Below are 115,343 nucleotides of genomic sequence, written 5' to 3' on the forward strand. Positions count from 1 at the left end.
ACGTGCTCGACGAGCACGGCCTCATCACGTCGTAGAGTGGGCAACCTTCGCCCACCATGCGTCGACGTAACGCGTGCATGGATTGGCACAGGTGCCTGCGCAGATGACAATATTGTAATTTGCCCCCAAAAACGCGGATTTCATATACAGGGGGTACGATTTGAGGTAACCTTGAGCGCGATTTAGACTCTCTACGTCCGTGCGGCGCCGTGTGGCGCTGACCAGGCAGCCACCACCGCTCCCGGCCAAGCCGCGCGAAGCGCGTCCCGTCATCCCGGTTTTCCCGCGTTGGCTCTGCCAGGGCAGCAGCCCGGCCGTAGAACGCAACGATTCATTGCCCGAAAGAAAACATGTCTGAAACACCGACCACCATTGATGCTGGCGGCGCGCCGACCGTGCGCTTCGCCGATTTCGGCCTTGCGCCTGAGATTGAGCGTGCGCTGTCGGACCAGGGCTATGTCCACCCGACCCCGATCCAGGCCCAGGCGATCCCCATCGTCCTGCAGGGCCGCGACGTCATGGGCGCGGCCCAGACCGGCACCGGCAAGACGGCGAGCTTCTCGCTGCCGATCATCCAGCTGCTGCTCCCGCATGCCAACACGAGCATGTCGCCGGCGCGCCATGCCGTGCGCGCCCTCGTGCTGACGCCGACGCGCGAGCTGGCGATCCAGGTCGCGGAAAACGTCAAGGCCTACGCCCAGCACACGCCGCTGCGCTCCACCGTCGTCTTCGGCGGCATGGACATGAAGCCGCAGACCGAGATCCTGCGCCGCGGCGTCGAGATCGTCATCGCCACGCCGGGCCGCCTGCTCGACCACGTGGAGCAGAAGAACATCAGCCTGGCCCAGGTGCAGATGCTCGTGATGGACGAGGCCGACCGCATGCTCGACATGGGCTTCCTGCCCGACCTGCAGCGCATCATCAACCTGCTGCCGAAGAAGCGCCAGAACCTGATGTTCTCGGCCACGTTCTCGCCCGAGATCAAGAAGCTGGCGGGGAGCTTCCTGAACGATCCGCTGACGATCGAGGTCGCACGCAGCAACGCCACGAACACCTCGATCACCCAGGTGCTGTACAAGGTCGACGAAGAGCAGAAGCGCAACGTCGTCGAGCACCTGATCCGCGCGCGCGACCTGAAGCAGGTGCTCGTGTTCTCGAACACGAAGATCGGCGCCTCGCGCCTGGCGCGCTACCTCGAGCAGGCCGGCATCAAGGCGTCCGCCATCCACGGCGACAAGACGCAGCAGGAGCGCATCGCGGCGCTCGACGCCTTCAAGAAGGGCGACATCGACGTGCTCGTCGCGACGGACGTCGCGGCGCGCGGCCTCGACATCACCGACCTGCCGTGCGTGATCAACTACGACCTGCCGTACAACGCCGAGGATTACGTGCACCGCATCGGCCGCACGGGCCGCGCCGGTGCGACGGGCGATGCGCTGTCCGTGTTTTCGGACAAGGACGAGCGCCTGCTGGCCGACATCGAGAAGCTGATCAAGCAGACAATCACCCGCGGCGAGCTGACCGGCTTCACGCCGTCGCGCGGCCACGATCGCGGCGCGGAGCGGCCCGGCGAGCGCCGCGGCGGCCGTCGCGAGACGGACCACCCGCGTGGCGAGCGTCCCGAGCGCACGGAGCGCCCGGGCCCGCGCAGCATGGGCGCGCCGCGCCGCGAGAAGGTCGATCCGTGGTTCCTCAAGCCGTACGAGCCGTCCGTCGCTCCGCGCAAGGACGCGGCGCCGGCACCGGCCGGGTCGGGCAAGCCGAAGCCCAAGCTGGCTGCGCTGCTGGGCGGATTGCCGAAGCAGTAGGTGGACGGGTCGTCCTCGAGTCCCCCGGACTCAAGGACTCCACGCGTCCAAATCATTTCCGAGTCGATGCGCGGCCTGCACATGCCGCGTGAACGCGTGGACGGCGCACATCGTGCGGCCGTTCATCCGCAGCGTGCGTAGCCGTCCACCCTACGCTTTCAGCGCCGCTTCCACCCGCGCCAGCAGGTCGCCGTGCTTGTACGGCTTCGCCAGCACGTTCAGCCGCTGCCCCTGGGCCTGGCCCGGTCCCGGCAGTTCGTCCATATAGCCCGTCGTGACGAGCACGGGCAGCCGCGGCCGCAGCCGGTGCACCTCGTCGACGAGCTGCAGCCCGTTCATCCCGCCCGGCATGATCACGTCCGTGAACAACAGGTCCACGCGCGCGCCCTGGCGCAGCAGCGCGAGCGCCTGTTCGCCGCTGGGAGCGGCCAGCATCGCGTAGCCGGCCATGCCCAGCACGCTTTCCGCCAGTTCGCGCACGTCGTCGTTGTCCTCGACGACGAGCACGCTGGGCCGGCTGCCGGCCAGGTCGTCGCCATCCGGCGCGGCCGCGCCCTGGTCCGGACCGTTGCCGTCGGCGTCGCTGCAGGCTGCCGGGAAGATCATGCGCACGATCGTGCCCGCGCCCGGCGTGCTGTCGATTTCCAGCCGCCCCTGCGACTGCTGCACGAAGCCGTGCACCATCGCGAGGCCGAGGCCCGTGCCGGGGCCTTTCGTCGTGAAGAACGGTTCGGTCGCGCGGCGCAGTACCTCGGGCGTCATGCCGACGCCCTTGTCGATCACGCACAGCGCGACGTAGGTGCCGGGCGCCAGGCCGTGCACCTTGAGGCGGTCTTCGCCGCGCACGATCGACGTTTCGACCGTCACCTCGCCGCCGTCCGGCAGCGCGTCGCGCGCGTTGATCAGCACGTTCAGCAGCGCCATCTCCAGGTGCGTCGGGTCGAGATGGCAGACGGGCAGGCCGGGACGCAGGTCGAGGCGCAGGTCGACCCGCTCGCCCAGCGTACGCACGAGCATCTCGGAGAATTCCACGACGAGGTTGTTGATGTCGACGGGCCGCGGTTCCAGGCGCTGCTTGCGCGCGAACGTGAGCAACTGCTGGGTGAGCTTCCCGGCGCGCATGGCGGCGCGCTGCGCCCGTTCCAGCGCGGCGCGCGCCAGGTCCGGCCGCTCCAGGCTGATCAAGGCGACTTCGAGGTTGCCGTTGATGACCTGCAGCAGGTTGTTGAAGTCGTGCGCCATGCCGGCCGTCAGTTGGCCGATCGCTTCCATCTTCTGCGCCTGCAGGTGCGATTCCTGGCTCAGGCGGCGCTCCGTGATGTCCATCTGCGACGCGAAGAAATACAGCAGCGTGCCGTCCTGGTCGAAGATGGGACCGATGAACAGCGCGTTCCAGAACGGCGTGCCGTCGGCCTTGTAATTCAGGACGTCGACGGCCACGGCGCGCGCCTCGGCGACGGCCTTGCGCACCTCGTCGATCGTGCGGCGGTTCGTTTCCGGGCCCTGCAGGAAGCGGCAGTTGCGGCCGATGACGTCGTGTTCCTTGTACTGCGTGAGGTCGAGGAAGGCGCCGTTGCAGAACACGATGGGGTTGTCCGGCCGGCGCGGGTCGGTGACGGTCATCGGCATGCGCGTCATTTCGACGGCGGCGAAGAAGATGTTGCCGCGGTCGTTCAAGCCGTCGTGCCGGATGTAGCTGGCCTGCCAGTGGTTGACACCGGGGGTGCCCATTGGCTCGTACGCATTGCCCTCGACCTCGCCGGCGGCGGGCACGCCGTAGCTCTGGCCGCCGCCTTGTTCATCCAGTTGCCGGTGCCGGCCTTCGTCCTTGTCGCGCCCCGTCGTCATCGTGCTCCTCGATCAGCCCATGTCTGCCCACGGGTCGATGCTAGCGGAACGCGGGCAGGCATACCGTTAGGCGGCGCACGAAGGACGGCGCGGTGGCAAACCGCCGGCGGCAGCCCCGCACGATTGTCTCGATAATGATGTTTATTTGTTACAATTGAAAGACGTTTCCGCCGCGCTCTGCCATTAAAATCTAAGGCCGCAGGTTCTCGGAAACGGTGATGCTATCGCAACCCAGCAGTACGATTCAATGCGACCTCCACCGCGAGGCATGCAAGGCAGGGTGACCTTGGTGCGGTGACGATCTGCCGTGTACCCGACATGCAAGGCTGTCGAACCACGTGACGCGATGCCGGCATCGCCTCGCGCCAGTCTGTGCGCGATCACACCACGAAGCAGATCAGGAACGGCTGCATCTCTCGCGTTCATGCTGTGTCACGTGACGCGGCATACCGACGTAACGTCCTTTTAGATCAGATCGATTATGAAAGCATTCCTTCGTAAAACCGTACGGACGATGGCCGACTGGCCGGGCATTGGACGCCTGGTCCGCATTGGCGTGGCCGTCATCCGCCTGCCGGAATTTCGCGCGGCCTACGATGAAGCACAGCGTCAGCGCCAGATGGGCCTGAGCCTGCTCGTGCCGCAGTCCGGCGATGCGCAGGCGCCGGCAAGCGCAGGCAGGTTCGAGGCCGAGCAATTGCCCGGGCTCCTGCAGGCAATTTCCGATATCAATCATCGCCAGATCGCGCACATCGGCGGACACGAAAACCTCGTGCGCTCGGTCCCGGTGGCATTGCGCAAACTGACGCGCGAGACGGTTGAATTGCGCAGCCAGGAGCAGGCGCTCGCGGAGCAGGTCGACGCGCTGGCGAAACGGGCCGACGCCGTCGATCAACTGCTCGGGCAGATCGGCAACGAAGCGCGCGACGCCGCGGCGCGGGCGGGCAGTGCGGAGAACGGCGTGAACGGCCTGGCGGAATCCGTCAGCTACCTGCTCGGCAGGGTGGAATTCGTGCGGCGCGAAGTGATGTTCGAGATGCGTTACGGCGCCCGTGCCGCCACCGGCGACAAGGACGCGGTCGAACCGCAGATCATCGCCACCGACAAGGTCGAGGCCGCGCGCCGCACCGGCTTGCGCCTGAACCTCGGGTGCGGTCATGTCGCGCTCGATGGCTACATCAACGTCGACCGGCGTGCGCTGCCGGGCGTCGACGTCGTCGCCGACGTCGACAAGCTGCCGTTCAACGAGGGCGAGGTCGCGGAGATCTGTTCCGCGCATCTGCTGGAACATTTCCCGCTCGAGCAATTGCGTCGCGAACTGCTGCCGTACTGGATCTCGCTGCTCGGACCGGAAGGCAAGTTCCGCGCGATCGTGCCGGATGGCGCCGCGATGGCGCGCGCGTTCGTGGCGCAGGAATACGACTTCGAGAATTTCCGCCAGGTGACGTTCGGCGGCCAGGACTATGACGGCGACTTCCACTTCAACATGTTTTCGACCGACTCGATGGCGAAGCTGCTGACCGAGGCGGGTTTCAAGTCCGTCGAGGTGGTGGCGGAAAACCGCGAGAACGGCGGCTGCAAGGAATTCGAGATCGTTGCGTATGTATAACCGGATCGATGCTCATGAGCTCCAAGACTAACTTCCCGTCGGTGTCCGTCATCATCAATACCGACGGGCGCGCCAAAAGCCTGGCGACCTGCCTCGAGAGCCTGCGCTATCTGCGTTATCCGAATTTCGAAGTGGTCGTCGTGGCGGGCCCCACGCGCGACGGCACCCACGAGCTGTGCGAATCGTATGGCGACAGCATCCGTTACGCGGTGTGCCCGGAGCGCAATCTCTCACAGTCGCGCAATATTTCGATCGCCATCTCCGGCGGCGAATTCCTTGCCTTCCTCGACGACGATTCCGTCCCCGAACCGGAATGGCTCGACGACGTCATGCCGGCGTTCGACGACCCCGACGTCGCCGTGGCGGGCGGGTTCCTGCACGACCATACGGGCAAGAGTTACCAGTGGACGTTCGGCACGGTGGACCGCTTCGGTGGTGCCGATACCACCTGGAAGACAGCGGCGCCGCACCTGAATTTCCCCGGCAGCTTCCATTATCCGCACGTGATGGCGAACAGCGTGTTCCGTCGCTCGGCGGTCGCGGAAGTGGGCGGCTTCGACGAGGAGTACGAGTACTTCCTCGACGAGAGCGACCTGATCGTCCGCTTCGTCGATGCCGGCTTCAAGGTCGCGCAGCTGGACAAGGGGTTCGTGCATCACAAGTACATGCCCAGCCATATCCGCAACGAAGCAAAGGTGCTCACGAGCTGGTATTCGGTCATCAAGAACAAGACGTATTTTTCGCTGTTGAACGCGAAAGACCACGCGAGCGTCGACGAGATCGTCGCCGTCGTGCACGGCATGATCGACGAGTTCCGCGCGAACGTACGGTGGGCGATCGGCGAGAACAAGCTGTCGGCCGACTACAGCGAGCGCTTCGAGGACGAGGTCGACCGGGCGTCCAAGCGCGGCCTGCAACGCGGTCTCGAAGGCGTGCGCCGCACCCCGGGGCGCGCACCCATGCTGGGCGTATCCGGCGTCACCCGTTTCGCGCCGTGGCTCGAAGCGTCCGACCAGCGCTGCTACGTCTTCGTCAGCAAGAGCTATCCGCCCGAAAGCGTGGGCGGTGTCGGGCGCTATATCCACCAGCTGGCGACCGAGGTCGCGCGCCTGGGGCACCAGGTGCACGTGCTGACGATCGGCACCGACCATGACCGGGTCGATTTCGAAGAGGGCGTGTGGGTGCACCGCATCTGCCAGCGCGAGCGTCCGTTGCCCGCCGGCGTGGAGGTGCCGCGGCATCTGTGGAATTTCTCGCGCACGATGTTCGAGGAAGCGCAGGAGATCGCATCCCGCCGGCACATCGATGCCGTCTATGCGCCCGTGTGGGACGTCGAGGGCATCGCGTTCCTCGTCGCCAAGGCATTCCCGCTCGTCACGAGCCTGCAGACGACGATGGCATCCTATCTCGATGCGAACGAAGAGAAGCGGCGCGACAGCGAGTTCATGCGGACGTTCGCCAGGCCAGTGCTCGCGCTCGAGAAACGCATGATGGTCGAGAGCGACCGCATCCACGCCATCAGCCACGCCATCGTCGGCGAGATCGAACGCCAGTACGATTTCCGGTTCGACCAAGCGCGCGTCGACATGATCCCGCTGGGGCTCGCCGACTGGTCGTCGCTGCGCGCGGAGATGCCGCCAGCGCTGCCCGAAGGCGGCGTCCGCCTGTGCTTCGTCGGACGCATGGAGTTCCGCAAGGGCGCCGACGTGTTCCTGTCGCTCGTCGACGACCTGCTGGCGGCCTATCCGCAGCTTCATATCGATATCGTCGGCAACGACCGGATCCAGCTGGCCGGCGGCAGCACGATGCGCGCCGATTTCGAAAAACGGCATGGCGCGCTGGCGCGCGGCGGCCGCGTGGTGTTCCATGGCAGCGTGTCGGACGAACAGTTGCGTGGTTTTTACCAGGCTGCCGACCTCATCGTGGCGCCGTCGCGCTTCGAGTCGTTCGGACTTGTGCATCTCGAGGGCATGATGTTCGGCAAGCCCGTCATCGGGTGTGCCATCGGCGGCATGGAAGAAGTCATCGCCGCCGGCGAGACGGGCTTGCTGGCGCAGCCCGGCGATGCCGCCTCGCTGCGCGCTGCGATCGTGCGGCTCGTCGAGGATGCCGACCTGCGTACCCGGCTGGGCCAGGCGGGCAGGGCGCGTTACCTGAGCAAGTTCCAGCCGCGCTCGATGGCCGAAGGTGTGATTGCCGCGTTCAACCGCCTGCACGCACACTAGAGCGTCGACATGAAGATCGCCTACGTGAACAGCATCTGCCATCGCTACGATGCGATCTCGAACGCCATCCGCGACGAGATGGGCTGGCTGCGCGCGGACGGGCATGACGTACGGCTGTTTGCCTACTCGTGCGACTTCGACGACGTGCCGTACACCCGCGTGAACGGCGAGGTTGACGTCGCGTTCGATCCGTTCTTCCAGGATTGCGATCTGGCCGTGTTCCATTTCGGTGTGTTCTACCCGTTGTTCAACCTGCTGCCGGTCGTGCCGGTGCGCGCCAGACGGATCGTGGAATTCCACAACGTCACGCCCAAGGCATTCCTGCCTGCGTCGTCGCATGCGCTGATCGACAAATCGTTCGCGCAGATGTCCAACATGGCGTTTGCCGACCACGTCATCTGCGTCAGCGACACGAACCTGGCCGTGTTGCGCGATGCCGGCGTCACGACGCCGGCGACTGTGCTGCCGCTGGCGATCCACACGAATTTGCGTGCACCGGAAGCGAAGCCCAGCTTTGCCGACGGCGTGCTGCGGATACTGTTCATCGGCCGGCTCGTGCAGTCGAAGGGGCCGCTCGACTTCCTGCAGGCACTGGAAGCCTTGTTGAGACGGCACCCGCGGCTGCCCGTCGAATCGGATATCGTCGCGAACCTCCAGTTCAGCGACGGCGAGCTGGTCGACGCCGTCGAGGCGCGCGTGCGCGAACTGGGCCGGGCGTTTTCCTCGCGACTGGCGCTGCGCCTGGTCGGCAACGCGACGGAAGACGTGAAGCAACAACTGCTGTCCGACGCCGACCTGTTCGTGCTGCCGACTCGTCACGAGGGATTCTGCGTCCCCATCCTCGAAGCGCTCGCGTCCGGTTGCCAGGTCGTCGTCTACGACAACAGCAATACGCCCGCCGTGTCCGGTGGCCTCGCGAGGCTCGTGCCGACCGGCGACACGGCCGCACTCGGCGATGCGATGGTCGACGCGGCGGCGACGGTGTCCAGCGACGCCTGGCGCGCGGACGGCGGTTATCGCGCGGCGACGGCTGCCGCGGAGCGTCACTTGCGCAATTTCTCGATTCCCGTCGTGCGCAAACGGTTCCTGGACCTCATCCATCGACAGAGCGGTTACCGCTGCTAGAGGAGATATGCGAATCAAGGAAGTCAAACACCGTCTCGCGCTGGGCTGGAAGCTGGTCAGGCTCGACCTGACGCGCCAGTATGCGAACGGGGCCGCCCGCGTCGTCCGCACTGCGTTGCCGCCGCTGGTATGCATACTGGTCGCCGCGGCCGTGTTCGCGCTCGTGCTGCGCGGTGGAGGATCCGCCGGCGTGGCGGTCGCGCAATTCGTCGTCGTGCCGTTCGCGTTGTGGTCGTTCGTCGCCGACGTGGTCCTGCGAGGCGCCATCCTGCTGCGCGAACACGGCTACCCCGCCAAGCGCACCCCGTTCCCGCTGTGGGTGGCACCGCTCGTGCCGCTGCCGGCGGCCGCGCTGAACCAGCTGGTGCTGTTCGCCGTCGTCGCGGTGCTCGCGATCGCAACCGGCATGGCGCCGCCCGCGTCGGCCGGGGTCTTTGTCGCGGCATGGGGCATCGCCGTCGCGCTCACGGTCGGCCTGGCGCTCGCGGTGGCGGCCGCGCTGAGAGCGTGGCACGACGTGGCGCCCGCCGCGCCGGTGGACGTCCTCGACAACCTGGCGCGCTCGGTGCCCATCGCATTGCGCAAGCTGAAGCGCGAGGCTGCAGAACTGCGCAACGAGAACCTGGCGCTGGCCGAGCAGGTCGACGCCCGGTTGCAACGCCTGGAAATGGACCACGAACGCGGTATCCCCGAGACCGGCCGGTCTTCCATGAACCTTGAGCACAACGCATCCATTGCCGTCGACACGAATAATGCAAATCACCGGAATCCAACATAGTCTCTCGCTGGCCTGGATGCTGGCCAGGCGCGACCTGAAGAACCGCTACGCGACGAACTATGCGGGCATTGCGTGGAACGTGCTCGTGCCGCTGCTGTACGCGCTGATCAACGTCGTCGTGTTTTCGATCCTGATGAAAGGCCGCATGGGCGAGCGTTACGGCAACCTGCCGTTCGCGCTGTTTTATTTCGTGCCGTTTGCGCTGTGGTCGTTCTTTGCCGAAGTCATCGGACGCAGCACGTACATCCTGCGCGAATACGGCTACCTGATCAACAAGATCGCCTTCCCGTTCTGGGTGCTGCCCCTCGTGCCGCTCGCATCCGCATTCCTCAACCAGCTGATCCTGTTCGTCATCGCCGCCGTGTTGATGGTCGCGAACGGCATCGGTCCGGCGTCGTCGGCCTACCTGTTCGTGGCCGTGTGGGCGATCGCCGTGGTGCTCACCGTCGGACTCGCGTTCGCCGTGTCGGCCGTGGCGATGTACGTGCCCGACCTTGCCCAGATCGTGCCCGTCGGCGTCAACATCCTGTTCTGGCTCACGCCCATCCTGTACCCGGCCACCCTGGTCGAGGCCCAGGGTGCGCTGTGGGTGCGCAGCCTCATCATGGAGTTCAATCCGTTCTCGTACATCGTCGAGATGTCGCGCCAGAGCGTGTTCGGGACCGCGCCCGTCGCGCTCGGCGCGCTGGCCGGATTGGCCGTGTTGTCGGCGCTCGTGCTGGGCGCCGGGCTGCTGGTGTTCCGCAAGCTGAAGTCGGGTTTTGCCGACGTACTGTGATCAAGCACATGACCGATTCCCACTCCGCATTCGCGCTCAAGCTGGAGCATGTCTCCAAGATCTACCGCACCTATTCGACGCCGCAGCACCGCCTGTTCGAGTTGCTGTCGGGTGGCCGCAAGCAATACGCCCGCGAAACCCGCGCGCTGGACGACGTGACGTTTTCGCTGGAACAGGGCGGCCGCCTCGGTATCGTCGGCGAAAACGGCAGCGGCAAGAGCACGCTGCTGAAGGTGCTGGCCGGTGTGCTGGTCCCGAATGCGGGGACGGTGCAGGTCAACGGCCGGGTGTCCGCGTTGCTCGAACTCGGGGCCGGCTTCAATCCGGAATTGCCGGGCCGGGAAAACATCCGCCAGTTCTCCATGTTGCACGGCATGCAGCGCGAAGAGATCGATGAAGCGCTGCCGGAAATCATCCAGTTCAGCGAACTGCGCGATGCGATCGACCATCCCGTCAAGACGTACAGCAGCGGCATGGCCGTGCGCCTCGGCTTTGCCTGCGCCGTCTACGTCAAGCCCGACATCCTGATCGTGGATGAGGCGCTCAGCGTGGGCGACTCGTATTTCCAGAACAAGTGCATGCACAAGATCAAGGCGCTGCTCGACGGCGGGACGAGCTTCATCTATGTGACCCATGCGGCCGATTCGATCCGCTCGCTGTGCAACCGGGGCGTGTGGATGGAAAAGGGCCGCACGCGGCTGATCGGATCGTCGACCGACGTCGGCGCCGCCTACCAGAGCGAGGTCTTCAAGCGCATCGTGCGGGCGGGCCGCGCCGAAACGCTCCAGGCCGCTACTGACGCGGCGCCGGACCCCGTGCCGGCGCAGGGCGCGCCCGTCATGGGCATCGACCATGCGCGCCACCAGGCGTTCGAGGAGCGGGTCGCGCCCGTGCGCACCGGCAGCGGCGAGGCGCGCATCGTCGATATTTCCCTCGTCGGCGAAGACGGCGTCGAAACGGACAGCCTGCCGCTCGACGCGAAATGCCTCGTGCGGGTGTTTTATCGCACGACCGCCGACCTGCCCCCGGAGTGCGCGCTGACATTGGGCGTGACCGACAGCACGGGCCGCCAACTGCTGCACTTCAATTCCGCCCTGTCGCAGACGTATCTTCCGGAAAGCGGCGGCCACATGTTGCGTGTCGTCGAATTCCGCTTCGACAATCCGCTGTCGCCCGGCGAGTACGGTTTCATCGCCGGCATCGGCACGTTCACGCCGAACGTGCGCAACCACGGGCAGTACGTGACGTCGCTCATCATCGACTACGTGGCCGGCGGCGCCAGGTTCAGCGTGCGCTTCCCCGACCACCCGGCCAACCTCGACCTGTGGGGCATCGTCCACCCGCGGTTCACGGCATCCGAATACGCCCTCGACTGACGCTTCACATGCGCATCATCATCGACATGCAGGGCGCCCAGACCTCCGGCTCGCGGACGCGCGGGATCGGGCGTTACACCTTTTCGCTGACGCAAGCGATCGTCCGGCAACGGGGCACGCACGACATCGTGCTCGTGCTCAACAGTGCTTACGCCGACGCGGCCGAGTGGCTGCACACGCAATTCGCCGACCAGCTGCCGCCGGAAAACATCCGCGTGTGGCAGGCGCCCGGTCCGATCAACGGCCTGGCGCCCGCCAATGTCTGGCGCCGCGAGAGTGCCGAGTTGCTGCGCGAAGCGTTCATCGCCAGCCTGGCACCCGACTACGTCTTGGTGACGAGCCTGTTCGAAGGCTTCGGCGACGATGCCGCGACGAGCATCGCCAAGCTCGATCTGTCGATTCCGACCGCGGTGATCCTCTACGACCTGATCCCGTTCATCCAGCGCAAGCTCTATCTTGCCGATCCGATGCTGGAGAGCTGGTACGAATCGAAGCTCGATTCGCTGCGCCGCGCAGATCTGCTGCTGTCGATTTCGGAATCGTCGCGCCAGGAGGCGATCGGCCACCTCGGGTTCGAGGCCGCGGCCTGCGTCAATATCTCGACGGCCGCCGATGCCCATTTCGTGCCGCTCGAGCCGGCGCCCGCGCGCGAACGGGACGTGCGCGAGCGCTACGGCCTGCGTGGCCGCTACGTGATGTACACGGGCGGCATCGACCACCGCAAGAATATCGACGGCCTGATCCGGGCCTACGCGTCGCTGCCCGCGGCCGTGCGCAATGGCTTGCAACTGGCGATCGTCTGTTCGATCCAGCCGCATCACCGCGCCGACCTCGAGCGCCGGGCCGCGGAGGCCGGGCTTGCGCGCGATGAATTCGTGCTGACGGGGTTCGTGCCGGACGAGGACCTGGTCCTGCTGTACAACCTGTGCACGGTATTCATCTTCCCGTCATGGCACGAAGGCTTCGGATTGCCCGCGCTGGAAGCGATGTCGTGCGGGCGCGCCGTCATCGCGGCCGGCACGTCGAGCCTGCCCGAAGTCATCGGTCGCGCCGATGCATTGTTCGACCCGCACGATGTCGCGTCGATTGCGGACAAGCTGAAACAGGTGCTGCTCGACGACGACTTCCGCCGCGACCTCGAGGAACACGGCCTGCGCCAGGCCCGCCATTTTTCCTGGGACCTGACGGCGCGGCGCGCGCTGGCCGCGATCGAGCAGGCCCGGCCGGCCCATCCGCGTGCGGCCGGCCTCGTGGCGCCCATCCGCCGCCCACGCCTCGCGTATGTCGCACCGCTGCCGCCGGAGCGCAGCGGCATCGCCGACTACAGCGCCGAATTGCTCCCCGAACTGGGCCGCCATTACGAGATCGACGTGGTGGCGCCGCAGGGGTCGGTCGCGGACCCGTGGATCCGGGCCAATTGCCGCGTGCGCGACGTCGAGTGGTTCCGCGAGCATGCCGGACGTTACGACCGGGTGCTGTACCACATGGGCAATTCGACCTTCCACAGCCATCTGTTCGACCTGATGGACGAGATCCCCGGTGTCGTCGTGCTGCACGATTTCTTCCTGTCCGGGGTCGCGTCCGCGATCGAGCGGAATGGCACGGATCCGGCCTTCTGGACGAGCGCCTTGTACGACAGCCATGGCTATCCGGCCGTGGCGCAGCGTTTTCGCGGCGACGTGCAGCAAGTCATCGCCGACTATCCATGCAACCTGCGCGTGTTGCGCGCCGCGTTGAACGTGATCGTCCATGGCGAGAATTCGTGCAGGCTCGCCCGCGCCTGGCATGGTCCCCGCGGCGCCGACGGCTGGCACGTGATCCCGCACTTGCGGAACGCCGTGCCGGACGTCCCGCGCGCGCAGGCGCGCCAGGCGCTCGGCGTGGGCGCGGACAGCTTCGTCGTCTGCACCTTCGGCCTGCTGGGCCCGACCAAGCTGAACGACAGGCTGTTGTCCGCGTGGCTGGCGACGACGCTCGCGCGCGATCCGGACTGCGTGCTTGTCTTCGTCGGCGAGAACGCGGTCGGCGAATACGGCGCGAACCTCCTTGCCGCCATCGCGGCCTCGCCTGCCCGCGACCGGATCAGGATCACCGGTTGGGCCGACACGGCACGTTATCGGCAATACCTGGCGGCGGCCGACGTGGGTGTGCAATTGCGCACGCAATCGCGCGGCGAGACGTCCGGCACCGTTCTGGACTGCATGAACTACGGCCTGGCGACCATCGTCAATGCGCACGGCAGCCTCGTCGACCTGCCGGATGACGCCGTCGTCAAGCTGGCGGACGGGTTCGAGGACGGCGAATTGGCGGCGGCACTGCAGCGCCTGCGCGACGATCCCGTGGAACGGCAGCGCCTCGGCCGGCGCGGCCGCGACGTCATCCGCACCGTGCATGCGCCGCGCCATTGCGCCGACTTGTACGCGCAGGCAATCGAACAGGCGTACCACGAGGCCGGCCGCGGCCCGGCTGTGCTGATCGATGCGGTGGCGCGGATCGACGCGGCGGGACCGACGGAGCAGGACCTGGTCCGGTTCGCGCAGGCGCTGGCGCAGTGCCTGCCCGCGCGGCTGCGCCGGCCGCAACGGCTGATCGAGGTCGATCCGGACGGACGCGACGGGGCGAGCGCCGAACTGGCCCGGCTGCTCGCCGAACCGCAGGGAGAGGAGCGCATCGAGCCGGTCTATGTCGACAAGGAAGGGCAGGTCCGCTACGCGCGCCGGTTCGCGCTGCGGACGCTGGGCTGCCCCGAGGACGCGCTGGCCGACGAGGTCGCCGACATCCATCACGGCGACACGTTCGTCGCGTTATCGCTCGAAGGCGGTAGAGACCGTCACGACGTCTTGATCGACCTGCGGCTGCGCGGCGTACACATGACAACGGAAAGGGAAATCACGCCATGAAAGGCGTCATCAAGCAGGTCGTCGCGGGGCCGCTGCGCGTCGGGGTCAGGTATGTGCTGCAACGGCCGGCGCTGAAGAAGCGCTTGCGCGACATGGTGACGCGCATGCCACGCCTGCACAGCCTGGCGATGCGCGTGATGTTCGAAGCGCCGGTGCGGGCGCGGTCCCGGATCAGCGGCGACGAGAAGAACCTGTCGCCGCAAGGGCGCCGGATGCACCGCGCCCTGAAGCGGGCCATCGCGATCCAGCGGCGCTGAGCGCGCCGATGGCGGTCAGTATTCGGCAGCGGCCGCCGCCGTCTTCGCGCAATGCGGGCACGACTTGCCCACGACGTACTCCGGCGCCAGCTGCTGGCGCGGCGTCACGACGGCGCGGCAGGCGAAGCATTGGACGGTTTCCGTCGGCTCCAGCTTCGGGTTGAGCGCGGTGCGGTAGTCGAACACGAAGCAGTCGCCCGTGTAGTGGTCGCCGCCCACTTCCTCGAAATATTTCAGGATGCCGCCGTCGAGCTGGTAAACGCGGTCGTAACCGATGTTCTGCATGTGGATCGCCGCCTTTTCGCAGCGGATGCCGCCCGTGCAGAACGTGACGACGGTCTTGCCCTGGAGTTCATCCTTGTGCTTGGCGACGACGTCGGGGAACTCGCTGAACTTGTCGATGCGGTAGTCCAGCGTGTTCTCGAACGTGCCCACGTCGACTTCGAACGCGTTGCGGGTTTCCATCATGACGACGGGGACGCCGTCGTCGTCGTGGCCCTGGTCGAGCCAGCGCTTGAGCGTCTTCGGCGCCACGGACGGCGCGCGGCCCAGTTCCGGCTTGATCAGCGGCATGCGCATCGTGATGATTTCCTTCTTGATGCGGACGAGCATGCGGCGGTGCGGCTGTTCGGTCGACAGGCTTTCCTTCCACTCCAGGTCGGCCAGGCGCGCGTCGCTGCGGACCCACGCCAGATACTGGTCGATCGCCTCGCGCGGTCCGGACACGAACATGTTGATGCCTTCCGGCGTCAGCAGGATGGTGCCCTTCAGGCCCAGCTCGTCGCACAGCGCCTGGTATTGCGGGCGCATGTCGTCGAGGTTGTCCAGGGAGACGAATTTATAGGCGGCGATGTTGACGTACATGATCGTGATACGGTGCGAAGCGGGGAAGAAGCCGACTATTATAAGCCAGCAGCGGCGTAAAGAGCATGTCGGCGACGCTTGTCAAGCCTCGCACCGTGCCTGGATGCAACCCTCAATTCGAGCCGTCCGGGGTAAAATGACAAGATGACTTCCCCGATCTTCACCCACCTCCGCGTCCATACCGAATACTCGATCGTCGACGGCCTCGTCCGTATTGACGACCTGGTGGCCGCCGCCGCCAAGGACCAGCAGCCCGCGGTGGGCGTCACCGACCTGGCCAACGCGTTCTGCCTCGTGCGCTTCTATAAAGCGGCGCGCGGCAAGGGCATCAAGCCGATCGTCGGGGTGGATGCATGGATCACGAACGACGAGAACCGCGACAAGCCGTTCCGCCTGCTCCTCCTCTGCAAGAACAAGACCGGCTATCTGCAGCTGTGCGAACTGCTGTCGAAAGCGTGGCTCACGAACCAGTACAAGGGCCGGGCCGAGATCCGCGTCGAATGGCTGGAAGCGCTGGCCACGTCCGTGTCGACCCTGGAGCCGGACGTGCCCCAGTCGGACGGCCTGATCGTATTGTCGGGCGCGCAGTTCGGCGACATCGGCCAGGCCATCGACAACGGTGACCTGGACAAGGCCGAGGCATGCGCGCGCCGCTGGGCGCAGATCTTCCCCGGCCATTTCTATGTCGAGATCCAGCGCGCCGGCCAGCCGAACCAGGAACAGCAGGTGCGCCATTCCGTGGCGCTGGCGAACCGCCTGGGCCTGCCCGTCGTCGCGACGCACCCCGTGCAGTTCATCAGCAAGGACGAATTCATCGCGCACGAGGCGCGCGTCTGTATCGCCGAGGGCGAGATGCTCGCGAACGCCAAGCGTGTGCGCCGCTTCAACGAAGGCATGTGCTTCAAGTCGCAGGCCGAGATGGCCGAGCTGTTCAAGGACTTGCCTGGCGCGCTCGCCAACTCCGTGGAGATCGCCAAGCGCTGCAACGTCACGCTGACGCTCGGCAAGCCGCAGCTGCCGAACTTCCCGACGCCCGGCATGACGATCGACGAATTCCTCGTCGCGGAAACGAAGAAGGGCCTGGAAGAGCGCCTGATCGAGCTGTACCCGAACGAAGAACAGCGGGAGAAGGAGCGCCCGCGCTACGAGGCCCGGCTGGAGTTCGAGAACAACACCATCATCAAGATGAAGTTCCCGGGCTACTTCCTCATCGTGGCGGAGTTCATCCAGTGGGGCAAGAACAACGGCGTGCCGATCGGCCCGGGCCGCGGCTCCGGCGCGGGTTCGCTCGTCGCGTACGCGCTGAAGATCACCGACCTCGATCCCCTGAAATACAACCTGCTGTTCGAGCGCTTCCTGAACCCGGAACGCGTCTCGATGCCCGACTTCGACATCGACTTCTGCCAGGAAAAGCGAGAGTTGGTGATCCAGCACGTGAAGGATCTGTACGGCCGCGACGCCGTGTCGCAGATCGCCACGTTCGGTACGATGGCCGCGAAGGGCGCGATCCGCGACGTGGGCCGCGTGCTGGACTTCGGCTACAACTTCTGCGACGGCATCTCGAAGCTGATCCCGTTCAAGCCGGGCAAGCAGGTGTCGATCGCCGAGGCGATCGAAGAAGAGCCGATGCTGAAGGAACGCCTCGAGAACGAGGAAGAGGTGAAGCAGCTGATCGAGCTCGCGCAGCAGGTCGAAGGCATCACCCGCAACATCGGCATGCACGCGGGCGGCGTGCTGATCGCACCCGGCAAGCTGACGGACTTCTGCCCGCTGTACACGCAGGGCGGCGATGCGGGTGTCGTGTCGCAGTACGACAAGGACGACGTGGAGGCCGCCGGCCTCGTGAAGTTCGACTTCCTGGGCCTCACCACCTTGACCATCCTCGACCGCGCCGTCAACTACATCCGCGCGCTCGACCCGGCCGACAAGGATTTCGACCTGTCCAAGCTGCCGCTGACGGACCGGCCCACGTACAAATTGCTGACGGATGCGAAGACCGTCGCCGTGTTCCAGCTTGAAAGCCGCGGCATGCAGGGCATGCTGAAGGATGCGCGGCCCGACCGCTTCGAGGACATCATCGCGCTCGTGGCACTGTACCGTCCGGGCCCGATGGACCTGATCCCGGACTTCTGCAAGCGTAAGCATGGCGAGAAGTTCGACTACCCGGACCCGCGCACGGAGTCCATTCTCTCGGAGACCTACGGCATCATGGTCTACCAGGAGCAGGTGATGCAGATGGCGCAGATCGTCGGCGGCTACTCGCTGGGCGGCGCGGACATGCTGCGCCGCGCGATGGGCAAGAAGAAGGCCGAGGAAATGGCCGAGCACCGCGCGATCTTCCGCGCCGGCGCCGCGAAGGACGGGCTGACGACGGAAAAGGCCGACGAGATCTTCGACTTGATGGAGAAGTTCGCGGGCTACGGCTTCAACAAGTCGCACGCGGCCGCGTATGCGCTGCTGTCGTACCACACGGCGTACCTGAAGGTCCACCACACCGCCGCGTTCATGGCAGCCAACATGTCGCTCGCCATGGAAGACACGGACAAGATCAAGATCCTCGTCGAGGACTCGATCGACATGTGCAAGCTCACGATCCTGCCGCCGGACGTCAACGAATCGCAGTTCCGCTTCACGCCGGAAGGTCCGCCGGCCTCCGTCACGGGCAAGCAGGTGTCCAACATCCGCTACGGCCTGGGCGGCGTCAAAGGCGCGGGCCAGGGCGCCATCGAGGCGATCATCGCGGCGAGGGAATCGGGCGGCAAGTTCAAGGACTTGTTCGACTTCTGCAAGCGCGTGGACCGCAAGCAGATCAACCGCCGCACGATCGAATCGCTGATCCGCGCGGGCGCGATGGATTGCTTCGGCGTCGACCGCGCCGTGCTGCTCGCGTCCGTCGCGTTCGCGGTCGAAGTGGCCGACCAGGCGGCCGCGTCCGCGAACCAGGTCAGCCTGTTCGGCGGCGACGATTCCGACCTCGTCGCACCGCCCGACTACGTGAAGGCGACGCCGTGGACGGACCGCCAGAAGCTGTCCGAGGAAAAGACGGCGCTGGGCTACTACCTGTCGGGCCATATGTTCGACTCGTATGCGGCCGAGGTGCGGCGCTTCGCGAAGACTAAGCTGAAAGACCTGGAACCGTCGCGTGACCCGCGCATGCTGTGCGGCGTCATCACGGGCGTGCGCACGCAGCTCACGCAGCGCGGCAAGATCCTGATCGTCTCGCTGGACGACAAGTCCGGCGTCGTCGAAGTCACGATCTACAACGAGCTGTTCGAGCAGCACAAGAACACCTTCCGCGAAGACGAGTTCCTGCTCGTCGTGGGCAAGGTGTCGGAAGACCGCTTCAACGGGGGCCTGCGTATCACGGCGGAGAAGGTGTTCGACATCGCGACCGCGCGCATCCAGTATGGCCACAAGCTGGAGATGGACGTCGCGTGCACGATCCCGCCGGCGAAGCTGGCCGAGATCCTGCAACCGTACCGCCACGAGAACGGCCTCCCGGTCAGCCTGCGCGTGACACCGCAAGGCATCCCATGCATCTTGCAGCTGGGCGATGCGTGGCGCGTGGCGCCGTCGGACGAGTTGAAGTATGCGCTGGAGCTGCAGCTCGGCGCGAAGGACGTCGCGGTCGAGTATTGAGCGCGGCCGGATGCGGGCGGCATAAAAGCATATGCACGAGGCAAGACGTTTTGCCAACTGTGTTGTGCCGCCGCCGCTCCCACATTGCTGAATCCTAATTATTTAGGTGTAATTGCATTCCTGCCATTGGCGTTTGCTCACGTCAGGCGAAAAATATTGGTCAGTGGAAATTTCTCCGCGTTGTAAAGCCAGGACGTCGGCGCTGACCATTATGAAAATTACATTTCGCCAAAAACTTTTCCTTCCCTTACTCCTCAGTTGGGTCTGCCTGCTCGCCGTGTTCACGGTAAACGCCGTGCAGAGCCGTGCCCTGCGCCTCGAGGAGCGCAAGATCCAGTTGTCGAATGCCAGCGACGTGGCCGCGTCGATCGTCAAGGATTACGCCGCCCTCGCCGCGGCCGGCACGGTGCCCCTCGACGAAGCGAAAAAACAGGCGCAGGCGCGCCTGCGCGCGCTGCGTTACGGGGCCAACGGCTACTTCACGGTGTACGACGACAAGACCGTGCTCATGCACCCGATCAAGCCGGAACTGGTCGGTTCGCCAATCGGCAACATCGTGGATCCGAAAGGCCATAACCCCTACCTGGACGGCATCGCCGCGACGCGCGCGGCCGGCGCCGGCTACGTCGAATACCTGTGGGCCAAGCCGGGCTCGGCCAAGCCGGAACCCAAGCTCACCCACGTGCAGGCGTACCAGCCATGGGGCTGGTATTTCATGAACGGGCTGTACATCGACGACCTCGATCACGCGTTCTACGCCCAGTTGGCCGGTGCGGCCGCGTGGCTGGCCGTGATCGGCGCGCTGCTGACGGCCCTCGTGTGGTTCGTCGTGCGCAGCGTGGAGCGCTCGATCGGCGGCGATCCGGAGGCGGCCGTCGCCGTGGCGCAGCGCATCGCCGCGGGCGACCTCGGCATGGACGTTCCCGTGCGCGCCGGCTTCGATGCCAGCCTGATGGCCGCCATGAAGCGCATGCGCGACGCGCTGGCCGGCATCGTCGGCGACGTGCGCGCCGGCACGGACCTGATCGCCACGGCATCGCGCGAGATCGCCAGCGGCAACCTCGACTTGTCGAGCCGCACGGAAGAACAGGCCAGCTCGCTCGAGGAGACGGCCGCGTCGATGGAAGAACTGACGTCGACCGTGAAGAACAGCGCCGAGAACGCGCGCGAAGCGAGCCGCCTGGCCGATTCCGCCGCCGAGGTGGCGGGGCGCGGCGGTGCCGTCGTGGCACGCGTCGTCGATACGATGGGGTCGATCAACGATTCGTCGAAGAAGATCGTCGACATCATCACCGTCATCGACGGCATCGCATTCCAGACGAACATCCTGGCGCTGAACGCCGCCGTCGAGGCCGCGCGTGCGGGCGAACAGGGCCGCGGTTTTGCCGTCGTCGCGGGCGAAGTGCGCACCTTGGCCCAACGCTCCGCCGCGGCCGCGAAGGAAATCAAGGAACTGATCGGCGACTCCGTCGCCCGCGTCGACGACGGTGCGAAGCTCGTCGAGGAAGCGGGCGCCACGATGCAGGAAATCGTGGCCAGCGTGAACAAGGTCAGCACGATGATCGGCGCCATCAGCGCGGCCACGCAGGAGCAGGGCGAGGGCATCGAGCACGTCAACCAGGCCATCGCCCAGATGGACCAGGTGACGCAGCAGAACGCGTCGCTCGTCGAGGAAGCGGCGGCGGCGTCGGAAGCCATGCAGGAACAGGCCGCGAAGCTGGCCCAGGTGGTGAGCGTGTTCCGGATCGAGACGCAAGCCCCGGCCCGCGCGGCCGCTACGCTGCCGGCCGCGCGTGCTCGCGCAACCCGATCGTTGCCTGCGTAATCTTGCTCGCGGCGCGCTCCAGGACGACGTTGCGGTTGCTCGTCTCCTGGTCGCGCTGCGCTTCGCGGTGCCACAGGTGGAACACCTCGGTGGCGAAGGCGCCGTCCTTGCGCATCACCCCTGCATGGAACAGGCGCACGACGAGGTCGGAATCTTCGTGGCCCCAGCCCGTGAAGCTCTCGTCGAAACCGTTGACCCTGTCCAGGTCGCTGCGCCAGACCGCGAGGTTGCAACTCTTGATCCGCCGCCACGAAAATTTGCGCGACGTGCGTCCCACGTCGGGCCAGCGCAACCCCAGCGGCTGCAAAGTCTTGTTCAAGTCGCCGTGCAGGCGCCACCGCAGCCGCGTGAGCGCAGACGTGGCGCCGACGTCGATCCCGTCTTGCAATACCCGGCGCGTCAGCGCTTCCGACATCAGGATGCGGCTGCCCGACACGAGGTAGCCAGCCTGCGACAGCGCGCGGTGGCGGGCGATGAAGTCGCGCTGCGGAATGCAATCGCCGTCCAGGAAGATGATGTATTCGCCGCTGGCCGCCAGCGTGCCGCGGTTGCGCGCCATGGCGGCGCGAAAGCCCTCGTCGGGTTGCCAGACGTGGCGCAGGCGCACGGGCGCGTCCGTCGCGAGCCGCTCGACGCTGGCAACCGTGTTGGCAGTGGAGCCGTCATCAGCGATAATGATTTCAAAATTCTTGTCGTTCTGCGTGAAGCATGCCCGTACCACCGCCTCCAGCGCGTCCGGCCGGTTGTAGGTGGTGATCACGACCGAGATAGTCTGTGCGTGACGCATAAGGTCCAGTGTACACTGCCGTATTCAGGGGCGTGAGTATCCCACAAGAACATCGATGAACAGTAATCCGACGCACATGCGGCCGCCGATGCGGATCTGGGTCGGCGCCCTGGCTTTCCTGTTGCCGTTTTCGAGCCTCGTCACCTCGCCCGGCGTCAGCGCTGCAAGTTTCCTCTTCCTGGCCACCGCCTTGATGTCGTTCAAACCGTGCCGTGACGCGCTCGTGCGCCATTGGGCACAGGTACGCGGGGTCGTGCTAGCCTTCCTGCTGTACTTCCTGTTTGTCCTCGCGTGCGTGCTGTTGCGTGGCGAAAAGATGAGCGTGCTGGAAAAACCGCTGCGCATGCTGCTGGCGGCGGGCGCGCTGGGCCTCGTCGTGGCCGTGCGCGCGCCCCGCCGGGCATTGTGGTGGGGCGCCAGCGCGGGTGCGGTGGCGGCGCTGCCGTTCATCGCCTGGCAGCGTTTCGTGCTGCACATCGAACGGCCGGGCGGGCTCATCAATTCGATCACGTTCGGCGACCTCGCGCTCGTGCTGGCGCTGCTGGCGCTGGCCGGCGCGATCGACATGCGCGACCGCGCGCGCGACGCCTTGCTGGCCGGCGTGGCCGCGCTGGCGGGCCTTGTTGCATCCGTATTGACGGGCACCCGCGGCGGCTGGGCGGCGCTCGTGCTGATGGCGCTCGTGCTGGGGCGCCACGTGGTCCGGATCGACAGCCGACGCGTGCGCGCGCTGCTGGCCGGCGGCATCGCCTTGCTGGCGGCTGCCTGGTTCGCGCCGGCGCTGGGGGTGCAGCAGCGTTTCGCCCAGGGCGTCAGCGATGCGCGGATCTGGTACGAGGGCGGCAACGTGTGGACCAACGTCGGCACCCGGCTTGAATTGTGGAAAGGTGCCGCCATGTTGATCCGCGAACACCCGCTGCTGGGCATGGATTTCGACGCCTGCCGCGCGCGGCTGGCCGAGTATGCGCACGCCGGCCGGCTCGACCCGATGGTGCTGCAGCTGCCGCACCTGCATAATGACGGGTTGCAGGCGCTGACGACCGGCGGTGCGGTGGGCTTTTTGTTCTGGGCGGCCACGTTGGCCGCGCCGCTGCTGTTCTTCCTGCGCGCCATCGGCGACGGCACGCGCGCGCCGCAGTTCGCCGTCGCGCTGGGCGGGGCGATGGTGGTGCTCGGCTACGTCGGCTTCGGGCTGACGGAAGTGATCTTCTGGTCGATGAAGGCAAGTCTGTTCTATGCGCTCATGGTGTTCCTCCTCATGGGCTTCTGTTTGAACGCGAAAGAAAAAATTGGATAACAGTGTCATCATCAAGCGCCTGTGGGCGATCCTGAAACCGTATCGCGGGCGCGCGTTCCTGTCGCTGCTCGCGATGGCGTTGACGGCCGCCACGCAGCCGCTGCTGGGCGAGGCCCTGAAGCTGCTGATGGACAAGGGCTTCAAGCACAAGGTGCCGTTCAGCCTGTGGTGGATCCCGGGCGTGCTCGTGTCGATCTTCGTCCTGCGCGGCATAGGCACGTTCGCCACCGCCTACTACAACAACTGGGTGCTCTCGCGCGTCCTGAACGATTTGCGCGCCCAGGCGTTCGAACGCCTGCTGCGCCTGCCCGTCGCGCGCTTCCACGAAGAGTCGACGGGCAAGGTGATCAACACCGTCGTCGGCGACGTGCGCCAGGTCGTGGACATGATCAACTCCGTGTTCATCTCGTTCGTGCGCGACGTGCTCGTCGTGATCGGCCTGCTCGGCTCGCTGCTGTGGCTGAACTGGATGCTGACCCTCGTCGCGATCGTGGTCGTGCCGCTCACGGCCGTGATCGTGCGCACGACGAGCAAGCGGCTGCGCCAGCTGAACCGCGAGAACACGCGCGTGACGGGCGAGATGACGCAGGTCGTCGAGGAAGCCGCGCGCGGCCACCAGGTGATCCGCGTATTCTCGGGCGAACGGTACGAGAGCCGCCGCTTCTTCCAGCGCAGCGAGGCGCTGCGCGGCTTTTCCCAGCGCATGACGGTCGCGTTCGCGGCGACGACGCCTGTCACGCAGATCGCCACGTCGATCTCGCTGTCCGTCGTCGTCGTGCTGGCGCTGAAGGCCGACATGACGGTCGGCGAATTCACCCAGTTCGTCACGTTGATGCTGATGCTGCTGACGCCGCTGAAGGCACTGGCCGAGGTGAATGGCCCCATGCAGCGCGGCATCGCCGCGGCGGAAATCGTGTTCGAGCTGATCGACGCGCCCGTCGAGCACGACCCGGGCACGCGCACCCTCGAGCGCGCGCAGGGCCACGTGCGCTTCGAGCACGTCAAGTTCCGCTATCCGAACACGCAGGCGCTGGCGCTCGACGACGTCTCGCTGGACGTCAAGCCAGGCCAGACCGTCGCCCTCGTCGGCATGTCGGGCGGCGGCAAGTCGACGTTCGTGAGCCTCGTGACGCGCTTCTACGAGCCGGAGTCGGGCCGCATCCTGCTGGACGGCGTGCCGTACCAGGACATCAAGATGGCGTCGCTGCGCGCCCAACTGGCGCTCGTGAGCCAGAACGTGGTGCTGTTCGACGACACGCTGCGGGCCAACATCGCGTACGGCGTCGAGCACGTCGACGAGGCGCGCCTGCAGGCCGCCATCCGCGCCGCGCACCTGACCGACGTCGTCGCGCGCCTGCCGGAAGGCGTCGACACGCTCATCGGCGAGAACGGCATGCGCCTGTCCGGCGGCCAGCGCCAGCGCGTGGCGATCGCGCGCGCCATCTACAAGGATGCGCCGATCCTGATCCTGGACGAGGCCACGTCGGCGCTGGACAACGAGTCGGAACGCGCCGTGCAGGCCGCCCTCGACACGCTGATGGCCGGTCGCACCACGTTCGTGATCGCGCACCGCCTGTCGACCATCGAGGGCGCCGACCTGATCGTCGTGATGGAGCACGGCCGCATCGTCGAGCAGGGCACGCACGAGCAGCTGCTGGCAAAGGGCGGCATGTACGCGAACCTGTACCGGCTGCAGTTTTCCACGGTGGTGGAAGAGACATGAACGGGAAGGCGCGCACGCTCGTCGTCTCGCCGAACTGGATCGGCGACGCCGTGATGGCGCAGCCGCTGCTGCGCCTTCTCAAGCAGGCGCATCCGGATCGGGCGATCGACGTGCTGGCGCCGCCGCAAGTGGTGCCCGTGTGGCGCCGCATCCGGGAGGCCGACGAGATCCTCGTGACGCCGTTCCGCCACCGCGCCCTGCAACTGGGCGAACGGTGGCGCTGCGCGCGCATGCTCGCGGCGCGCGGCTACGCCGACGCCTATGTGCTGCCGAACACGCTGAAATACGCATTGATCCCGTGGCTCGCGGGCATCGGCCGGCGCGTCGGCTACAAGGGCGAGATGCGCTACGGGATGATCAACGTGATGCACCACGACGACCACCCGCCCCGGTCGATGGTGCCGTTCTACGCGGCCCTCGCGCGCGCGCCCGGGCCGGCGGGCAAGGCGGTGCGCCCGAGCCTCGCCGTCGGGGGCGACGAGATGGCGCAGGTGGGGCAGCGCCTCGGCGTCGATGTGGCGCGTCCGCTCGTCGCGTTCGCGCCGGGTGCGGAATTCGGCAGCGCCAAGCGCTGGCCGCCCGCCTACTACGGCGCGCTGGCGGCCAGCGTCGCGGAAGCCTTGCCGGGCGTGCAGGTGGTGCTGCTCGGTTCTCCGAACGATCGCGCCACGTGCGAGCAGGTGCAGCGCCATGCGGGCGCAGCCGCGTCCAGCGTGCTGAACCTGGCCGGCCAGACGTCGCTGGACGACGCCATCGTCCTGCTGGCGACGGCGCGCGCCGTCGTGTCGAACGATTCGGGGCTGATGCACATCGCTTCCGCGCTGAACCGGCCCGTCGTGGCCTTGTACGGCTCGACGGATCCGGACTATGCGCCGCCGCTGTCGGACGTGGCGCGCGCCGTGTCGCTGCGCCTGGCGTGCTCGCCGTGCCGCAAGCGCGAGTGCCCGCTGGGGCACCACGATTGCATGAACCGGATGAGCGTCGACAGCGTGTGGAGCGAGCTGGCACCGATCCTGGTGCCGGAGCGGAACAGCGCGGTCAGAGCATAACCGGCGGTAGTCCGTAGGGTGGACGGCTCCGCCGTCCACGCGGTGATACGCGGCGTTGGATAGATCGTGCCCGTGCTGGCACTGGTTGAACGCGTGGACGGCGAGCCGTCCACCCTACCGTAAAGCCTGGCACACGTCCGCGGCCAGCCGGCTCACGAGCTCGTGCCGCTTGCGCGCCTCCGACCGCTTCTTCGACGGGATCCCGTCCAGGTCCGGCGCTGCCACCGGCGCGCACGCCAGTTCCCAGTCGCCGTCGGGCCGCAGCTGCGCGCCCAGCTCCGTCCACAGCTGGTCGTAGTCGGCCAGCACGCGGCCGTTGCGGATCGCCTTGTAGATCACGCGGTTGCGGTTCGACACGAGCACCATCCGCTCGCAGCCGTATTCATGGCCCAGCTGGCGCACGAGCGTGGCCATCAGCTGCTTCGGCCGGATGCCGTGCAGCTCGCGCGTCGCGGTGCGGATCGCCTCGCGCGCGTCCTCCGTCTTGCCGCCCTGGATGCAGCCGACGCTGACGGCCAGCCGGCCGTCGCGCGGCGCCACCGTGAACGCCACCGTGTACAACGCTTTGTCGTCCTGCGTCAGCTGCAGCACGAGCTCGCCCTCGCGGTCGAACATGTTCACCGTGCGCAGCTGGATCTGGTAAGGCACGCCGCTCTTGCCGGCCGCCTCGGCAAGCACGACGGGACCGACGCTGGCGCGCGCCAGGGTCTCGCGCAGGCCGCGCCGGAACATGAAGTCGTAGTGCGCGCGGATCGCTTCCAGCCGCTCATTGGCATCGAGCGCGTGGCTGATGTACGGGCGGTAGACCTTGTACAGGAAGCGCGGGCAGTTGCGCACGTATTCCGAGAAGGCCGGGTGCGCGTTCAGCAGATGGAGCCAGCGCGGCGTCTGGCGCGGATGCAGGACCGCCCGCACCCGGATCTTGGCCAGCTCTCGCACCGACTTGAAGCCCGCCAGGTGTGGCGGCACGGCCGAGCGCAAGGTGACGGACGGCGCCGCCGACGCGATCAGCCGCTCGGTCCAGCCATGTTCTTCCCGATAGAGTTTCATGTTGCCCGTCCGGCCGCGGCTGACGAGGGGATCAGGCCGTAGCCTGCATACATACCGGAGGCCGCGGGTAGCGGCTGGCGAGGGAAGTCGGACATGGTAGTCGCACTAGGGTGGCGTAAAGTAACGCTAAGTAACGTAGTGTAACTAAAGAAATTCCGACGGTAAATATAGTATTTACAGAATTATGAAAACACAACAACGGCGCCCGCGTGCGCGGGAAGCCGTTGTTTCCACAGGGAAAATCGCCGTTGCCGGTCGCGCCGGGTCAGCTGGCGTAGTGCGCCGATTCCAGCCGGTCCGCGCGCTGTTCCGCCGTCTCGCGTTCGCGCAGATAGCGTGCCAGCGCATCGTCGAACGACGGCAGCAGCAGGCCCCGTTCGCTGCTCATGGCGCTGTTGCGCGGCCGCGCGGCGCGCAGGCCGAGCTCGGCGGTCGTGCGCACTTCCAGCCCGCCATCGTCGACGCTGGCCGCCGCGCAGGCCCGGCGCACGAGGTCTGCCCAGCTCATCGCCGCGCCATTGGTCAGGTGCCAGACGCCGCATTCGCGGTCGATCAGCAGGTCGAGGCAGGCATTGACGAGGTCCGGCACGTACGTCGGCGACACGACCTGGTCCGAGGCGGCCACGAACGGCCGCCCGGCGTCGAGCGCGTCGAGGGCTTGCGTGACGACGTTGTGCGCGTCCCACGGGCCGAAGAAGGCGCTCGTGCGGATGATGAGGGCTTGCGGGTCGGAATCGAGCACGCGCCGTTCCGCATCGGCCTTGCTGCGGCCGTACACGCCCAGCGGGGCGACCTTGTCGGATTCGACGTACGGACGGTCCAGCGTGCCGTCGAATACGAGGTCGCTGGAAAAGGTCATGAAGCGCAACGCGTGGCGGATGGCGGCGAGCGCGAGCACGGTGGGGCCGTGGGCGTTGTCGCGCATGCAGCGCGCCGCGTCGTCCTCGGCGTCGTCCACGCGCACATAGCCGCCCGCGTTGATGACGGCCCAGGGCTTGAAGCGCACGATCGCCGCCTCGACGGACGCCGGATCGGCGATGTCCATCTCCTGGCGCGTCAGCACGTGACAGGCGAGGTTGCGGCGCTCGCAGATGCGGGCGAAGGCGCGGCCCAGGGTGCCCGTCGCGCCCGTGATGAGGATCGGTTGCGGGAACGTGGAGCGCAGCGCGCCGCGCACGGCGATGTCGGCGACGGCCGTGCGCGTCGCCACGGGCTTGGCGAGGAACCGTCCCGGCCGGCGCCACCAGCCCTGGCCCTGCAGCACGGGGTGCGACAGCGGGCGGCCGCTCGCCAGTTCGCGCATCAGGGTGGCGACCGCGGTGGGGCGCGGCTGCGGGCCGCGCACGTCGAATGGACCCGGTTCGTAATAGCCGTTGCAGGCGGTGACGAGGCAGTTCCAGTCGAACGAGCCGAGCAGGGCCCACACGGTGACGGCGCGGATGTCGGCGCCGCCCAGCTGGACCTTGCGCGCGGCATTCCAGATCTCCACGAGCCAGCGCAGCTGGTCTTCGCGGTTGGCGTCGATGTGCGCCTCCGTGACGGCGATCGGCAGGCCGTAGCGGTCCCACGTTTCCTGCAGAAGCGGGCCGATGCCCGGCGTGGGCGTCGCCAGCACGCGCGAGCATTCGATGTCGGCGTGCGGGATGCCGCGGTACTGGGTGCGGTGGCTTTCCGGATAGCGCTCGGCGCGGTGATCGAGCCAGCGCTCGCTCGTGATGTAGTAGTTGACGCCGATGACGTCCGGCGGGCAGGTATTGTCCTTGAACCATAGCAGTTCGTCGGCGCCCGCGCCGTTCTCGAGCAGGTAGTCCCACAGCGCGTGGCCCGGGTCGATCTTCCCGCACAGCATGTCCCACGCCAGCCAGCGGCGTTCGTTGAAGAAATTCGCGATGTCCGCCATCTCCGGCGTGCCGTAGGTGCGCGACAGGTCGTCCGTCTGCACGAGCTTCGCATCGGGGTTCACGGCGCGGATCGCGCGCATCGACAGGACGACGGCGCGGCACTGGTTGATCAGGGCGCGGATGAAGCCTTCCTCGCTCGTGTCGTGTGGATACCAGACGCCGTTCAGGCCGGAGAAGCGGGCCGTCGTGCACGGCTCGTTGACGGGCGTCCAGTACTCGACCCACGGGTAGCGGCGCGCGACGGCGCCCGCATACTCGGCCAGCTTCTCGGCGAAGTCGGGCGAGACGAGGCTCGTGTGGCGCGGCCCGCTGCCGTGGTGGACGAGGCCGACGATGGGCGTCACGCCCAGCTGCTGCAGTGCCGGCAGGCGCTCGTCCGACCATGACCAATCCGCCGATTCGATGCCGTCGGGCGCCGTCCGTTCCCACAGCACGGGGTAGCGGATAGCGCGGATGCCGAGCGACGCGAAGCGCTCCAGGTCCTGCAGGCGTTCTGCATGTCCATTGCGTTCCATTTGGGAGAAGTACTGATCGCGTACGCGGTTGACGGTGCATTCGAGGCCGCCCCAGAGCTGGAGCGGCGAACTTGCTGGCTGGATATGGCTGTTAAGATTCATATGCGTGTCCTGCTGTTGATCCAAGACGTAAGCCTAGTCGGCGGGGCCGGCTTCCTGTGTGGGGTGGCGAACATATAGGCCGGATTTAGGACAAGTCCTACGTCCTGTCGGTCGCTATAACGCCGGGCGCGTGCGCTTGACAGCCCACGCGCGCGCCCACACGATGCGGCCAGGAGGAACCGACATGTACATGGTGTACTGGACGATGGAGGAGGCGGGCAGTCATACCCCGCATGCGCAGCCGTTCGCGACGACGGCGATGGTGGACGCGATGCGCTTCATGGAAGACCTGCGGCGGCGCCAGCGCGAAGGCGAGGGCGTGCGCTTCGTGACGATGTGTTCCGAGCATCCGGACGTCGTCGGGCATCCGGGCGTCGACGTGACGGGGCCGGGCTACGACTGGAAGAAGCGGCGCAGGTGACTACAGCCGCGCGGCCATGTCCTTGAGTACGTGCTTGAGCACCTTGCCGTTCGCGGCGGCGGGCAGCGCGTCCAACATCACGATGCGGGCCGGCCGCTTGTACGGCGCCAGCCGCGCGGCCGTCCACGCGCGCAGTTCGGCCTCGGCCGGCGCACGGCGCGGGTCGGGCTGGACGTAGGCGATCACTTCCTCGTTGCCGTCGGCGACAAAACGGCCCACGACGGCCGACTGCGTCACGCCCGGGTGCGCATTCAGCACCGTCTCCACTTCCAGCGGGAACACGTTGAAACCCGAGCGGAGGATCAATTCCTTCGTGCGGCCGACGATGAACAGCGCGCCGTCAGGACCGATGGTCGCCATGTCGCCCGTGTTCAGCCAGCCGCCGGGACGCAGCGCCGCGGCCGTCGCCTGCGGGTCGCGGTAATAGCCCCGCATCAGGTTCGGTCCGCGCACCCACAGCTCACCCGGTGTGCCGTCGGCCACGTCGCGTCCGTCGTTGTCGACGACGCGCGCTTCCACGCCGGGAATCGGTTGCCCGACGGACGTGTCGGTGCGCGGCGCGTCGAGCCGCGTCTGGCTGACGGTGGGCGCCGCCTCCGACAGGCCGTAGCCGTTGTGCAGCGGCACTTGCAGCAGGCGCTCGACGGCCGCCTTCAGCGCGGGATCGAGCGGCGAGCCGCCCGCGTACGCGAAGCGCAGATGGGACGCCAGCGGGGCCGTGTCGCCCACGTGCTCCAGCAGCCGCGCATACATCGCGGGCACGCCCTGCACGATGGACAGGCCGTCGTCGCGGATGGCCGCCAGCATGGCCTCGGGCGTGAAGCGGGGCGCCAGGTGCAGGCAGGCGCCCGCGCTGAGCGTGCCCAGCATCACGGACGTGAGACCGTACACGTGCGAGATCGGCAGCACGCCCCACGCGCGGTCGGCCGGGGTCAGGCCCCGCAGCCGGCTCGAGACGGCGGCCACGAACAGCAGGCTGCGGTGGCTCAGCATCACGCCTTTCGGCTTGCCCGTCGTGCCCGTCGTGTAGACGAGGGCCGCGACGCCGTCGTCCCGTTCCGGCTCGCAGGCCTCGTTCAGCGGGCCCACCATCAGGCCGTCGTCGAACGTTGCACCGACCCGGGCCGCGTGCGCCTCCGCTTCCGCCGACACGGCCGCCGTGTACAGCGCGATGCGGGCGCCGGCGTGGTCGCGGATCGCGTCCAGCTCGGGCGCCGTCAGCCGGGGGTTCACGTTGACGATCCACGCGCCGATGGTGGACGCGGCGAAGATCAGGGCGATCTGGTCCGCGCAATTCTCGCTGGCCAGCAGCACGCGGTCGCCCGGACGCACGCCGCGCGCGCGTAGCTGGCCGGCGCGGCGGTCGACGAGGTGTGCCAGGTCGCGGAAGGTCAGCGTGCGGCCGCCGTCGACGAGGGCCGGCGCGTCGGGCGTGCGCGCGGCCGCCGTGCGCGCGATCGCGTCGATGCAAGAGAGTTCGATCATGGCCGCGATGATAACCGGGCAGCCGCGTACCCGCTGTAAATATGGATGCGTTCGTCCACTCGTGTTACGCTCGCGCTGCTGTAAATGTTTCCAGAAATATACATTCTGAAAAAACCAACGACACGGAGGGAACATGGCATTACTCGATATGCTGGACAAGGAACACACCGTGGCACAGCCCGGTTTCAATCGCTGGCTCGTGCCGCCCGCCGCGCTCGCGATCCACCTGTGCATCGGGATGGCCTACGGCTTCTCCGTGTTCTGGCTACCGCTGTCGAAGGCGATCGGCATCAAGGAATCGCTTGCCTGCCCGGCCGGCATGGATTTCCTGGCCGAAATCACGGCGACCACGTGCGACTGGAAGATCTCGATGCTGGGCTGGATGTTCACCCTGTTCTTCGTGTTCCTGGGCCTGTCGACCGCGCTGTTCGGCGGCTGGCTCGAGCATGCCGGACCGCGCAAGGCGGGCGTCGTCTCGGCGCTGTGCTGGTGCGGCGGCCTCGTGATCTCCGCGCTGGGCATCTACACGCACCAGATCTGGCTGATGTGGCTCGGCTCGGGCGTCATCGGCGGCATCGGCCTGGGGCTCGGCTATATCTCGCCCGTGTCCACGTTGATCAAATGGTTCCCGGACCGGCGCGGCATGGCGACCGGCATGGCCATCATGGGCTTCGGCGGCGGCGCGATGATCGGCGCGCCGCTGGCCGACCGCCTCATGAAGCACTTCGCCACCGCCACCTCGGTGGGCGTGTGGGAGACGTTTCTCGCGCTGGCCGCCATCTATTTCGTCTTCATGATGGGCGGCGCGCTGTCGTACCGCGTGCCCGCCTCGGGCTGGACGCCGGAAGGCTGGACGCCGCCGGCCGCCAAGGGCGCGAACGCGATGATCACCGACCGCCACGTGCACGTGAAGCGCGTGTGGGGCATTCCGCAATTCTGGCTCGTGTGGCTCGTGCTGTTCCTGAACGTGTCGGCCGGCATCGGCATCCTGGCGATGGCGTCGCCGCTGCTGCAGGAAGTGTTCGGCGGCCGCCTGATCGGCGTGGCGGCATCGTTCAACGAGCTGACGGCCGCGCAGAAGGCGCAGATCGCCACCATCGCGGCGAGCTTCACGGGCCTGCTGTCGCTCTTCAATATCGGCGGCCGCTTCGCGTGGGCGTCGTGCTCGGACTACATCGGGCGCAAGGCCACGTATTTCGTGTTCCTCGTGCTGGGCTTCGTGCTGTACGCATCGATTCCCACGCTGGCGCACGGCGGCCATCTCGCGCTGTTCGTCGCGTTCTTCTGCATCGTTCTGTCGATGTACGGCGGCGGTTTCTCGACCGTGCCCGCCTACCTGGCCGACCTGTTCGGCACGCAGATGGTGGGCGCGATCCACGGCCGCCTGCTGACCGCGTGGGCTGCAGCCGGCGTGGTCGGTACGAGCCTCATCAATTACATCCGCGAGTACCAGATCGCCCATGGCGTACCGAAGGCGCAGGCGTATGATACGGTGATGTACGTGCTGGCGGGCCTGCTGGTGCTGGGCTTCCTGTGCAACCTGGTGGTGCGCCCGGTGGCCGCGCGCCACTTCATGAGCGAGCAGGAACTGGCGGAAGAAAAACGCCTGGCGCACGAGCGCGACGGCGCGGCCGGACGCGCGCCCGCGAGCGTGCCGGGCGTGGCCGGGATCGCCGGCGGCGCTGCCGTGGCGGTGCCGGTGGCGAGCGTGAATCCGCTCGTCGCGGCGCTGGCCTGGGCCGTCGTCGGCGTGCCGCTGCTGATCGGTGTGTGGATCACGCTGCAGAAGGCCATCGTGTTGTTCCAGTGACGTGCAGCGGACGCGTGCGCACCCTGTGTCCACGCGTTCAACCGGCACACGCATGACCGGTCATTTATGTAATTGAGGATCGACCATGAACCACCCCGTCATCCCCATCGCCTCGCAAGGCCCGAGCCGCCAGCGCAAGCGCGAGGCGCCGAAGGGAAGGCGCGTCGACCCGCAGGCCCTCGCCGACGTGCAGGCCGCGCTTGGCGACGCGCCCCGTCGGCGTGACCTCCTCATCGAGCACCTGCACGCCATCCAGGACCGCTTTGGCGCGCTGTCCGCCGCGCACCTGGCCGCGCTCGCCCAGGAGCTGAAGCTGGCGCAGTCCGAAGTCTACGAGGTCGCGACGTTCTACCATCACTTCGACGTATTGCGCGACGGCGAGGACGCCCCGCCCGCGCTCACCGTGCGCGTGTGCGCGGGCCTGTCGTGCGAGCTGGCCGGCGCGCGCGACCTGCTGGACCGGCTGCCCGCGATCCTCGGCGCCGACGTGCGCGTGCTGGCCGCGCCGTGCATCGGCCGTTGCGACGGGGCGCCCGCGGCACTCGTGGGCCAGCGTCCCGTCACGGCAGCGAGTGCGGACACGGTGCGGGCCGCCGTGGTCGAGCGTGCGACGACCGATCGTCACGAAGGTCATATCGATTACGACGCCTACCGCGCCGCCAGCGGCTACCGCCTGCTGCGCGCCTGCAGGGCAGGGCGCTTCGACCCGGAGAGCGTGATCGTCACGTTGATGGCATCAGGCCTGCGCGGCCTGGGCGGCGCGGGCTTTCCGGCCGGGCGCAAGTGGCGCATCGTCAAGCACGAGCCGGGGCCACGCCTCATGGCCGTCAACATCGACGAAGGCGAACCGGGTACGTTCAAGGACCGCCACTACCTCGAACGCGACCCTCACCGCTTCCTGGAAGGCGCGCTCGTCGCCGCCTGGGCCGTGGGCATCGAGACGATCTACCTGTACCTGCGCGACGAATACCACGGCCTGCGCGCGATGCTGCAGACGGAACTCGACCGGCTGCGCGCCGATCCGCCGGTGTCGGACATGCCTGAGATCGTCCTGCGCCGCGGCGCCGGCGCCTACATCTGCGGCGAAGAGTCGGCGATGATCGAATCGATCGAGGGCAAGCGCGGCATGCCGCGCCTGCGCCCGCCGTACCTGGCGCAAGTGGGCCTGTTCGGCCGGCCCACCTTGGAACACAACCTGGAAACCCTGCATTGGGTGCGCGACATCCTCGAGCGGGGCGCCGAATGGTTCACGAACCGGGGCCGGCGCGGACGGCGCGGGTTCCATTCGTTTTCCGTGTCCGGCCGCGTGCGCGAGCCGGGCGTGAAGCTGGCGCCGGCCGGCATCACGATGCGCGAACTCCTCGACGAATACTGCGGCGGCATGCAGGACGGGCACACGTTCTACGCCTACCTGCCGGGCGGCGCATCGGGCGGCATCCTGCCCGCGTCGCTGGCCGACGTCCCGCTCGATTTCGACACCTTGCAGCGCTACGGCTGCTTCATCGGCTCGGCCGCCGTCGTCGTGCTGTCCGACCGCGACACCGCGCGCGCCGCCGCGTTGAACACCTTGCGCTTCTTCCGCGAAGAATCGTGCGGCCAGTGCACGCCGTGCCGCGCCGGCACCGCGAAGGCCGTCGCGCTGATGGAACGGGACGTGTGGGACACGGCGCTGCTGGCCGAGCTGTCGCAGGTGATGCGCGACGCGTCGATCTGCGGACTGGGCCAGGCCGCACCGAACCCGTTCGACTGCGTCATCAAATATTTCCCGCACGAGCTGGAGGCATCATGAATGCGAACGTGCCCACCGTGACTTTCGAGATCGACGGCCGTGCCGTCGAGGCCCAACCGTTCGACACGCTGTTCGATGCGGCCGCGCGCGCCGGCATCGACCTGCCGCACCTGTGCCACAAGGATGGCCTGGAGCCGGCCGGTAACTGCCGTGCGTGCGTCGTCGAAGTCGATGGCGAACGTACGTTGGCCCCGTCGTGCTGCCGCCATCCGGCGCCCGGCATGAAGGTGCGCACGGACAGCGAGCGCGCCGTCGCCGCCCGCAAGATGGTGCTGGAACTGCTGCTGTCCGACCTGCCTGCCACGGCCCGTACGCGCGACGACGAGGTCGCGCAGTGGGCCGGAAAACTCGGCGTGGGCGCGTCCCGCTTTCCCGCCACGCGCGCGGTGCCGGCGCCTGACCCGAGCCATGCGGCCATCGAAGTGAACCTCGACGCCTGCATCCAGTGCACGCGCTGCGTGCGCGCCTGCCGCGACGAGCAGGTCAACGACGTCATCGGCCTGGCGGGCCGCGGCGAGAACGCGCGCATCGTGTTCGACCAGGGCGACCCGATGGGCGCCTCGACGTGCGTGGCCTGCGGCGAATGCGTGCAAGCCTGCCCGACGGGCGCGCTGGCGCCGGCACGCGGCGCGGCGCTCACGGTGCCGGACAAGCAGGTCGATTCCGTCTGCCCGTATTGCGGCGTGGGCTGCCAGCTGACGTACCACGTGAAGGACAACCGTATCGTCCGTGTGGAAGGCCGCGACGGTCCCGCGAACCACGGCCGCCTGTGCGTGAAGGGCCGCTACGGCTACGACTACGCACACCATCCGCAGCGTCTGACGGTGCCGCTGATCCGAAGAGAAGGCGTGCCGAAGCGGGGCGATTTCACGATGGACCCGGAGCGCGTGCTGGACGTGTTCCGCGAAGCGACGTGGGAGGAAGCGCTGGAAGCTGCCGGCGGCGGCCTCGCGCGCATCCGCGACGCGCACGGCGGGCGGGCGCTCGCGGGCTTCGGTTCCGCGAAGGGCAGCAACGAAGAGGCCTACTTGTTCCAGAAGCTCGTGCGCACGGGCTTCGGCAGCAACAACGTCGACCATTGCACGCGGCTGTGCCACGCGTCGTCCGTCGCCGCGCTGCTGGAAGGGATCGGCTCGGGCGCCGTGTCGAACCCCGTGATGGACGTGACGCGGGCGGAGGTCGTCATCGTCATCGGCGCCAACCCGACCGTCAACCACCCCGTCGCCGCCACGTGGATCAAGAACGCGGTGCGCACCGGCGTGAAGCTGATCGTCGCGGACCCGCGCCGCTCCGACCTCGCGCGGCACGCGCACCGCTTCCTGCAGTTCAAGCCCGACACGGACGTCGCGCTGCTGAACGCGATGATGCACACGATCGTCGAGGAAGGCCTCGTCGACCCCGCATTCATCGCCGACCGCACGAGCGGCTACGACGCGCTGGCCGCGAACGTGGCGAACTACAGCCCGGAAGCGATGGCGCCGATCTGCGGCATCGATGCCGAAACGATCCGCTACGTGGCGCGGCTGTATGCGACGGCCAAGGGCGCGATGATTTTATGGGGCATGGGCATCTCGCAGCACGTGCACGGCACGGACAATGCGCGCTGCCTGATCGCGCTCGCGCTGATGACGGGCCAGATCGGCCGTCCCGGCACGGGCCTGCATCCGCTGCGGGGCCAGAACAACGTGCAGGGCGCGTCGGACGCGGGCCTCATCCCCATGATGTATCCGGACTACCGGCGCGTCGACGAACCGGAGGCGCAGGCGAAGTTCGAAGCAGCGTGGGGCAGGGCGCTTGACGGGAAGCCCGGCCTGACGGTCGTCGAGATCATGGACGACATCCTGGCAGATGGTATCAAGGGCATGTACATCATGGGCGAGAACCCCGCGATGTCCGACCCGGACGCGAACCACGCGCGCGAAGCGCTGGCAGCGCTCCAGCACCTCGTCGTGCAGGACATCTTCCTCACCGAGACGGCGTACCTGGCCGACGTGATCCTGCCCGCGTCGAGCTTCGCCGAAAAGACCGGGAGCTTCACGAACACCGACCGCGTCGTGCAGCTGGGCCGCCAGGCGTTGAACCCGCCGGGCGACGCGCGCCAGGACCTGTGGATCATCCAGCAGGTCGCGCGCCGGCTCGGGCTGCCGTGGAAGTACGACGGCCCGGCCGCCGTGTTCGACGAGATGCGCAAGCTGATGCCCAGCATCGCCGGCATCACGTGGGACCGCCTGGAGCGCGACGGCGCCGTCACGTATCCGTGCCGCGCGGAGGGCGATCCGGGCGAGCCCGTCGTCTTCACGCAGGCGTTCCCGCGCGAAAGCGGCCGCGCGCGCTTCGTCCCGGCCGACATCATCCCGGCCGACGAGCGGCCCGATGCCGAGTACCCCGTCGTGCTGATCACGGGACGCCAGCTCGAGCACTGGCACACGGGCAGCATGACGCGCCGCGCCGGCGTGCTCGATGCGCTGGAGCCGGACCCCGTCGCGCTCGTGCATCCGCTCGACCTGGAAGCGCTGGGTGGCCGGCCGGGCGACGTGATCACGATCGCGTCGCGCCGCGGCGAGGTGGCGCTATACGCCCGCGCCGACGACGGCACGCCGCGCGGCGCCGTGTTCGTCCCATTCTGCTACTACGAGGCGGCGATCAACCGGCTGACGAATGCGGCGCTGGACCCGTTCGGCAAGATCCCGGAATTCAAGTACTGCGCCGTCCGCGTGCAGGTGGGCGGGCACGTCGCAGGCCAGGGTTCCTACGGTGGCGGCCAGATTCTGGACCCCGTGGCACAATCGCAGGCATGACCTCTTCCTATCGTCCAACGCTCTCGCAGGCCAGCGCCGGCCTCACGCATCCCGTGACGGCCATCGACGAGCGCGGACGCCGCGAGACCTTGCACATCCCGGCCGAGCGGCCGCTGACGGTCTACGTCGACAAGCGCGAACTCGTCACCCTGATGACCCTGGGCGCGGCGCCGGAAGCGCTCACCTTGGGCTACCTGCGCAACCAGCGTCTCGTGCGCTCGCTCGAGGACATCGTGTCCGTGCAGGTCGACTGGTCCGTCGATGCGGTCGCCGTTGTCACGCGCGGCGGCATCGCCGACGTCGAGGAGCGCACGGCGAAGAAGGTCGTCACGACCGGATGCGGCCAAGGCTCCGTGTTCGGCGGGTTGATGGACGAGGTCGACCGCATCGTGCTGCCGCCGGACGCGCGCCTGCGCCAGTCCGTCGTGCACCGCATCGTCGAGACGGTGCGCACGCAGCAATCCGTCTACAAGCAGGCCGGCTCCGTGCACGGCTGCGCGCTGTTCACGAACGAGGGCGACCTGCTGTGGTTCATCGAGGACGTGGGTCGCCACAACGCGGTCGACGCCATCGCGGGCCTGATGTGGCTGGAAGGCGTCGAGGGTGCCGACAAGGTGTTTTATACGACGGGGCGGCTGACGTCCGAAATGGTCATCAAGGGCGCGCAGATGGGCATCCCGTTCCTGCTGTCGCGCTCCGGCACGACGCAGATGGGGCATGCGGTGGCGGAGCAGGTCGGCATGTCGCTGCTGGCGCGCTGCAGCGGCCACCACTTCCTGCTGCTGTCCGGCGAGGAGCGCCTCGTGTTCGAGCCCGAGTGGCTTGCCGCCCTGGAGACGGCGCGCACCCTGCGCACCGCCTGACGTCAGCCCATGAGCGATATTGCGGATGCCGTCGCGCGCGCCTTCGCGCTGCTGTTCACGGGCGACCCGGACCTGTGGCGCATCGTGTGGGTGTCCCTGAAGACGAGCATCGTGGGCCTGCTGCTGGCCACGCCGCCCGCGATCCTGATCGGTTACGTCGTCGCCATGCGTCGCTTCGCCGGGCGGCGCATCGTCATCTGGCTCGCGCAGGCGGCACTGTCGCTGCCGACCGTCCTGATCGGCCTTTTGCTGTACCTGCTGCTGTCGCGCCACGGGCCGCTGGGCGGACTGCACTGGCTGTTCTCGCAGTCCGGCATCGTGTTCGGGCAGTGCATCGTCGCGCTGCCGGTGCTGCTCGCGTTCACGCTGGCCGCCGTGCAGGGTCTCGATCCGCGCTATGCGGAGACGGCGATCGCGCTGGGCGCGTCGCCCATGCAGGTGATGGTGCGCGTGCTGCACGAGGCGCGCTTCGGCGTGATGGCGGCCGTCTTGTCCGGCTTCGGCCGCGTGATCTCGGAAGTGGGCTGCGCACTGATGGTGGGCGGGAATATCGAAGGGGAGACGCGCACGATCACGACGGCGATCGCGCTGGAGACGAGCAAGGGCGAGTTCGCGCAGGGCATCGCGCTCGGCATCGTGCTCGTCACGGTTGCCCTGCTGATGAACGGCGCGCTGATGCTGCTGCAGGGCGACGCGCACACAGTGCGGGAGCGCGCATGAGCATAGTCATCCACTCGCAGATCACGGCGGCCGTGGTCGAGAACGCGGACGCGCCGCAGCGCGACGAGCGCCGCAAGGCCTTGCTGGGCGTGCGCGGCCTGCGCAAGCGCCACGGCGACCGGCTGCTCTTCGACATCGACGTGCTCGAGATCGCGACGCACAGCGCCTACGTGCTGACGGGGATGAACGGCGCCGGCAAGAGCACCTTGCTGCGCGTGCTGGGCGGGCTGGAACGGGCCGAGATCGACAGCCTGCGCTTCGCCGGCGAAGACGTCCTGCGCGTGCACCCGTACCCGCGTGCGCTGCGCCGGGCCATCGTCTACGTGCACCAGCATCCGATCCTGTTCTCGACGAGCGTCGCCGACAACATCGGGTACGGCCTCGTCGTGCGCGGTTTCGCGCCGATAGCCGTGGAAGCGATCGTCGAGGAGGCGATGGCCTGGGCCGGGGTGGCGCACCTCGCCGACACCGATCCGGCCAAACTGTCCGGCGGCGAAAAGCAGCGTGTGGCGCTGGCGCGCGCGAGGGTGCTGCAACCGCGCCTGCTGCTGCTGGACGAGCCGACGGCGAACCTCGACGGCGCCGCGCGCGAACAGGTGCTCGCGCTGATCCCGACGATGGTCGATGCGGGCAGCAGCGTCGTCATCGCCTGCCACGACCGCGACCTGATCAACCTGCCCGGCGTGCAGCGCCTGAAGCTGCGCGACGGCCACCTCGAACACCGCTGATCACAACAAGGAGACACCCATGCACCGTCGTTCCATCCTCGCCCTCATCGCGACGCTCGCCTTTGCTGCGCCGTACGCGCACGCGCAGTCCGACAAGGTGCTGCGCCTGTCGACTACCACGAGCACGGAGAACTCGGGCCTGCTGGGCTATCTGCTGCCCGCGTTCGAGGCGAAGACGGGCATCAAGGTCGACGTGATCTCCGTGGGCACCGGCAAGGCGCTGGAGTTGGGCAAGAACGGCGACGTCGACGTCACGCTCGTCCACGCGCGCAAGCTGGAGGATAAATTCGTCGCGGAGGGCTGGGGCATCGACCGCCACGACGTCATGTACAACGACTTCATCGTCGCGGGACCCACGAGCGACCCGGCGGGCGTGAAAGGCGGCCGCGACGTCATCGCGGCCTTTAAGAAGATCGCGGCGGCGAACGTGAAGTTCATCTCGCGCGGCGACAACTCCGGCACGGACGTGATGGAGAAGGGCTATTGGCAGCAAGCGGGCGTCAAGCCGGCCGGCGGCAACTACGTGTCGGCCGGCCTCGGGATGGGCGAGGTGTTGAACATGGCGGCGGAGTTGAACGCGTACACGCTGACGGACCGCGCGACGTACGGCGCGTACAAGGCCAAGACGGGACTCGCGATCCTCGTCGAGGGCGACAAGCGCATGTTCAATCCGTACGGGATCATCGCGGTGAATCCGGAGAAGCACAAGGGCATCAACTACCGCGGCGCGAAGGCGCTGATCGACTGGATCACGTCGCCGGAAGGGCAGGCGCGGATCGCGTCGTTCAAGCCGGCGGGGGAGCAGCTCTTCTTCCCGGACGTGAAGCAGTGAGCGGTCGTCCATGCGCCGGTTGAACGCGTGGACGGCAGAGCCGTCCACCCTACGGTAGGGTGGACGGGTTCCCCGTCCACGCGTCCAACGAAAAGCAAAGGGCCGCGATTGCGGCCCCTGTCGGATCACGCCGGTCGTGGTCACGCCAGCGCGTGCATCACCGCATCGACGGGAATCGCGTTGACCCAATCATGGCGCTGCACGGCCGTGATGACGGTGCTGTTGGCCTTGTCGACGGGCGCCCATTCCGGCGTCTTCTGGCGCATCAGCGCGACGACCGGCACGCCGACGGCGTTCGCCAGGTGCATCACGGCCGTTTCCACCGACACGATCAGGTCGCACTGGGCCAGCATCGCGGGCAGCTGGAAGAAGTTTTCGTTTGCGCTGAACAGTTCCGTGCGGTCGAGCTGGCGGCGGCCCAGCATCGCCTTCACGTTGTCGACTTCCTGCGGCACCGCGTTGACGATGAAGCAGGCATCGCGCCATTCCGGCTGCGCGCGCATCGTTTCGATCAGCTCGGCCACGCGCTCGACGGGCCAGCAGCGCTTGCGCGTCTTGGCGAACGGGTTGATGAACACGAGCTTGCCCTGGCGGTTGTCGAACCCCCATTCATGCAGGCGCGCCTTGGCACCCTCGACGAATTGCTCGGGGATGTGCACGAACGGGATGCGCGCCGCGGGCGGGATGTCGACGCCGGCCAGCTGGCGGAACCAGTCCGCGTGCACGTCGCTGATGTGCGGCGCGGTGGCGCGGTCGGCGGCGTCCGGGTCGAGGCTCGCGTCCAGCTTGCGGTAGCTGAACCAGTGGTGCAGGCCGAACAGGCCCAGCGGCTTCTTCAGGCCGAACACGAAGCCGTCCGGGCTGATCTCGCGCGCGAGATTGGCGTAGAAGTGTGGACGCAGGGTGCCCAGCGAGACGACGATCGGATAATGCTCGCGCTGCGCTTCACCGATCGACTGGCGGAACAGCTCGGGCGAGTAGTTCTGCTTGTAGACCTTGTCGATGAAGTCGCAGGCGTCGAGCCAGTCGTACAGGACGTTCTTCTTCAGGTGCGGCCACTGCGAGGCGTCGCTCGTGCGACGGACCTCGTCCACCCACAGGTGCAGCTTCAGGTGCGGGTACGCGCGCGCGAACGCCTCGAAGCAGTTCTGCAAATACGTGTAGTCGCCCAACGCCAGATGGGCGATGAACAGGATCTTGTCCGATTTCCTGAGGAGATTGGAAGGAATGAGGGGTAGGTTCATTGTCTCTTACGGGTCGCCTGCCAGTTGTTGTCCGACGCCGCCAGCGGTGGATGAGTCTGCGATCAGCAGCGCTAACCGGTCGGCTGGCCGCGCACCGGAGGCCTGGTGTCGGTGTGCGCTACCGCCAACTCTCGAAAATCTTCAACAAATTGTCTCGAATTGTAGTCCAAACCGGGCGATAGCGTTGCCCCAAGCCATATTTTCGGGTGCTTTGTCCTGCGCGAGCAACAGAACTGGACAGGATGACATGCCCAGTCGTGGCGGTGACATCGGCGTGGTGCCTTGTCGGCACTGAGGACAGGATTTTACGCGATCGGGCGGGCGTCCGGATGATGCCGGCGTTGATGCACGCCGACCGGAGCGTCGGCCGCCGGAGCGCCGGCCGCCGTGATCACGCCGACAACAGGCGCACGACGCCGCTCAGGCCGTGCGGCTGGCCCGCTGTCACGGGGCACAGCACGCTCAGGTGGAAGCGCTTGTCGCCGGCCGGGAACGGGATGCGCAGCGGCGCCGGCGCGGCCGTGGTCTTTTCGCCGGCCTTCTTGCCGTCGATGAAGACCTGGCACGGGCCCGTCACCTCGACGAATTCCAGGGTGCCGCCGTGCTTGCGCACGCGCGCGAAGGCCCAGGCGTCGGTGGCATACAGCACGTAGCCGGTCCGTTCGGCCGGTTTGGCACCGGCGCCGGGCGTGACCCAGCCCCAGGAATTCATGTCGGTGCCGGCGGGGCGCACATTCGGGTCGATCGGGGCCGCGCTGAGCGGGGAGGAGCGCCAGCCGTCGAGGCCCTGCACCGGTTCCGACGTGGCCTGGTAGGCCCACGGCTGGGCTGCACGCACCTCGACGTCGAGCACGGCGCTCTTGAGGCCGGGCGCGCTGGCGCCGAGCCGGAGGCGGCCCGACGTGCGTTCGCGGGTCTGCACGATCACCTGGGCCAGCCCGTTGAACAGCGCGCGCGTGTTGCCCTTCTCGCTGCTGATGTCGTTCGGATTGCCGTTGCCCAGGCCGATGATGTCGCCGCCTTCGATCGTGAACACGAGCTGGTGCTGCGCCAGCGGCACGTGGCGGCCCTTCGCATCGAGCGCCTCGACCTGGATGGGTTGCGCATCGAGGCCGTCGCCGCGCAGGAACGCGCGGTCCGGGGTGAGCTTGAGCGTGACGGGCGCGCCGGTGGTCTCGACCTCGAACCGCTTGACGACCTTGCCGCCGCGGTAGCCGACCGCGGCGAGCGTGCCGGGCGCGTACGGCACCTGCCAGCGGTTCATTTCGTAGATGTCGCCCTTCTGGCGGCCCTGCGAGCGGCCGTTCAGGAACACCTCGACTTCGTCCATGTTGTGGAACGCCATCACAGTGATCGCCTGGCCTTCCTTGCCGGCCCAGTTCCAGTGCGGCGCCAGGCGCAGCACGGGTTCCTTGCGCCACTGCGCCTGGTGCAGCCAGAACGCGTCCTTGGCGAAGCCGCACAAGTCCATGATGCCGAAGAACGAGGAATTCGACGGCCATTCATACGGGGAGGGTTCGCCGTGGTAGTCGAAGCCGGTCCACACGAATGCCCCGGCCACGAACGGGCGCTCGGCGATGGCTTTCCAGCCGACCCGGTGCGTCGAGCCCCAGGACGACGCATCGTCGTCGTACCCGGCGAAGATGTGCTTCTCGGGCACGGTCACGTACTCGCCGCGCGTCTGGTAGGCCGAGGTGTCTTCGGACGACGTGATCGGTACGGTCGGGAAGGCCTGGTGGAACGCGTCGTAGGCCTGGTATTGGTAGTTGAAGCCGACGACGTCGACGGCCTGTCCGGCATTGGCGGGCTCGAACTGGCCCGTGTTCATCGCGGCCGTGGTGGGGCGCGACGTATCGAGCGCGCGCACGGCGGCGACCATGCGCCGCACCATCTCGTAGCCCTGTTCCGTGCCCTGGATCGGCTCTTCGTTGAACACCGACCACAGGATGATGGACGGGTGGTTGCGGTGGCAGCGCACGAGCCAGGTGAGCTCGTCGACGTGTTCCGGCGACGGGTTGAACACGCGGTTCTCGTCCATCACGAGGAAGCCCAGCTCGTCGCACAGCTCGTAGAAGCGCTTGTCCTGGGCATTGTGCGAGCAGCGGATGGCGTTGACGCCGAGTTCCTTCAGCCGGCGCATGCGGTAGTCGAGCAGGCCGTACGGCACCGCGACGCCCACGCCGGCATGGTCCTGGTGGATGCACACGCCTTGCAGCTTGACGTGGCGGTCGTTCAGGAAGAAACCGTGCTCCGGATCGAAGCGCTGGGTGCGGAAACCACAGCGGGTCGTGACTTCGTCCAGCAGCTTGCCGTCCTGGAGCACGCGGGTGCGCACGCTGTACAGATTGCGTTCTTCGAGGCTCCACAGCTTGGGCGTTGCCACGCGCAAGGTGCCGGTGACGACCTGGTGCGCCAGCACGCCGACGTCGGCCGGGGACGTGAACGCGGCGACGGACTTGCCGTCCGCATCGATCAGCACGCTCTCGACCTGCACGCGCTGCGAGCCCTTGCGGATGTTGTACAGCGTGACTTCGAGCGGAATGGTCCACTGGCCGTCGGCGAAGACCGGATGGGCGAACACGCCGTCCGTGACGATGTGCACCTGCTCGCGCTTGACGAGCCACGTGTTGCGGTAGATGCCGGCGCCTTCGTACCACCAGCCCTGCATCGTGTCCGCGTCGGCGCGGATCACGAGCGAGTTGAGCGCGTCGCCGTACGTGGCGAACGGCGTCAGGTCGATGTAGACGGAGTTGTAGCCGCTCCACACATGCGCGACCTGCGTGCCGTTGAACCAGACGGTGGCGAGGGTCGAGATGCCGTCCAGCTGCAGTTCGATGTGCTTGCCGTGGTCGGCCTCGTCGAGCCGGATGAGGGTGCGGTACCAGCCGATGCCGCGCTTGCGGTAGCCCTGCGACACGTTGGCGTCCTGCTCGGGCAGCTGCGCGCTGGCGAAATCGTGCGGAAGCACGACGTTGGTCCATTCGGAATCGTCGAAGCCCGGTGCGGCCGCGCCGCTGGCGCTGCCGGCCTTCGCATTGGCGTAGGTCCAGCCATGGCCGCGGATGACGGGGAAGGCGATGTCGCCTTCGTGGAAGCGCCAGCCCTTGTTGAGCGAGACGACCGTGCGCCCGGGCACGGTCGCGGCGCGTGCGCGTGCAGTGGACGCGTACGCCGCGGATTGGCCGAAAATGGAGGTCGTGGCGAGCGCGCCGGCGCTCTTGAGGAAGTTGCGTCTGTTAGGCATGGCCGTCACACTATCAAGTGCGGCGCCGCCTGTCGACCATAAAACCGCCGATGCCGATTACGATTTCCCGTAACCGGCACGCGGTGTTACATGAGGATCACGTCGTACTGTTCCTGGTGATACCCGCGCTCGACCTGCAGCGAAATCCTCTTGCCGATGAAGTCGCCCAGCATGGCCAGGTGCTGCGACTCTTCCTCGAGGAACAGGTCGATCACTTCCTGCGATGCGACGATGCGGAATTCGCGCGGATTGAACTGCTTGGCCTCGCGCAGCAGTTCGCGCAGGATCTCGTAGCAGATCGTCCGGCTCGTCTTGACTTGTCCCTTGCCGCCGCAGGCGGGGCAGGGTTCGCACAGGATGTGGGCCAGCGATTCGCGCGTGCGCTTCCTCGTCATCTCGACGAGGCCCAGCGCGGAGAAGCCGCTGACGGACACCTTCGTGCGGTCGCGCGACAGGGTCTTCTTGAGCTCCGCCAGCACGGCGTTGCGGTGCTCGTTGTTCTCCATGTCGATGAAGTCGAGGATGATGATGCCGCCCAGGTTGCGCAGCCGCAGCTGGCGCGCGATGGCGTGCGCCGCTTCCAGGTTCGTCTTGAAGATCGTGTCGGCGAAGTTGCGCCCGCCGACGAAGCCGCCCGTGTTCACGTCGATCGTCGTCATCGCCTCGGTCTGGTCGACGATCAGGTAGCCGCCGGACTTCAGGTCGACGCGCCGTCCCAGCGCGCGCAGGATCTCTTCTTCGACGCCATACAAATCGAACAGCGGGCGCTCGCCCGTGTAGTGCTGCAGGCGCGACAGCACGCTGGGCGTGTACACCTGCGCGAATTCGACGAGTTTGACATAGTTCTCGCGCGAGTCGACGAGGATCGCGGCCGTCTCGTCGTGCACGAAGTCGCGCAGGACGCGTTGCGCGAGGCTCAGGTCCTGGTACAAGAGGCTCGTCGCGGGCCGCGTGCGTGCGCCCTTCGTAATGGCGCCCCACGTCTTGCGCAGGTAGTCGATGTCGGCGGCGAGGTCGGCGTCGGAAGAGTCCTCGGCCTGCGTACGGACGATGTAGCCGCCGTTCTCGTCCGGCGGCAACAGGCCCGTGACGCGCGCGCGCAAGGCTTCGCGCTCGGCCTCTTTCTCGATCTTCTGCGAGATGCCGATGTGCTTGTCCTGCGGCAGGTAGACGAGCATGCGCCCGGCGATGGAGATCTGCGTGGACAGGCGCGCGCCTTTCGTGCCGATCGGGTCCTTGATCACCTGCACCGTCAGCACCTGGCCGTCGAACAGGATTTTCTCGATGGGCGTGGGCGGCGCGCTGCTGCTGCCGTTGGCGCCGTCGTGCGGCCTCGCTTCCCAGATGTCGGCCACGTGCAGGAAGGCGGCCCGTTCGAGGCCGATGTCGATGAAGGCCGACTGCATGCCTGGGAGTACCCGCACGACCTTGCCCAAATAGACGTTGCCGGCGAGGCCACGGGTGAGCGTGCGCTCGATGTGCAGTTCCTGGACGGCACCCTGAACCACCAGCGCGACGCGCGTTTCCTGGGGGGTGATGTTGATCAGGATGTCTTCAGTCATGTGGCCGGGTATTCGTTGTTGTCCAGAACCACATCATACACGGCGGCTTGCATGGCGGGTGGCCGCATGGTCCACCCTACGGCAGGGTGGACGGGTTTCCCGTCCACGCGTTCAACACACGGAAGATCAGAGGATGGTGACGCCGGCCTTTTGCAGCAGCTGCGCCGTCTCGTACACGGGCAAGCCCATGATGCCGGAATGGCTGCCCTCGATATGCTCGATGAACAGCGCGGCCAGGCCCTGGATGCCGTAGGCACCGGCCTTGTCGTAAGGCTCGGGCGTCGCGCAATACGCGCGGATGGCGGCCGGGGTCAGCTTGGCGAAGCGCACGTCCGACACCTGCGTCACCTGCTCGAACACGTCCGTGAAGTGCAGCGCGACCGACGTCAGCACCTGGTGCGTGCGGCCCGACAGGCGTTCCAGCATCGCATACGCTTCCTTGGGATCGTTCGGCTTGCCGAGGATCTCGCCGTCGAGGGTGACGGTCGTGTCGGCCGACAGCACGGGACGCAGCGGCATGCGGCGCAGGTGCAGCACGTTCCACGCGAACGCGCCCTTTTCGCGCGCCACGCGGGCGACGTAGGCCTGTGCCGGTTCGTTCGCGTACGCGTCTTCGCTGACGTCGATGCCGCGGACCGGGTCGGCGCGGAGACTGAGGATGTCGAAATCGATGCCGACCTGGCGCAGCAGTTCGCGGCGGCGCGGGCTCTTGGAGGCGAGGTAGATTTTCTTGTCGAGCGCTTTCATCGGGTCACACTCGATGGTAGGGATGATTCTGGGTGATTGACCATGCACGATATAACTGTTCCGCCAGCATCACGCGCACGATACCGTGCGGAAGCGTCATGCTGGAGATGCGGATCAGACCGTCGGCACGGGCCTTGAGTTCCGGATCGAGGCCATCGGCCCCGCCGATCAGGAAGGCGCAATCGCGCCCGTCCTGCTGCCACGCTTCCAGTTGCTGCGACAGGCCGACGCTCGTCAGATCCTTGCCGCGCTCGTCCAGGGCGATGATGCGCGCGCCCTTGGGCAGCACGGCCTCGATGCGCTCGCGCTCGAGCGCCATCGCGGTGGCGGCCGTCTTGCTGCCGGACCGTTCGACGGGCTTGATCTCCTTGAGCACGATGCGCAGCTCGGGCGGCATGCGCTTCGCGTATTCCGCGAAGCCCGTCTCGATCCAGGCCGGCATCTTGTGACCGACCGCGGCGATGATCAACTGCATCGCAGCTTATTCTTCGGCTTTCTTGACGCGGCGGATGACTTTCTTGGCCGGTGCGGCGCCCTCGGCGGCGGCCTTCGTCGCGCGCTTCGGTGCGGCGGCGGCTTTCGCTGCCTTGGCGGCCTTCGCATCTGCGGCGGCCGTCTTCGATACGGCGACCTTCACGGTGGCGCCCGTCGGGATCTTCTTGGCCGCAGGCTTCTTGGCGGCCGGTTTCGCATCGGTCGACTTCTTGGCCGCCGGCTTGCGCTCGCGCACCGGCTTCGCGTCTTCCTGTTCCTGGTTCGCGGCGAGGTGCTTCGACTTCGATTTCGGCGCGGCCGCTTCCTGGCCTTCCGTCGTCGACTTGCGCTTGGCGGCGCCCAGCTTCACGGGCTTGTCGCCCCAGATTTCTTCGAGACGGTAGTACTGGCGGATGGCCGGCTGCATGATGTGCACGATCATGTCGCCCAGGTCGACGAGGACCCATTCACCCGTGTCTTCGCCTTCCAGCCCGACCACGTCGCCGCCTGCTTCCTTGACCTTGTCGCGCACCGAGGCGGCCAGCGCCTTCGTCTGGCGGTTCGACGTGCCCGACACGACCGCGATGCGGTCGAACAGGCTGGTCAGGTGCGTCGTGTCGAACAGGACGATTTCCTGGCCCTTGACGTCTTCGAGGGCGTCGACGACGAGCGTTTGCAGTTTCTTGATATCCATTAGTTTTTGTACAAGTTATGTTGTTGAATATAGTCTAGCACTTGCGGCGCAAGGCGCGCGCTTATGTCAGTACGGGGCGTCGCGTGCAACGCAGCACGTACCTGCGTGGCCGAGATGTCGACGGCCAGCGTGTGTGCCAGGCAGACTTTGCCGGCGCTGCTCGCGCGCACGTCGTCGAACGACGCCCGCCGCAGCGCCAGTTCGGCCGCCACGGCCGGCGGCAGCGCGGCATCGTCGAGCCGGTAGCCGGGGCGGGCGGCGACGCCGAAATTGGCGAGCGCGAACAGCTCGCGCCAGTCGCGCCACGTGTCCAGCTTCTGCAACTGGTCCGCGCCCATCACGAACACGATGGACGCGTCGGGCCCGGCTTCCGCGCGCACGTCGCGCAAGGTCTCGACCGTGTACGTGGTGCCGTGGCGGTCGATCTCGCGGGTATCGATCGTCACGGGCGCCGTGCTGTTCGCGAAGGCCAGCTTCAGCATGGCCACGCGGTCGGCGTCGCCCGCTTCCAGGCCATTCTTTTTCTGCCACGGCTGGCCGGCGGGCAGCACGCGCAGCTCGTCCGGCCGCAGCAGGCGCGCGAACAGCTCGGCCAATGCGACGTGGCCGTAGTGCGGCGGATCGAAACTGCCGCCCAGCAGGGCGATGCAGGACGTCACGTGGCGAGCCAGTCCCGGTGCGGCAGGAAGTCGGCGTACAGCTTCGCTTCCGGGCTGCCCGGCTCCGGATGCCAGTCGTAGCGCCAGGTGACGACCGGCGGCATCGACATCAGGATCGCCTCCGTGCGTCCGCCCGACTGCAGGCCGAACAGCGTGCCGCGGTCCCACACGAGGTTGAACTCGACGTAGCGTCCGCGCCGGTAGGCCTGGAAATCGCGTTCGCGCTCGCCGTACGGCTGGTCCTTGCGCGCTCTCAGGATCGGCAGATAGGCGTCGAGGAAGCCGTTGCCCACGCTTTGCATCATGGCGTACGACCGGTCGAACCCCAGTTCGTTGAAGTCGTCGAAGAAGATGCCGCCGACGCCACGCGCTTCCTTGCGGTGCTTCAGGTAGAAATAATCGTCGCACCAGCGCTTGAAGCGCGGATGCAGCTCGGCGCCGAACGGCGCCACGGCGTCGTGGCAGACCTGGTGGAAATGGCGCGCGTCGGCTTCGTCACCATAATAAGGGGTGAGGTCCATGCCGCCGCCGAACCACCAGACCGGATCCTTGCCGTCCGCCGTCGCCTCGAAAAACCGCACGTTCATGTGCACGGTGGGCGCATACGGATTGTGCGGGTGCAGCACGAGCGACACGCCCATCGCTTCCCAGGCGCGGCCGGCGAGCTCCGGCCGTGCGGCCATCGCCGACGGCGGCAGGCTCGCGCCGCGCACGTGCGAGAAGTTCACGCCGCCCCGTTCGATCACATTGCCACCCTCGACGAGGCGCGATACGCCGCCGCCGCCCTCGGCCCGCTCCCACGTATCGCGCAGGAAGGACTTGCCGTCGACGTCTTCCAGCGCCTGCACGATGCGCGCCTGCAGGTCGAGCAGCCACGTCTTGATGGCGGCGGGATTCGGGGTGCTCATGTTGAACTGTGGAAATGTGAGAGAAATAAGCGAACGGGAGATTGTACACTGATGCGGTAGATCGTCATAGACAACACGTCATCACATAAGTTGCCACTCGGAAACTGCTAGCACATCTCCGGTTCTCCGGTCGCACGACCACTAGCACTGCCGCATAAAACTCTTCAATTTTCTGCATAGTTGAAACTTTCATAGTTGCAATTGCAAGCGGTACATACGCTTTGCTAATAGTCTCAGTCTCAACAACAACGGCTTTTCCATGTCGGCGCGTAGCGGCCGGCATCCGGGTCTTGGAACCACCCGGCAAGAAAAGACCGGATAACGAAAATGATCGGAGACCCGCCTTGAAGCTAGTACTCACTCACTCGCCACGACCTTAGCGTCGACGCGCGCCGGACGGCATCGGCCGTCCCTCCCACCATCTTTATCTTCCGCAGGCGCGGCCGGCTTTGTCCGTGCCCGGAGGACTGCTGCATCGCAACAAAACGGGCGGTTGATCCGCCAACCCGGTAGTCACGATTCACTTTTTTCTCGGAGTCCAAGCATGAAGAAGCAAACTCTCGCCCTTGCCTGTGTAGTGGCCGGCATCGCGGCAGGCTGCGGTGGCGGCAGCGGCACCAGCGCGACCTCGCAATCGCCTTCCTTTGCCGCGACGGTCGGCAGCGTCGACGTCACCGGTACGCGATGGCAGAGCGTGAAGTACGGCGGCGGCGGTTACGTGCCCGGGCTGATCTATCACCCGACCACTCCGAACGTGGTCTACGCGCGTACCGACATCGGCGGTGTTTACCGCTGGAACCCCACGACGTCGACCTGGGTCGCGATCACGGACGGCCTCGGCGTCAAGGAGGGTTTCTACATGGGCAGCGAAACCCTGGCCCTGGACCCGAGCGACGACAAGCGCGTGTACATGAGCACCGGCCTGTATGATTGGAGTGGTCAGAACGGCCGCCTGTACATTTCCACGGACCGTGGCGACACCTGGACGCACGTCGACCTGCCGTTCCGCACCGGCGCCAACGACCCGGGCCGCGCCATCGGCGAGCGCCTGATGGTCGACCCGAACAAGTCGTCCGTCCTGTACTACGCCACCCGCACGTCCGGCCTGTGGAAGAGCGAGGACTACGGCCAGACGTGGAACCAGGTGACGTCGCTGACGTCGTTCCAATACCCCGGCGACCAGATCGGCTCGCTGCCCGGACGCACGTCGGGCGGCATCGAGGGTGTCCTGTTCGACACGTCGACGACGGGCTCGGGCACGGCCACCCAGACCATCTACGCGTCGGTGGGGCCGGATTACGGTGCCGCGGCGGGCCTGAGCGCCAGCCTGTACAAGTCGACCGACGGCGGCGCGACGTGGACCGGCGTGACCGCCCCGGAGACGGGCTTCCACATCCCGCACATGGTCCGTGCCAAGGACGGCATGATCTATGTGGCGTTCACCAAGGACATCGGCCCGGGCGCCGGCGGTCCGTGCAGGTTGTACAAGTTCGACGGCACCACGTGGACGCTGCTGAAGAGCTACGAGCCCGGTCAATGGACGAACTGGGGCATCGGCGGCCTGTCCGTCTCCGGTTCGGGCCCGACGACCCGTATCGCGCTGGGCATCTCGAATACCTGGGGTAACTGGCAGGGCCTGCCGATCGTCCAGCTGTCCGACGACGCCGGCAAGACGTGGCGCGAGATCGCCACGCAGATGCCGCACTCGCCGGACGTGGGCTTCTCCGGCTGGATCGACGACGTCGAGATCGACCCGAGCAATCCGGACCACATCACGCACGTGACCGGCGGCGGCCTGTGGGAGACGAAGAACGCGTCGTCGCCGACCCCGTCGTGGAACGAGGTCAACAACGGCATCGAGGAAAACGCGACGCTCACCCTGATGACGCCGCCCAAGGGCGCCAACTACACGCTGCTGAACGCCTCGGGCGACATCGGCGTGCACGTGCAGACCGATCTGCTCAAGAAGACCACGCGTGAACCGCAGGGCAAGTTCGCCAACGGCGTCGGCATCGACACGGCCTGGTCGAATCCCGCCTACATCGCGGCGATCGGCGTCCCCGGCTATGTTCAAAACGGCGTCCACGGCATCTATTCGACCGACTCCGGCGTGACCTGGACGAATTTCGCGAGCGAACACCCGGATGCGGCGACCGGCGCAGCGGGCGGGGCCGAAGCGAGCATCGCCGTGACCGCGCCGGGCAAGGCCGTCTGGGCACCGTCGAATTCGCGTCCGGCCTACACGACCGACAACGGCGCGACCTGGACGTACACGAACCTGCCGGGCCTGCCTGGCGTGGGTATCAACCGCGGTTACCGCGTCGTGGCCGACCGCAAGAACCCGAACAAGGTCTATGCCTTCAACTCGGGCGGCGCATGGTGGAACCAGTGGGCGGACACGTCGCACTTCTGGTACTCGACGGATGGCGGCCACACCTTTACCGAGAGCGCCGCGTTCGTGGGCGCGGGCGCGCACGTGACGAGCTTCGGGTCGTCGTCGATCGCCGTCAATCCGAATGCCGAAGGCGATATCTGGGTGGCGGACGGCTACAACGTCCTGCACTCCACCGATTCGGGTGTGACGTGGACCAACCTGAACGTGACGACCCAGGACTGGGGCAACAACCCGACGTGGATGACGCCTGAAGTACCTGGCGCAAGCTCCATCGCGCTGGGCAAGGCACCCTTCGGTGCGACGTATTCGGCCTCGGTCTACATCGTTGGCATCGTCAACGGCGCGTGGGGCGTGCATCGCTCGGATGACGGCGGCAAGACGTGGCGCCGGATCAACGACGACAAGCACCAGTACGCCGGCATCGGCAACCTGGCGGCGGACCAGGTCGTACCTGGACGCGTGTTCGCCAGCGGCAACGGCCGCGGCGTCGTGTTCAGCTATTGATGACCATGCCGGCGCCTGCACGGGCGCCGGCGGCATCGCCCCAGATTATTTTCGGAGACTTACATGAAATTCAAATCCATCCTCGCCGCGATCGCCTTCCTGGCTGCGGGCAGCGCCAGCGCGACCGTCCTGAACTTCGACGACCTGACCGACATGGAGTACGGCAACGGCTTCCCGCTCCTCGGCAACATGGCATATGACGGCACGAACCTGACCTATGTGCAGTCGGGCTTCCAGGTGACGCTGCACGCGCCCAACTCTGCGCCCGGCACGGCAAACATCGGCGAGGGCACGTTCGAGCCGCAGACGTTCAACTGGCGCGACGGTATCAGCAACGGCACGGACACCTACATGACGCTGACCCGCGTGGGCGGGGGCAAGTTCAACCTGAACGGCTTCGACTACTTCGTCGACGACACGAGCGACGTGTCGGCCGACGGCATGTCGGTCGGCGCCATCATCGGCCCGGCCACGTGGACGACGGGCCTGACGGGCATCAGCGAACTGCGCCTGACCGTCGACGCCTACGGCTTCGCCCAGGTCGACAACATCGACGTGACGGCGGCGCAGGGCGCTGTGCCGCTGCCGGGCACGCTGGCATTGATGCTCGGTGGCCTGGCCGCCGGCGGCCTGGCGCGTCGCCGCCGCGCTTGATGTTCCTGGCGCGTCCGCCGTGTGCGCGGGCGCGCCATCCTGACTTGACTCGAGAAGGGAGGCGCGCGGGCAGGCATGGTCCGGCCTCGATGCGCCGCCAACCCGTGGCACGCATCGCGCTATCCGATCGGGGAAAAATAATCAGGAGATATCAAGCATGAAATGGATGAAAACAACGCTCGTGCTGGCAGCGGCCATGGCCGCGGGCGGCGCGACGGCACAGAATTCGGCCGGCTATACGTGGAATAACGTACCGATGGGCGGTGGCGGCTTCGTCACCGGCGTGTATCCGGCCAAGGCGCAGCAGGGCGTCGTGTATGCCCGCACCGACGTGGGCGGCGTCTACCGCTGGGACAACTCGGCATCCCGGTGGACGCCGCTGATGGACTGGACGTCGCAGGACGACCAGGGCCTGATGGGCATCGACTCGATGGCCGTCGACCCGAAGAACGCGGGCAACATCGTGATCCTGGCGGGCACCAGCTACTACAGCAACGGCAAGACCGTCATCATGCGCTCCACGAACTATGGCGGGAGCTGGACGACGACCGACGTGACGTCCCTGTTCAAGACCCATGGCAATGGCTACGGCCGCCAGAGCGGCGACCGCCTCGCGTTCGACCCGGGCTCCAGCAACGTCCTCTACGTCGGCACCCGCTACAACGGCCTGTTCAAGAGCTGGGACTCCGGCGCGACCTGGACCCGCCTTGGCGGCATCAACGTGACGACCACGCCGGACGGCAACGGCGTCAACCTCGTCCTCCCCGACCCGACCAGCGTCGTCAACGGCGCGGCGCAGCGCATCATCGTCGGCGTGTCGCGCTACAGCTATACGGGCCCGAACCTCTACCGCAGCGACAACGGCGGCCAGAGCTTCTACGCCATCAACGGCGCACCCGGTAACCTGATGCCGCAGCGCGGCGCCTTCGACGGCCAGGGCAACCTCTACATCACCTACGGCAACGGCGTCGGTCCGGGCGGCATTCCAGCGAATGAGATGGCGGACCAGGCGCTGAACCAGGGCGCCGTGATGAAGTACAACGTCAACAACGGCAGCTGGGCCAACGTGAGCCCGAACGGCTACAACGTGCCGTTCAGCGGCGTCAGTGTCGATGCCAACAATGCCAACCGTGTGCTCGTGTCGACCATCAATCTCTATTGGGATCAGTGGAACGGTACCAACGGCAAACCCACGCAAGGCGACCGCATCTTCCTGACTACCAATGGCGGCGGCAACTGGACGGACCTGGTTGCCACCGGCACCAAATCCACCGGTGGCGTCGACTGGATCGCCGACGCGGGCATCCATTGGGCCAGCACGGCAGTGTTCGATCCGTTCAACGGCCAGAACGCGTGGGTCACGTCCGGCAACGGCATCTTCAAGTCGACCAATGTGGGCGCCGCGCAAACGGGCTGGACCTTCAACGTGAGCGGGCTGGAAGAAACGGTGGTGCTCGGCGGCGTCAGCGTGCCGGGCGGTCCCGTGCTCACCGCGCTCGGCGACGTCGACGGCTTCCGCCACTACAACACCTGGGGCTATGGCGCGCGCCTGCAACCGTACATGGGCAATGCCAGCGGCATGGCCATCGCCGGCGGCAACGCGTCCGTGGTGGCCCGCGTCGGCAACCGCGTGCAGGTATCGCTGAACGGCGGTGTCAACTGGTTCGACTCCGGCAGCATCAACGGCAGCTACGGTCAAGTGGCGCTGTCGGCCAACGGCGGCGCGCTGCTGCACAGCCCGTCGAACTCCACGGTCACCTACCGCTCCGTCAACAACGGTGCCAGCTGGACCGCGGTGAACAACCTGAACATCAACGGTGCCACCGTCGTCGCCGATTCGGTCAATTCCAATCTGTTCTACGCCTACGACAACAGCACCGGCAAGTTCTGGACGAGTTATGACGGCGGCGTCAACTTCTGGGTCGCCAGCACCCAGTCCGCCTGGGGCAATCCGCGCATGCGCGTGGCGCCCGGCATCCAGGGCGATATCTGGCTGCCGATGTACGGTAACGGCCTGATGCGCTCGACCAATTCGGGCTCGTCGTTCAGCAAGATCAACAGCGTGACCGAATGCCGCGGCATCGGCTTCGGCAAGGCGGCCGCTGGCAGCACGTACCCGACCATCTTCATGTGGGGCGTCGTCAATGGCGTACGCGGCATGTTCCGCTCGACCGACACGGGCAACAGCTGGGTGCAGATCAACGACTGGAACCACCAGTACGGTGCCGACGGCTCCGTCGTGTTCGGCGACATGAACACGTTCGGTGTCGTGTACATGAGCACGATGGGCCGCGGCCTCGTGGCGGGTCGTCCGCAGTAAGCGTCACGTACCCCGGCAACAACGGGACAAGGCCGTGGGCCCTGTCCCGTTTTTTTTATGCCGTGTCAGCGAATGTTGAATGCGACGGCCGTGGCAAACGGCATCTCGGATGGGGTCGTGATGACCAGGCCATCGGCATCCTGGCGCCAGGTGAGCGGCGCGCCCTCGTGGCCGACGAGGGAGACCGACGTGACCGGCTTGCCCAGCAGGTTCTCGCGCGACCCGAGCGACGTGATCTTGAGCGTCGTGTCTGGCTTCGGCACCATCATGGTGAACGCGTACAGGGAACCGTCGCGGCCGACCGTGAAGCGGAAATCGTGGGGGCCGAACGTGAAGTCGGCCTGTTCCTTCCCGAGCTTGCCGGCGGGCAGGGTGCGCAGCTTGCCGTCCTCGCCTTCGCCCAGCCGCACCCAGGCCTTGCTGCCATAGATGCCCTGGCCGTTTACGCGCATCCACGCGCCGACTTCCTTCAGCATGCGGACGCTGCCCTCGTCCAATGATCCGTCCGGCAGCGGCGAGACGCAGATCGCCACGTTGCCGTCGCGCGCCACCTGTTCGAGCAGGTAGCGGATCATGGCGCCGGAATCGTACGTGAACCCGGGGCCGTAATACCAGTCGCCCACGGCCGTTTCCGCGATCCACGCGGCATCGTTCCGGATATCGCGCGGGATCGAGCCTTCTTCCGTGCTGACGGTGCCGTTGAATTTCGGGTGGAACTTGACGACGCTGAACGTGTCGACCTTGCCCCGTTTCTTCAGCGTGCGGTTGTAGAAATCCGCCATCACGATCTGCATGGCATCGGACTTCATGCCGGTGCCGGTCCCGTTGCCGCTGAACGGCTGGTCGCTGGTGCCGTCCGTGTAGATGAAATCCGGATCGTAGTGTTCCACCACGTCCATCATGCGCAGCGCCCAGCGTTTCGCGTACCACTCGGCATACGCGCTGTGGCGGCTGAAGATGCCCGCGGGCGGCGGTTGCCAGTCCGTATGCGCGGCCGCCGTGACGCCCTTGTATTCGCGCAGGTCCGGACCGTACAGCAGGCGCGGATCGAGTCCTTCCCACCACTTGCCCTTGCCGTCGGCCAGGGTCAATGCGCCGTCGTACGGCTTGCCGGCGAACGGGCCCGTCGGGTCGCTGCCGAACGCGGTCTGCCACCACCACCACGTGTATTCATGGTGAAACGCGACGCCATAGCGCAGGCCGCTCGCCTTCGCCGCGGCCGCCCACTCGCCGAGCAGGTCGCGTTTGGGGCCGAGCCGCTTCGCATTCCACGGCTGATAACGGGAATCCCACAGGTCGAAATTATCGTGGTGCACACCCTGGATGAGGAGGAAGCGCGCGCCGGCCTCCTTGTACAGCGCCGTCAGCCTGGCCGGGTCGAGCTTGCGCGGGTTCCAGTCCCGCAGCACCTCCTTGTAGCCGGTCTGCGAAGGGTGACCGTAATCCTTGAGGTGGCTGGCGTAGGCCGTCGTGCCCGGGACGTACAGCCGGCGGGCATACCAGTCGCCGCTCATGCCCGCCGCCTGCGGACCGAAATGGACCCAGATGCCGAACTTCGCGTCGCGCAGCCAAGCCGGCGTGCCCGGATAGTGCTGTGCGATCGAGTCCCACGTCGGCTGGAACGGGCCGGCCGTGACCGGCAAGTCCAGGTGCACGACGGGCGCGGTGCGCGCGTCGCCCATGGCGACGCTGTCGGGGGCAAGCTTCGCCGGCACGGCCGGCATCGGACCGAGCACCGGCAGCGCGGCGTGGGCGGGGAGGGCGGTGGCGAGGATGGCGGCCAGTGCCAGGATCGTGGTCTTCAAGGTCAACGCTCCGTTCGACGGTAGGATGGCGGCGATTGTATTCTATATATTTAAAACACTCAACGATAACAAAAACGGGACATGGTTTTCACCGTGTCCCGTTTTGCAGGCCGCGCGTGCTACGCCATCAAGCCGGCTTGATGCCGCGCCAGCCGATGTCGCGCCGGTACTGTGCGCCGTTGAAGTGGATCTTCTCGACCGTCTCGTACGCCTGCTTCTGCGCCATCTTGACGCTGTCGCCGAGGCCGACGACGCACAGCACGCGGCCGCCCGACGTCTGCAACGTGCCGCCCACGATCTGCGTGCCCGCGTGGAAGGTGACGCATTCCGGCGTTTCGGCGGGGATGCCGTCGATGACGTCGCCCTTGGCCGGCGCGTCCGGATAGCCGGCGGCCGCCATCACGACGCCCACCGCCGTGCGGCGGTCCCATTCGAGTTCGACCTTGTCCAGCGTGCCGTTGCATGCGTGTTCCAGCACCGTCACGAAGTCGCTCTTCAGGCGCGTCATGATCGGCTGCGTTTCCGGGTCGCCCATGCGGCAGTTGAATTCGATGACCTTCGGCACACCGGCCGCGTCGATCATCAGGCCCGCGTACAGGAAGCCGCTGTACGGGATGCCGTCCTTGGCCATGCCGTGGATCGTCGGGTTGATGATCTCGCGCATCACGCGCGCGTGGATCGACGGCGTGACGACCGGTGCCGGCGAATACGCGCCCATGCCGCCCGTGTTCGGGCCCTGGTCGTGGTCTTTCAGGCGCTTGTGGTCTTGCGACGTGGCCAGCGCGACGACGTTCTTGCCGTCGCACATGACGATGAAGCTCGCTTCCTCGCCGGCCAGGAATTCCTCGATGACGATGCGCGCGCCGGCGTCGCCGAAGCGGTTGCCCGACAACATGTCGTCGGCAGCCTGGTGCGCTTCTTCCAGGGTCATGGCGACGACGACACCCTTGCCGGCCGCCAGGCCGTCGGCCTTGATGACGATGGGCGCGCCCTTCTCGTCGATGTAGGCGTGGGCTTGCGCGACGTCCGTGAACGTCTTGTACTCGGCCGTCGGGATGCCGTGGCGGTGCATGAAGGCCTTGGCGAAGTCCTTCGAGCTTTCCAGCTGGGCCGCTTCCTTCGTGGGGCCGAAGACCTTCAGGCCGCGCGCGCGGAACAGGTTGACGATGCCGGCCGCCAGCGGCTGCTCCGGGCCGACGAGCGTCAGGTTGACGTGTTCGGCGACGACGAAGTCGGCCAGCGCGGCCGGGTCGGTGATGTCGATGTTGACCAGGCGCGCATCGCGCGCGGTGCCGCCATTGCCCGGTGCGACATAGACCATCTGGATGCGATCGGATTGGGCCAGTTTCCAGGCCAGGGCATGTTCACGGCCGCCAGAGCCGACTACCAGGATTTTCATGGATTGCTTTCGCTGCCAGGCGATGCCTGCTTAAACTTGAACTTGAACTTGAATGGGCTGCTTACTCTTCGACCACGGCGTTCGTATAGACCTCCTGGACGTCGTCCAGGTTTTCGAGGGCGTCGAGCAGCTTCTGCATCTTGAGCGCGTCCTCGCCGGTGAAGACGGTCTCGGTATCCGGCTTCATGATCACTTCGGCGGAATCGGCCTTGAAGCCGGCCTTTTCCAGCGCTTCCTTGACGCCGGCGAACGCGTTCGGGTCGCACAGCACTTCGAAGCCGCCTTCGTCGTCGGGGATCACGTCGTCGGCACCGGCTTCCAGTGCCGCTTCCATCAGCTTGTCCTCGTTGACACCCGGCGCGAACAGGAACTGGCCCACGTGCTTGAACATGAACGACACGGAGCCTTCCGTGCCCATATTGCCGCCGAACTTGCTGAACGCGTGGCGGACTTCGGCCACGGTGCGCACACGGTTGTCGGTCATGCAGTCGACGATGATGGCGGCGCCGCCGATGCCGTAGCCTTCGTAGCGGATTTCTTCGTAGTTGACGCCTTCCAGGCCGCCGGAGCCGCGCTGCACGGCGCGGTTGACGTTATCCTTCGGCATGTTCGCGTCGGCCGCTTTCTCGATCGCGAGGCGCAGGCGCGGATTCGTGTTGGCGTCGCCGCCACCCATGCGGGCGGCCACGGTGATTTCCTTGATCAGTCGGGTCCAGATCTTGCCGCGCTTCGCATCAGTTGCGGCTTTCTTGTGCTTGATGTTGGCCCATTTGCTGTGTCCAGCCATGTCGAGTCTTCCTTGAGCTGGGGACCTCGGCAAACTGCGATCATGGAGGCCCCGGGTATGATAATCCTCGACATTTTAGCATAGGCCCCCCATCTAAATGCTGTCAGGGAAACAACAACACGGTGCCCATTCCGACGAATCGGAGCCCTGTCGCGCAGGCCATTGCGTGCGTGCGCAGCGCGCGCGGCCGGCCGCGTTCGGAGGCGCCCTCAGCCGGCAAAACGGATTCCTCGTACAATCGTTGGATGAGTAAAACTGCAAGCGACGTGTCCGTTGCACCGACCACACACACGTCCATACTGGGCGGCCTGACGATCGCCATCGGCGGCGCCATTCTGTTTTCCATGAAGGCCGTCGTCGCCAAACTGCTGTACCGCTACGACATCGACGCCGTTACATTGATCGGGTTCAGGATGCTGGTCGCGTTTCCCGTGTTTGCGGCCGTCGCGCTGTGGAAGATGCGGACCGAGCCGCCGATCGCCGCGCGCGACCGCTGGCGCCTCGCAGGGCTGGGCCTGATCGGCTATTACCTGTCGAGCTATCTGGATTTCTGCGGCCTGCAGTACATTTCGGTGGGGCTCGAGCGCCTGATCCTGTTTCTCACGCCCACGTTCGTCCTCATGATCACGGCGCTCGTCTTCAAGCGCCGCATCGGCCGCGCGGAGTGGCTGGCGCTGGGGCTGTCGTACTGCGGCATCGTGCTCGTGTTCGCGCACGATCTCGTGGGCGGCAAGGGCAGCACGGTGACGGGCTCGCTGCTCGTGCTGGGCTCGGCGGTCTGCTACGCTATCTATCTGCTGGGCACGGGCGAGATGGTGCGCCGCATCGGCTCGCTGCGCCTCGTCGCGTACGCGATGTCCGCGTCGAGCGTGGCGTGCATCGTGCAGTTCTTCGTGCTGCGGCCCGTCAGCATGCTCGTGCAGCCGCTGCCCGTTTACGAGCTCTCGCTCGTGAATGGGATATTCTGTACCATCTTCCCTGTCTTCATGACGATGGCGGCGGTCCAGCGCATCGGGGCGACGACGGCATCGCAGGCCGGCATGGTCGGTCCCGTGTCGACGCTGTTCCTGGGCTGGGCCATGCTGGGGGAGCCGATCACGACAGTGCAACTGGCCGGAACGAGCCTGGTGCTGGGCGGGATCTATCTGCTGTCGAAGAAGAAAACCACCTGACAAACCGAAACGGAACGGAACATGAAACCTCGCATCGCCCTGATCGCCCACGACAAGAAAAAAGACGACATGATCGCGCTCGCCGCCGAATACGTCGACTTCCTGCGCGGCTGCACGCTGTCGGCCACGGGCACGACGGGCGGACGCCTGATCAACGAGCTGGGCCTGGACGTGACGCGCATGCATTCCGGCCCCGTCGGCGGCGACCTGCAGATCGGCGCGCACCTCGTCAACGGCGAGATCGACTGCGTGATCTTCCTGCGCGACCCGATGACCCCGCAGCCGCACGAACCGGACATCAACGCGCTCGTGCGCGCCTGCGACGTGCACAACATCCCATGCGCGACGAACGTCGCCAGCGCGCACCTCGTGCTGTCACAGCTGCAGTCGACGGCGGACTGATACGCCAGGAGGCGGCCATGACCACGGCAAAAGCGATCCGCTTCGCCCGCACGGGCGGGCCCGAGGTGCTGGAGTACGTCGACGTCGAGGTCGGCGACCCCGGCCCGGGCGAGGCGCGCGTGCGCAACCACGCGATCGGCGTGAATTTCATCGACACGTATTTCCGCTCCGGCCTGTACCCGCTCGACCTGCCGAACGGTCTCGGCCAGGAGGCGGCTGGTGTCGTCGAGGCCGTGGGCGAGGGTGTCACGCACGTGCGGCCGGGCGACCGCGTCGCGTACGCGGCGCGTCCGAACGGCGCCTACAGCCAGCTGCGCGTGATGCCGGCCGACGTGCTCGTCCGGCTGCCCGATGCCATCTCGTTCGAGACGGGCGCCGCGATGCTGCTGCAGGGCCTGACCGTGCACTACCTGCTGAAGCAGACGTATGAAGTGAAACCGGGCGAGACGATTTTGTTCCACGCGGCGGCCGGCGGCGTCGGCCTGATCGCGTGCCAGTGGGCGCGGGCGCTGGGCGCGAACCTGATCGGCACCGTGGGGTCCGACGAGAAAGCGGCGCTGGCCAAGCGGCATGGCGCGGCCCACGTCATCAACTACAACACGGAGGACGTCGTGCAGCGCGTGCTGGAGATCACGAACGGGGAGAAGGTGCCCGTCGTCTACGATTCGGTCGGCAAGGACATGTTCATGCGCTCGCTGGATTGCCTGCGGCCGCGCGGGCTGATGGTCAGCTTCGGCAATTCGTCAGGGGCCGTGCCGCCGTTCTCGCTGAACGAGTTGTCGGCGCGCGGCTCGCTGTACCTCACGCGGCCCACGTTGCAATCGTATGCGGCCACGCGCGCGCAGCGCGAGGCGATGGCGGCCGATCTGTTCGCGATGGTGTCGAGCGGGCAGGTGAGCATCGAGATCCACCAGCGTTTCCCGCTGGCCGATGCGGCCCAGGCCCACGCCGCCCTCGAAGGACGCCGCACGACCGGGAAGACGATATTGCTGCCATGAGAGAATTCAGCGACGACAATGAACCGCCGGTCGATCCGCAACCGGCGACGGAACCGCGCTTCGGGCGATTGCTCGTGGTGCTGATGCTGGCCGTCCTGCTGATCGTGGGGATCACGTTCCTGTCCGAGGCGTATTTCTCGTAGGGTGGACGGGTTCCCCGTCCACGCGTTCAATGTCCGTCGGTACCGACGCGACATATCCCGTGTCGCGTATCACCGCGTGGACGGCGAGCCGTCCACCCTACGCGTTTGATCAACCATTTTGCTGCTGAGGCTCCTGCTTCAACTCGATCACGCGCGAGCCGCCATTCGGCCCCGGGAACCCTTCGAACGCGCTCTGCACGAGCGCCGGCATCACGACCGGCGTCGACATCTGCCGGCTCACGTTGCGCACGGTGACGTCGAACAGGCGCTTGCCGTCCGCCGCCGATGCGATCGAGATCTGCACCTGGCGGTGGTAGCGGTGCTCCTCCTGCACGTCATACGCGGGGAACGGGCCCCACAGCGGGTCGTAGAACGGGCTGTACCAGCCGCCCCAGTAGCGCCGGCGCCATCCCATGTAGGCGAAGCGGGGCGAGTACATCGGCTCGAACGTGGGATAGATGACCTGCGTGGGCACGTCGATCGTGGAGAAGCGCATCGACACCTTCAGCGCGGGCGCCTGTTGCGACTCGTGAAAGCCGAGGCGGGCAAGCTGGGCGCGCACGAGGTTTTCGTAGCTCTGCAGCTCCAGCGTGTTGTCCTGCGGCGGCGGCGCCTCGAACGCGTAGCTCTTGTCGGGCAGCTGGGCGGGCCATTGGTTGAAGGTCGTGACATCGCTGCGGATCGTCGTCGCACAGCCGCCCAGCAACAGGCTCAGCGATGCGACCGCGGCGATCAAGGTGCGTTTCATGATGGACTCCATCGGTTCGGTATTCCCCTCGTTTCGGATTTCAATCCTGTAATCGGTCTTGTTCAGGAGACCATATTATTCCTGATGCGTGATGTTCGTCGATACATTTACGCGCGGTTACGGCGTGTACATGGCGATACAAAAGAAAGGTGGACGGAGCGCACGCGAAGCTGTTGGTAAAATAAGCATCCCACCAACGGCTTTGCGGACCTGACCATGCGCACCGATACGCCTCAGACCATCTACCGGAAGGATTACACCGCCCCCAGCTATCTGGTCGATACCGTGGAACTCGGCTTCGACCTCGACCCCGCCCGTACCGTCGTCGCGAACCGGATGACGGTGCGCCGCAATCCCGCCAGCGCCCAGCGTGAAATCGAGCTGTACGGCGAAGACATCGAACTGGTGAGCCTGCGCCTGAACGGCCGGACGCTGGGCGAGGGCGACTACGTCATCGAGGGCACCCTGCTGCGCATCCCCAACGCGCCGGAAGAGGCGACGCTGGAAATCGAAACCATTTGCGTTCCGGAAAGCAATACTACACTCAGCGGCCTGTACACGTCCAACGGCAGTTTCTACACGCAGTGCGAGGCCGAAGGATTCCGCCGCATCACCTATTTCCCCGACCGCCCGGACGTGATGGCCCGCTACACCGTGATGCTGCGCGCCGACAAGGACAAGTACCCGGTGCTGCTGTCGAACGGCAACCTGATCGACGAAGGCATTCTCCCGGACGGCCGCCGCTACGCGCTGTGGGAAGATCCGTTCAAGAAGCCGTCGTACCTGTTCGCCCTCGTCGCCGCGCGCATCGTGTGCCAGGAGGAGGATTTCGAACTGGCCGACGGCCGGACGGCGCTGCTGCAGGTCTGGGTGGAAGAGGGCAACCTCGACAAGACGGACTACGCGATGCAGTCGCTGAAGCACAGCATCCGCTGGGACGAAGAGCGCTGGGACCTGGAACTCGACCTCGACCGCTTCATGATCGTCGCCGTGGGCGACTTCAACATGGGGGCGATGGAAAACAAGGGCTTGAACATCTTCAACACGAAGTTCGTGCTCGCGAACCCGCGCGTCGCGACGGACGTCGATTTCCAGGGCATCGAGGCCGTCGTCGGCCACGAATACTTCCACAACTGGACGGGCAACCGCGTCACCTGCCGCGACTGGTTCCAGCTGTCGCTGAAGGAAGGCCTCACGGTGTTCCGCGACCAGGAATTCTCGGCCGACATGATCGGCACGAACACGGGCCGCGCCGTCACCCGGATCGACCAGGTGCGCACGTTGCGCCAGGCCCAGTTCCCGGAAGACGCCGGCCCGATGGCGCACCCGGTTCGTCCCGACTCCTTCGTCGAGATCAATAATTTTTATACGGTGACCGTGTACGAGAAGGGCGCCGAAGTCGTGCGCATGTACCAGACCCTGCTGGGCCGCGACGGCTTCCGCAAAGGCATGGACCTGTACTTCGAGCGCCACGACGGCCAGGCCGTCACGTGCGACGACTTCCGCCTCGCGATGGCCGATGCGAACGGCCGCGACCTGACCTTGTTCGAGCGCTGGTACAGCCAGGCCGGCACGCCCGTCGTCCAGGCCGAGACCCGCTGGGACGAGGCGGCGCGCACGTACACGCTGCGCCTCGTGCAGAGCTGCCCGCCGACGCCGGGCCAGCCGGAGAAGCTGCCGTTCCACATTCCCGTCGCCGTGGGCCTGCTGGGCCGGGACGGCCGCGACCTGCCGCTGACGGTCGACGGCAAAGACCATGGCACGACGGCAGTGCTGGAACTGACGGAAGCGGACCAGACATTCACGTTCACGAACGTGGCGGAGCAGCCGACGCCGTCGATCCTGCGCGATTTTTCCGCGCCCGTGATCCTGAAATACGGCTACAACGACGCCGAACTGGTCCACCTGTTCAGCCACGACAGCGACCCCGTCAACCGTTGGGAAGCGGGCCAGCGCCTCGCGATGAGCCGCCTGCTGAAACTGTCCGGCCAGGTCGCGGCTGCCGGCAATGCCGATCCGAAGCTGGACGTGGACGACGTGTTCATCGACGCCATGCGCAAGATCCTCGCCGACGACACGCTCGACCCGGCCTTCCGCGAACAGGCGCTACTGTTGCCGTCGGAAACGATGATTGCGGACCAGCTGGACGTCGTCGATCCGCTCGCGATCCACACGGCGCGCCAGTTCGTTCGCGCCGCCATCGGCACCCGGCTGCGCGGCGAACTGGAGGCCCAGTACGACGCCAACCAGACGCCGGGCGAGTACAGCCCGGACGCGGCATCGATCGGCAAGCGCGCGCTGAAGAATCTGGCGCTGGCCTATCTGTGCGCGGCGCCGGACGACGCCAGTCTCGACCTGGCGCGGCGCCAGTTCGACGGCGCCACGAACATGACGGACCGCGCGGCCGCGCTGTCCGCGCTCGTGCATGCGCGCGCGCCCGCGGCCGGCGATGCCCTGCAGCGCTTCTACGACGAATTCCAGGGCGAGCCGCTGGTCGTCGACAAGTGGTTCGCGATGCAGGCGTCCGCCCCGACGACGGACGTGAACCGCGTGCGCGACCTCATGACGCACAAGGCCTTTACCTTGCGCAATCCGAACCGCGCGCGCAGCCTCGTGTCGACGTTCTGCGCTGGCAATCCGGTGGGCTTCCACGCGCCGGACGGCAGCGGCTACGCGTTCTGGGCCGAGCAGGTGATCGCGCTCGACGCGCTGAACCCGCAGGTAGCCAGCCGCCTGGCCCGCGCGATGGACCGCTGGCGCCGCTACACGCCCGATTTGCAAGCCCAGATGAAGCGGGCGCTGCAGCAGGTGGCGGGGCAGGCAAAGCTGTCGAACGACGTGCGCGAGGTGGTGAGCAAGGCCCTTGCCAATTAAACGATTCCCACAAACTGAAGGAAGTCCATGAAACGAGTCAGCCTGACGCAATACCTCGTCGAGGAACAGCGTCTCCACAGCAACATCCCCGCATCGCTGCGCCTCTTGATCGAGGTGGTGGCGCGCGCCTGCAAGACCATTTCCCACTCGGTCGGCAAGGGCGCGCTCGGCGACATCCTCGGCAGCGCGAACACGGAGAACATCCAGGGCGAAGTGCAGAAGAAACTCGACGTGATTTCCAACGAGATCCTGCTCGAGGCCAATGAATGGGGCGGCCACTTGGCGGCGATGGCGTCGGAAGAGATGGAATCGATCCATCCGATCCCGAATCGCTACCCGATGGGCGAATACATGCTGCTGTTCGACCCGCTGGACGGCTCGTCGAACATCGACGTCAACGTCTCGATCGGCACCATCTTCTCCGTGCTGAAGGCGCCGGAAGGCATGACGCAGCCGACGGAAGCCGACTTCATGCAGGCCGGCAGCCAGCAGGTCGCGGCCGGCTATGCCGTGTACGGCCCGCAGACGATGCTCGTGCTCACCACCGGCAACGGCGTCAACTGCTTCACCCTGGACCGCGAGATGGGCTCCTGGGTGCTGACGCAGAAGGACATGCAGATTCCGGAAGAGACGAAGGAGTTCGCCATCAACATGTCGAACCAGCGCCACTGGCATCCGCCCGTCACGCGTTACGTCGACGAAATGTTGGCCGGCAAGACCGGTCCCCGCGGCAAGGATTTCAATATGCGCTGGATCGCGTCGATGGTGGCCGACGTGCACCGCATCCTGAACCGCGGCGGCATCTTCATGTACCCGGCCGACCAGCGCGACCCGTCGCAGCCGGGCAAGCTGCGCCTGATGTACGAGGCGAACCCGATGGCGTTCATCGTCGAGCAGGCGGGCGGCGCCGCGACGGACGGCCGCCAGCGCATCCTCGACATCGCGCCGCAAAAGCTGCACCAGCGCGTGCCCGTGTTCCTGGGCTCGAAGAGCGAAGTGGAGCGCGTGACGAGCTACCACCAGGAATGATTTTGGCCTGTCCTGCATAAAATTGCCGAGTCGGACTAGCAAGTTTGCGAAGTTGTTGTTAGAATGCGGGCTCCTTCGCGCTGCAGCTCATCTGGATGAGCAAGCAAGCGATGGCCTTCGGGCCGCCAGCAGTCTGATGGCAGGTAATGCAGGCACAGGTTAAACGGTAGTACAGGTTTAGCCGCTGTAGCTCAGTCGGTAGAGCAGCGCATTCGTAATCGGAGCGCTGCTTTAAGGATCCAGAGCAAAACAGTAAGCAGAACAAGGCTTTAGGGCCGCCAGCAGTCTGATGGCAAGGTAGTGCAGACACAGGTTAAACAAGTTTCTAGGTTTAGCCGCTGTAGCTCAGTCGGTAGAGCAGCGCATTCGTAATGCGAAGGTCACCAGTTCGATTCCGGTCAGCGGCACCAAAACAGTGAGAAGGGCCACCCAGCAGGGTGGCCCTTTTTGCTTCCGAAGAGCTGATGGAACGCTTATTTGTTGGCAATTTTGTATGAAAGACTGCTAATATCCTAGCGGAAAGGGTGTTTTCATGAATGCCCTATGAAGGATCAGTAACCGAGAAAAAAATGGCTCAGCCCGACTTTCCAGCTCTGTTGCAGCCTGGTTTGCACAACATGACCCTCCCTGAGTTACACGCGTTAGCCGTTGCACCGTTCGAAGCTGATCAGCGGCGCCATGAACTCTACGAGCGTCTCCTCGCTTGGGTTGGCGCACTCCAAGGTTTAGGTTTAGGTGGTACGCTATGGCTAGATGGGTCTTTTCTGACGCAGAAGCCTAGGCCGGGAGACATTGACTGCGTACTCTGGAGCCCGTATTGGGTGAACGGCAACGCGAACACTAACCCAGCCGTGCAACAGCAGATATCGCATTTGTTTGATCACGCGGCAGCGGAGAGCCTCTTCAATCTTGACCTTTATGTTGAGATGCCGGCACAAGATGAGGTTTTTCATCGTGAGGCATACTGGCGGGGTGTTTTGGGGTTTAGTCATGACAGAATTACGGCGAAAGGTTTCGCGGAGGTGAACATATGAGCACCAAATTCCTGCGTGAGCACGCTGACTCGCTGTCTGAACATGCGAAGCAAACTGCAGAGCGTGCTCGTGCTAATCCTGATGACTTTCTCCTTCAATTAGCCGCGAAAAACCAGGATCAGTTTGCTCAAAGCGTAAAGCATGAGCTTCTAATCGAAGAAGCGGCCGAAGCCGGAGAACTTGTAGATCTTCGCCTCATTGGTCCCCGAGCAAACGGCAGCATCTCGCTCGATTGGTTTATTGCAGCGATGGAGCCCTTATCCAAAGCCTGGAAGCTCGCTGCACATAGATTGCGTTATGGAAACGAGGCTGGACGCGGCGTTGGCCAAGATGTAGTAAGTGCCCTCAATTTAAAGCTTGCGGGGCTTAGTTATGGGTCCACGCGTATTTTCGTCACCGGTAATGCGTTACCTGACCTAACGGGAGAAAGTCTGCTTCAGGCCACCCTCACGCAGACGTTTCGTCTTCTGAATTCGCATCAAGACGAGTTTTATGACGCGGTTGATGCAGTTGGAGGAAAGTCTGCTCATCAGCTTAGCGAGTTTATGAGGGTATTGGATGGTGCAGGGTTAGCTGCGCAGTTTACTTGGCAGTCTTCCCGCGGACGGCAATTTTGGGAGGGCTGTCCAGACGAAATAACCCGTATCCGTTCATTGTTGGACACTATTCGTGAACCAGAACGGTATGAAGAAATTTTGTTGGGTAGTGTCGCCAGCATCACCGATACTGGACGGCTTGATATTCGTACTGATGATGGTAAAATTTCTATCAGATTCCCGCTTAGTTTAACCGACCAAGTGCAGCGCCTGACAATCACCTCGATGGCACGTATTAAGGTCGAGACGGCTAAATATTGGGATTCCGTTGCTAGGAAAGACATCTATAAGCGACAGCTTATAGCTGTTGAGTAAGGTACCCAAAATAGCTGTCAAAGGACATTGAGCCAAATGCGCAAAAAAGGGCCACCTTAACGGTGGCCTTTTTCATAATCGCTTCGGAAACGATTAGTCTTTGTTAGAGAACACTAGAGTTGCTGCTGAACGTTCCGTCACCGGGCGCTGACGCCCAGGTACCTGAGCCCCATCCTTACGCATTTTGCACGCATACCATCTGACTGACTTAGGGGTGGTCTGCGCACCTAAGATTTGGGTATTGACCATCTCGGCGATAACAACATATGGATAGCCCGCGGCATCAAGCAGAAGCTCGCGTGCGAGGCGTCCGATGCCCCTGCCAATTGGCTTCTTTTTGGCTTCCGATAGCTCGGCTATTGTCTCGGTGGTCTTGACCTGCTGCCGGACATCTTGCTCGGCCAGATCGTTCGTTGTGGCTGGACAGAGCGCGGCGAGGTCGATGTTGCTGACTGCGGCGAGGGCCTCTATCCGAGCGATTAGCTTAGCCTTAGTGGCGAATGACTTCGGTCCGGCCGATGTCTGTGCAATTGAGTTGTGTAGGGCCAAGAGTGACTTTGTGCTCATCCCCTGCAGATTCATAATGCTCTCCCTTGTGGTTGACGGGTGAAAACATTAGGTCATGTTTTGCTGGATTTGGGAGCGCTCTGTTATTGAAAATATGGGTGGTGACCTCAAGTGCAGTTTTCGCCTGCGCAGGTGGCGGTATCGATAAATTTTCATGGAGAAATTTATGAGTACTTTTTCCCGTATTATGGCCAACCCAACTGGTATGGCGCGCTTAGTAACGAACTATGCTCGAGTTAAGGAACTCCAGCAAAAAATGTCACTTGACGACATTGCTGACGTTTTTGACGAAGACCGAAGAGAACTTAAAACATTTGTTGAGTATGCCGATGCATTAGTCTCCGGCGAAAAATCGCTGTCGCTCGACATTACCACCAAGAGTAAAGAGGCATTTGAGCAGGTTGCATCAGCATTGAAGTGATTGCGTACAAACTGTCGATCAGAATGCCAGAAAGGATAAGGGCATGAATTCAAAAGAATTTCATGCCCTTATATCATCGTAAGCACGGCGTAATAACATTAGTCAATAAGTCGTACGCCATTCAATGTGTCAGCCTGACCAATTTTTCTATTTGCCGGGTCATAAAAATAGATATTGCGTGGGGTGCCATGTAGGATCATATCAGTATCAGCGATGGTTCGGATGTACTGTAAACGCTGGTCTGGACTTTCAATATATATCTTCATCTCGACAACTAGGTGCGACCCTTCCTCGTAAATTTTTGAATCCTGCTGGACCATCGCCATCACTTCTTTAGCAGCGGCCGCCTTTGACTGGCCCCACTTTGCTACCGGGTCGTAGGCGGGCTGGTCTACATGACCAGCTGGATTTGGTGGTCTATTGTCTTCCGCAGGGACTTCTGTAAGACGTAGCAGTCCTGATATGCCTACCCCTGCTACTGTCAGCACTGCAAGCCGGCCGTACAAGGGCAGGCGCCAATAGGACCATCTGAGCCGTGTCAGCATCGAGACATTCATAAAGCCTCCCAGTGAACGTTTGCGGTACATGTACCGTGGATCTATGTGCATCATATCGAGAATGATGCATGCGTGCCAAATCTCTCGAAAAATCGGCAGGACCCTGCGCTGACCTCCCTTGGTCAGGCGATCCGCCGTGTACGGCTGGATAAAGGTATATCTCAGGAGAGGCTCGCTTTGTTGGCAGAGCTAGACCGAAGCTACGTTGGACGAGTGGAGCGAGGTGATAACAATGTCGCGCTCCTTACGTTAATAAAGCTAGCCGGTGCATTAGGTATGCACGCCTCAGACCTGCTTTCTGAGGCGAACCTCTGATACTTGATCAGTGGGTAGAGTTTGGTAGGTCCTTGAAACTAAAAGGGATACCTAAAAGGTATCCCCTCGAAGCACGGCCAAGTAACGCTGACTCAACAGATCAGTGCCCTATGGGCCTGCGCAAAGCACAGTTCCTCGGCCCTACGTTTGGTCTCGGGGTCCACGTAGAGATCGAGAACCCTGCAGTAGGGAAGCCCGACCAGCGCAGCGGCTTCGTCGAACTCTTCCGAATCGGGCTTGACGCCTGCTGCTCTAGCGCATGCTTCCAGCGTGCCGAACAAGCCATAACCTTCCTCGGCGAGTGTCATCGTTCTCTGCGCAACAGCCGCAGCTCTCTGTGAGGCCTCATGTACGACGGTGACGCTCTTTCGAGTTATCGAATTCGCGGGGGAGGCGACAGCGCTTCGAGTGCTCGGGCGTCGCGCTAGGATGACGAAAGCTGGTCTAGCGGGTGGCGTTGAGAAGACGGTGAGGGTCGGCCTAGCCATTGTCGCCCTCAGCGATCAGATCATGGTCGATGTCCCGCTCGTACATTGCCAGAGATACGGTGTTGAGTGGATTAGTTTTGCCGGCGTTCCAGGCACGGATGGCCAGAACGATGCCCTGAAGGCGCGCATCGCCCAATTTCAAATACTCCTGCACCTTCAGGTAATCGTCCAGGCGCATCGCCGAGGCCAGCTCGACCGGGCCGACCGGGCGCTCTTTCGTCGGCATGCGGTCCAGCAGGGACAGTACGGCGGCGGCCAGCGGGAAGTTCTTCGTGCTCACTGCAACTTGCGCCATGTGGCCCATCTCGGCATGTCCGGCGAACTGAAGCTGCTGCAGGTACTCGGTGCGCTTGGGTTCACCGAGGGCGGCGCGACTAAGCACCTTGACGGGACTGTCGTAGAACGGGCGCTGGTCGGCTAATTGGTTATGTGCTGGGGCGGCGGCCTTCAGCAAGCTGTCGAGCTCTGCCCTGGAGTTATCCTTGATCTGGCCGATGGCAGCCACGGTCTCGCTCTCGGCGATGCGGACGACGTCGGACGCACTCAGGCTGGCAGCGTTCTTCCAGCGCGTGGCGATCTCGGCCTTGCGGATCGCGACGTCGTGATTCAGGCGCTCGATAGTTTTGAGGACACGGGAGTGGAGGGCGTCCAGGGTGGACGCCAGTTCGCCGATCTGTGCGGGGGACAGCAGTGTGGTTTGGGTGAGTTCAATCTTCATGCTCGTTGGCTCCTTGTGAGGTTTGGGGACCTCCGGCCGCTACGAGCGAATGCATCATGCCTCGATGCGGGTCGACGCCAGTGCCGACCGGATTGACAACATAGTGTCGTGCGGACAATATCGAGAAAACCAGCGTTGGTGTCCTGCTATTGCGAGCCATTGACAGTCAGGCTGCGAAGCAGGCGTATGGCCCGGTCACAGGCAGAGTGATGCGTATGCAAAACTCCGCTAAACTTACCAGTGTTAAAGTCCGCTTCTCATAGGGTTATTGTTAATATTAAGGAAGAAAAATGCGCAAAGAACCATCTGGACACATCTACCGCCATGCAATGCAGTTCTATAAAATGGCAGCTCCAGCTTTTGAAGACAATGCTGTTCTTGAGGAATGTTCAATGGCGGTTGTGTGCAATTTGGCGCTGTGTTGTGAGCTGTTGCTAAAATGCGCTGATGCCGGTGTGGATGTGCCGTCGTACAAAAAGGATGTATTGCTTTCGAATGCGGAAGTATATTCAAATCTAAAGGGTGGCGGTCATGATTTGAAAAAGATGTTTGAACGTATGGATCAGGACATCGCGAAAAGGCTGTCATCTTTGTACTGTGAAGTGACGGGTAAAGACCTAGCTGCTGATCTTGATAAATGCAAAGACTACTTTGTTCACGCGCGCTATGCTTATGAACTGCAGAGTACCCACCCTTACAGCATTTCCGATATAAAAAACCTTGTTGATGGTCTAAATCAGGCACTTTGGAAAGGTTGGGGACCGTCTACATAACTTGTTGGCGCGGCGTATGCTGCCGTCGAAAGGCCATTTTGCAGGCTCAGGTATCTCTCGACGTGCCCGCAAGTCGTTAGCTGCCGTGATTTCCCGTCCCTCCGTACTTGCGCATGTCCTCGTACTCGGCGCTCAGACGCGCCCAAGTGCTGACGTCGAGTCTCGGTATAGGACCGATGCACGTCATCTCGGACGCATGTGCTAATGCGTCGCTTCCCCCGAGCGCAGCCACGGTCTTCGGCGCCGTCTGCTCGAACGCTTTCATGTTGAGTTCGATCTGGCGTGCCCGCTGTAATGCCTGGGCAATAGTCATGTTATTCATTGGCCAGCTTCCTTGCGCTCTGCGTCGCGCTCCTGGTCGAGGGTCTCGGCGTGCCCGGCGTACCTGGACAGCAGCGAGACAAGCTGGTCCCGCTCGGCGCTGGGCATACGCAGCAGGGCTTCTGCGTCCAGGCCAGTCTGCTGGTCTTCCAGCTTCACGCGCAGGCGGTCTGCCATCTGCTCGCCGTATCGGAATTTGAGCATGACCTCCAGGAGCCGGTCCGAGTGTCGCTTCACCGTGAGGGGGCGCTCTTCGCCCGTGCTGGCGTCTTTGGTCATGGCAAGTTGGCCTTGGTAGACCACAGGCTCGTCCACGCCGATGACAGCGCGTCGGTAGGCCTCGTCTAGGACAGCGTCCAGGGCTACCTCGACGGACTTCTCCCAGCGGCTGCGAAACTCAGGGTCTTCCTTCTTGTATTCGAATGCGAGGCGACGGGAGATGCCGCATACCTGAGCCGCCTGCTTCGGCGACGCGGTGTCCTCCAGTACCTGAAGGAACAGCTCCTGCACCTCGGGCGTAAACTTCTTAGCGGCCATGGCCAGCTCCCGAAAAATGGTGTTGAACTTGATCGTGCCGTGTTAGCGCGCGGGGGCATGCCATTGTTTCTTCATGCGGATCAAGCGCTTAGGGTCAGGTGACCTTCGAATCACCGATTAGAGGGTCGGGCACTACGCGCGTGAGAGAGAGGTCGGGCGCGCTTCGCGGCGCCAGTCAGGCCCGGTTTCCCGCAATCGTTGCCATGCCTGCCGCGGTCGCCCAGGGTCTTGGCACGTCAGAGCCGTTGTTGTCCCTCGTTGTCGTGCCCAATCGAGCAAAAGGGATGCGTCGTAAGGCTTGTTACTCTGTTGCTGCTGTTGCGCTCGATTCGCTATAAACCTTCCGATGACTACCGTCGCATGTTCGGGTTTTTGTCAAACAGGCTTATTTTTCAGCTTTTAAGAAAGTAAGAGCAACAAGAGCAACAGCACAACAAGCCTTGATCTGTAAGGCTTTCGGGCACCGCCCCTGCTGCCTGTGGAGAGCAGCAAGAGCAGCGCGTAGCCGAGGTCCGCTATTGGCGGAGGTAGCCGCGCCCCTGTTTGCCTTCGGGACCAGCACGTAGATTGGCCTTGTGCTTCCAGCCAAGATGCTTCTCCATGACCACCTTCAGGCGCTGGGTGTGCTCAGGGCGCTGGTCGCCAGGGCGAATGCTGAGCGCTTCGCTGAGTAGCGTGGCCGAGTGCACTCGGTCAGGCGGCTCGACCTCCACGATCTCCTTGCCGTCCCAGTTCGTCGAGCGATCCAGGTAGGCGCGAACAATGTCCACCCACGGGTCGTCAGCAACCCGCTCCTCCTGCTCGACGGCCGCGACGCCCCAGAGCTCCTGCGGCAGCAGAAGCGATTCGCCCAGTGCCTCCCTGGCCGCAGCCTCTGCCCATAGCTGGTCGCGATCAGCCAAGAGTGCGTCTAGGTCGATCGTGTTGACCTTCACGGGCCAGAAACGGCGGTTACCTGTCTGGTCCTTGAGGTAGCTCGCCTGGTTAGTGGTCCCGATGAAGATGCACTGGCGGCGCAATTCCTCATGCAGTCGGCCATACGGGCGGCGAACGTGGTCGATACTGCTCGATACGAATGCCTTGAGGGCCTCGACGCCCGATTTGGACAGGACGGACATTTCCCCCAGTTCGATGATCCAGCGGCCTTGCAGAGACAGCGGGGCATCCTTCGATTCGGTGTTCCCAATCGGAGAATCTGAGAACCACTCAATGTTGGGCGACAGCGACTTCACGAACGAACTCTTTCCGCAGCCCTGGGAGCCTTCCAGCACGATAACGTTATCGAACTTGCAGCCGGGCTGCCGGACCCGACGGACCGCCGCAATCAGTACCTTGGCGCCGATCGCCCGAACGTAGGAATTATCCGTGGCGCCAGCATACTTCACCAGCAGCGTGTCGATGCGAGGCACGCCGTCCCAGGTCAAGCTGGAAAGATAGTCGCGCACCGGGTGTACCGGATTGTCGCGGGCAAGGGTCAGGACAGCTTCTAGCACGTCCTCCTTACTCCAGTTCATGTCGGTGATCTCGACCAGATATTGGCGGATGCGGCGCACCACATCGTCATCTAGCCTGCGTCCCACATCGACACTCCAAGGGAGCCTCGCGGCAACGAGATGGACTCCGCAGCCGAATTCGTCGTAGATCAGCCCCAGCTGACTGTTGATGTGCCTTACCAGCTTAAGGCAGTTGGGAAAGCTGCTTTCGGGCTTGCCGTTCTTCATCCGGCGCAGAGTCGGCAACTGGTCGTCTTCTTCAACGAAAACTACCTCGAAGTCGTCCTCCGGGGCTACGCGCGCCACCTTGCCGCCGTGCTCCTGCACCACCTTGTGCAGGTACCTTACTGTCACCGGCCTGGTCGAGGTCGACGTGTGTAGCGAGTCCCAGCGGCGTCCGATGATCCAGCCGTCGTCCGCGTACTTGTCGTCGCCAGTGGACCAGTCGATGAATTCCTGGCGTCCCTCGCCGGCCGTCGCATGGTGGCAGGCCATCATCAGGTTGAGCCACTCGTCGTGGTCCTGGAAATCTTCCGGGTCGAGCTGCTCGAGCGTCTCCGCGAGCATCTCAGGCGTCAGCTCGCCGAGTCCGGCAGCGTCTCTGTACGCTCGGGTCGGGCGCCGGATCAGCCTGAGCAGCGAGTCGGGCAACATCGGCATCTCGCCTAGGGAAGGCGCGAAGTCGTCCCACTCATAGTGCCGGCCGCACGGGTGCACGGACCCGGCCGCGACAACCTGCCTGCCGTACGACTTAAACTCGATGCCAGGGAAGTCGTGCAGCGAGTCAAGCAGGGAGACGTCGGCTGGCTTGCGGAACCAGAAGTGGTCGCCGCCAGAACCTGTGATCGTATGGGGCGCAGTAGACAGATCCAGTCCCGTGGAGGCGACGAATTTGGCTAAGCAGTCGATAGGCTTGCCCGCGTCGTCAGCGCCGAAATTGCGGGGGTCTACGTCCAGCACCATTACCTCGGCCGAGAGGCGCACGCCGACGTTGGTGTTGAACCTCGCGGCCTTCTCGACGACCTGCCGGCTGTCATAATCCTTAGTGGACCAGGCCTTGTCTCGCGGACTCTTGCCCCGCGGCTTGCCCTTCATGTCAGTCGCGTCGTAGCGGTGGAGCGGGATCAATTGCAGGCCGTTCTTGATGTAGGTCTCCAGGTCGTGCGGACGGATGACCCTGGCCGTTACGGAGAATGATGGCGTCGCGCGAGGGGACGAGGTGGCATCATTGACGTCGTAAGCTTCGACGCGAGCCTCCTCTTCCTTGCATCGCTCTTTGCGCCCTCGGTCTTGTCCACCGTGGGCGTTTTCTTTTTCGACCATGGTTATGCCTCCTTAGTTGCGAGGCCACGGGAGGCGAGCATGGCCGCAGCTGCACGCTGGACGCCTTCGCCCATACCCTGTCCCTGCGCGTAGGCTCGCAGATCTTTCAAGCGGTAGCGGATCAGCTTCGGACCCACGCGGACGAACTCTGGGCCGCCGCCGTGGCAGCGGTACCAGGATAAGGTGTGGTACTTGAGACGCAGGAAGACTGCGGCCTCTTGGGCGGTCAGCAAAGCTTCATCTGGAAGTTGGTGCAGCTCGGCCAACTCGGCGGGGGTGAGTCTCTTCGGTTCGTATGCCATCTCAGCGGCTCCAGTTGGGATTTCCCGACGCAGCAAGTCACCGCGCGGAGACATCCACAGCCGACTGCCGCAGATCGGACCCAGAACCCCGTTGTCATCCGGGGAGAGTCTCGGCTGTTTAGGCCACCGAAAGCCGAACGTCGGCTGTTGACGCCGACGAGACATATATTGTCACAGGACTGCGCGCAAGAACATCAACGTTTGCCTCCGTCGTCCAGGTGAGTCCTAGAGGTCCAAGACGGCTCGGACGGCTCAGCACCCGAACCAAGGCGCCCGAGATCGATACAGGCAGCCTGGCGAGTACGTGCGGCTACTCCGTAAGCTTTGGTGGCCAGGTTCCCGGCTCGTGCATAAGGCCGAGCGCGCCCAGGATGTACCGCGACGCCGTCTCTTGATGCTTCGCGAGGTGCTCGACTCCGACGTGGATGTACCCCATCGTGACGTTGCCGGCCGCGTGGTTGAGCAGGTACTTCAACTCCAGCAGCGGCACGCCCGCCCTCACGGCCAGTGTCGAGAAGCAGTGACGCAGGGCATGCCCCGTTAGGCCGTCCAGCTCGTGCTGGGCGACCTCGGCGACGTGGCCCGACTCGGACTCTGCGGGGAACAGCCACCGTGCCTTACGCTGGAGCTTGGGGCTTTCGTTTAGGCGGTGGCCGAGCAGGTCCACGAGGACGGCAGAGAGGGGCAGGTCGAATGCCCTTGTCGAGCCTCCCTTCGGCTTGGGCACATGCAGGCGTGCCGCGCAGAGGTCCAGGTCCTCCGGGCGGGCCTCACAGGCCGATGTGCGGCGCATCCCCGTCAGCATCATGAACAGGTGCAGGTCGCGCCTCACGGGGTGCAGCCCGAGCACCGCCTTGCCCCACGCCAGCAACCTCTCGGCCTCGACGTCCACCTTCCGACGGCGCAGCCCGTGATAGTCAACGTTGGCGGTCGGGTTCGGCGGCAGGTCGGGATGCTCACGCAGCCCGCGGTTGTACAGGGCACGGAAAATGCGGAAGACGTTGTCCGCAGACGGCGCGCCGTGCCGCTCAGTGATCCGACGATGGCGTTCGCGCATGCCAGCACGGTCCGCGCCGAGCTCGGCCAACGGTTTGTCGAGCCAGTCTTCGAGGTACTGCTCGCAGTTGTACCGGTAGTCCTCTTTGGTCCTTGGGGACAGCGGCTTGGCCGCTAGATGGAGGTCGAGCGACTCACGCAGGGTGATACCCCGCGCCCGAGCCTTGCGCCTCTCCTCGTTGGGATTCGCCCCTGCACGCATGTCGACCAGGGTCTTTCGGGCCGCGTCACGAGCCTGTTTGGCATCCATTGCCGGGTGGTCACCCAGCTTCGTACGGACCTGCCTGCCGTTGACGAGGGATTGGACGTAAAAGCCCCGTTTGGTCGGGGTGACGATCAGGTAAAACCCACGCATCTCGCTGTCGGCGTACAGCATGGACTTGCCCCGGGCTGGGGCTGGAGCCCTCTCAACGAGGGACTGTGTTATCTTCGACTTCATGTGCTGGCTCCAGGTTACGGGGCCACGGCTCGAACACGGTTTAGCACCACACTGTGCTGTGTTCAGTCGTGTGTTTTTCTCCCCTGTAGAGCTATTAAGTCGTAGTTTTCCCTAGAAGTAAGCGCCCCCCGAGCAACTAATTTCAAATCATGGCACAGCATCTGCGTGCTGATTCGTAATGCGAAGGTCACCAGTTCGATTCCGGTCAGCGGCACCAACACAGTGAGAAGGGCCTCCCAAGCGGGAGGCCCTTTTTGCTTTCCGGTCGTACTGCGTTCATTGTGTAACCGCTGCGTAACCCGCCGACATCAATACTGTCGGCCAAGGTGGATACGATGTCGATCCACCAGACCTGCAATCAGCAGATTGACCCGTTCGTGCTCTTGCCTGTTGGCACATCAAGACCAAAATAGCAAGAATATCCCTCCTTCTTGGTATAGGTGCAAGAGAGGTCGCCTTTGTTCCTCTCCCGGTAATCCTCGGCACCGCTACAAGGGGTCTTTGTGTCTGGCCCAATTTGGTCGAATAGCCCCTTCGCGAGTGGCCCCTTGAACATGAACGCCACCTTCTGGTCCTTTTTCGTTGGAGGCATCATGTCACCCAGCTCGCCGCCGTACACCTGGTAGTCGCCCTTCAGCGGCTTCGGGCGGCCGTCCCAGGCTTCCGGCTTCTCGGCGGCCTGGGCTAGCGAGTACAGGGCAAAGGCCGCGACGATGAACAGCGCGCGCTCGCTCATGATGCGAACCTCGGCCAGAGCTCGACGTGGAAGTGGTCGTTGTGGTTGATGACGGTCTTCACGCGCGCGGGACCTAGCGCTTTTTGCACCACCTCGTCGTTGAAAAAAACGATCCTCGTCCGCGGGTGGTCCAGGAACAGACGAATCAGCGTGGCCGTGGCCCCCTGGTCGTACACCTTGTCCTTGTAGTTGCAGCGAGCGCCTTGGCCCGTCACATAGTCTTTGCGCACCGGGCGGCAGTCCATCTCGATACCGAGCTGGTGCGTTTTGTGTCCGTCGAACGGCTCGCCTCCGTCGATGCTGATGTTCCCGATCCCGAACTTCCGGTCACACATGGCTTGCCACTCCCGTTCGATATGGAAAATGAAACTGAGCATGTTAGGGTGGGCGTACTGCGCCAGATGGCCGGTGCCAGGCACTCCGTGCAGGTTCCCGTACACGTAGTAGCCCGCATCCTCGGGCGCTTGGGGCAGCATGAAGTAGCCGCGCCGGTCTTTCGGTTGAATCGGGATCGCCATGGCGGGCTCCCTCACGCGCACTTCTTAGCAGCAAGGTCCCAGCCACCGGAGGTGCTGCCACTGGCGCCTCCGCTGATCTTCTGCTGGGTATAAGTCCATTTGACTTTGGAAAAGCATAGCCCTATGTCGTCCTGGACCAGACCGCCGTCGCGCATCACCTGATCCATATGGGAGATCATGACGTTTTCCAGCTCGATCTGGTAGTACTTCACCGGCTTGCCGTCACCGTCCGCCCGCATGAATTCGAGCTTGGCCTTCGGGATCGTTTTTCCTGTCGAGCAGTGCTGCATCAGGACCGGAGAGGCAAGGTCGGCCAACTTGGTGAACGACAGTGTGCGGTGCTCGCTATGCCCGGCGGTATGGCCCCCTGCGGTCGATACGCTGGTGCTTCTCGGCTGCGTTACGCCCCAGTGGGCAGAGGCGATCTCGATCCAGCCTTGATGTGCGGAGTCGGCTGACTCTCCTTTGATGCCGTCGATTTGCAAATATGCGTCGATTGCCATGTTTCATCTCCGATGTGTTGAACGCATCGGCAATTCTCCGCAGCCGGTCGTTTAAAAGGTTGGGGAGGCGCAGTAGATTGGCGTGATTGATCTGATGCTTTGTTCAGCTTCAATTGATGGCGGTAGCAAAATCTCGGTGTCAACGACTTTGCGCTGTCATTGGACGAGTTGGTCAGCAATAGCAGATGGACTGAGGGCGAGACTCAAACCTTTGCCCTCATCTCGCGTAGCTGTCGGCGAAGTTTCACGTTGTCCGCCACCGCGCACACGAACCCGACAGTCGCAAATACACATAGAGCATCATTGCTGCCGTATTTCCAAAATGCCCATGAGGTCACGGCCACACCCAGCCCCGTGGCGAGCAACAATAGCGAATCTTTCTCCACCGCCATGATGCCTCCATCGTCGATTGAACAAAGGACGCATTCTGGCGGGGTACCCTACCTACGACACTGGTCGGAGTCAGTCAATCGAGGGACATAGATCAACACATCAGCAAGGGCGATTTTTCTTGTTGCCGTCTCTCACGCATGCATGAGCGGGTATAGCACAAGCCCCGCCACGGCAGCCGCCGCAATGATCACGGGTTCCTGCAGCTTCTTGAAGCGCCACAGCAGCGCGATCGTCGCCACGGCCAGCAGGGCGGTGGGGAGGTCGATGATGGAGCGGCGCGCCAGCACGACGACGGACCCCGTGATCGCGCCGATGGCGGCCGCCGTGATGCCGTCCACGAACGCCGCGAGGCCGGGGTGCTTGCCGTAGCGCTTGAAGTAGGGTGCCGGGATGACGGTGAACAGGTAGCACGGGAGGAACGTGGCGAGCGCCGCCGTCGACGCGCCCGCGAAACCCGCGATCAGGTAGCCGATGAAGCCGACCGTGATCACCACCGGGCCCGGCGTGATCATCGCGACGGCGACGGCGTCGACGAACTGCTTGTCGTTGAGCCAGTGGTGTTCCGTCACGACGCCGCCGTACAGGAACGGCACGATGGCGAGGCCGGAGCCGAAGACGAACGCGCCCGCCTTGCCGAAGAAGACGGCGATCTGCGTCAGCAGCGGCACGTCCAGCGACCCGAGCAGGCTGGAACCGACGAGTGCCTGGTCGGCCACCGCCACGCCCAGCACGCCCTTGCCGATCCAGCGCGGCGGCGCGCGCAGCAGCCAGACGAGCACGCCGCTGGCGATGAACAGCCACGTGATCTCCGACTCGGTCGCAATGGTGGACAGCATCAGCAGCAGGTAGACCGCCCACAGCAGCTTGTCCTTGCCGAGCGTCTTCTGCGTCAGCTTTTTCGCGCTCATCGCGATCAGGCCGATGACGGCCGCGCCGACGCCGTAGAACACGGCCTGCATCCACGCCAGCCCGCCGAAGCGGACGTAGGCCCAGCCCAGCGCGACGACCATCAGGAACGACGGCAGCACGAACGCGATGCCGGCCAGCGTGGCGCCGCGCAGGCGGTAGTGCACGAAGCCGAGGTAGATGCCGAGTTGGGCCGCCAGCGGGCCGGGTGCGATCTGTGCGAGCGCCACGCCTTCCTTGAAATCCTCCTGCGTGATCCAGCCGCGCGCGTCGACGAGGTCGCGCTGCATGTAGCCCACGAGCGCCACGGGGCCGCCGAAGCCGAGCGCGCCGAGCCGCAGCATGTACAGCACCAGTTGCCAGAGGGTGTAGGGCGCTCGTTGCGGGTCCGTCATTGCGTGCTCTCCTTGCCGTAGTGGGTGTGCAGCGAATCGAGCACGGTGCCGATCTCGCGCAGGAAATCGTCGTCGTCCGGCAGGCGTGTGCGCGCCGATCGCAAGGTCTGCCTCACTGATGAACTCATCAAGTCTACATAGACATAGATTTATCGACAACAAGCGGCGGCGGGCGCGGCCTGCCCGGATGTTGTCACGCCGCAGCGCGCTGTTTTTTTTGCAAGGGATCGATGTTATATTGTCTGGATGGCTAAGGATGAGACATCCTGTCCGCCGCGGCCCCGGCCGTATTTTGTTACCAACGATTCCTTCGCCAGGAACCAGCCCGACCGGTTGCCATGCTCTTCAATTCCTTCACGTTCCTGTTCCTCTTCCTGCCCATTACGGCCGTCGGCTATTTCCTGCTGGCGCGCAGGGGCCACACGTGGGCCGCCGGCTGGCTGGCGCTCGCGTCGCTGACGTTCTACGGCTGGTGGAGCTATGTGTACATCCCGCTGCTGGTGGGCTCGATCCTGATCAACTACTGGATGGGGCAACGCATCGGCCACGCGGCCGGCGCGGCGCGCAAGCGGTGGCTGACGGCGGCCGTCGCCATCGACCTGCTGCTGCTCGGCTACTTCAAGTACGCGGATTTCTTCATCTCGGGCGTGAACTGGCTGGCCGCCGCGGACATCCCCGCGCTGCACGTCGTGCTGCCGATCGGCATTTCGTTCTTCACGTTCACGCAGATCGCCTACCTCGTCGACACCTACCAGGGCAAGGTCAAGGAGGCGCGCTTCCTGCACTACGTGCTGTTCATCACGTACTTCCCGCACCTGATCGCAGGCCCCGTGCTGCACCACGCGGAAATGATGCCGCAGTTCGACCGGCCCGGCAGCTACCGCTTCTCGTACCGGAACCTCGCGGTGGGCCTGAGCGTCTTCGCGATCGGCCTCGCCAAGAAAGTGCTCATCGCCGACAACCTGGCGCCGCACGCGACGTTCCTGTTCGACCAGTCCGACCTGTTTTCGTTCGCGAATGCGTGGGGCGGCGTGCTCGCGTATGCGTTCCAGCTGTACTTCGACTTCTCCGGCTATTCCGACATGGCGATCGGCATCTCGCTGCTGTTCGGCATCCGCCTGCCGCTGAATTTCGACTCGCCGTACAAGGCCGCGAACATCATCGATTTCTGGCGTCGCTGGCACATGACGTTGTCGCGCTTCCTGCGCGACTACCTGTACGTGCCGCTGGGCGGCAACCGCAAGGGCCCCGTGCGCCGCTACGTGAACCTGATGACGACGATGCTGCTGGGCGGCCTGTGGCATGGCGCCGGCATGAACTTCGTCATCTGGGGCGCGCTGCACGGCATCTATCTCGCCATTAACCACGGCTGGAACGCGCTGGCGGAGAAGCTGCGCCTGCCACGCGGCCGCGTCTGGGCCGCGTTCAGCATGGCGCTGACGTTCGTCGCCGTGTGCGTGGCCTGGGTGTTCTTCCGCGCGACCCACTTCGACAAGGCGATGACGATCCTGCGCGGCATGGCCGGCCTGGACGGCGTCGGCCTGCCCGCATCGATCGGCCTGCAACTGGGGCCGCTGAAGGGCGCGCTCGAACAGCTGGGCGTGTCGTTCTACCTGGGCGGCGGCTCGCGCTTCCTGGAGACGTGGCAATGGGTCGCCGTCGGCGCCGTCATCGCGTTCTGCCTGCCCAACACGCAGCAGATCATGGGCCGCTACGACACGGCACTGGGCGCACCCTCCTCGCCGAGCCGCACCGGCTGGCTGCTGTGGCTGCCTGCGCGCCGCTGGAGCATCTACATCGGGGCGATCCTGCTCGGCAGCCTGCTGTCGCTGAGCCGCCCCGCCGAATTCCTGTATTTCCAGTTCTGACGCGAGGGCAGCCACATGGAACAGACCCAGCACTACGATGACGACCTCGCCGTCCTGGCCGGCACCCCGGCCGCGGACGCGATGCGCTCCGACGCGGCCTATCGCCGTTTCACCGCGTGGTGCGCGGCCGTCGTCGCGGGCGGCATGCTGCTCGTCGTGGGCATCGTGGCCGTCGTCGACCCGTACCACTTGTATGGCCTCGTCGACAGCCCGCGCCTGAACCACGTGAAACCGCTGCCGGAGCAATACCGCGAGCAGATCAAGCTGGCGCAGGCGGAAGCCGTGCGGCCGGACGTGATCCTGCTGGGGAATTCGCGCGTCGAGGTCGGCCTCGACCCGGACAGCCCGCTGCTCGCCGCGCGCGGCCGCGGCGCGTACAACATGGGGATGTCGGGCACGAAACTGACTGTCTCGGAGCGCATGTACGGGAAGCTGCGGGCCGATTCGGCGCCGGCGTCGACGGCCGTGATCGGCGTCGAGTTCCTCGATTTCCTCGTCTCGCCCAACAGCAGGCTCGCACCCGCGCCGGTGCAGGCACCGTCGTCCTGGCAATGGCGCTTCGACACGCTGTTCTCGATCAAGTCGTTGACGGACGCGCTGCGTACGGTGCGCCTGCAGAAGGCGGCCGATCCGGAGACGATGACGCAGCGCGGCCAGACGCCGCTGCGCGACTACAACCGCTACGCGCGCGCGGAAGGCTATTACGCGATCTTCCAGCAGAAGGCGCACGACAACGCGAAGGCCATTCTCAAGAAGCCGCACAACCTGTACGTCGCGGGCACCGACAGCTCGGAAAGCATCGACCGCCTGCGTGCGTTGCTCGACACGATGGCACGCGACCGCACGGACGTGCACCTCATCATCTATCCGTACCACGCGCAACTGATGGCCATGTTCGACGACGCGGGGCTGCTGGGGACGATGGACGAGTGGAAGCGCATGCTCGTGCGCGAAGCGGATGCCGCACGCGCCCGCCATCCGGATGCGCACATCAGCGTGTGGGACTTCAGCGGCTATGGCGACATGCGCTGCGAACGCATCCCCGCGCCCGGCGACACGCGCAGCGTCACGCGCTGGTACTGGGAAGCCGGCCATTTCAAGTCCACGCTGGGTGAGCTGATGCTGCAGCGCATCTTCGGCGCCGAAGGCACGTTCGGCGTGCGCCTCACCGCCGATAGCCTCGACACCAACCGCCAGCGTATCGCCGCCGAGCGCGCCGCATGCGCCGCCACCTATCCCGACGTCTTTGCCGGCGCCCGCGACCTCGTCGCCGCGGCCCGCGCGCCCTGATCCGCCGGGCCGGCTCGTCCGCCGGTCCCGCGTTCCTCATCCCCGTCTTTGTTATGCAGCGCACAGTCGGGGTCGACCAAAAGTTATATTTTTTTTATTGTGGCACCGCATTCTGCCGGTGTCGTCAGAACGTCGCGCGACAGCGCAACGCGAAAGGGCCGGCTATCGGTCGAACTTTTGAACGGATGCACGGTCAGGAAGATCGGTCTACTCCGCGTTGGTCAAAATCTTACAAGAGGAATTCATCATGGATAATCAGAAGTCGAGCGAAGGAAAAGGGAGCAACCTGAGCGGCAACCAGGGCAAGGACAGCGGCCTGCCGAACGCCAGCGGCGCCGGCAACCTGGGCAGCACCACCGGTTCGGACAGCCTGAACAAGAGCAATCAGCTGAACCAGGGCAAGGACCAGCACAGCTCGACCGGCAGCAGCACCGGCGGCGCCACCGCGTCCAGCACGGGCGCCGTGGGCGGCACCAGCAATGCCGGCAGCGCATCCCCGTCCTCGTCGTCGTCCGGCATGGGCTCGATGGGCTCGATGAGCGCTTCGGGTTCCACCGCCAGCGGCACCAACAGCAGCATCGGCAGCACCCAGAGCCGCCAGAGTGCCGGCGCGGCCACCGGCTCGGGTGTCGGCGGCGATTCGCGCGACATGGGCGCCCAGGTGAATGCCCGCGCGCAAGACCTGCACCAGTCCATCGACAAGGCTGCCGACGCCGCCCGTCCGATGGTCGACAAGGCTGCCGATGCGGCCCGTCCCGTCGTCGACCGTCTTGCCTCGACGGCCCACGCCGGCGTCGACAAGCTGCAGGGCATGCTGAGCGGCGCCACGGTCAACCTGGGCCAGCGCCAGCAACAGTTGACGGACGCCTATGGCCAGTGGAAGGAAGCGAGCTTCGAGTACGTGCGCCAGAAACCGGGCACCGCGATCGCCATCGCCGCCGCCGCCGGCTTCGTGCTGGCCAAGCTGCTGGGTGGCCGCAACCGCGATTATTGATCGGACTTCGATCGGCAAAAGAAAACCGGCTCGCGCCGGTTTTCTTTTTTGCGTAGGGTGGACGGGTCTCCCGTCCACGCGTTCAACTCCCTCATGTGTTGAGGCGACATTTGCGGTCGTTGGACGCGTGGACAGCGGAGCTGTCCACCCTACGCCCGTTTTCAGCGTAGCGACAAGTCCCACACGCCGCGCCCATACGTCGACGCGCGCAGGAAGCTGCCGTCGGGCGGCATGTACAGGTCGCTCACTTCGACCGTCGGCAGCCCCGCCCCGAACTGGCTCCAGGTGATGCCGCCATTCGTCGTGCGATACACGCCGAGCCACGTGGCCGCGTACACGGTGTTGCCGGACAAATCGTTCGGCGCCGCCAGCAGTTTCTGGATCGGCACGTTCGGCAAGCCGTTGCCCGCGGCGGCCCACGTTGCGCCGCCATCCGTCGACTTCACGACCCATACGCTCTGCCCGAATGGGTTTTCCGACGCCACGTACAGCACCGAGTTGTTGGCCCACGCCACGCTGCTGTTGTAGCCGAGGTGCCCCGGCACGAGCGTATTGCGCTGCTTCCACGTGGCGCCGCCATCAAGCGTGATCAGCACGCGGCCGCCGGGCGCCACGGCCGCCACGTGGTTCAGGTCGATCGGGCTGACGGCCACGCTGTGCGACGCGCCGCGGATGTACGTGGCGGCCGTGTTGCCGCTGAAGATCGGCTTCCACGAGGCGCCGGCGTCGTCGGTGCGGTAGATCAGGCTTGCCGTGTTCGTGAAATAGGTTTTGCCGTTCGGGTCGGCCTGCGCGGACGGCGTGGCGATCGGCGTCACGAAGTACGCGTTGCAGGCATTGATCCCGTTATACGTGCAGGTGGCGTCGTCGAATGCCGGATCGGTCCATTTCTTCTGGATGTTCGGATCCTTCTGCGCGTAATAGATGTAGCCGTAGACGTAGCTGCCGAGTGCCGTCACGTTGCGCGACTGGCTCCAGCCGACGCCGAAGCCGTCGCCGCCGAAGCTCTGGTTGAACACGCTCGTGTTGCCGACGCGGATGCGCGTGCCGTTGTCCTGCAGGCCGATCAGCACGCTCTTCGGATCGGAGCCCGACGTCGCCATCGAATAGATCAGGTGGTCGACGAGGCCCGTGTTCTTCTGGTCCGTCCACGTCTTGCCCTCGTCGTAGCTGAGGAACAGGCCGCCGTCCGTGCCGATCATCACGCGCTTCTTGCCGCCCGCCGTCGAGACGGTGGCCGTGTGGTGGTCGGCGTGCGCGTACGGCAGGCCGAATTGCGCGAGCCAGTTCGTCATCAGGCGCCACGTCTTGCCGCCGTCCGTCGTCTTGCCCGTGTTCAGCTGGCCGCCCAGGTACACCGTGTTGCGCGTGGGGTCGGTCGGGTCGACGACGATCATGTGGTTGTAGAAGCCCTGGCCGCCCATCAGTTCCATGGTCGGGTTTTCTTCGTTCGGGTTCACGGGCGCCTTGCTGTTCAGGCCCAGCGGCGTCCACGTGTAGCCGCCGTCGGCCGAGCGGAACAAGTCCTTCTGGTCGCAGCCGCTGCTGCACGAGTTGGCCGCATACGCGTACACGACGTTGTCGCCGGGCGCGCCGACCGCGAGCGTAATGCGGCCCGCGCCGCCCGTCAGGTTCGGTGCGGACAGCGGCGACCACGAGATGCCGTCGTTCGACCAGTACAGGGTGGCGGGGCTGTAGTAGCCGCTCGTGGCGACCGTCGCCAGCCAGCCCGTGCTCGTGCGCGCGAGGCTCCACACGCGGCCGCCGTTCAGCACCTGCGTGTAGTTGTTGCCGCCGTCGGCCGAACGGAAGATGCCGGCGTCCGTCGCCACCAGCACGATGTCGGTAGCGCCGCGCGTATCGACCTTCACGTCCAGCACCATGCCGGAATTGCCGAGGAAGACGAACGGCGACCATGTATTGCCGCCGTCGTTCGTCTTCAGCATCGCGCCGCCGACGATCGGGATGCCGTCGAACGGATCGCCGGTGCCGTAGTAGAGCGTCTGCGGGCTGCGGCCGAGCGCCGCCGCGCCGCCGCTCGTCGTGATGACCTTGTCCGTGATCGGGATCCACGTCGGATACGGCGATTCGAAATTGCTGGTCTTCCAGATGCCGCCCGACGACGACAGCAAATAGACCGTGTTCGGGTCCGTCGGGTGCGGCAGGATGTTGCGCAGGCGGCCGCTGTCGGTGACGCTCAGCTGGATGTCGTTCTGCGTCTTGACGGCGCGGGTCGGGCCGATCGACTGCCATTGCGGCACGCCTGCCGGCGGCGCGGCGCCGGGCGCGAGCTGCGGATAGGTCGAGCGCTGCTTCGCCCATTCCTGCACCATGCGGCGCGAGAAATCGACGGGGACGGTCGCGCCGTAGCGGGCCTTCAGCCATTCGAGGCGGCCCATCACGGTCGGCCGGTCTTCTTCGCCTTCGCCTGAGGTCTGGAATGAACGGAACGTCTGGGCACTGCGATAACCGCTATCGTCGGTCGCCGTCTGGGCCTGGGCCAGCGACATCGTGCCGGCTGCAGCGAACAAGCCGCCCAGCCAGGTTGCCTTGTGTAACCAAGTCATCATGTCTCCCACTTTGTGAGTTGTCGTTGTCTCGCAGACAAGCTGATGAGCCGTATCTGCGTAGCAAAAGACTATGACTCGTGTGGATTCATGTCACTACCTGTTACAAAATTTGTATCCAAATGTATTAGATGATGTAGTTTTTGGTGAACATTACTTGATCGGGGTCGTTTCCCGAGCGGGAGTCTCGGCGGGATGGCGGCGCATCTTGTGAGCCATGCGTCCGAACCAGTGCTCGATGTCATCGACGTACGTGAACACGGCCGGCACCACGAGCAGGCTCAGCAAGGTCGACGTGATCAGGCCGCCGATCACGGCGACGGCCATCGGCGAGCGGAAGCTGGGGTCGCCGGACAGGCCCAGCGCCAGGGGCAGCATGCCGGCGCCCATGGCGATGGTCGTCATGATGATGGGGCGGCTCCGCTTGTGGCACGCGTCGACGAGGGCGTCGAAGCGGTTCATGCCGGCCTTTCGCGCGAGGATCGCGTAGTCGACGAGGAGAATCGAGTTCTTCGTTACGATCCCCATCAGCATGATGAGACCGATCATCGTCGGCATCGACAGCGCGTTGCGCGTCAACAGCAGCGCGACGAACGCGCCGCCGATCGACAGCGGCAGCGCCGCGAGGATCGTCACCGGCTGCAGGAAGTCGGTGAACAGCAGCACGAGGACGCCGTAGATGCACAGCACGCCGATCAGCATCGCGAGACCGAAGCTGGCGAACAGGTTCTGCATCTCCTGCGCATCGCCCAGTTCCGCGATCGTCACGTTCGGCGGCAGGTTTTTCAAGGCGGGCAGGGCGCGCGCCTCCGCGTTCACCTCGCCCAGCGAGCGCCCGTTCAGCTCCACTTCCAGGGTGACGTTGCGGCTGCGGTTCAGGCGGTCGATCTGCGCCGGGCCGCTTTCCATCGTGATCGTCGCCACGTTCGCCAGCAGCACGGGCCCGTTCTTGCCGGGCACCGTCAGGCGGCCGATGGCGTCCAGGTCGGCGCGGACCGTATCCGGCAGCTTCACGCGGATCGGCACCTGGCGCTCCGACACGTTCATCTTCGCCAGCACCTGGTCGTAGTCGCCGGCCGTCGCCACGCGTACCGTCTCCCCAATGTTCGCGGCCGTCACACCGAGGTCCGCGGCGCGGGCGAAATCGGGGCGGACGATGATTTCCGGGCGCACGAGCGACGCGCTGGAACTGACGTTGCCGATGCCGTGCAGGGTGCGCATGTCGCGCTCGGCGCGGCGCGCGGCTGCCGTCAGCGCGACCGGGTCTTCGCTGCGCAGCACGAGCTGCATCTTGACACCCGTGTCGGGCGGGCCGACGGTGAAGCGGGCGCCGGGGATGTCGGCCAGCCGGGCGCGCAGCGCCGATTCGATCGCGTTGAGCTTCTGCTTGCGGTCGCCGCGCGGCACGGTCGTCACCGTCAGCACGGCACGGCGCGCCTCGGCCGCGGCGCCGGGCGCGAACGCGTCGCCGCTGGACCCGCCGCCGATGGAGCTGAAGACGCGCACCACGTTCGGCGTCTGCATCGCCACCTGGCGCACGCGCTCGGCGACGGCGCGCGTCTCCGCCAGCGTGGAACCGGGCGGCAGCTCGACGTTGATCTGCGTCTGCGCGCGGTCGGCCGCGGGCACGAAGCCCGTCGGCAGCAGCGGCACGAGCGAGATCGAGCCGACGAAGAACAGCGCGGCCGCGATCATCGTCAGGCCGCGGTGGCGCAGGCACCACTGCATCGTGTGCATGTAGCGCCGCATGACGGGCCCGTCGCGCTCGTCCCCGTGCGGCAAGGGTTTCAACAAATACGCCGCCATCATCGGCGTCAAGAGGCGCGCGACGAGCAGCGACGCGAGGATCGCCAGTACGGCCGTCCAGCCGAACTGCTTGAAGAATTTACCGGGAATGCCGCTCATGAACGCCGTCGGCAGGAACACGGCGACGAGCGAGAACGTCGTCGCGATCACGGCCATGCCGATTTCGTCGGCCGCCTCCAGCGCGGCCTGCATGGGGGTTTTCCCCATGCGCAGGTGGCGCGAGATGTTCTCGATCTCGACGATGGCATCGTCCACGAGCACGCCCACGACGAGCGCCAGCGACAGCAACGTGACCATGTTCAACGTGTAGCCGAACAGGTACTGGCCGAGGAAGGCGGGGATGACGGACAGCGGCAGCGCGGCCGCCGCGACGAGGGTGGCGCGCCAGTCGCGCAGGAACCACCACACGACGAGCACGGCGAGCACGGCGCCTTCGTACAGCATGTCCATCGACGCGTCGAAGTTGTCCTCGACGGGCGCCGCGTTGTCGATCGTCTCGCGCAGCACGACGTTGCCGTGCGTTTTCCGCAGCTCGGCGACGGCCGCGCGCACACCTTTGGCCACGTCCATCTCGCCGGCGCCGCGCGTGCGGAACACCTCGAAGCCGACGACGGGCTTGCCGTCCTGCTCGGCGATGGCGCGCGGTTCGGCGACGGTGTCGGAGACGGTCGCGATGTCGTCCAGGCGCACGTGGCGGCCGTCCGGCAGCGGGATGTCCATGCGCGCCAGCTCCTGCGCCGTCTGCACGGTGGCCAGGGTGCGGACCGATTGCTCGGCACCGCCGACATCGCCGCGGCCGCCCGGCTCCTCGCGCTGCACGTTGCGCAGCAGGCGCGAGACGTCCAGCGCGGACACGCGCAGCGCCGCCATCCTGCGCTCGTCCAGTATCACGTGCACTTCGCGGTAGACGCCGCCCACGCGCTTGACGGCGCCCACGCCCGGTACGCTCAACAGGCGCTTGGACACCGTGTTGTCGACGAACCAGCTGAGATCCGGCGCGTCGAGCGCGGGCCGGCCGTGCGCGTCGGCCGGCTGCGCCGTGAAGGTCAGGACGACGCGGCCTGCCGTCGTCGTCTTCGTCACGCTGGGGTCGCGCATCTCCGCGGGCAGGTCGGCGCGCACGCGCGAGACGGCGTCGCGCACGTCGTTGACGGCGTCCGCCAAGTCTTTCTCGAGGATGAACTCGACGGTGATCGTCGCGACGCCGTCCAGCACGCGCGCATAGACGTTCTTGACGCCTTGGAGTGTCGCGACCGAGTCCTCGATCTTGCGCACCACTTCCGTCTCCAGCTGCGCGGGCGCGGCGCCGTCCAGGGTGGCCGTCACGGTGACGATCGGCAGTTCGATGTCGGGGAAATCCTGCACCTTGTTTGCCCGGAACGCCAGGATGCCCGCGAACGTGAGCAGCGCGAACAGCATGATCGCCGGAATCGGATTGCGGATCGACAGGGCGGAAAAATTCATCGTGTCGCCTTCAGCGCGCGGCCAGCGGCTGCACGACGCGTACGAGGTCGCCGTCGTTGAGGAAGCCGGCGCCGGTCGTGACAACAAGGACGTCCGGCGCCAGGCCGCCCGTCACTTCGACGCGCTCGCCCAGGCGGCGGCCGGTCGTGACTTTCAGCTGGCTCACGCGATTGTCGGTATTCAGGCGGAATACGTACGCAAAACCGTCGCGCACGACGACGGCCTGCTGCGGCACCGTCAGCGCGGCCGACTCGCCCAGCGCGAACTCGCCGCTGGCGAACATGCCGGCCTTCAGCGGCGCGCCGGCGGACAGCGCCGGCGGCAGGTCGACGTAAACGAGGGCGACGCGGCTTTGCGCATCGACCGTCGGCGCCACCGTGCGCACGCGGCCGGCCACGCCGGCGCCGGCGGCCGTTTTGACGACGACCTTCTGGCCCGGCTTGATGCGGGGCAGCTCGGCGGACGTCACCTCGGCGCGCCATTCCAGGCGGCCCTGGCGGATCAGGCGGAACAGCTCCGTGCCGACGCCGGCGACGGCGCCCACGGTGGCGCTGCGCGCGGAGATGACGCCCGCGTCTGGCGCGACGACTTGCGCGTAGTTCAGGCGCAGCTGCTGCTGGGCCACGGTCGCCTTGGCGGATGCCACGCGCGCAGCCGCGGTGCGCTCGGCCGTAAGGTATTGCGTGATCTGCTGCTCGCTCATCGCGCCGGAGCTCTGCAGCGCGCGCGCCCGCTGGGCGTCGGCCCGCGCGGCTGCCGCATTCGCCTGCGCTTCCTGCACGGCGGCGTGCGCCTGCGCGAGGTCGGCCTCGACGGGCGCCGCGTCGAACACGGCGAGCACCTGGCCCTTCCTGACGACGTCGCCCACGTTGACCTTCACGTCCGCCAGGCGCAGGCCGTTCGACTCGCTGCCGATCGCGGCTTCCTGCCACGCCGCCACGTTGCCGTTGGCCGCGAGGCCGACGGGCAGGCGCGCGCTTTCCGGCTTGGCCGTCGTGACGGTCAGCGCGGGCCGCGGCGCGGCGGCCTTGCCGTTGTCCGCCGCGCGGCTGGCGACGAGGAGGCCGGCGCCGCCCATCGCCACTGCGGCGGCGGCGATGGCGAGGGCAGGGCGGGACAGTCGGCGCAGGCGATCTGGAATCATGGCGTCAGAGCAGTTGGATGCCGAAGCGTTTCAGCACGAGGGCGAACAGGAGTATGCTGGCCACGGTGATCGCAACGCTGGCGCCCAGCGCGGGCCAGAAGCCGAAGCGGCCGAGCAGCCAGGGAAACGCGGCGAACATGGGCAGCGTCGGTAGCACGTACCACAGCGTGTACCACGCGTGGTTGGCGATCTTTTCCTGCGGCTGGCGCTCCACGTGCAGCCAGATCAGCGTCAGCACGGTGACGAGCGGCAGCGAGGCGATCAGGCCGCCGAGGCGGTCGGAGCGCGCGGCGGCTTCCGACACGAGGACGACGACGGCCGCGGTGACGAGGTATTTGGTGACGATCCAGGACATGGCGAAGGACGAGAGAGCGTCCCCCAGTGTAGCAAAGCACCCTGCCGGACCCCTGTTCGGTACGTACGGCACCGACCCGCCGCCGTTACAAATCCTTACGATTGATACGCCCCGTCGATATCCATGCTCGTCCGTTCAAGGTTAAATAAAGATCCACGAGGAGTGCACACCATGATCCAGCGCGCATCGCTAGCCCTGTTGACCGCAGCCCTGATGGCGACCGGCCTCGCACCGGCGGCCCCGCCCGCGGCCGCGCCGCCGCCGGCGCAGGCCGCGCCGCTCGATGCACAGGCGCAGGCGCTGCACGTGCTGAACCGGCTCGCGTTCGGGCCCCGTCCCGGCGAGGTGGAGCGCGTGGCGAACATCGGGGTGCGGCGCTGGATCGACGAGCAGCTGCATCCGGAGACGATCCCGCTGCCGCCCGACCTGACGGCGCGCCTGGCGCAGCTCGATTCCGTCAACCGCAGCGCGGGCGATTCGCTGGCCGAATTCCTGGAGCTGCGCCGCGAAGTGCGGATGGACGACGAGGGCGCGAAACAGCGCCGCCGCCAGATCGAGATGCGTGTGGCGCGCCAGGCCGCCGAGGCCAGGCTGCTGCGCGCCGTCGAGAGCCCGCGCCAGCTGGAACAAGTCATGGTCGACTTCTGGTACAACCATTTCAACGTCTTCGCCGGCAAGGGCATCGACCGCGCCCTGGTGACGAGCTACGAGCGCGACGCGATCCGCCCGTACGCGCTGGGCTCTTTCCGCGCGCTGCTGGGCGCGACGGCGAAGCACCCGGCGATGCTGTTCTACCTCGACAACGTCGTGTCGTCGACGCCGCGGCCGGACGCGAAAGGCAAGGCGCGCGGCCTGAACGAGAACTATGCGCGCGAGCTGATGGAATTGCACACGCTGGGCGCGGACGGCGGCTACACGCAGCGCGACGTGACGGAACTGGCGCGCATGCTGACCGGCTGGACGTTCGACCAGAAGCGCCTCGCGCGCGCGGGCGAGACGTTCCGCTTCGACGCCGGCCGCCACGACGGCGGCACCAAGACGTGGCTGGGCCGCGAGATCGCGCCTACCGGCCAGCAGGAAGGCGAGTACGCGCTGGACGTGCTGGCCGTGCATCCTTCGACGGCCCGTCACGTGAGCTTCGAGCTGGCCCAGTACTTCGTCAGCGACGATCCGCCGCCGGCCCTTGTCGAGCGCATGGCTGCCACGTGGATGGCGTCGCGGGGCGACATCCGCGCCGTCCTCGCGACGATGTTCGCGAGCCGCGAATTCATGTCGGCCGGTGCGGCCGGCGCCAAGTTCAAGACGCCGTACCAGTTCGTCGTGTCGGCCGTGCGGGCCAGCGGCGCGCCGGTGGCGAACGTGATGCCGCTCGTGAACACGATGAACCAGCTGGGCATGCCGCTGTACGGCTGCCAGACGCCGGACGGGTACAAGAACACGCAGGACGCGTGGCTCAACCCGGACGCGCTGACGCGGCGCATCGCGTTCGCCACGGCGCTCGCCGGCGGCAAGCTGCCGCTGGCGGTGCCGCCGGTCGATGCCCGTCCCGCCATGACGGCGATGGAGCCGAACATGGCCGGCAGCGATGCGATGGCGACGCCGGCGCCGGCAGCGCCTGCACCGGCCGCGCCGCCGTCACCCGTCGATCCGGCGCGCCTGCAGGCGACATTGGCCGGCTCGATCTCGCCGCGCACGCAGGCCATCGTCCAGCGCAACCCGGACAACCTGCGCGCCGCGATGCTGCTCGGCAGTCCCGATTTCATGCAGCGCTGATTCTTTCGGAGAACGACATGCAACGCAGGCACTTCCTCAACGCGCTGGCGCTGGGCGCCGGCATCCTGCTTCCCGTGGGCCGCAGCGCGTGGGCGCTGAGCGCACCCGCGGCCGATCCGACCGGCCGGAAACTCATCGTCGTGATGCTGCGCGGCGCCGTCGACGGCCTGAACGTCGTCGCGCCCGTCGGCGACGCGAATTACGCGCGGTTGCGCCCCACCATCGGCCTGGGGGCGCCCGGCATGGACGGCGGCGCGCTGGACCTGGACGGCTATTTCGGCCTGCATCCCGCGCTGGCCAATCTGCAACCGCTGTGGCGCGCGCGCAAGCTGGCGTTCGTCCATGCGAGCGGCTCGCCGGACGCGACGCGCTCCCACTTCGACGCGCAGGACTACATGGAATCGGCCACGCCGGGCCGCAAGAGCACGCCGGACGGCTGGATGAACCGCCTCGTCGCGGCGTTGCCCGGCCCGCAGTCGCCCAGCCGCCTGCTGGGCATCGGGCCCGTGCTGCCGCGCATCCTGTCCGGCCAGGCGGCGGCCGTGAACTTGCCGAACGTGGCCGGTGCCGCGCGGGCCGACCTGCTCGATCGTCCGGCCGTGAAGGCCGCGTTCGACGAGTTGTACGCGGGCCATCCACGCTTCGGGCGCGCGTACGCGGACGGGCGCGCGGCGCACCGCGAAGTGATGGACGCGCTCGAGACCCACGAGATGCAGGCGGCCGACCGCGGCGCGCCGCTGCCGAACGGCTTTCCCGATGACGCCGCGCGCCTCGCGGGCCTGATGCGCAACGATCCGAAGATCCAGCTGGCGTTCGTCGCGCTGGGCGGCTGGGATACGCACGCGAACCAGGGCGCCGCTTCCGGCCAGCTGGCCAACCGCCTCGCGCCGCTGGGCCAGGGCCTGGCCGTGCTGGCCGAGCGCCTCGGGCCGATGTTCGACGACACGGTCGTCGTCGTGATGTCCGAATTCGGGCGCACGGCGCACGAGAACGGCAACGGCGGCACGGACCACGGTCACGGCAACGTGATGTGGGTCATCGGAGGAAAAGTCCGCGGCGGTAAGGTGTATGGCGATTGGGAAGGTGTCGGCGACGCCCAACTGAACGAGGGCCGCGATTTGCCGGTCACGACCGATTTTCGTTCGGTGTTAGCGCAGATATCTGAAGAACATTTAATGTTAGGCGATAAACGTCTGGAACGCGTCTTTCCCGCAATGCCGCAAAAGCGCGCCGGCTTCCGCCTGATCGGTGCCTGATGCTTCACTCTAGAGGAGATACTCTACATACCGTAGTTCTACCGTATTGCACTGCACAAAAAATAGAGCTATAGTAGAACCGTCTCCTCCAGTTTTTCTCCGAAATTCTGGATTCAGCCCGCACCGAACGGTTGCGGGCTTTTTTTTTGTCTGCCGCTAACAGCAGGGCGCGGCCGGGCGGCCGCGCGGGGGAAGCGTCAGGCGCCCGTGGTCTCCGCGTCGTCGCCCTGGAAGGCGCCGGCGCGCCACGTGAGCACGAGGGTGTCGCGGTGACCGTTCTCGCCCACCGGCTGGATCGGCGTCGATTCGTGGATCACCGCAGCGTCGTCCAGCAGCAGCAGGGTCCAGGGTTCCGTCATCGTGAAGCGCTGGCCTTTCGGGCCGTTCGCTTCGAACACGCGCGTCTCGCCGCCCTTGATGTCTTGTCGTCCGATCAGGATCACGGCGACGAAATCGACGCCGTCGCGGTGCGCGCCTTCCGGCGTGGGGCGGCCGATGCCGTCGGCCGTATCGATGCGGAACTGGTGCGCTTCGACGTACCACGTCTGCGCCCCCTTCACTTGCGAGCACACGGAGCCCAGTGCGCGCAGCAGCCGGCTCCACGCCGGTTGCTCAATGGTGGAATGCTCGATAGGGACGAACAGGCGGTGCATGCCGCCGTGCAGCGCGTTGTATTCGACGGGCTGCCAGTGCGCGCGGTGCGGGCTTTGCATGAGGGCGTCGCCGCTGTCGACGAAGCAGGAATGCCGGCGCCGGCGATAGCGGCCGCCGTCCTTCAGGTAGTTGTCGAGTTCGAGGCGTTCCCAGCTCGGCGCCAGCGCCATCAATTCAGCGAGCGTGCAGCCGGCAAGCCGCGCGACGTCGGCCGGGCGCAGCAGCGCATAGCCGTCGCCGCGCAGGGCGTCGACGACGTGGGCCGGTTCGGTATAGGGTGGTTGCGGAGTTGTCATCCTCTTAGCCTAGCACTTTTTTGGTGCGGCCGTGAATGACGGCCGCCTTACCAGTTCTTGACGAGCGTCAGGCGGAACGTGCGCGCTTCGATCGGATGGAAATGCACGTCCTGGCGCGGTGCCGCCTCGCCGCGCAACTGCGACGCATAGTAATACTCGATCGCGGAGGCGGGCCGGTTCGCGAGATTGAACCCTTCCAGCTCCAGCCGCAGATCGCGGCTTACGCGGTAGCCCAGGCGGCCGTTCAGTGTCGTGCTGGCGCGCGAGCGCACGCTGTCGTCGTCGAGCAGCGGGCGTGGTCCGAACCAGCGTAGGCGCAGCGTGCCTTCCCATGGTCCCAGACGACTCACCGTCAGCGCGAGCTGGCTTACGCCCTCGATCGCTTCCGGGATGCGGTCGTATCCCGGCGCGGCCCCGCGCGTGCGCGCGTGCGCGTACGCGGCGTCGAAGTCGATCGATAACCATTTATACGGTTTATAGCTGTTCGAGAATTCGATGCCGACCCGGCGGCTGGGCGGTCCCGCTTCCGTCGTGCCCGCATCGCCCACGTACGTCAGTTCGGAGTCGAAGTCGAGGCGATACAGCGAGATCGCCGTCTGCATCTTCGGCACGGCCTCAGTGCGCAATCCAAGTTCCATGCCGCGCGAACGTACGAGGCCCGTGCCGAGGGCAGTCACGGCGCCGCGCGCGTCGTTGCTGTGAAAGCCCGTGCCGTAGTTCGCGTAGAACTCCGTCATGCGCCATGGGCCGAACACGAGATTGGCGGACGGGCTGGTGAGCGTATCGTGCGTCGTGCCTGCATCCTCCGCGACGCTGCTGCGCACGCGGAACCGGTAGCCGTCCACGCGCGCACCGACCGTCGTGCGGAACCAGCTGTTCCAGCGCGTCGCGTTCTCGACGAAGGCGCCGGTGCTCGTCTCGGTCACGTGGTCCGCGCGCGTGACGGCCACCATGCGGCGCGCCACCGTGTGAGCGAGGCCGTTGAAGATATTGTCGTTCTGCGCTTCCACGCCGACCGTGACGTCGGACGCCGACGCCTCGCCGCGGTGCAGGTGCCAGCTGTGGACGGCATTGAAGCCGCTCGTGACGCGGCGGTCGGGCTGGGCGAACTGGTCGCCGTTCACGGGGTCGTCCATGAAGTAGGTGAAGTCGGACCACAGGTCGAGCTGGTTGCGGATGACGTAGCCGCTGACCTTCGTCGCCGCGTCCTGGCCCGTGCGGCGCCACACGCCCGACAGGCTGAAGCGCTTCGCTGCGCCGCCATCCGTCGGGTCGATTGTGTCGAAGCGCCCGAGCAGGCCGGCGGCGACGGCGCGCGCGGGCACCTGGTCCGTCGCGTTCCAGCGGCCGCGGTACGCCATCGCCGTCACGCTCCAGCCATTGTTCGCATAGCCGCGGCTGTAGCGCAGCACGCCGTTCAGCTTCCGGTAATCGTCCGGATGCGTGAACGGGCCGTCGTTGTGCAGGGCTTCCAGCGCATACGTCAGCACGCCGTCGCCCGTCTCGTGCGATGCCGCGAGCGCCGTGCGCGCATAGCCGTCCTGTCCGATGTCGACGGTCGCCACGTTGCGCGCGAGGCGGTTCGCATAGGTGATCGCGGCACTGCCAGCCGACGCGAAATCGCCCTCGCGCGCCGAGTAGGGCCCCTTTTTGTAGTCGAGGCGGGCCGTCAGTTCCGGGATCAGGAAATTCAGGTCCGTCCAGCCCTGGCCGTGCGCATGGCTGCGCTGGTTGACGGGCATGTCGTCGAGGTAGGTCGCCAGGTCGGTGCCGTGGTCGAGGTTGAAGCCGCGCAGGAAGAACTGGTTCGCCTTGCCTTCGCCGCTGTGCTGGCTGACGATCAGGCCCGGTGTCGCCTCCAGCAACTCGCCGGGACGGTACACGATCATCATCGCCAGCTCCTGCTGGCTGACGGTGCCGGCGCTGGCGGTGTCCGCGATGCCCAGCTGGCTTGCGCGCGAGCCTTCGACAAGCACGCGCTGGATGACGGGATCGTCGGCCCGGGCGCCGGCGTGGACGAATGCCGCGGCGAGGAGCAGGGCACCGGCACGCATCAGTGGACCGCGAGTTCCGTGCGGCTGTTCGTGAAGCCGAACGTGCGCAGGCTGCCGTTCGCCGTCAGGTTCACGGTGTTCTGCTGGTCGGGCAGGAAGTCGCTCAGCACGGCGTCGTGGATGGTCTCGACCTGCGTGACGGGCGTGCGCACGGCTTCCTGGTACACGACGACGCTGTCCGTGTCGACCGTCACGCCAACCCAGCCCAGTGGCAGATGATGGCCGTCCTTGTCGGCCAGCCAGAACTGCTTCTCGACGTAGCGGCGCAGCACGGCCTGGTCGTCCGGGTCGGACAGGTCGAACTGGCGCTGGTACAACGCGGTCAGCAGCGATTCCACGTCGTGCGCCATGTACGTGTGTACGATTTCCGTGCTGCCGGTGCGCGCGTTGTAGCTGATGTCGGTGATGCCGGCGTGGAAGCGGTGGGCGGCCGCGTTCAGGCAGACGGCCGTGCACAGCAGCGCGACGAGGCGGAGGGGATTCATGCGGGTGTGGTGATGATCGTGCTTCGTCATGGGTCTTGGATGATGCGTAGGGTGGACGGGTCTCCCGTCCACGCGTTCAACGATCGCGTGCATGATGCGGCGGGCACCTGACGCTTGGACGCGTGGACGGCAAGCCGTCCACCCTACCGAGGCGAAACCACACGCACGCTCATTCCGACCTCGGCGTCACCGTTTTCTCGGCGTCGGCCTTGTCGTCCTTGGTCTTCAGCTTCTCGTTGAACTCCTTCATCAGGTTGTCCTTGTCGTGCTGGGTCTTGTACAGCTCGAGGCGCGACGGCATCGCCTTGCGCGGCCAGCTGTTGTTGCTGACGTCCGTGTCGGCCGTCTCCCAGTACGGATCGTGCGTGAGGGCGACCATCGGCTCGTCCGTCACGATCAGCTTCGTGATCTTCTTCGGTGAGTAGCGCCACACCTCGGCCGGGACGCGCTCGATGTATTTCTTGCCGCTCGCGAGCGTGATCTCCAGCACGAGCGGCGTCACGAGCCCGCCGAGATTGCTGAAGTCGACGAGGTACAAGTGCTTGCCTTCCTTGAGCAGGTTCTTTTCCCAGTCCTCGAGATCCTCGATCGCCTCATTGTACTTGTTGCGGTCGTGGTTCGTGACGGTGAACTGGTCGTGCTCGTTGTAGAAGTCCTTCAGTTCCGGATGCGCATCCACGCGGCGCGGCAGCGTGCCCTTGTTGCGCTGGTCCGTGATGGAGATCGGCTCCGCGTCGTGCTGCGCCTTCTTCCACGCCTTCTCGATTTCCGGATTCTTCGTGCCGACCGTGTATTCCGTGATGTCGTCCACGCTCACGTCCACGTGGTCCGTCGTGTAGAACCAGCCGCGCCAGAACCAGTCGAGGTCCGTGCCGGAAGCGTCTTCCATCGTGCGGAAGAAATCGGCCGGCGTCGGGCGCTTGAACTTCCAGCGCTGCGCGTATTCGCGGAAGGCGAAGTCGAACAGTTCGCGGCCGAGGATCGTCTCGCGCAGCACGATCAGCGCGGCCGTCGGCTTCGCATAAGCGTTGTAGCCCAGGGCGGCGATCGATTCCGAGTTCGTCATGATCGGCACCTGGTTGGCGCTCTTCATGTAGTCGACGATGGCGCGCGGTTCGCCGCGCGACTGCGGGTAGTGCTCTTCCCAGGCCTGCTCCGCCAGGTATTGCAGGAAGCTGTTCAGGCCCTCGTCCATCCACGTCCACTGGCGCTCGTCGGAGTTGACGATCATCGGGAAGTAGTTGTGGCCCACTTCGTGGATCACGACGCTGATCAGGCCATACTTGGTGCGGCTCGAGTAGGTCAGCTCGCCCGTCTTCTTGTCCTTCGTGGGGCGCGGGCCGTTAAAGCAGATCATCGGGTATTCCATGCCGCCCACCGGGCCGTTCACGGAAATCGCGACGGGGTACGGGTAGTCGAGCGAATACTTGTTGTACTCGGCGATCGTGTGGATCACGGCGGCCGTCGAGTATTTTTCCCACAGCGGGTTGCCTTCCTTCGGGTAGAAGGACTGCGCCAGCACGTTGGTCGAGTCCTTCTTGAACCCTTGCGCGTCCCAGATGAACTTGCGGCTCGACGCCCACGCGAAATCGCGCACGTTCTTGGCGCGGAAGTGCCACGTCTTCGTGCCGCTGGCGCGCGTCTTTTCCTTCGCTTCCGCTTCCGCCTGCGTGACGATGATCACGGGCTTGCTCGCCGTGCGCGCCTGCTCGAGGCGCTGGCGCTGGGCGCCCGTCAGCACGTCGCCCGCGTTCTGCAGCTCGCCCGTGCCGGCCACGATGTGGTCCGCGGGGACGGTCAGCTGCACGTCGTAGTCGCCGAATTCCAGGGTGAACTCGCCGGTGCCGAGGAATTGCTTGTGCTGCCAGCCCATCACGTCGTAGTACGCGGCCATGCGCGGGAACCACTGGGCGATCTCGAACAGGTCGTTCTTGTCCTCGTCGAATTTCTCATAGCCGGAGCGGCCGCCGAGCACCTTCTGCTCGTTGATGTTGTAGCTCCAGTCGATCGAGAACGCGAGCTTCGCGCCCGGTTTCAGCGGCTGCGGCAAGTCGATGCGCATCATCGTGCGGTTGATGACGGTGTGCAGCGGACGCCCGCCTGCATCCTTCACGCCCGCGATCTTGAAACCGCCGTCGAACGTGCTCTTTTCCAGCACGGCGCGCAGTGCGTCGAATTTATAGCCGTCTTCCGGCCCGCGCGCCTTGGCCCACGCGTCGCGCGAGGGCAGGGTGGCCGTCATGCGCGCGTCGGAGTCGCGCTTGTAGATGTTCTGGTCGAGCTGGACCCACAGGTATGACAGGGTGTCGGGCGAATTGTTGTGATACGTGATCGTCTCGGTGCCCGTGATGGCGCGGCGGCCTTCGTCCAGCGTGGCGCGGATCGCATAGTCGGCGCGCTGCTGCCAGTACGCATGGCCGGGCGCGCCGGAAGCCGTGCGGATGGAGGTCGGGGTCGGCAGCAATTCGTCGAGCTGGCGGAATTTGTCGTCGAAAGGTTCTGCCGCGATTGCCGACATGGTGAGGCATACAGCCGCCAGTCCGATCGGGAAACGTATCATATTTACCCTGCATTCATGGTTGAAAGAAGGAAAATATTCTAGTCTTGCCATTCGGTCAGGATGTCGTTTGATTTGTAACAACGTTGATACAAAACGCCTGGCGTGGCGCTGACGATACGGTCGGACATGCGGACACGGCAATGGACACGCATCGGACATGCGCGCGGACACCGTGACCCTCGCCGCCGTCAGAACCTCGCTGGCCACCCATGCCGCGTGGCCGCATGAAAGTTGTAATTGAAACAATTGGATAGATTTACATATAGGCAAGAGTTTTATACTTATGGAATTGAAATTCGAATGACGACGTTGTCATTCGCCAGGGGATCAGATGGATGCGTTTACACTCGTCGTGGCGACCGCACTTGCGGCGCTCACGATGGCGGCCGGCATGGGCCTGCTCTACCTCGCCAGCGCGCGCCAGGCGTGCCTCATCGACTGGACGCTGGCTGCCGTCTGCTTCGCCTTGAGCAGCGTGGCGGCCGCGATCGGCTTGCAGTTGCAGGCGATCCCGTTCGGCTTCATTGCCTGTGTCAACGCGTTCCACGTCGGCGGCCAGTTCGGGATGCTGGCGGGTGTCCGGCGCCACCTGCGTCTGGCGCCGCACTGGGGATGGGGCGGGCTGCTTGCGCTGGGCGCATTGGCCGTGCACGCGCTGCCCGTGATGCAGGGGGCACACCTGGTCCGGCTCGCGTTGTTCGCGCCGGTGATCTGCGCGCTCAACGTGGCGTCGGCCTGGCTGCTGTGGCGCCGCGGCGAAGGCGAGGTGCGGGCGTCATACCTGCCGCTGATCGCCCTGCAGCTGCTGTCCGCGCTGCAGCTCGTCGTGCGGCTCGTGATCGTGGGCGCCGACGGTGTCCCGCCGCAGCTCCTGCACGGGCAGTTGTCGCGCACCTGGGGCGCGCTGGCGATGCTCGTGTACCTGTCGCTGGCGACGATGTGCTGCGCGCTGATCGTCACCCACCAGCAGACGCTGGCGCTGCGGCGCGCGTCGCTGACGGACGTGCTGACCGGCTGGCTGAACCGGCGCGCGCTGCACGACATCGCCTCGCGCGAATTCCGCCGCAGCCGCCGCACGGGCACCGCGCTGTTCTTCATCACGTTCGACATCGATCACTTCAAGCCCATCAACGACCGCTACGGCCACGGCGTGGGCGACGCCGCGATCTGCCACGTGACCGCGTTGTCGGCGCGTGTGCTGCGCGGCTACGATGCGCTGTTCCGCATCGGCGGCGAGGAGTTCGCGGTGCTTGTCGTCGGCGAAAACCTGAGCGGCGTGTGCGTGGTCGCCGAACGCCTGCGCGAGGTGGTGGCGGGCGCGCCGCTGACCGTCGACGGCGAGGCCGTCCCGATGACGGTCAGCGTGGGCGTGGCCGCGCTGGACGCGCACGACCAGAAATGGGAGGACATCCTGCGCCGCGCGGACGAGGCGCTGTACCACGCCAAGCAGCACGGCCGCAACCGCGTCAGCGTGCACGGCCGCGACCTGGCGGAGCACGGCCACCCGGCGCGGCTGCAGGCGGTGGGCACCTGAGCCGCATGGTCCGGGACGATTACTTCATCCAGACGGCGTAGTTGTTGCCTGAGGTTTGCAAGGTCCAGCCGGCGCCCGGGCTCCAGCTGTTCGGGCCGATCTTCATCGCCAGCTGGTGCGTGTTGCCGGTGATGATGGCCGCGTACAGGCCTTGCGTGGCCTGCTGGATGGCGACGGCCGACGTCGACGTCACGCCCGCGTTCTTGCGGGCCGCCATCAGCGCCGCGATCTGCGTCTTGAGGTTCCAGTTGTAGATGTGCGGGTAGAACACGGTCGGGATGCCCGGGTGCGACAGGATGTACGCGTAACCTTCCATCACGGCGCCGCACGGCACCGGCCACAGGTTCTGGCCCGTGCCGCAGCTTTCGGCCGGACCCGTGTCGTGGTTGTCGACGAACGTCACCGACATCGCCGGCCACCAGCCGATGGCGCCCTGCGGCTTGCCGTCAGTCGCCTTCAGGCGCCAGTAGTTGCCGTTGGCGAGGGCGTCGTTGAGGATGCCCTTCGTCGTGAAGTCGAACGCGCCGCAGCTGTTGCTGGTGCCGTTAATCCAGTTCATGATGGCCTGGCGGTTCGCGTCCAGGTTGTTCAGGTCGAACGAGTCCGGCCACATCTCGCCCACGCAGAAATCGGGTGCGAACGCGTTCGCGTACTGGCCCACGTAGCTGGCGGAAAAGCCCTTCACGTAGTCGAAGCGCAGGCCCGAGAAGCCCACCGGTTTCAACGTGTAGTTCAGCCAGTTGATGATGCCGTTCTGGACTTCGCCCACGTTCGTGTGCGCGAGATCGCGCCCGCCGCTGAAGCCCTGGCCCGTGTCGGCAGCGCCCAGGCCGCAGTTGCACTCGTCGTTGTTGACGATGGAATACGTGGTCCAGTTCGGGTTCGTGAAGTCGGACCAGCCCGTGGTGCCCACGCGGTGGTTGACGACGACGTCGACGATCGATTTCACGCCCTTGTTCTTGAAGGCGTTGACGACGTTCGTCAGTTCTGCCGAGCTGCCGTAGCTGGAATCGAGCTTGTTCAGCTGGCGCGGCAGATAGCCTTCCTTGGCGCCGGAATCCGATGGCGGCGGGAACCACACGTGCGTGAACCCCATATTGCTCAGGTCGCCCACGTTGTTCAGCAGCGTGTTGTACCAGTCCGGTCCCGAATAATTGGCCGAGTTCCAGTGGAAACCCTGCAGGACGATGGCGGTGCTGCCGCCGGCCTGCTGGGTGGGGGTGGCGGCCTGCGTCGCGGCCGCCATGGACGTCATCATGCCCGCCGCCAGCAGGGCGACGATGGTGCTCTTCTTCATGCTTCTCCTCCGATGTGTACGGGTAAGGTCCCGGCCGGTCAACGGAGGTCGTGCAAAAGTCCGTTGCTCAGCCAGGTACTTTTACTACGTATCGGGCGATCATTCTGTATGGTTTTCGTGCCCGACGGGGGAGATTCTTAGCTATGCGTATTTTGGTGTCAATCTAAATCGCATAAAGTGTGTAGTTTTAATACGTGCGATTTGCGCAACATCAAGCGTGCCGGGATTGATGCCGGTCGGCCTGCGCGTGGCGGACAACGTCGTGGATGAAGTCCTCGAGCGTCGTCGGACCGCGCTCGGGCGACTCCGGCCAGCGGTCCTGCTCGTCCAGCACCGTGCCCGTCATGCAGGCATACGTGCGCGCCGCCGCCGGGGAGAAGCCGAGCTGGCGGAACGTCTGTTCCCACGCGTGGCGCGGGATGACGTCGACGTCCACGGGCCGTCCCAGCGCCTGCGCGAACGCGGCGGCGACGTCGCCCGGCGTGTAGCGGCGCGGTCCTTCGATGTAGCAGGTGTCCGTGTGCCCGGGGCCTTCCAGCAGCCGGCGCGCGGCCGCCTCGCCCAGGTCGCTCGGCGCGACCATCGGGATGGCGGCGTCGGCCGGGAAGAAGCTGGGCAGCTTGCCGCGGTGGCGCACGCTATCGAGCATGTCGGCCCAGTTGCTCATGTAGTAGGCGCCGCGGTTGACGGCGACCGGCACCGCCTGCGCGCGCAGCTTTTCTTCGAATTCGAACAGCACGGTGAGGTCGCCGCACGGGTCGCCGGGCCGCGCGCCGAACGTGGAGACAGCGACGGCCTTGCGCAATCCCGAGCCCGTCACGGCGTCGACGATGGCCGCGGCATTCGCGCGCTCGACGGCATCCGTGTCCGTGAACGGCGCGGCCGGCGGATTCAGCAGCAACGCGGTCGTGCCCGTGCGCAGGATCGCGCGCAGCGCGTGCACGTCGCGCACGTCGGCCACGGCCACCTTCGCGCCGGCCGCCCGCAGGTCGGCCGCGTGGCCCGCGTTGCGCGTGACGACCGTGACCGGCTCGCCGCGGCGCAGCAGTGCGCGCGCCGTCGCCGAGCCGACGTGGCCCGTTCCTCCGATGATGATATGCATGGCGAACTCCTTTCATTGCCGGGATGACGAGCCGACAATGTTAACGCGCGCTCCTGACAGGTTTTGTCAGGAGTGACCAATCGTGCGCTACCTAGCCGTAAAGGCCATGCACCAGCCGTCGGGACTGACCGGGCCGGCGACGATGTTGCACGTGCCAAACGCCTGCCCGTCCGTGGGTGCGACGAACGCGGTGCAGTTGGCGCAGTGCCGGCCTTCGTTCGGGTGGTCCTGGTAGTGGAAGTCTTCCTTGCGCGCGCTGCCGGCGCGGGCCGGTGCGCTGCTGCCGAGCAGCGGCAGCGCCACCGCGACCGGCAGCGCGGCGGTCAATGTGCGCAGCACGCGGCGGCGCGTCGGGTCGTGGTCGTTCATGATGGTATCTCCTTGCCGGAAGCCGTCGATTCAGAACATGAACCAGCCGACCAGGTACACGGTGTCGTTGTCGGACGCCTTGCGGCCGAAGCCGTCGTAATTGACTCTTGCGCCGTTGAACTTGTTGTAGTGCGTGAACTGGAGCATCAGGCGTACGTCCCGGCGCGGCAGATAATTGAATTCCATGATGGTGCCGGCGCTGTCGGGGCTGCCGGTACCGCTGCCGGTGACCGCCTCGCCGGTGTCGTACAGGCCGCTGTCGGCCGAGCCATGGACGCTGAAGCGGCCCACGTTGATGCCGTAGCGCTTGTCGTAGTAATACGTGGCCTTCGCGCGGAACGCGTCGAGTCTGTCGGTGCGGTTGCTCGTCTGCGCATCCGGGTTCCAGCGCTGCCATTCGCGCGTGTAGTTGAGCTGGGCCGAGATCCGGTGCCGGTCGGTGACGTACTGGTATTGCGCGTCGACGCCGAGGTCGCGGAAGTGATCCGTCGGTCCCGTCAGCACCTGGTTGTCCGGGAAGACGTTCGCCACGAGACCATACGTGCCGATCATCGCGGAGTGCTTGCCGCCGTCCCACTCGTGCTGCGCCGCCAGCCGCCAGTACGGGTTAAAGCCGCGCAGCGCGGCGGCGGTGTCCCGTTCGACACCGAGCCGCAGCGGCGAGAACAGGTGGTTGCTCGTGCGGTAGCCCGTGACTTCCGCGTAGATCGTGTTGCGCCACATGACGTAGGCTCCCATCCCGGCGACCTGCTGCGCCAGGTTCTCGATCAGCGGGGCGGCGGCCGGCACGTTCGCCGTCGGCGAGGAACTGAACGGAAAGCCCCAGGTGCTCGTCGTGTTGTAGACGTCCTGGACCTGCGGGTTATTGTGCAAGGTGAAGCCGTAGAGGAGGTCGTTCGACGCGAGGCTGAGGTGGTTGGCATAGCGCAGGTCGACGTTGTCGATGCTGGCGCGATGCTCGACGCCGTCGAACGTCGCCTGGGAAAAGATGCCGACGTGGTCGCTGAGCTTGCCGTTGTAGAACAGGCTGACCTGCTGCAGCACGACGTCGCGGTCCAGCGGAAAATTCTGCCGGAAGCTGTCGTCGGATTTCCGCGTACTCGAGTAGGCCACCTGCAGCATGCCGGCCACGGGGAAGGCCAGCCGTCGTCCGAAGGTATAGCCGTTCAGCTTGAACTGCCTGCCGGTGGGCGTCAGTTCCGGCCAGCTGACGTGGCAGGTGAAGCAGTCCAGCCCGGTCTGGCGCGCGAAGCTGGGGACGGCCTTGGCCGCAGGCGCGCAGCACGCCAGCGCGACGGCGACGATCGCCAGCCGCCACGGGATCTTGAAGATGGATGTCATGACGATGCCCTCGCTAGGATTGACCCAGACCTCGCCCGCGCGACGTGCCGCGGGGAGTTCCGGTTAATCCCGCCGGGGACGGACAACGTTCAATGCATGCGCGTTACTTCTGCAGGAGGTCGACGCCCATCGGGTCCAGGCGCAGCACGCCCGACCACCGTTTGCCCGAGAGCACGCCGTCCATCGCACCGTCGATCGCCACATCCTTCGGCTCACTCGTCGTGTTGACGTAGAGCGTGCGCCCGTCGACGACGCGCGCATACACCCCGTCGGGCGTCACCGGCCCGGGCGCGATGCCCAGGCTCGCGTACAGCGTGTGGTACAGCGGCTTCATGATCTGCGGCTGCGCGGCCGTGGCGACGTAGATCGCGCGACCCTTGCCGAAGCGGTTGACGGTGATGGCGGGTGCCTTGCCGTCGACGTTCGAGAAGCGCGCCAGCACGTCGGCGGTGGACGGCTCCAGCACCTCGTATGCGCCGAGGTCGGCCTTGATCTCCTCGCCGGCGATCGTCGTCTGCAGCGGGCCCGCGTTGTAGAACGCGTTGGTGCGCAGGCCGAAGACGTCGGTCAGGCCGCCGGGCAGCGGCGTGTCGAACCACTGGTTGTGGTCGTCCACCTTGTCCGACTGCGCCGTCATGATGACGGTGCCGCCGTCGGCGACGAACTTGCGCAGGTTCGTCCTCGATGCCGCGTCGAGCAGGTACAGGCCGGGCACGATCACGAGCTTGTAGCGGCTCAGGTCCTCGTGGCCGATGTGGATCACGGCCACGTCGATGTTGTCCCTGAACAGCGGCGCATACGCGTCGTGCGCCTGCCTCATGTAGCCCGGGTTGATGTACGGCCGCACCGTGTTGCTGATGCCTTCCCTGGGAAGGTTCGTGGCGATCATGTTGTCGAACGCGTAGGCGATGGCCACCTTGGGCTGCTGCAGGCGCGGGAAGCCCAGCTTTTCCAGCTTGGCGAATTCCTTCGCGATGGTCGCGAACTCGTCGAGCTTCCACGACGCGCGGTCGTCGTGGTCGATCAGGCCGAACAGCGCCTGCTCCTCGCCACCGTGATGGCTGTGCCACGTCCAGGGCAGCACTGCCTGCGCGCCCATCAGCAGGCCGAAATGGGCCCACATGCGCGAGCGCCCCGGCGTGCCGTAGTAGCCGGGACCGCCGGCGGTGAACTCGTTGAACCAGATCGGCGCGTTCATCCCCGCGCGCATCATGGTCGATTCGAAGCCGGCGCCCAGCGGATCACCGGGATAGAAGCCCATCGCGCCATAGCTGACGTAGTCGCGGTAGGTGGCCAGCATGTCGAAGCCCTTGCGCCCGGCGCTGTCCCACAGGTTCGAGATGGCCGGCTTGTCCGGCACATTCTTCTTGCGCACGGCCTCGAGCAGTTTCAGGACGTCGATGGTCTGTTCCGACCAAAACCGGCGCATGTCGAGGTAGCGCTCGTACGGACCGACGCCGTCGATGTACGGCAGACGCACTTCGTCCCAGCTGTCGAGCCGGCGCGACCACCGCTGCGTGGCCCAGGCCTTGTTCAGCGCGGCCACCGTGCCGTACTTGCGCTTGAGCCAGCCGATGAAGCGTTGGCGGTCGGCCTCCGAGTACGACACCATGCCGTTGCCGCTTTCGTTGTTGTAGCCGATCGCGAACAGCGCCGGATGCTTCGCGTAGCGCCTGGTCATCGTATCGGCCAGGCGCACGAGCAGCCGCCGGTAATCGGGGTCGCTCGTATCGTCCATGTAGCGCTCGGCGGGGTCAAGCCGCGCGCCATGCTGGTCGACGACGTCGACACCGGGATACTTCTTGTGCATCCAGATGGGGGCGGGCTGGCCGGGGATGTCCATGATGACCTTCAGGCCAGCGGCGTGCATGCGGTCCATGATCCAGTCGAACAGCCGGAAGTCGAACTTGCCTTCGGCGGGCTCGAAGGAATCCCAGGCCAGGTCGCCCATGCGCACGACCTTGAAGCCGGCGTCCTTCATCCGCTGGATGTCGTGCTCGATCTGCTCGTGGCCGCTGCGGTCGAACGGCTGGTAGTTGGTGCCGACGAACAGCTGGCCGGCGCCGGGCCAGTCGGGATGGTCATCGGCGTTCTGCGCGGATGCGACGATGGGGGCGAGTGCCGCGAGTGCCAGCGCGCAGGCGCCGGCGAGTGTGGTGAACTTCATGGGATGGATTCGCTGATATCGGGGTGATCGTCACGATTCTGCGAGGGGTCGCGGCGTGCCGCAATTGCGAAAACCGTCAATCCGCCGGATGAAATCCAATAACCCTTCAGTGCATCCGGAATGCCTCAAGTCGAGCGAGAGGCTCTTTTCTTGGCCGTGTCGATCTTGTTTGTCGCGGTATCTTTTTGCGTACGGCGCCTGGCCTCGGCTTTCGCAGGCGACGAGTCGGTCCCGCTGTGCGGCGTCGTTGGTGGCGGCTCCACGGCGCGTCCCTTGGTCGCACCCAGGTTGGCAGCCATTTCGTCGAGTTCGCGCATGCGCGCAAGAAGGTCCTGCTGCAATTGGGCGACCGCGCGAATGGCATCTGAAAACGTGACGTCGCCGTGCCCGACGTTGGCGATCGCGGGCTGCGCCAAGCCATCACCCTGCGATGCCCGTTCGATCGGCACGAACCCCACCTGCAGGCCGAAGAATTGCCCGATCCGGTTCATCGTCGCCACGGTGGGGTTTGCCTGATCAAGCTCGATCGCCTTGATCACCCGTGCGCTCACGCCGCGGTGGCGCGCGAATTCTTCCTGCGTCATGCCGGCAATCGCGCGCATCTCGCGTACGCCGTCGGTGAGCGACAGCCTGGCCGCGGCCGCGGTCTCCAGCATCCGGTTGCGCCGCTCGCGGGCCTCTGCCTTGTCCAACGGTTTTCGTTTGCTCATGCCTATCTCAGTGCTAGAAGTTGGGTACGTTGCGCTTCGATGCTGGGTGTGACGAAATCGACGATGTCCTCATCGACGCCCACGTCGCGCATGCACTCGGGCAGGGCCGCCAGTTCTTCGCCGAACCGCACCAGGGCCTCGACAACGTGCGCACGCTCTTGCTCGGGCAAGGCCAACTGCGCCAGGATGTCGGCCCAGTTCCTCAGTTCCTTGCGGCTCTCCGGATGGTACCAGCGCGCCGATCGTGTGATGCCTTCTGGGTCCAGGTACATCGGCGCGAAATCGAACAGCGGCGTGAGGCGCGTGATACCGTCGACGGTCTGCACGGCGGTATTGCGCGCATGGTTGTCCGTGTTGCGCATCGCCAGGTTGAGCACGTCGCGCCGGATGAACTCGACGGTCTCGTCGAGTGGCGCATCGACGACGCGTCGGATTGCTTTCAGCAGTTCGAACTGGTCGGCCTGCGTACCGAAACCTGCCAGGCCGGCGATCGAAGCGACGCTCTCCTGATGGAACCGCAAAACCTGCCCATCCTGGGCGCGGCGGTCGAAGCGCGGGATGAACAGCATGTCGCCATGCAGCTCGGGGACGTCGAAGCTGCGGATGCCGAAGCGTCGCGCGACTTCCATGTAACGGGCTTCGTTGCGCAAGACCTTGCGGTCGGCCTCGGAGGGGCCACGCGGGCGCTTGATGATGTAATGGCGTCGAGCCCGCGCATCGGGCAGCGCCGCGTCGGGATGCCATGTGCCGTCATGGTCCTGGGTCAGCAGGTACTTTGGTGCGACACCCTGGATGCCGGTGCCGCCCGTGGCGAGCATGCCATGCACCATTATCATTTCGTGGAAGTCGGGCGAGCGCGCGAGCAATTCGTCGAACGTGAAACCGGTGGCAGCGAGATCATGGCGTTCGACATGCCGTTCGTAATAGTGGACGGCTTCCCGTACGCGCAGGCGTCCGATGGGGTTGAACGCACCGGCGCACAGCAACGGCAAGTCCGACGCCTGGGCATCAGGAAGCTTCAGATGGTCGAGCAGGAATCTGCGGCCGTTACCTTGCGGTACCAGGTCATAGAGAAACGCGGGCCAGGTTGTCCGTACGTGGCGGTCCGCGTCCACCGGGATCACAAGCGAGACGGGCGCCGGCGCATCGCCGAACGCGTACAGCAGGTCGTATTCGAACACGCAGTCGTTCGACCGGAAGCCGTTGCGCACCACATCGGGGAAGCTAGCGTGCGCAGCTTCCAGCCACTGGCCTTCGTGAAAAATCTCGATGTGACAATCCATGTCCGGTTTCTTTTTAAAAGTGCATTAAAAGATACCGGATCAGTATATCAGTCGAACCCCCGTACCGGAAAATCGGCATCCCGCTGGATCCAGTTGCGCGGCGAGTACGCCGTGCGCGCATCCGTCACGTGCAACGTGAACGCATGGCGCGACACGGGCGAGCGGTTCGGCGCGCTGTAGTGCGGCAGCAGGCCGTGGAAGCAGACGAGGTCCCCCGCCTTCGCTTCGAGCGGGACGGCCGTGCTGTCGTCCGGCCACGGCGTACTGTCCAGCTTTTCCATCGTGATCGCGTCGCCGTCGCGCAGGAAGCGTTCGCGCAGCGGGCCGCGGTGGCCGCCCGGTTCCACCCACAGGCAGCCGTTTTCGATCGTCGCGTCTTCCAGCGCGAACCAGAACGTCGTCACGCTGATCGGCGTCGAGTCGAAGAACGTCGCGTCCTGGTGCCAGCGCACCTCGCCGCCGATGCCCGGCTGCTTGAAGATGTACATCGACTGCCATACCTGCGGCTGCGCCAGCCCGAGGTCGCGCGCGACGGCGGCCAGCTTCGCGTCGCGGGTGAACGCCTGGAATACGGGGTCGAGGTCGTGCATCGCGTGGCCGATCTTGTTGATCGACAGGGCCTTCGCCTGCTTCAGCTGGCCGTCCGGCCCGAAGGCTTCCTCTTCGAAGAAACAGCGGATCGTGTTGTCCGAGCCGAGGAACCAGGCGTCGCTGGCCTGGGCCTGGTCGCGCGTCGTGAAGATGGCGCGCGATTCCGTCGGGTCGAACGCGTCGACGATCTCGCCCGCACGTGCGCGCAGGCGCGCGATCTCATCAAGCGATTTGAAACTCGGGATGACGATGTAGCCGTCGCGCTGGTAGCGGTCGCGTTGTTCCGTCGTGAGCATGGTGTCCTTTCTCCGTTGTCGACATATCTTAAAACAGGATGGCGGCGGCGGCGACAAGCGCCGTGCCGCAAACGCGACTACGTAACCTGACGTATGGTGCTGCCGCCTCCCGCTGGCGATGATGGTGACACGATAACCACGCATGGGAGGACGGGAATGGCGTCACTAGGGAACAAGGCCGCGCTGCTGGCACTGATCGGGATCGCGGGAAGCTTTTCCGCACTGGACGCGAGGGCCGGCGCGACCGTGAACATCGGACCGGACCAGTCGGTGAACATCGGCTTCGGCATGCGCACCAGCTACACGAACGCCGAACACGGCGCGCCGGACGGCTCGCGGTCGAACGACTTCAACCTGGACAGCGCCCGCATCTATCTGGGCGCGTCGCTGAACCAGCAGATCAAGGGCATGTTCAGCACCGAATGGGATGGTGACAAGGTCCGCGTGCTGGATGCCGCCGGCGAGTTCGCTTTCTCTCCCGAACTGAACGTCTGGGCAGGGCGCCTGCTGTCGCCGAGCGACCGCGCCAACATGGCGGGGCCGTACTACTCGCTGGGCGGCGGCTACTGGGCCGGGGTGGCTTCGCGCTACGGCTACAACGGCGGCATCTTCCGCGGCCGCGACGACGGCGCCGTCGTGTGGGGCAACCTGCTGGACGGGAAGCTGGGCTATTCCATCGGCGCGTTCGAGGGCCACACGTTCGGCATCGGCTCGCTCACGCAGAACGAGGCGAAGGCCGCCGGCATCAAGGCATCCGACAAGCCGATGGTCGCGGGCCGGCTGCAGTACGACTTCTGGGATGCGGAGCCGGGCTACTACGGCACCGGCAACTACCTGGGCACGAAGGACATCCTCGCCGTCGGCGTCGCCGCGCGCACGCAGAAGGACGGCGTGCTGACGCCTGCCGCCGTCGGCGACTACCGCTCGTGGAACGTCGACTTCCTGCTCGAGAAGCGTTTGTCCGGCGCGGGCGCCGTGTCGCTGGAAGGCGCCTGGTACGACTACGACACGGACAACGTCGTCAAGTCCGAGCAGGGCAGGGCGTGGCTGGTGGCCGTGGGCTACATCGTCAACCGCCTGCAGCCGTTCGTGCGCTACCAGAAGTTCGCGGCCGACACGGGCATCGACACGCGCCAGGGCGACGTCGGCGTCAACTACGTCATCGACGGCTACAACGCCCAGCTGGCTGCCCTGTATTCGCGCACCACGGTCACGAACATGCCGAACCAGTCGAAGTTCGCCGTCACCCTTCAGCTGCAGTACTGATCAATCCATTCCATCGCGAGGCTCACCATGACCAACCGCCGCAATTTCATTTCGTCCCTCACCCGCGTGGCCGCCGGCGCCGCCCTGCTGGCGAGCGGCCTGTCCGCCCACGCCGCCGACACGATCAAGGTCGGCATCCTGCATTCGCTGTCCGGCACGATGGCGATTTCCGAGACGTCGCTGAAGGACGTCGCCCTGATGGCCATCGACGAGATCAACGCCAAGGGCGGTGTCCTCGGCAAGAAGATCGAGCCCGTCGTCGTCGACCCGGCGTCGAACTGGCCCCTGTTCGCGGAAAAGGCGCGCCAGCTGATCGCGAAGGACCACGTCGTCGCCATCTTCGGCTGCTGGACGTCGGTGTCGCGCAAGTCCGTGCTGCCCGTCGTGAAGGAGCTCAACGGCCTGCTGTACTACCCCGTGCAGTACGAAGGCGAGGAACTCGAGAAGAACG

At 65.6% G+C, this 115,343-nt stretch carries 94 protein-coding genes and 1 tRNA gene (2 of these 95 running past the window's edge); 46 read left to right on the plus strand and 49 right to left on the minus strand.

Annotation, left to right across the window (positions count from 1 at the left end; translation table 11 throughout):
- Positions 1–35, plus strand: the final stretch of a protein-coding gene (locus NX784_RS10735; protein ID WP_258816638.1) for an LON peptidase substrate-binding domain-containing protein. Its footprint begins 583 nt before the window's first position; the window shows 35 of its 618 coding nt (coding positions 584–618); its start codon lies off the left edge, out of view; its stop codon occupies positions 33–35.
- A gap of 315 nt (positions 36–350) precedes the next feature.
- Complete coding sequence (locus tag NX784_RS10740; RefSeq protein ID WP_258816639.1) at positions 351–1,808, plus strand: DEAD/DEAH box helicase; 1,458 nt, start codon at positions 351–353, stop codon at positions 1,806–1,808.
- Positions 1,809–1,958: 150 nt separating this feature from the next.
- On the opposite strand, the gene NX784_RS10745 is transcribed toward NX784_RS10740, so the two are convergent.
- Positions 1,959–3,656, minus strand: coding sequence for a histidine kinase famiy protein (locus tag NX784_RS10745; RefSeq protein ID WP_258816640.1), 1,698 nt, complete (start codon positions 3,654–3,656; stop codon positions 1,959–1,961).
- A gap of 481 nt (positions 3,657–4,137) precedes the next feature.
- On the opposite strand from NX784_RS10745, the gene NX784_RS10750 reads away from it, so the two are divergent.
- The 8 genes from NX784_RS10750 to NX784_RS10785 are packed head-to-tail and all read left to right on the plus strand — an operon-like array spanning position 4,138 to position 14,704.
- A complete protein-coding gene (locus NX784_RS10750; RefSeq protein ID WP_258816641.1) occupies positions 4,138–5,265 on the plus strand; it encodes a class I SAM-dependent methyltransferase in 1,128 nt (375 codons plus the stop codon).
- A 14-nt stretch (positions 5,266–5,279) separates the two neighbouring features.
- A complete protein-coding gene (locus NX784_RS10755) occupies positions 5,280–7,490 on the plus strand; it encodes a glycosyltransferase (protein ID WP_258816642.1) in 2,211 nt (736 codons plus the stop codon).
- A gap of 9 nt (positions 7,491–7,499) precedes the next feature.
- Positions 7,500–8,615, plus strand: coding sequence for a glycosyltransferase family 4 protein (locus NX784_RS10760; RefSeq protein WP_258816643.1), 1,116 nt, complete (start codon positions 7,500–7,502; stop codon positions 8,613–8,615).
- Positions 8,616–8,622: 7 nt separating this feature from the next.
- Positions 8,623–9,393, plus strand: coding sequence for an ABC transporter permease (locus NX784_RS10765; RefSeq protein WP_258816644.1), 771 nt, complete (start codon positions 8,623–8,625; stop codon positions 9,391–9,393).
- The gene (locus tag NX784_RS10770; protein ID WP_258816645.1) at positions 9,368–10,171 is read left to right on the plus strand and encodes an ABC transporter permease; all 804 of its coding nucleotides are present in this window, start codon (positions 9,368–9,370) and stop codon (positions 10,169–10,171) included. The genes NX784_RS10765 and NX784_RS10770 overlap by 26 nt, the downstream gene beginning before the upstream one ends.
- An 8-nt stretch (positions 10,172–10,179) precedes the next feature.
- Positions 10,180–11,547, plus strand: coding sequence for an ABC transporter ATP-binding protein (locus NX784_RS10775; RefSeq protein ID WP_258816646.1), 1,368 nt, complete (start codon positions 10,180–10,182; stop codon positions 11,545–11,547).
- An 8-nt stretch (positions 11,548–11,555) separates the two neighbouring features.
- On the plus strand, positions 11,556–14,447 hold the full coding sequence (locus NX784_RS10780) for a glycosyltransferase (RefSeq protein WP_258816647.1): 2,892 nt from the start codon (positions 11,556–11,558) through the stop codon (positions 14,445–14,447).
- The gene (locus NX784_RS10785; protein ID WP_258816648.1) at positions 14,444–14,704 is read left to right on the plus strand and encodes a hypothetical protein; all 261 of its coding nucleotides are present in this window, start codon (positions 14,444–14,446) and stop codon (positions 14,702–14,704) included. The genes NX784_RS10780 and NX784_RS10785 overlap by 4 nt, the downstream gene beginning before the upstream one ends.
- Before the next feature lie 15 nt (positions 14,705–14,719).
- Here the strand turns inward: NX784_RS10785 and NX784_RS10790 are convergent, their stop codons facing one another.
- Positions 14,720–15,571 (minus strand): sulfurtransferase, encoded by an 852-nt coding sequence (locus NX784_RS10790; RefSeq protein WP_441295342.1) that lies wholly within the window; start codon positions 15,569–15,571, stop codon positions 14,720–14,722.
- A gap of 141 nt (positions 15,572–15,712) precedes the next feature.
- Between NX784_RS10790 and dnaE the strand changes: the two genes are divergently transcribed.
- A complete protein-coding gene (gene dnaE, locus NX784_RS10795) occupies positions 15,713–19,207 on the plus strand; it encodes a DNA polymerase III subunit alpha (RefSeq protein WP_258816650.1) in 3,495 nt (1,164 codons plus the stop codon).
- Positions 19,208–19,502: 295 nt separating this feature from the next.
- Positions 19,503–21,032, plus strand: a complete 1,530-nt coding sequence (locus tag NX784_RS10800; protein WP_379789613.1) for a methyl-accepting chemotaxis protein — start codon at positions 19,503–19,505, stop codon at positions 21,030–21,032.
- On the opposite strand, the gene NX784_RS10805 is transcribed toward NX784_RS10800, so the two are convergent.
- Positions 20,983–21,819: a glycosyltransferase family 2 protein gene (locus tag NX784_RS10805; RefSeq protein WP_258816652.1), complete on the minus strand. Its 837-nt coding sequence runs from the start codon at positions 21,817–21,819 to the stop codon at positions 20,983–20,985. The two genes, NX784_RS10800 and NX784_RS10805, sit on opposite strands and share 50 nt — an antisense overlap.
- A gap of 55 nt (positions 21,820–21,874) precedes the next feature.
- On the opposite strand from NX784_RS10805, the gene NX784_RS10810 reads away from it, so the two are divergent.
- Genes NX784_RS10810 through waaF form a run of 3 tightly spaced genes read left to right on the plus strand, consistent with a single transcriptional unit; the run spans position 21,875 to position 25,888 of the window.
- Positions 21,875–23,116: an O-antigen ligase family protein gene (locus NX784_RS10810; protein ID WP_258816653.1), complete on the plus strand. Its 1,242-nt coding sequence runs from the start codon at positions 21,875–21,877 to the stop codon at positions 23,114–23,116.
- Positions 23,109–24,839, plus strand: a complete 1,731-nt coding sequence (gene msbA, locus NX784_RS10815; RefSeq protein ID WP_258816654.1) for a lipid A export permease/ATP-binding protein MsbA — start codon at positions 23,109–23,111, stop codon at positions 24,837–24,839. The genes NX784_RS10810 and msbA overlap by 8 nt, the downstream gene beginning before the upstream one ends.
- On the plus strand, positions 24,836–25,888 hold the full coding sequence (waaF, locus tag NX784_RS10820; protein ID WP_258816655.1) for a lipopolysaccharide heptosyltransferase II: 1,053 nt from the start codon (positions 24,836–24,838) through the stop codon (positions 25,886–25,888). The genes msbA and waaF overlap by 4 nt, the downstream gene beginning before the upstream one ends.
- A gap of 114 nt (positions 25,889–26,002) precedes the next feature.
- Here the strand turns inward: waaF and NX784_RS10825 are convergent, their stop codons facing one another.
- Entirely contained in the window at positions 26,003–26,938 is a 936-nt protein-coding gene (locus NX784_RS10825) for a DUF535 family protein (RefSeq protein WP_258816656.1), read from the minus strand.
- 265 nt (positions 26,939–27,203) lie between these two features.
- Entirely contained in the window at positions 27,204–29,456 is a 2,253-nt protein-coding gene (locus tag NX784_RS10830) for a family 1 glycosylhydrolase (protein ID WP_258816657.1), read from the minus strand.
- Between the two features lie 184 nt (positions 29,457–29,640).
- Between NX784_RS10830 and NX784_RS10835 the strand changes: the two genes are divergently transcribed.
- Positions 29,641–29,877 (plus strand): hypothetical protein, encoded by a 237-nt coding sequence (locus tag NX784_RS10835; protein ID WP_258816658.1) that lies wholly within the window; start codon positions 29,641–29,643, stop codon positions 29,875–29,877.
- Here NX784_RS10835 and NX784_RS10840 read toward each other — a convergent pair whose 3' ends face one another.
- Positions 29,878–31,362: a class I adenylate-forming enzyme family protein gene (locus NX784_RS10840; RefSeq protein WP_258816659.1), complete on the minus strand. Its 1,485-nt coding sequence runs from the start codon at positions 31,360–31,362 to the stop codon at positions 29,878–29,880.
- A gap of 133 nt (positions 31,363–31,495) precedes the next feature.
- Between NX784_RS10840 and NX784_RS10845 the strand changes: the two genes are divergently transcribed.
- From NX784_RS10845 to NX784_RS10875, 7 genes are all read left to right on the plus strand, one after another.
- The gene (locus NX784_RS10845; RefSeq protein ID WP_258816660.1) at positions 31,496–33,172 is read left to right on the plus strand and encodes an OFA family MFS transporter; all 1,677 of its coding nucleotides are present in this window, start codon (positions 31,496–31,498) and stop codon (positions 33,170–33,172) included.
- 85 nt (positions 33,173–33,257) lie between these two features.
- A complete protein-coding gene (locus NX784_RS10850; protein ID WP_258816661.1) occupies positions 33,258–34,961 on the plus strand; it encodes an NADH-ubiquinone oxidoreductase-F iron-sulfur binding region domain-containing protein in 1,704 nt (567 codons plus the stop codon).
- Positions 34,958–37,759, plus strand: coding sequence for a formate dehydrogenase subunit alpha (gene fdhF, locus NX784_RS10855; RefSeq protein WP_258816662.1), 2,802 nt, complete (start codon positions 34,958–34,960; stop codon positions 37,757–37,759). The genes NX784_RS10850 and fdhF overlap by 4 nt, the downstream gene beginning before the upstream one ends.
- Positions 37,756–38,622: a formate dehydrogenase accessory sulfurtransferase FdhD gene (locus NX784_RS10860; protein WP_258816663.1), complete on the plus strand. Its 867-nt coding sequence runs from the start codon at positions 37,756–37,758 to the stop codon at positions 38,620–38,622. Before fdhF ends, NX784_RS10860 begins: the two co-directional genes overlap by 4 nt.
- A gap of 9 nt (positions 38,623–38,631) precedes the next feature.
- A complete protein-coding gene (locus tag NX784_RS10865) occupies positions 38,632–39,342 on the plus strand; it encodes an ABC transporter permease (RefSeq protein WP_258816664.1) in 711 nt (236 codons plus the stop codon).
- Positions 39,339–40,070 carry an energy-coupling factor ABC transporter ATP-binding protein gene (locus NX784_RS10870; protein WP_258816665.1) on the plus strand — a complete coding sequence of 244 codons (732 nt, stop codon included), beginning with the start codon at positions 39,339–39,341 and terminating at the stop codon, positions 40,068–40,070. Before NX784_RS10865 ends, NX784_RS10870 begins: the two co-directional genes overlap by 4 nt.
- A gap of 19 nt (positions 40,071–40,089) precedes the next feature.
- Positions 40,090–40,902 carry an ABC transporter substrate-binding protein gene (locus tag NX784_RS10875; protein ID WP_258816666.1) on the plus strand — a complete coding sequence of 271 codons (813 nt, stop codon included), beginning with the start codon at positions 40,090–40,092 and terminating at the stop codon, positions 40,900–40,902.
- Positions 40,903–41,042: 140 nt separating this feature from the next.
- On the opposite strand, the gene NX784_RS10880 is transcribed toward NX784_RS10875, so the two are convergent.
- The 8 genes from NX784_RS10880 to hemF all read right to left on the minus strand — a co-directional run bounded on the left by NX784_RS10880 (position 41,043) and on the right by hemF (position 50,434).
- Entirely contained in the window at positions 41,043–42,146 is a 1,104-nt protein-coding gene (locus NX784_RS10880; RefSeq protein WP_258816667.1) for a glycosyltransferase family 9 protein, read from the minus strand.
- A gap of 391 nt (positions 42,147–42,537) precedes the next feature.
- Positions 42,538–45,390, minus strand: coding sequence for a beta-galactosidase GalA (gene galA, locus NX784_RS10885; RefSeq protein WP_258816668.1), 2,853 nt, complete (start codon positions 45,388–45,390; stop codon positions 42,538–42,540).
- A gap of 86 nt (positions 45,391–45,476) precedes the next feature.
- On the minus strand, positions 45,477–46,952 hold the full coding sequence (rng, locus tag NX784_RS10890) for a ribonuclease G (RefSeq protein WP_258816669.1): 1,476 nt from the start codon (positions 46,950–46,952) through the stop codon (positions 45,477–45,479).
- 126 nt (positions 46,953–47,078) lie between these two features.
- A complete protein-coding gene (locus NX784_RS10895; RefSeq protein WP_258816670.1) occupies positions 47,079–47,699 on the minus strand; it encodes a Maf family protein in 621 nt (206 codons plus the stop codon).
- A gap of 4 nt (positions 47,700–47,703) precedes the next feature.
- On the minus strand, positions 47,704–48,174 hold the full coding sequence (gene rlmH, locus NX784_RS10900) for a 23S rRNA (pseudouridine(1915)-N(3))-methyltransferase RlmH (RefSeq protein ID WP_258816671.1): 471 nt from the start codon (positions 48,172–48,174) through the stop codon (positions 47,704–47,706).
- 6 nt (positions 48,175–48,180) lie between these two features.
- On the minus strand, positions 48,181–48,867 hold the full coding sequence (gene rsfS, locus NX784_RS10905; RefSeq protein WP_258816672.1) for a ribosome silencing factor: 687 nt from the start codon (positions 48,865–48,867) through the stop codon (positions 48,181–48,183).
- Entirely contained in the window at positions 48,867–49,526 is a 660-nt protein-coding gene (locus tag NX784_RS10910; RefSeq protein ID WP_258816673.1) for a nicotinate-nucleotide adenylyltransferase, read from the minus strand. The genes rsfS and NX784_RS10910 overlap by 1 nt, the downstream gene beginning before the upstream one ends.
- Positions 49,523–50,434, minus strand: a complete 912-nt coding sequence (gene hemF, locus NX784_RS10915) for an oxygen-dependent coproporphyrinogen oxidase (RefSeq protein WP_258816674.1) — start codon at positions 50,432–50,434, stop codon at positions 49,523–49,525. Before hemF ends, NX784_RS10910 begins: the two co-directional genes overlap by 4 nt.
- Before the next feature lie 544 nt (positions 50,435–50,978).
- On the opposite strand from hemF, the gene NX784_RS10920 reads away from it, so the two are divergent.
- The 3 genes from NX784_RS10920 to NX784_RS10930 all read left to right on the plus strand — a co-directional run bounded on the left by NX784_RS10920 (position 50,979) and on the right by NX784_RS10930 (position 56,307).
- Positions 50,979–53,333, plus strand: a complete 2,355-nt coding sequence (locus tag NX784_RS10920; RefSeq protein ID WP_258816675.1) for a WD40/YVTN/BNR-like repeat-containing protein — start codon at positions 50,979–50,981, stop codon at positions 53,331–53,333.
- A 63-nt stretch (positions 53,334–53,396) separates the two neighbouring features.
- Positions 53,397–53,987: a hypothetical protein gene (locus NX784_RS10925; protein ID WP_258816676.1), complete on the plus strand. Its 591-nt coding sequence runs from the start codon at positions 53,397–53,399 to the stop codon at positions 53,985–53,987.
- A gap of 157 nt (positions 53,988–54,144) precedes the next feature.
- Positions 54,145–56,307: an exo-alpha-sialidase gene (locus NX784_RS10930; RefSeq protein ID WP_258816677.1), complete on the plus strand. Its 2,163-nt coding sequence runs from the start codon at positions 54,145–54,147 to the stop codon at positions 56,305–56,307.
- Positions 56,308–56,372: 65 nt separating this feature from the next.
- Here the strand turns inward: NX784_RS10930 and NX784_RS10935 are convergent, their stop codons facing one another.
- From NX784_RS10935 to NX784_RS10945, 3 genes are all read right to left on the minus strand, one after another.
- The gene (locus NX784_RS10935) at positions 56,373–58,112 is read right to left on the minus strand and encodes an alpha-L-fucosidase (protein WP_258816678.1); all 1,740 of its coding nucleotides are present in this window, start codon (positions 58,110–58,112) and stop codon (positions 56,373–56,375) included.
- Positions 58,113–58,239: 127 nt separating this feature from the next.
- Positions 58,240–59,511 carry a phosphoribosylamine--glycine ligase gene (gene purD, locus NX784_RS10940; protein ID WP_258816679.1) on the minus strand — a complete coding sequence of 424 codons (1,272 nt, stop codon included), beginning with the start codon at positions 59,509–59,511 and terminating at the stop codon, positions 58,240–58,242.
- A gap of 61 nt (positions 59,512–59,572) precedes the next feature.
- Positions 59,573–60,298, minus strand: coding sequence for a YebC/PmpR family DNA-binding transcriptional regulator (locus tag NX784_RS10945; protein ID WP_258816680.1), 726 nt, complete (start codon positions 60,296–60,298; stop codon positions 59,573–59,575).
- A 245-nt stretch (positions 60,299–60,543) separates the two neighbouring features.
- On the opposite strand from NX784_RS10945, the gene NX784_RS10950 reads away from it, so the two are divergent.
- Genes NX784_RS10950 through NX784_RS10965 form a run of 4 tightly spaced genes read left to right on the plus strand, consistent with a single transcriptional unit; the run spans position 60,544 to position 63,013 of the window.
- A complete protein-coding gene (locus NX784_RS10950) occupies positions 60,544–61,470 on the plus strand; it encodes a DMT family transporter (RefSeq protein WP_258816681.1) in 927 nt (308 codons plus the stop codon).
- Between the two features lie 21 nt (positions 61,471–61,491).
- On the plus strand, positions 61,492–61,872 hold the full coding sequence (locus NX784_RS10955) for a methylglyoxal synthase (RefSeq protein ID WP_198117549.1): 381 nt from the start codon (positions 61,492–61,494) through the stop codon (positions 61,870–61,872).
- A gap of 17 nt (positions 61,873–61,889) precedes the next feature.
- The gene (locus NX784_RS10960; RefSeq protein ID WP_258816682.1) at positions 61,890–62,870 is read left to right on the plus strand and encodes a quinone oxidoreductase family protein; all 981 of its coding nucleotides are present in this window, start codon (positions 61,890–61,892) and stop codon (positions 62,868–62,870) included.
- Complete coding sequence (locus NX784_RS10965) at positions 62,867–63,013, plus strand: hypothetical protein (RefSeq protein ID WP_258816683.1); 147 nt, start codon at positions 62,867–62,869, stop codon at positions 63,011–63,013. Before NX784_RS10960 ends, NX784_RS10965 begins: the two co-directional genes overlap by 4 nt.
- Before the next feature lie 109 nt (positions 63,014–63,122).
- On the opposite strand, the gene NX784_RS10970 is transcribed toward NX784_RS10965, so the two are convergent.
- Positions 63,123–63,761, minus strand: coding sequence for a DUF4136 domain-containing protein (locus NX784_RS10970; RefSeq protein WP_258816684.1), 639 nt, complete (start codon positions 63,759–63,761; stop codon positions 63,123–63,125).
- A 216-nt stretch (positions 63,762–63,977) separates the two neighbouring features.
- On the opposite strand from NX784_RS10970, the gene pepN reads away from it, so the two are divergent.
- The 5 genes from pepN to NX784_RS10995 all read left to right on the plus strand — a co-directional run bounded on the left by pepN (position 63,978) and on the right by NX784_RS10995 (position 69,609).
- Positions 63,978–66,635: an aminopeptidase N gene (gene pepN / locus NX784_RS10975; RefSeq protein ID WP_258816685.1), complete on the plus strand. Its 2,658-nt coding sequence runs from the start codon at positions 63,978–63,980 to the stop codon at positions 66,633–66,635.
- A 27-nt stretch (positions 66,636–66,662) separates the two neighbouring features.
- Positions 66,663–67,664: a class 1 fructose-bisphosphatase gene (locus NX784_RS10980; RefSeq protein WP_166864320.1), complete on the plus strand. Its 1,002-nt coding sequence runs from the start codon at positions 66,663–66,665 to the stop codon at positions 67,662–67,664.
- A gap of 334 nt (positions 67,665–67,998) precedes the next feature.
- A tRNA-Thr gene (locus NX784_RS10985) sits at positions 67,999–68,074 on the plus strand.
- 159 nt (positions 68,075–68,233) lie between these two features.
- Positions 68,234–68,698, plus strand: a complete 465-nt coding sequence (locus tag NX784_RS10990; RefSeq protein WP_258816686.1) for a DUF6932 family protein — start codon at positions 68,234–68,236, stop codon at positions 68,696–68,698.
- Entirely contained in the window at positions 68,695–69,609 is a 915-nt protein-coding gene (locus NX784_RS10995; protein ID WP_258816687.1) for a hypothetical protein, read from the plus strand. The genes NX784_RS10990 and NX784_RS10995 overlap by 4 nt, the downstream gene beginning before the upstream one ends.
- A gap of 93 nt (positions 69,610–69,702) precedes the next feature.
- Here NX784_RS10995 and NX784_RS11000 read toward each other — a convergent pair whose 3' ends face one another.
- A complete protein-coding gene (locus NX784_RS11000; RefSeq protein WP_258816689.1) occupies positions 69,703–70,191 on the minus strand; it encodes a hypothetical protein in 489 nt (162 codons plus the stop codon).
- Positions 70,192–70,342: 151 nt separating this feature from the next.
- Here NX784_RS11000 and NX784_RS11005 point away from each other — a divergent pair, with 151 nt between their 5' ends.
- Positions 70,343–70,597 carry a hypothetical protein gene (locus tag NX784_RS11005; protein WP_258816690.1) on the plus strand — a complete coding sequence of 85 codons (255 nt, stop codon included), beginning with the start codon at positions 70,343–70,345 and terminating at the stop codon, positions 70,595–70,597.
- Between the two features lie 98 nt (positions 70,598–70,695).
- Here the strand turns inward: NX784_RS11005 and NX784_RS11010 are convergent, their stop codons facing one another.
- Positions 70,696–71,154 carry a hypothetical protein gene (locus tag NX784_RS11010; protein ID WP_258816691.1) on the minus strand — a complete coding sequence of 153 codons (459 nt, stop codon included), beginning with the start codon at positions 71,152–71,154 and terminating at the stop codon, positions 70,696–70,698.
- Between the two features lie 72 nt (positions 71,155–71,226).
- Between NX784_RS11010 and NX784_RS11015 the strand changes: the two genes are divergently transcribed.
- Complete coding sequence (locus NX784_RS11015; RefSeq protein WP_258816753.1) at positions 71,227–71,469, plus strand: helix-turn-helix domain-containing protein; 243 nt, start codon at positions 71,227–71,229, stop codon at positions 71,467–71,469.
- Positions 71,470–71,561: 92 nt separating this feature from the next.
- On the opposite strand, the gene NX784_RS11020 is transcribed toward NX784_RS11015, so the two are convergent.
- Positions 71,562–71,777, minus strand: a complete 216-nt coding sequence (locus NX784_RS11020; RefSeq protein WP_258816692.1) for a hypothetical protein — start codon at positions 71,775–71,777, stop codon at positions 71,562–71,564.
- 172 nt (positions 71,778–71,949) lie between these two features.
- Positions 71,950–72,675, minus strand: a complete 726-nt coding sequence (locus NX784_RS11025) for a hypothetical protein (RefSeq protein ID WP_258816693.1) — start codon at positions 72,673–72,675, stop codon at positions 71,950–71,952.
- 290 nt (positions 72,676–72,965) lie between these two features.
- On the opposite strand from NX784_RS11025, the gene NX784_RS11030 reads away from it, so the two are divergent.
- Positions 72,966–73,448, plus strand: a complete 483-nt coding sequence (locus tag NX784_RS11030; RefSeq protein ID WP_258816694.1) for a hypothetical protein — start codon at positions 72,966–72,968, stop codon at positions 73,446–73,448.
- Positions 73,449–73,524: 76 nt separating this feature from the next.
- On the opposite strand, the gene NX784_RS11035 is transcribed toward NX784_RS11030, so the two are convergent.
- From NX784_RS11035 to NX784_RS11085, 11 genes are all read right to left on the minus strand, one after another.
- Entirely contained in the window at positions 73,525–73,770 is a 246-nt protein-coding gene (locus tag NX784_RS11035; RefSeq protein WP_258816695.1) for a hypothetical protein, read from the minus strand.
- Positions 73,767–74,306 (minus strand): hypothetical protein, encoded by a 540-nt coding sequence (locus NX784_RS11040; RefSeq protein ID WP_258816696.1) that lies wholly within the window; start codon positions 74,304–74,306, stop codon positions 73,767–73,769. The genes NX784_RS11035 and NX784_RS11040 overlap by 4 nt, the downstream gene beginning before the upstream one ends.
- 515 nt (positions 74,307–74,821) lie before the next feature.
- A complete protein-coding gene (locus NX784_RS11045; RefSeq protein WP_258816697.1) occupies positions 74,822–77,122 on the minus strand; it encodes a VapE domain-containing protein in 2,301 nt (766 codons plus the stop codon).
- Positions 77,123–77,124: 2 nt separating this feature from the next.
- Positions 77,125–77,424, minus strand: a complete 300-nt coding sequence (locus NX784_RS11050; RefSeq protein WP_258816698.1) for a helix-turn-helix transcriptional regulator — start codon at positions 77,422–77,424, stop codon at positions 77,125–77,127.
- A 310-nt stretch (positions 77,425–77,734) separates the two neighbouring features.
- Positions 77,735–78,856, minus strand: coding sequence for a site-specific integrase (locus tag NX784_RS11055; RefSeq protein ID WP_258816699.1), 1,122 nt, complete (start codon positions 78,854–78,856; stop codon positions 77,735–77,737).
- Between the two features lie 421 nt (positions 78,857–79,277).
- Positions 79,278–79,655 (minus strand): hypothetical protein, encoded by a 378-nt coding sequence (locus NX784_RS11060; protein WP_258816700.1) that lies wholly within the window; start codon positions 79,653–79,655, stop codon positions 79,278–79,280.
- Entirely contained in the window at positions 79,652–80,173 is a 522-nt protein-coding gene (locus NX784_RS11065; protein WP_258816701.1) for a penicillin-insensitive murein endopeptidase, read from the minus strand. Before NX784_RS11065 ends, NX784_RS11060 begins: the two co-directional genes overlap by 4 nt.
- An 11-nt stretch (positions 80,174–80,184) precedes the next feature.
- Positions 80,185–80,676 carry an Hcp family type VI secretion system effector gene (locus NX784_RS11070; protein WP_258816702.1) on the minus strand — a complete coding sequence of 164 codons (492 nt, stop codon included), beginning with the start codon at positions 80,674–80,676 and terminating at the stop codon, positions 80,185–80,187.
- Between the two features lie 203 nt (positions 80,677–80,879).
- The gene (locus NX784_RS11075) at positions 80,880–81,068 is read right to left on the minus strand and encodes a hypothetical protein (protein WP_258816703.1); all 189 of its coding nucleotides are present in this window, start codon (positions 81,066–81,068) and stop codon (positions 80,880–80,882) included.
- 132 nt (positions 81,069–81,200) lie between these two features.
- A complete protein-coding gene (locus NX784_RS11080) occupies positions 81,201–82,370 on the minus strand; it encodes a chromate transporter (protein WP_258816704.1) in 1,170 nt (389 codons plus the stop codon).
- On the minus strand, positions 82,367–82,498 hold the full coding sequence (locus NX784_RS11085) for a hypothetical protein (protein WP_258816705.1): 132 nt from the start codon (positions 82,496–82,498) through the stop codon (positions 82,367–82,369). Before NX784_RS11085 ends, NX784_RS11080 begins: the two co-directional genes overlap by 4 nt.
- Before the next feature lie 210 nt (positions 82,499–82,708).
- Between NX784_RS11085 and NX784_RS11090 the strand changes: the two genes are divergently transcribed.
- The 3 genes from NX784_RS11090 to NX784_RS11100 all read left to right on the plus strand — a co-directional run bounded on the left by NX784_RS11090 (position 82,709) and on the right by NX784_RS11100 (position 86,522).
- A complete protein-coding gene (locus NX784_RS11090) occupies positions 82,709–84,238 on the plus strand; it encodes an MBOAT family O-acyltransferase (protein WP_258816706.1) in 1,530 nt (509 codons plus the stop codon).
- A 15-nt stretch (positions 84,239–84,253) separates the two neighbouring features.
- Entirely contained in the window at positions 84,254–85,528 is a 1,275-nt protein-coding gene (locus tag NX784_RS11095) for a hypothetical protein (protein ID WP_258816707.1), read from the plus strand.
- Positions 85,529–85,775: 247 nt separating this feature from the next.
- On the plus strand, positions 85,776–86,522 hold the full coding sequence (locus NX784_RS11100; protein ID WP_258816708.1) for a hypothetical protein: 747 nt from the start codon (positions 85,776–85,778) through the stop codon (positions 86,520–86,522).
- Between the two features lie 161 nt (positions 86,523–86,683).
- Here NX784_RS11100 and NX784_RS11105 read toward each other — a convergent pair whose 3' ends face one another.
- The 4 genes from NX784_RS11105 to NX784_RS11120 all read right to left on the minus strand — a co-directional run bounded on the left by NX784_RS11105 (position 86,684) and on the right by NX784_RS11120 (position 93,858).
- The gene (locus NX784_RS11105; protein ID WP_258816709.1) at positions 86,684–89,089 is read right to left on the minus strand and encodes a WD40/YVTN/BNR-like repeat-containing protein; all 2,406 of its coding nucleotides are present in this window, start codon (positions 89,087–89,089) and stop codon (positions 86,684–86,686) included.
- Positions 89,090–89,242: 153 nt separating this feature from the next.
- Entirely contained in the window at positions 89,243–92,359 is a 3,117-nt protein-coding gene (locus NX784_RS11110) for an efflux RND transporter permease subunit (RefSeq protein WP_258816710.1), read from the minus strand.
- A gap of 10 nt (positions 92,360–92,369) precedes the next feature.
- Positions 92,370–93,503, minus strand: a complete 1,134-nt coding sequence (locus NX784_RS11115) for an efflux RND transporter periplasmic adaptor subunit (protein ID WP_370662926.1) — start codon at positions 93,501–93,503, stop codon at positions 92,370–92,372.
- 4 nt (positions 93,504–93,507) lie between these two features.
- Positions 93,508–93,858: a DUF3147 family protein gene (locus tag NX784_RS11120; protein WP_258816711.1), complete on the minus strand. Its 351-nt coding sequence runs from the start codon at positions 93,856–93,858 to the stop codon at positions 93,508–93,510.
- A gap of 171 nt (positions 93,859–94,029) precedes the next feature.
- Between NX784_RS11120 and NX784_RS11125 the strand changes: the two genes are divergently transcribed.
- Entirely contained in the window at positions 94,030–95,631 is a 1,602-nt protein-coding gene (locus NX784_RS11125) for a DUF1800 domain-containing protein (RefSeq protein ID WP_258816712.1), read from the plus strand.
- 17 nt (positions 95,632–95,648) lie between these two features.
- Positions 95,649–96,887 carry a DUF1501 domain-containing protein gene (locus tag NX784_RS11130; RefSeq protein WP_258816713.1) on the plus strand — a complete coding sequence of 413 codons (1,239 nt, stop codon included), beginning with the start codon at positions 95,649–95,651 and terminating at the stop codon, positions 96,885–96,887.
- A gap of 197 nt (positions 96,888–97,084) precedes the next feature.
- Here the strand turns inward: NX784_RS11130 and NX784_RS11135 are convergent, their stop codons facing one another.
- The 4 genes from NX784_RS11135 to NX784_RS11150 form a co-directional block, all read right to left on the minus strand.
- Positions 97,085–97,837, minus strand: a complete 753-nt coding sequence (locus NX784_RS11135) for a 2OG-Fe dioxygenase family protein (protein WP_258816714.1) — start codon at positions 97,835–97,837, stop codon at positions 97,085–97,087.
- A gap of 47 nt (positions 97,838–97,884) precedes the next feature.
- Positions 97,885–99,891, minus strand: a complete 2,007-nt coding sequence (locus tag NX784_RS11140) for a TonB-dependent receptor (RefSeq protein ID WP_258816715.1) — start codon at positions 99,889–99,891, stop codon at positions 97,885–97,887.
- Positions 99,891–100,376: a DUF6702 family protein gene (locus NX784_RS11145; protein WP_258816716.1), complete on the minus strand. Its 486-nt coding sequence runs from the start codon at positions 100,374–100,376 to the stop codon at positions 99,891–99,893. Before NX784_RS11145 ends, NX784_RS11140 begins: the two co-directional genes overlap by 1 nt.
- A gap of 169 nt (positions 100,377–100,545) precedes the next feature.
- Entirely contained in the window at positions 100,546–102,894 is a 2,349-nt protein-coding gene (locus tag NX784_RS11150; protein ID WP_258816717.1) for a M1 family metallopeptidase, read from the minus strand.
- 373 nt (positions 102,895–103,267) lie between these two features.
- Here NX784_RS11150 and NX784_RS11155 point away from each other — a divergent pair, with 373 nt between their 5' ends.
- On the plus strand, positions 103,268–104,470 hold the full coding sequence (locus NX784_RS11155) for a GGDEF domain-containing protein (RefSeq protein WP_258816718.1): 1,203 nt from the start codon (positions 103,268–103,270) through the stop codon (positions 104,468–104,470).
- 19 nt (positions 104,471–104,489) lie between these two features.
- Here NX784_RS11155 and NX784_RS11160 read toward each other — a convergent pair whose 3' ends face one another.
- The 8 genes from NX784_RS11160 to NX784_RS11195 all read right to left on the minus strand — a co-directional run bounded on the left by NX784_RS11160 (position 104,490) and on the right by NX784_RS11195 (position 113,626).
- Positions 104,490–105,767, minus strand: coding sequence for a glucan 1,4-alpha-maltotetraohydrolase domain-containing protein (locus NX784_RS11160; protein WP_258816719.1), 1,278 nt, complete (start codon positions 105,765–105,767; stop codon positions 104,490–104,492).
- A gap of 211 nt (positions 105,768–105,978) precedes the next feature.
- Positions 105,979–106,869, minus strand: coding sequence for an NmrA family NAD(P)-binding protein (locus NX784_RS11165; protein WP_258816720.1), 891 nt, complete (start codon positions 106,867–106,869; stop codon positions 105,979–105,981).
- Positions 106,870–106,956: 87 nt separating this feature from the next.
- A complete protein-coding gene (locus NX784_RS11170; RefSeq protein WP_258816721.1) occupies positions 106,957–107,238 on the minus strand; it encodes a high-potential iron-sulfur protein in 282 nt (93 codons plus the stop codon).
- Between the two features lie 30 nt (positions 107,239–107,268).
- Complete coding sequence (locus tag NX784_RS11175) at positions 107,269–108,579, minus strand: cytochrome C (protein WP_258816722.1); 1,311 nt, start codon at positions 108,577–108,579, stop codon at positions 107,269–107,271.
- Positions 108,580–108,682: 103 nt separating this feature from the next.
- A complete protein-coding gene (locus NX784_RS11180; protein ID WP_258816723.1) occupies positions 108,683–110,746 on the minus strand; it encodes a beta-galactosidase in 2,064 nt (687 codons plus the stop codon).
- Between the two features lie 125 nt (positions 110,747–110,871).
- Complete coding sequence (locus tag NX784_RS11185; RefSeq protein ID WP_258816724.1) at positions 110,872–111,456, minus strand: helix-turn-helix transcriptional regulator; 585 nt, start codon at positions 111,454–111,456, stop codon at positions 110,872–110,874.
- 2 nt (positions 111,457–111,458) lie between these two features.
- The gene (locus tag NX784_RS11190; protein WP_258816726.1) at positions 111,459–112,739 is read right to left on the minus strand and encodes a type II toxin-antitoxin system HipA family toxin; all 1,281 of its coding nucleotides are present in this window, start codon (positions 112,737–112,739) and stop codon (positions 111,459–111,461) included.
- 47 nt (positions 112,740–112,786) lie between these two features.
- Positions 112,787–113,626, minus strand: a complete 840-nt coding sequence (locus tag NX784_RS11195) for a phytanoyl-CoA dioxygenase family protein (RefSeq protein WP_258816727.1) — start codon at positions 113,624–113,626, stop codon at positions 112,787–112,789.
- A gap of 156 nt (positions 113,627–113,782) precedes the next feature.
- On the opposite strand from NX784_RS11195, the gene NX784_RS11200 reads away from it, so the two are divergent.
- Positions 113,783–114,892 carry a porin gene (locus NX784_RS11200; RefSeq protein WP_258816728.1) on the plus strand — a complete coding sequence of 370 codons (1,110 nt, stop codon included), beginning with the start codon at positions 113,783–113,785 and terminating at the stop codon, positions 114,890–114,892.
- Positions 114,893–114,919: 27 nt separating this feature from the next.
- Positions 114,920–115,343: the 5' end (the start) of an urea ABC transporter substrate-binding protein gene (gene urtA / locus NX784_RS11205; protein ID WP_258816729.1), read on the plus strand. It continues 833 nt past the right edge of the window; only the first 424 of its 1,257 coding nucleotides appear in the window; its start codon is at positions 114,920–114,922; its stop codon lies off the right edge, out of view.

It is taken from the genome of Massilia pinisoli (assembly GCF_024753285.1).
Lineage (GTDB): Bacteria > Pseudomonadota > Gammaproteobacteria > Burkholderiales > Burkholderiaceae_D > Telluria > Telluria pinisoli.

Bases quoted from the DNA above. Each gene is read 5' to 3' on its own strand.
- NX784_RS10740 (WP_258816639.1), top strand. From the start codon at position 351: ATGTCTGAAACACCGACCACCATTGATGCTGGCGGCGCGCCGACCGTG.
- NX784_RS10745 (WP_258816640.1), bottom strand. From the start codon at position 3,656: ATGACGACGGGGCGCGACAAGGACGAAGGCCGGCACCGGCAACTGGAT.
- NX784_RS10750 (WP_258816641.1), top strand. From the start codon at position 4,138: ATGAAAGCATTCCTTCGTAAAACCGTACGGACGATGGCCGACTGGCCG.
- NX784_RS10755 (WP_258816642.1), top strand. From the start codon at position 5,280: ATGAGCTCCAAGACTAACTTCCCGTCGGTGTCCGTCATCATCAATACC.
- NX784_RS10760 (WP_258816643.1), top strand. From the start codon at position 7,500: ATGAAGATCGCCTACGTGAACAGCATCTGCCATCGCTACGATGCGATC.
- NX784_RS10765 (WP_258816644.1), top strand. From the start codon at position 8,623: ATGCGAATCAAGGAAGTCAAACACCGTCTCGCGCTGGGCTGGAAGCTG.
- NX784_RS10770 (WP_258816645.1), top strand. From the start codon at position 9,368: ATGCAAATCACCGGAATCCAACATAGTCTCTCGCTGGCCTGGATGCTG.
- NX784_RS10775 (WP_258816646.1), top strand. From the start codon at position 10,180: ATGACCGATTCCCACTCCGCATTCGCGCTCAAGCTGGAGCATGTCTCC.
- NX784_RS10780 (WP_258816647.1), top strand. From the start codon at position 11,556: ATGCGCATCATCATCGACATGCAGGGCGCCCAGACCTCCGGCTCGCGG.
- NX784_RS10785 (WP_258816648.1), top strand. From the start codon at position 14,444: ATGAAAGGCGTCATCAAGCAGGTCGTCGCGGGGCCGCTGCGCGTCGGG.
- dnaE (WP_258816650.1), top strand. From the start codon at position 15,713: ATGACTTCCCCGATCTTCACCCACCTCCGCGTCCATACCGAATACTCG.
- NX784_RS10805 (WP_258816652.1), bottom strand. From the start codon at position 21,819: ATGCGTCACGCACAGACTATCTCGGTCGTGATCACCACCTACAACCGG.
- NX784_RS10810 (WP_258816653.1), top strand. From the start codon at position 21,875: ATGAACAGTAATCCGACGCACATGCGGCCGCCGATGCGGATCTGGGTC.
- waaF (WP_258816655.1), top strand. From the start codon at position 24,836: ATGAACGGGAAGGCGCGCACGCTCGTCGTCTCGCCGAACTGGATCGGC.
- NX784_RS10825 (WP_258816656.1), bottom strand. From the start codon at position 26,938: ATGAAACTCTATCGGGAAGAACATGGCTGGACCGAGCGGCTGATCGCG.
- NX784_RS10830 (WP_258816657.1), bottom strand. From the start codon at position 29,456: ATGAATCTTAACAGCCATATCCAGCCAGCAAGTTCGCCGCTCCAGCTC.
- NX784_RS10835 (WP_258816658.1), top strand. From the start codon at position 29,641: ATGTACATGGTGTACTGGACGATGGAGGAGGCGGGCAGTCATACCCCG.
- NX784_RS10840 (WP_258816659.1), bottom strand. From the start codon at position 31,362: ATGATCGAACTCTCTTGCATCGACGCGATCGCGCGCACGGCGGCCGCG.
- NX784_RS10845 (WP_258816660.1), top strand. From the start codon at position 31,496: ATGGCATTACTCGATATGCTGGACAAGGAACACACCGTGGCACAGCCC.
- NX784_RS10850 (WP_258816661.1), top strand. From the start codon at position 33,258: ATGAACCACCCCGTCATCCCCATCGCCTCGCAAGGCCCGAGCCGCCAG.
- fdhF (WP_258816662.1), top strand. From the start codon at position 34,958: ATGAATGCGAACGTGCCCACCGTGACTTTCGAGATCGACGGCCGTGCC.
- NX784_RS10860 (WP_258816663.1), top strand. From the start codon at position 37,756: ATGACCTCTTCCTATCGTCCAACGCTCTCGCAGGCCAGCGCCGGCCTC.
- NX784_RS10865 (WP_258816664.1), top strand. From the start codon at position 38,632: ATGAGCGATATTGCGGATGCCGTCGCGCGCGCCTTCGCGCTGCTGTTC.
- NX784_RS10870 (WP_258816665.1), top strand. From the start codon at position 39,339: ATGAGCATAGTCATCCACTCGCAGATCACGGCGGCCGTGGTCGAGAAC.
- NX784_RS10875 (WP_258816666.1), top strand. From the start codon at position 40,090: ATGCACCGTCGTTCCATCCTCGCCCTCATCGCGACGCTCGCCTTTGCT.
- NX784_RS10880 (WP_258816667.1), bottom strand. From the start codon at position 42,146: ATGAACCTACCCCTCATTCCTTCCAATCTCCTCAGGAAATCGGACAAG.
- galA (WP_258816668.1), bottom strand. From the start codon at position 45,390: ATGCCTAACAGACGCAACTTCCTCAAGAGCGCCGGCGCGCTCGCCACG.
- rng (WP_258816669.1), bottom strand. From the start codon at position 46,952: ATGACTGAAGACATCCTGATCAACATCACCCCCCAGGAAACGCGCGTC.
- NX784_RS10895 (WP_258816670.1), bottom strand. From the start codon at position 47,699: ATGAAAGCGCTCGACAAGAAAATCTACCTCGCCTCCAAGAGCCCGCGC.
- rlmH (WP_258816671.1), bottom strand. From the start codon at position 48,174: ATGCAGTTGATCATCGCCGCGGTCGGTCACAAGATGCCGGCCTGGATC.
- rsfS (WP_258816672.1), bottom strand. From the start codon at position 48,867: ATGGATATCAAGAAACTGCAAACGCTCGTCGTCGACGCCCTCGAAGAC.
- hemF (WP_258816674.1), bottom strand. From the start codon at position 50,434: ATGAGCACCCCGAATCCCGCCGCCATCAAGACGTGGCTGCTCGACCTG.
- NX784_RS10920 (WP_258816675.1), top strand. From the start codon at position 50,979: ATGAAGAAGCAAACTCTCGCCCTTGCCTGTGTAGTGGCCGGCATCGCG.
- NX784_RS10925 (WP_258816676.1), top strand. From the start codon at position 53,397: ATGAAATTCAAATCCATCCTCGCCGCGATCGCCTTCCTGGCTGCGGGC.
- NX784_RS10930 (WP_258816677.1), top strand. From the start codon at position 54,145: ATGAAATGGATGAAAACAACGCTCGTGCTGGCAGCGGCCATGGCCGCG.
- purD (WP_258816679.1), bottom strand. From the start codon at position 59,511: ATGAAAATCCTGGTAGTCGGCTCTGGCGGCCGTGAACATGCCCTGGCC.
- NX784_RS10945 (WP_258816680.1), bottom strand. From the start codon at position 60,298: ATGGCTGGACACAGCAAATGGGCCAACATCAAGCACAAGAAAGCCGCA.
- NX784_RS10950 (WP_258816681.1), top strand. From the start codon at position 60,544: ATGAGTAAAACTGCAAGCGACGTGTCCGTTGCACCGACCACACACACG.
- NX784_RS10955 (WP_198117549.1), top strand. From the start codon at position 61,492: ATGAAACCTCGCATCGCCCTGATCGCCCACGACAAGAAAAAAGACGAC.
- NX784_RS10960 (WP_258816682.1), top strand. From the start codon at position 61,890: ATGACCACGGCAAAAGCGATCCGCTTCGCCCGCACGGGCGGGCCCGAG.
- NX784_RS10965 (WP_258816683.1), top strand. From the start codon at position 62,867: ATGAGAGAATTCAGCGACGACAATGAACCGCCGGTCGATCCGCAACCG.
- NX784_RS10970 (WP_258816684.1), bottom strand. From the start codon at position 63,761: ATGAAACGCACCTTGATCGCCGCGGTCGCATCGCTGAGCCTGTTGCTG.
- pepN (WP_258816685.1), top strand. From the start codon at position 63,978: ATGCGCACCGATACGCCTCAGACCATCTACCGGAAGGATTACACCGCC.
- NX784_RS10980 (WP_166864320.1), top strand. From the start codon at position 66,663: ATGAAACGAGTCAGCCTGACGCAATACCTCGTCGAGGAACAGCGTCTC.
- NX784_RS10990 (WP_258816686.1), top strand. From the start codon at position 68,234: ATGGCTCAGCCCGACTTTCCAGCTCTGTTGCAGCCTGGTTTGCACAAC.
- NX784_RS10995 (WP_258816687.1), top strand. From the start codon at position 68,695: ATGAGCACCAAATTCCTGCGTGAGCACGCTGACTCGCTGTCTGAACAT.
- NX784_RS11000 (WP_258816689.1), bottom strand. From the start codon at position 70,191: ATGAATCTGCAGGGGATGAGCACAAAGTCACTCTTGGCCCTACACAAC.
- NX784_RS11005 (WP_258816690.1), top strand. From the start codon at position 70,343: ATGAGTACTTTTTCCCGTATTATGGCCAACCCAACTGGTATGGCGCGC.
- NX784_RS11010 (WP_258816691.1), bottom strand. From the start codon at position 71,154: ATGAATGTCTCGATGCTGACACGGCTCAGATGGTCCTATTGGCGCCTG.
- NX784_RS11020 (WP_258816692.1), bottom strand. From the start codon at position 71,777: ATGACACTCGCCGAGGAAGGTTATGGCTTGTTCGGCACGCTGGAAGCA.
- NX784_RS11025 (WP_258816693.1), bottom strand. From the start codon at position 72,675: ATGAAGATTGAACTCACCCAAACCACACTGCTGTCCCCCGCACAGATC.
- NX784_RS11030 (WP_258816694.1), top strand. From the start codon at position 72,966: ATGCGCAAAGAACCATCTGGACACATCTACCGCCATGCAATGCAGTTC.
- NX784_RS11035 (WP_258816695.1), bottom strand. From the start codon at position 73,770: ATGAATAACATGACTATTGCCCAGGCATTACAGCGGGCACGCCAGATC.
- NX784_RS11040 (WP_258816696.1), bottom strand. From the start codon at position 74,306: ATGGCCGCTAAGAAGTTTACGCCCGAGGTGCAGGAGCTGTTCCTTCAG.
- NX784_RS11045 (WP_258816697.1), bottom strand. From the start codon at position 77,122: ATGGTCGAAAAAGAAAACGCCCACGGTGGACAAGACCGAGGGCGCAAA.
- NX784_RS11050 (WP_258816698.1), bottom strand. From the start codon at position 77,424: ATGGCATACGAACCGAAGAGACTCACCCCCGCCGAGTTGGCCGAGCTG.
- NX784_RS11055 (WP_258816699.1), bottom strand. From the start codon at position 78,856: ATGCTGTACGCCGACAGCGAGATGCGTGGGTTTTACCTGATCGTCACC.
- NX784_RS11060 (WP_258816700.1), bottom strand. From the start codon at position 79,655: ATGAGCGAGCGCGCGCTGTTCATCGTCGCGGCCTTTGCCCTGTACTCG.
- NX784_RS11065 (WP_258816701.1), bottom strand. From the start codon at position 80,173: ATGGCGATCCCGATTCAACCGAAAGACCGGCGCGGCTACTTCATGCTG.
- NX784_RS11070 (WP_258816702.1), bottom strand. From the start codon at position 80,676: ATGGCAATCGACGCATATTTGCAAATCGACGGCATCAAAGGAGAGTCA.
- NX784_RS11075 (WP_258816703.1), bottom strand. From the start codon at position 81,068: ATGGCGGTGGAGAAAGATTCGCTATTGTTGCTCGCCACGGGGCTGGGT.
- NX784_RS11080 (WP_258816704.1), bottom strand. From the start codon at position 82,370: ATGACGGACCCGCAACGAGCGCCCTACACCCTCTGGCAACTGGTGCTG.
- NX784_RS11085 (WP_258816705.1), bottom strand. From the start codon at position 82,498: ATGAGTTCATCAGTGAGGCAGACCTTGCGATCGGCGCGCACACGCCTG.
- NX784_RS11090 (WP_258816706.1), top strand. From the start codon at position 82,709: ATGCTCTTCAATTCCTTCACGTTCCTGTTCCTCTTCCTGCCCATTACG.
- NX784_RS11095 (WP_258816707.1), top strand. From the start codon at position 84,254: ATGGAACAGACCCAGCACTACGATGACGACCTCGCCGTCCTGGCCGGC.
- NX784_RS11100 (WP_258816708.1), top strand. From the start codon at position 85,776: ATGGATAATCAGAAGTCGAGCGAAGGAAAAGGGAGCAACCTGAGCGGC.
- NX784_RS11105 (WP_258816709.1), bottom strand. From the start codon at position 89,089: ATGACTTGGTTACACAAGGCAACCTGGCTGGGCGGCTTGTTCGCTGCA.
- NX784_RS11110 (WP_258816710.1), bottom strand. From the start codon at position 92,359: ATGAATTTTTCCGCCCTGTCGATCCGCAATCCGATTCCGGCGATCATG.
- NX784_RS11115 (WP_370662926.1), bottom strand. From the start codon at position 93,503: ATGATTCCAGATCGCCTGCGCCGACTGTCCCGCCCTGCCCTCGCCATC.
- NX784_RS11120 (WP_258816711.1), bottom strand. From the start codon at position 93,858: ATGTCCTGGATCGTCACCAAATACCTCGTCACCGCGGCCGTCGTCGTC.
- NX784_RS11125 (WP_258816712.1), top strand. From the start codon at position 94,030: ATGATCCAGCGCGCATCGCTAGCCCTGTTGACCGCAGCCCTGATGGCG.
- NX784_RS11130 (WP_258816713.1), top strand. From the start codon at position 95,649: ATGCAACGCAGGCACTTCCTCAACGCGCTGGCGCTGGGCGCCGGCATC.
- NX784_RS11135 (WP_258816714.1), bottom strand. From the start codon at position 97,837: ATGACAACTCCGCAACCACCCTATACCGAACCGGCCCACGTCGTCGAC.
- NX784_RS11140 (WP_258816715.1), bottom strand. From the start codon at position 99,891: ATGCGTGCCGGTGCCCTGCTCCTCGCCGCGGCATTCGTCCACGCCGGC.
- NX784_RS11145 (WP_258816716.1), bottom strand. From the start codon at position 100,376: ATGAATCCCCTCCGCCTCGTCGCGCTGCTGTGCACGGCCGTCTGCCTG.
- NX784_RS11150 (WP_258816717.1), bottom strand. From the start codon at position 102,894: ATGTCGGCAATCGCGGCAGAACCTTTCGACGACAAATTCCGCCAGCTC.
- NX784_RS11155 (WP_258816718.1), top strand. From the start codon at position 103,268: ATGGATGCGTTTACACTCGTCGTGGCGACCGCACTTGCGGCGCTCACG.
- NX784_RS11160 (WP_258816719.1), bottom strand. From the start codon at position 105,767: ATGAAGAAGAGCACCATCGTCGCCCTGCTGGCGGCGGGCATGATGACG.
- NX784_RS11165 (WP_258816720.1), bottom strand. From the start codon at position 106,869: ATGCATATCATCATCGGAGGAACGGGCCACGTCGGCTCGGCGACGGCG.
- NX784_RS11170 (WP_258816721.1), bottom strand. From the start codon at position 107,238: ATGAACGACCACGACCCGACGCGCCGCCGCGTGCTGCGCACATTGACC.
- NX784_RS11175 (WP_258816722.1), bottom strand. From the start codon at position 108,579: ATGACATCCATCTTCAAGATCCCGTGGCGGCTGGCGATCGTCGCCGTC.
- NX784_RS11180 (WP_258816723.1), bottom strand. From the start codon at position 110,746: ATGAAGTTCACCACACTCGCCGGCGCCTGCGCGCTGGCACTCGCGGCA.
- NX784_RS11185 (WP_258816724.1), bottom strand. From the start codon at position 111,456: ATGAGCAAACGAAAACCGTTGGACAAGGCAGAGGCCCGCGAGCGGCGC.
- NX784_RS11190 (WP_258816726.1), bottom strand. From the start codon at position 112,739: ATGGATTGTCACATCGAGATTTTTCACGAAGGCCAGTGGCTGGAAGCT.
- NX784_RS11195 (WP_258816727.1), bottom strand. From the start codon at position 113,626: ATGCTCACGACGGAACAACGCGACCGCTACCAGCGCGACGGCTACATC.
- NX784_RS11200 (WP_258816728.1), top strand. From the start codon at position 113,783: ATGGCGTCACTAGGGAACAAGGCCGCGCTGCTGGCACTGATCGGGATC.